Source organism: Nibrella saemangeumensis (assembly GCF_039541915.1).
In the GTDB taxonomy this organism is placed as follows: domain Bacteria; phylum Bacteroidota; class Bacteroidia; order Cytophagales; family Spirosomataceae; genus Nibrella; species Nibrella saemangeumensis.
Map to the genome: position 1 here is coordinate 576,715 of NZ_BAABHD010000084.1, position 115,343 is coordinate 692,057.

The window sequence follows — 115,343 nt, forward strand, 5'->3', positions numbered from 1 at the left end:
TTAGCCAGCCAGCAAGTGGAGGTGCGTATCAAGGCGGATTGCTTAAATCAGTTCTGTCGATTAGGCATGCCTATGGCCGTCAAAAAGCCTCCAACCTAGCCATGCAACAAAGCCACGCAAAGGATAAAAAGTACTCCCCGGGGTGGCCCCTTGGATTTGGCGCTCAGAGTCGTTTTTACAGTTGCCGGGAGGTGCATGATATGGATTGATCGCTACCTAAGTAACCTAAAATTAAAAACTTTTACCAATCTGAGTGATTTTTACAAAAAAAACGCATAGAAAGGCCCGGCTTTGTGTTAAACCGGGCCTTTCTATGCGCATAAAACGGCTTATTTCTGCCCCCCTGATACGGCAATCGGGCGGCTGATGAGGAGTTCTTGGACGGCCCGCTCCAGTTGCTGGTCGCGGCCTTTGGCAATTTCTTCGGGATCATTTCGAACCAGCACATCCGGCTCCAGTTGGGTGTTCTCCATGTACTTGCCGTCATTGGTGATCATGCCGACCTGCGGAATGCCGAAAACGAGCGTCGGGTCAATCTGGCTTTCCCACCAGACGGCCGTTCCGGTACCGGGTACCGGCATCCCGATCAGCTTACCGATCTTGTGGTTCTTGTACGTGTAGGGGAACATATGCGCATCGGAGTAGTTGCTTTCGCTCATCAGCACCGCCGAGGGCTTAATCCATTTGCGCATCGGCTCGTGGCCGCCTTTCTGACCGCGTGGCACCATTTCAATGTATTTTTCGCCCTTCAGGAAAGTCGCCAGATCATCGTGGAGCCAGCCGCCCCCGTTGAAGCGGGTGTCGACAATGACGGCGTCTTTACCGGCGTTTTTGCCCAGCACTTCCTCGTAAACGGTGCGGTAGCTGGGATCATTCATGCCGCGCACGTGGACGTAACCAACTTTTCCGCTTGATAAACGATCAACTTCCTTACGCCGGGTTTCAACCCACCGGCGGTAGCGAAGTTCGTTTTCTTCGCCCAGCGTTACCGGCTTCAGTAATTCCTCCCAGCGGCTATTGTCGGCGGGGTTGTAGAGTGACAGCAGGGTGTTTTTGCCGGCCTTCCGGTTGAGCAACTGGTTATAATCCATATCAGCTGTAATCGCTACGCCGTCGATCTGCTCGATGATTACGCCTGGTTTCATTTTAGACGTAGCGTTGTCGAGCGGACTGCGGGCAATCACTTCGGTCACCTTCAGACCGTTACCGGTATAGGTCTGGTCGTAAAACAGGCCCAGCGATGCGGTAGCGTCCAGGTTCTGCTGCGGATGGGCGTAGCGACCGCCCGTATGCGAGGCATTGAGTTCGCCCAGCATTTCGCTCAGCATCTCGGCAAAGTCACGGTTGTTGGTGATATAGGGCAGAAACTTCCGGTACTCTTTGTAATAGAAGTCCCAGTCAACGCCGTGCAGGTCTTTAACGTAGAATTTCTTCTGTACCTGCCGCCAGGCGTGGTCGAAGATATACGCTTTTTCCGCCAGGTAGTCGAGGTTCATCTCACCGTTAATGGTAACGGCTTCTTTTTTGCCCGACTCGGCATCAAATCTGGCAATTCCCTTCTCCGAGCGTGCAAACAGGTGTTTGCCATCCTTGCTCATTTCCAGTTGGTTGCCGACGTCTTTGGCCAGAACTTTGGTCTCGCGGGTGCGGAGTTCGGTCACCCACAAATCGGAGGTTTTCTCGAAGCGGGCCAGGTAGAACAGCTTTTCGCCGTCTTTGGATAAAACGGCGTCCGACAAACGGGAGGAGTGAATCGTGAGCCGGGCTTTCCGGTCCTCAATACCTTCCAGTTCTATCTTCAACAGCGTATCTTCTTTCTCCTTCTTATCAGCTGTAACCACCCCATTTTTGTCTTTTTTCGGATCTTTATCCGGTTCGCTTTTTTTATCTTTCTGGGTTTCTTCCTTGTCTTTCTTCTCTTTATCTTCTTTCTCCTTCAGCAGGGCAAAGTCTTCTTTGCTGAGCTTAAAGCGATCGAAGCCCTCCTTGGTGAGAAATAAGGCATATATATCACCTTCGCCACCCCAACTGGCGTGATTTTTCATGCCGTCTCGGTCGGTGAACATCAACAGGGCTTTACCGCCCATAGCCCATTTGGCCTCGCCCTCGTTGTAGCCGCTCTGAGTGAGGTTGTTTACCTCGCCTTTGCCGTCAGCCGACACCAGGCCTACCTCACTGGTAAAGATCTGATACGGTGCAAAATTGACCACAAACCACTTGCCGTCCGGCGACCACTGGTAATACTGATCACCGTCGGAGTACGAGTAATTTTTGTCGGCGGGGAGAATGGTGCGGGTGGTTTTGGTCGCCAGATTGACTACTTTCAGCACTACGCGTTCTTCAAGGTAAGCCACTTCTTTGCCGTCGGGCGAAAAGTAGGGCTGGAATTCTTCAGCAGGGGTAGCAATAACCGGTTCTTCTTTCAGGATGGTCGATGCGTAGAAGTAGGGCTCTTCTTTCCGGGAAATACTGGTTTTATACACATCCCAGTTGTTGCTGCGTTCGGCGGCATACACCAGCGAGCGGCCGTCGGGGCTGAAACTGACCGAGCGCTCCTGCTCCGGCGTATTGGTGATACGTTTGGTAATGCCCCCTTCCACTGACGTAACAAACACCTCACCCCGGACAATGAAGGCAATCTCTTTGCCGTTGGGCGAGAGGGCCATTTCGGTAGCTCCGCTGCTGATCGGGACAATCTTCTGCGATACCATGCGGCCGTCGTTCAGGATCTGAACGTCAACTTTCTTCGGCTGGCCGTTAGGGGTCATGGTGTAAATCTCGCCGTCGAAGCCGAAGCACAGGGTGCCGTTGCCGGATGCGGTCAGAAAACGGACCGGGTGTTTGCTGAAGTGCGTAATCTGGGTGCTTTGCTGGGGTTTATCCGTCGAAAACTTATGCACATTGAAGGTGCCGCTTTGCTCGCTCAGGTAATACACCTCTTTGTTAGTTGCATGGAACACCGGGTTTCGGTCCTCGCCGGCAAAGGTGGTGAGCTGGGTATGTTTACCCGACTGGGTATCGTACATCCAGATATCGCGGGCAATAGAGGAGGTATGATGTTTCCGCCAGGCATCTTCGTACCCCTTAATGTCGTGGTAGATCAGTTGCCTGCCATCCCGGCTGAACCGGGCCATTTCCGCCGGGGTAGTCAGCTCCATTCTGGTGCGGCCACCACTCACTGGTACGGTGTAAACTTCACCCAGCAGCCCTAGGGGGAACTGAGCGTTTTTAGCGTCGTCGGTGCGCACCGACGAAAAAAGGATACGCTGGTTATCGACCGTAAAATCAGTCGGCAGGTCATTGGCCGAGTGGTAGGTGAGCCGTTTCGCTTCACCGCCGGCGGCCGGCATCACAAATACGTCGAAATTGCCGTAACGGTCGGAGGCAAAGGCAATGGACTTGCCGTCGTGCGACCAGACCGGCATAAAGTCGTGACCTTCGTGAATGGTCATCGGCACCGCCTGCCCACCGGCGGCCGGTACCCGGTACAGGTCACCCTGGTAACTGAACACAATGGTTTGTCCATCAGGAGAGAGGGAAGGATAGCGCATCCAGAGCGGTTTCTGGGCGTAGGTATTCGCACACAATGCCCACGCTACCGCCATACCCAGCAAGGTAGATTTTTTCATACAGAATTTTAATGTAGTGAATGGTATCTGCAGCCGGTGATTAGTCTGCCCGGCCGGCGTATTTTAAAAGTAATTATTTTTCCGGAATAACCGGATGCCCCATAAAAAAAGCGGGAGCTGGTCATTAAACCAGCTCCGCTAAATCCATCAGAAGCGTAAAGCCTCCGCCAGAAACGAGTTAAGAAATATCAGGTGAAGCTCTTTATTACCTTGGCCGGCCACCCGCTGGGGCTGCCTGCGGTTGTTGCTGCTGCGCCCCACCACTATCTTCGCCCTGCTTCACGTCGTCGTTGTTGACCGACTTCCGCCGGCGGAACACGGGCTGGTCGAAGCCCATCTTGCCGAACCGGTAGTTGAAGTTCACCCGTACCCCCCGGTTGTAGAGCTGCGTCAGGCTGTTCTGGGTGAAGGCTGGCGTACTGAGTTCGTTGCGGATTTTGAAGGCGTTCATCAGGAAGTTTTCGGCGGCTAATCCTACGCTGCCTTTTTTGTTCTTGAAATCCTTTTTGACACCGAGGCTGTAGAAAGCAAAACCACCCTGGGTACCCTGCAACTGCACCTGCGGACCCCGCATGAAACCAAATCCCTGGACTCCCCAGCCATGTTTCATCTGCAGGCTGGTAAATAACCGGGCGCTGGCTACAAGGCCGGAGTTGCTGGCCCGCAGCGACGTATTGTTGCCATTGTTGGTCAGGTAGACATAGTAAACCTCGGTACCTCCACCAATCTGCCACTTCGAGAACAGCGTGGCATTCCCAAACAGGTTTACCCCGTACGCTTCCTGCTTACCGATGTTCTGGTAGGTCGTTGTGATAACACCTTCCTCGCTGGTGGTCCGGACACTCTCAATGGAGTTGTTGGTCTGGCGGCCGTACGCTGTCAGGTTCAGGTAAACCGATTTGATATTGGTGCTGTAGCTGGCTTCTACATTGTCGGTCAGTTCCGGTTCCAGATACGGGTTACCGATCGTGATGTTCTGCGGGTTGGCCGCATTCAGGTTCGGGTTCAGGAACTGAATCCCCGGCCGCTGCAGCCGGCGGTTGTAGGCCGCCCGCAGTGTTTTGCCACCTTTGAGCGATTTCGATATGTTAATGCTCGGGACAAAGTTGCCATAGTCGGGAAGGTCAATTGGTTGCTCCGCCCGAAAATCAGCATTGATCATGGTGTATTCGTACCGGGTTCCCAGCTTAAACGTATATTTATTTTTTGTCGAGAACGTGTAAGACACGTAAGTCGCGGCTACGTTCTGATCATAATACAGCGCGTTGGTCGGACGGTTCGGGTTGATCTGGTACGCGCCGTCTGCCCCCGAAGCGATCAGGTAGCGGTAATCGCTCTGTACCTGCCGGAAAATTCCTTTACCCCCAAACTCAATCTGCTGATTCTTGCCCAACGGCGACTGATAATCGGCCTGGATGGTGGTTTCCTGGTTGAAACTATCGTTGTCGTTGCGCTCACGGCCGAGGATACTCTGCGAGTTATCAAGCAACTGCGCAATGAAATCATTGGTCCGGTTGTTCCGGCTATATTGCGTGAGCAGACTAAACTCCTGCTGGGGCTTGCTGAGCTTGCGGGTGTAGTCGACGTTCACGTCTACTGTTCCCGACATGTCCTTAATATCAACATCGCGGTAAGAAGTCCGCATAGGAGTTACCCCAATGGTCGACATGGTCGTCAGAAACTGGGTATTGTTACCGTTGCGGGCACCATAGCGAACGCTGGCCGTGATGGCGTTGTTTTTATCGATGTCGTAGTCCCAGCCCAGGTTGTAGGTCCCGAACATAAACTGGTTGAGCGTCCGGGCTGACTGGCGAGTAATGGCCGTTACCACACCGTTCTGCATGCTGGTCTGTGTGTTGTCGAACGTGCCTTTAATGTTGTAGTTGGCCCGGCCGAAACCACTGAGCGAAAAACCCATTTTCCCCGTCCGCAGGTTGCCGTTCAGTCCCAGGTTAGAGCCCCGGTTGCCCACACCGGCATCTACGTTCAGGGTAGCGCCCTGCAGGGTATTCTTCTTGGTAATGATGTTGATGATACCGGCTGACCCTTCGGCATCGTACCGGGCTGAGGGGGAGGTGATTACCTCGACCGTCTTGATCATATCCGCGGGAATCTGCTTCAGCGCATCGGCCACGCTGCTGGCGACAATGGTCGAAGGTTTGTTGTTGATGAGTACCCGCACGTTCTGGCTGCCGCGCAGGGTGATGTTGCCATCGAGATCGACCGACAGCATCGGTACCCGGCGCATCACATCGGTGGCATCGCCCCCGCGGGTCGTTATGTCTTTTTCGGCATTGTAGACCAGCCGGTCTACCTTCTCCTCGATCATGGCGGCCTGCCCGGTTACTGTTACTTCCTGTAGCGTCCGGACTTCCGGAGCCAGAATAATATTGCCCAGGTTGATGGCGTCGTTGCGACGGTCAATTTTGATGTTCGGGATGATCTGGTTGCGGTAGCCGATAAAGGAAATCAGCAGCCGGTATTCACCGTCGGCAACTTTAGTCAGCGTAAAGCGGCCTTTATCGTCGCAAACGGTACCGTCGATGGGTTTATTGGTGGTTGGATTGATCAGCGCCACGCTGGCGTATTCTACCGGATTTCGGGTGGTGGAATCAATAATAACACCGGTGATCCGGCCGCTGCCCTTGGGCTGGTCGGCATTGGCCGTACCGGGAATGGCGGCCGCCGGTCGTTGTTGTCCTCCTCCGCCGGGGAAAGGCATTACCTGCGCCGTAACGGCCGTAGCACTTCCAAAAAGCAGAAGGAGTAATAAATTTTTCATAGGGAATGAAGTATATAGTTCAGAAAAGCGTGATAAAGATACCGCCCGGGTCAGGGATTACGTAGATGAACATGACAGACCGGGCTATTCAGCGGGTAAACCGAGGTAAAACCGGGACGAATGGTAGAGGCCTATACGAAGAGTTCGGCCCGGTCTTTCAACTCCGGGTAATCGGCCGGAGCCTGAACCTCCGGGACATCGGTTGGTTCGGTTCGTGACGTAATACGCTTGCTAATGCTGTGGCTGTGCATCTGGTCGGCCGGGAACAGGTCACCCGTAATGGCCAGCACATCACGTTCGGTCAGGTTGTCGTGCAGCCAGGCTTTTTCAGCCTCGGGCGTCAGCACGACCGGCATCCGCTGTTTGGTGTTATGGATGCGCGCCAGCAGCGGATTGGCTTCGGAGGTGAGCAGACTGAACGTGTGCAGCACTTCACCCGTTTCCGGATCGGCCCATTCATCCCAGATGCCGGCAATGGAGAAGACCTTCTGGTTTTTCAGGTTAATAAAAAACGGAAATTTCTTACTCCCGATGGTATGCCATTCGTAAAAGCCGGTTGAGGGAATCAGGCAGCGTCGGCCGGCCTGAATGGCCGAGCGGAAAGATGGCTTGTCGAATATCGTTTCGGAACGGGCGTTCAGGGTTTTGGCCCTGATTTCGTCCGCATCTTCGCGGGATTTAGCCCATTTAGGTATTAATCCCCATTGGAGCAACTGAAGTTTGCCCGGCTGCTGGTGCGTTACCACCGGCCAGTCGGGAAACTGGTAGGCATTGGCGTGATAAACAGGGTCAAAACCAGCCGGAGAATCGAGCTTGGCTTTATACCGCTTTTCCAGGGCTGGCTGGTCAACACTTAATGAATTATGAAAGCACATATAAGCAGAAATTGAATTCCACCGTGTCCCGGTTGGCGGGCATAACTGAGAAACAAATTTCATACCTCTTCTGTTGACAAAAGCCCATTATTGTGCAAAAGCGCATCCCTCTTGGTTGTCTGGTGCAGTTGGTGGTGAAAACCTGCGCTCAGGCTGAAAAAATTTAGAAGAAATTGGTTTACTAACAGGTGTGTCCTTGTGCGATTGTTCTATTGGTCTTTTAACAATGAGTCATTATGCCGTTTGATTATTCGCTCGATTACCGGACTATCAATATGCGCGAGCATCCGGAATTATACCGGGTAGGGAAGGGGGAGCAGGGTGTTTTGCTGGTAGAACCCTATAAATCAGAAATTTTGCCCCACTGGCGGTTTAAAACCCCGGAAATCGCCCGTGAGTCGGCAGAAAAAATTTACCAGCTTTTTCTGGAGTATAAAGCAGCGGATGATTTCGTAGGGATGGATATGGCCCGGAAGTTTCTGCAGATGGGCTATACCCGCTCCCGGCGCTACGCCAACCACCGCTCGGGTCAGAAATACGACGGCCCCGTACCCGACGATCAGAAAGGCCGCAGCGGGGCCCACGGCCGGGCACAATTACCCCGCGAGGAAGACCCGGTTAAAGCCGAGAGTGCCCGTATTTTTTATGGAATGTATTTATTGGCAAGGGAGGATGCAACCTACAAAAACCTGAAGAAAGCCCACCAGGAGAAATACGGCTAACTCGGGAAGAAGGGCCAAAGGGCCTGGCTAGCCGCCGTATATCAACAGGTAACCGTCCTCAAGGAGCCGGCGACCGAGAGTAAACTGAGTTACGTAAAAAACATCGTCTTTGACCACTATGCAGTACAGGGCATCATTAACTTGTCGTTGCCTGTTCAGGTAAAGCAGTGCTTCGGCTAATGTATTGAATTCTGTTACTGATGGCCCACCCTCCGCTTCCTGATCAGGTGTCCTTATGTTGCTCATTTATATCCTGGAGAAATCAGTTACAAAGATCGATAGCTTTACTATCGAAAAGATTAATTATAGGTTATAATATAAACTATATGCATAAACAAAATTTATAGCATAAGCCTATAGCTAAAATAAATATTATTGAGCAAATATTAGCCGATACCCTGAGAAATCGATCAGCTGCAAACCCTGCACAAAAGGGACTACCTCATAAAGCCCGTCGTTTTTCGATACAATACAGTAGGTTTCCTCTACGTCATTCTGTATACGACGTACATACGACAGGGCTTCCGGAAAACTGGTAAAGGCTTTCGGACTCGTCAATTCTCCTTCTTCAACACGGTCGAGCTCGCCCATCATTAAAAAACAATTATAATCTCACCTGTATTAATCTAAAATAGGGCGCTTATTGTTTTACAAGCAATACATTATTAACTCAACGGAATAAGATCCCCTACATGCTGCAGGCCAATTTGCCATATAGCCTGGTGCTGATAGACAGTGGCCAGGGTACCCCAACCGACCTTCAACAAGCGCTAACTGACCAACAGTCTAAAGTCCGGCTTTCCATTCTATCCGACAAACAGCAGGCGCTGGCCCAGCTTTCCCCGGCATCAGATAGCTTGTTTCGGCAACGTCAGGTAATCCTGTTCGATCTGGAGCCGGGACAGACTACCGATTGGGATCTGCTTCGGCGTTTGGTGACTTCTAAAGAACATCTTTCCAGTCCAATTATTGTATTAAGTAATTCTACGGAGACTGAAACCATCCGGAAGGCCTACCAGGAAGGTGCTGCTTCATTTCTGGCCCGTCCGCAGTCGGAACAGGACTGGCAGGCGCTATTTTGCTCGCTGACGCGCTACTGGTTCGAGACGGTAACCCTGCCGTAATTTTCCCCAACTCAGATAAATAGTATTACTCAGACAGTTCCTCGCTAAACTTTCAAACTTTTGCAGTAAGTAGGGGTTTAGTGGTATTATATCGAGGAGACGTTATGAAACGATTTTTCACCATCAACGAATCACTGGTCGATCTGGCCACGAAGGCTAAGGAGGGCGAAGTAATAATTATTCACCAGCGGGAGATTGAGGAGGACGATACTGATAAGGTGCATCAGTTTTTCTGGCTGCACAAGATGTGGTCTAATCGCCTGGAGCCGCTATTGAAACACGTTCAGGATTATTTTCGTCAGCAGGGCGTTACCTTCCGCTACGTAGTGCGGAAAGCGGAACACGCTCAGGCAAATGGTTAACCGACCTGACACAGCATACACAAATTATTAAAGAAAAATCCGGCTCCCTGGCCGGATTTTTCTTTATCCAGGCAGCTGCATACTTTCATAACTACGAAGGAAACCGCAACCGGGTAATTGCCCTCTCCCGAAACAGGCTTATCTTAGCCGCTCATTCAGCCTGTTTTATTTCCTGTCTGGTATCGGATGTACTTCATTGTCCGGCTGACAGCCAGAATTGGCTGAACTAAAGAACGTTAATATTTTTATGCAGCTTTTAGACGGTAAGTACCTCTCCCAACAAATCAAACAGGAAATTGCGGCTCAGGTGGCCGACATTCGCAGCCAGGGCGGCAAAATTCCGCACTTGGTGGCCATTCTGGTCGGCAACAACGGCGCCAGCGAAACCTATGTGGCCAGCAAAATGAAAAACTGCGAAGAGGTTGGTATGAAGTCCTCCCTGTTCCGGTTCGATACCTCGGTCACCGAAACCGAACTGCTCGACAAGGTACGTGCGATCAATAACGATCCCGATATCGACGGCCTGATCGTGCAGTTGCCGCTGCCCGACCACATCTCGGCCGATAAGGTTATGGAGACCATTCACCCGGCCAAGGATGTCGACGGCTTTCACCCCATCAACATCGGCCGGATGGCAAAGGGGTTACCTGCCTACATCTCGGCCACTCCGCAGGGCGTACTGGAAATGCTCAGCCGGTACAACATAGAAACGGCCGGTAAGCATTGTGTGGTGGTTGGGCGGAGCCAGATCGTTGGGTTACCCATGAGCATCCTGATGCAGCGCAATACCTATCCCGGCAATTGCACCGTAACGCTCACCCACAGCCGTACAAAAAACCTGGCGGAGATTTGCCGCTCGGCCGATATTCTGGTGGCTGCGCTGGGACGGCCGGAGTTCATCACCGGCGATATGGTTAAAGAAGGAGCCGTGGTGATCGATGTCGGACTGGAGCGGGTGCCCGACGCCACCAAAAAAAGCGGATTTGCCTTAAAAGGCGATGTTAAGTTCGATGAGGTGTCGCCAAAGGCCGGTTTTATTACGCCCGTGCCGGGTGGCGTTGGCCTGATGACCATCTGCTCGCTGATGCAGAACACCCTCAAAGCCGCCAGGGAAGAGATTTACCCGAAGCCGTAAGCAGATAAGCACGTTAAGGATATAAATACAAAGGTCAGCCTGATGATGAGGCTGACCTTTAGTCGTTTATTTAACCCAAACCCTAACTTATATGCTCAATATTTTATGTCGTGTCCTGTATTCCTCCGGTCGTTTTCGTATGCCGCCATCTGTCAGTGATGAGCGATGGCGGCATACAGTTGTCACGATATTTTGTTAAGAGGAAGTTGTGTGTGGATAGTTGTTTACCGTTTGATGAGTCAAAGTTGCACCGATCTCCTGCGTTTCTCAATATACTTTCATACGAAACGACAATTTTGGCCTCTCAACCGTATATAAGGCTGGTTCATTTGTCAAAAGCCGATGTCGATCACCAGCGGCTGAAACAGCCATTCGCCGGTGTTGAGGTTGTAAATGGTCCGGACACCGGCTTCCAGGGGCGTCCGCAGCCGCATGGGGTTAAACACAAACGTCAGGTCCAGCCCGGCGGTGCTGTATTGCCGGGTAATGGTCTGTGGCCGTCCCTGCTGTGTAACCCGGCTCTGCCCCTCGGCCGCGTCGAAGAAACCGGCGGCTTTGACCCGCTGAATATACAGCCACCGCCCCAGCGCCCAGTGGGGGTTCAGCAGGGGCAGCCGGTACTCGGCACTACCGATCCGCAACTGGTCGAAGCTGACGTATGACTGCCCGCGTGGGAAAAAGACCGCCGGACTGAACCGGTAAGTACCCCGCATCTGCTGCTGATAGCCTCCGCGTAGCCGTAACGAGTGGTGTTTAAGCAAACCCGGAAAAAACAGGCTGCCCTGCACCGCCCACAGTTCGCCGTTCAGCGAACCGCCAAATGGGGTAGTGCGCCAGGTGGCCGACAGCGCCTGCCCCCAGCGCGGAGCTACATCACGCCTGCTTTGCCGGAGAGTTCGGGAGTAGCTGAAGGCGTAGTTGACCGTATTCAGCGACCGGCCAAAGCCCACCTCGGTCAGGTACCGCACGGGCAGGTCGTAGCCGCTTACCTGCTGGTATCCGTAATTGGCCGAGAGCGTCAGGTTCTGCAGGTATTTGGATCGCGTCAGGATCAGCGGCAGCCGGAGCCCTGCCGTGAATTGATTATATTGCCATTTGTCGGTACGCAGACTGTCGAGGGGTTCGCGTCGGTCGATGTACAGGGAGGTGTTCCGGTTACCACTCTGAAACCCGAGGTCGATGATTGGGTACAGAGCCTGGTAGCTGAGATTGGCGTAGATATTACCCACCTGCTCGGGCTGATTGTAAGCGTACCCGGCCGCAAGCTGGGTGGTGCTGAGCAGGTCCTGGGACAGCACGCCCACCGTAAGAGCCTGCCCGCTGGAAGTCACAATGGGGCCCCAACTGTAGATGTTTATGGCGTTACCCAGCCGCGTGTACCGGCTACTGGGGTAAGGCGTACCCGCCGGCAGCGAATCGCTCAGCACGGCCACCGCCTGCTGGCCGTTCGGCTGCTGCGCCAGCAGCGGCCCAAAGTAACGTACTTCCCGATCCCGCACCGACGAAGCCGGCACCCACTGCGCTGGGTCGAGCGGCATTTCGGCAATGCGGTGGCCCTCTACCGTAAAGTCGTGGAAGGCCAGCTGGCGACCGCCCGGCGATACCGATACGTGGTAGGCTCCGGTTGGTCGTGAGGTAACCTGGAAGGTCTGGCCGTTGCGGGTGTCAACCCCATAGATGTTGTCGATACCCGACTGGGGAGAGTTGTACAGCACATACGGACCCCAGGGCTGCGGATGACTAATGTTTTCGTTCTGTACCGGCAGCAACGGCCGGCGTGTGTTCTCCTGCGTATTGATGGCCTCAATGGTTTTGCCCCCGTTCTTCAGCGTCACCACCAGAATAGTCTGGTTATCCTGCCAGCGGGGATGCTGGTAGAACTGGCTGTCCGGATTCTCCAGTACCTGAAGCTCCTGGCCCGTTTCGGCATCCAGCACCACCAGTCGGGTCGTATAGGCTGCATCGTTGCGAACGGCCGCAAGTTTCCGGCCGTCGGGCGACAGCGCGGCTGCGGTATACCGTCCCCGGTGGGTGAGGTGCCGCAACCGGCCGGTAGTCAGATCGAGCAACCGGATCTCCGAGTACACCCGTTGCCACCAGCGTGGATCGTACTGGTATTCAATCCAGCAGGCTTTACCGCCGGCGGCAGAAAAGTGCTGCGGATCATTGAAGAGCCCCTGCACAAAAACTTTTTTCTCATGCCCGTTGCGGCTGAGCAGCACCAGTTGCGAAATGTCACCCAGGCCGGACTTGATGGCCAGCAGGGTGCTGTCGGTCAGGTATTGCGGATACTCATAATTGGTGAATACCCGACGGGTGGTCCGGACGGGGTAGTAAGTGGCCGGGGTGATGCGAAGTCCTTCCTGCTGTTTTCGCCAGGTTTCGTCGAGGTCGGCCAGCGTTCGGCGGTACAGCTTTTCAACCCGCAGGCCGGTGGTGCGCTTGAGGCTGTTGGAGAACGAAAACGGGTATAGCGGAAACCGGTAGTAGCGGTTCAGCACATCGCTCCAGACATTGGCTCCGTAATTGCGTTTCAGGTAGGTCGTCATGAAATACCCCAGCGTGTACCAGTTCGGTACATTGTCGCGGTAGGAGCCGCCCACCGCTTTCGGATAACTGAACCGGCGGCCGGCCAGCAGGTTGGTCCGAAACCCAAGATCGAAGTAGGGTATCCGGCCCCGGCCGCTACGGGTCAGCACCGTTTCGGTGCCCACGGCATCGCCCTCAAAGAACCAGTCGGGCACCCCCTGGGTGATTCCGGCCAGGGCGGCATAGCCCAAAACCGAATACACGGCTTTGGAGAACCCCGTCAGGGCCTTTTCGTTCTGCACTACATGCCGGAACTCATGGACGGCCAACTGATCGAGCCAGTCGAGCGTACCCAGAAGAAACGGGTCCTGCGGGGGCGTCGTCACAAACTCCGACCGGCGGGGGGTTAGGGTGACAAAGCCGTTGCTGATGGTGCTTTGGTTTTGCAGGATTATGCTGATTGGTCGGGGGCGCCGGGCAAGGGATGCACTAACGGGCTCGTACACCTGCTCCAGCCGCCAGGCGGTACGCTGGGCGGTCTGCTCCAGTCCCTGCGGGTAGAGCACCCGGAAGTTAGGCGTCTTGATTCGATACCAGCGAAGACCGGTGGGGTTCTGGTCGAGAACGGGTAAGGTCTGAGCGGTGGCCGTGAGCGAAGCCAGCCAGCCCATCCAGAGAAGTGTTCGCATCATCATAGTCTATGATACGAAATAACAAATAAACCTGGTTAACGGATGGAGAGCCGGGTTTATTTATGAAAAAATTATCCTTAGAAATACTTCATCAGCGCATGGATCAGCTTCCGGACCTTATCGGTATACGGCGGGTAGATGAACTTGAAGGTACCAAAGTCGCGACGCACCACGCCCCGCTGGTTCGAAAACTCCTGGAACCCAAAGTAGCCGTTCGACTTACCGATACCGCTGTTGTTGACCCCGCCAAAAGGAATGTGCGGGTGGCTGAACTGGAGCATCGTGTCGTTGATAACGGTATCGCCGGCGGAGGTGTTTTCCAGGAAATAGTTAATGTTTTTTTGATTCCGGCTATGGATGTACAGTGCCAGTGGTTTTTCGCCGGCATTGACGTGCTGCGTTACTTCTGCTTTGTCGCGATAGGTTACCACTGGTAGCACCGGTCCGAATATCTCTTCCTGCATCACCTGCATATCAGGGGTTACGCCCTCCAGCACGGTAGGTTCAATAAAGTTGCCGGCTTCGTTCGTCTGACCGCCAACCCGTACGGTGGCTCCTTTCTCCACCGCTTCCTCAATCAGATGCCGGACCCGCTCAAAATGCCGCCTGTTTACAATCCGGGCGTAGCTGTCGGAGACCTCAATTCCACGTCCGTCGGGGTTGTACATGCGCTGGATGGCCTTCTGAAAGGCATCCAGAAACGGCGCTTTCACCGACTCATGCACCAGCAAATAATCCGGGGCAATGCAGGTCTGGCCGTTATTAAGGTATTTACCCCAGGCAATCTGCCCGGCGGCTTCGGTTATACTGGCGGTCTCGTCGACAATGGCCGGGGATTTACCGCCAAGTTCGAGTGTAACCGACGCCAGGTGTCTGGCAGCAGCTGTCATTACGATGCGGCCCACAGCCGGACTGCCCGTAAAGAAAATATGGTTAAAGGGCAGTTCCAGTAATGCCTGCGCTACAGACGCATCGCCTTCAAACAGGGCTACTTCTTCGGGCGGGAACACCTCGCTGACCATTCGTTTTAGTAAAGCGGCCGTGTTGGGCGTCAGCTCCGAGGGCTTCAACATGGCCACGTTACCGGCCGCAATGGCAGCCAGCAGGGGCTTTACCATCAGCGAGAACGGATAATTCCAGGGGGCAATAATCAGTACATTACCCTTGGGCTCGTGCCGGATGTAGCCCGTAGTGCCCACCATGCTTAGGGGCGTTGGCACCCGCTGGGGCTTCATCCACTGTTTCAGGTTGCGGATGATGAACTTAAGTTCGGAGTTTACCGCGTAAATCTCCGCCAGCGTTACTTCCGGTGCGGGTTTACGGAAATCGGCATACATGGCCTGCTGAATAGCCTGCTCATTGCTTAGTACCCATTGCTGAAGGCGTTTCAGGCGGTCGATGCGGTCGGCGGCCGTGGTCAGGGCCATGGCAGATGCGTGCCGGCGCTGCAGGGCAAAGGTGGTTTTCAGGTTTGTTGATACGTCGGTGTCAAGCGTAGCGGGATTCATTTCTGGCTTGTATAACTTTGTTAGTCAAAAGGTATAGGTAAAACACAAATTACGTCGGTTTAGCTCCAATTTATTTTTATTCGATTATTCGTTTACTTTAGCTAAAATTTTTGTCAAAACCGGCCTGATGAGCATTGTAAGCAATAACATAAAATATCTGCGCCGACTTAACGGACTCACCCAGGAGCAGTTTGCCCGCCGAATCGGCATTAAACGGTCGTTGCTCGGTGCCTACGAAGAAGCCCGCGCCAACCCAAACCTCGATAACCTGATGTCTATTGCCAGGGCGTTCAACACGACCGTTGACCAGCTCCTGAAGCAGGACCTGCGCAAAATAAGGGAAACGCCCGACCTGAGTATGCCACTTTCGCTGGAGCGCAATGCCGGTGAACGGTCCGGTGCCGAGCGGGCATCGGTGACGGCCCCACCCCCAATTTTTAAGGAACCGGCCGTGGAGGCTCCCCAGCCGCTGGCTAAAGTACTCGAAAAATACTACCGTGGCCCGGACCCTATCCGGGCGGTGGCGCAACGGGTTTTGCCCAGGCCGGTTTCCTTTAAAAATGGGTTGTCAATGCCTAATGGGAACGGCCTGCGGTCGCCAGAACCTCCATTGGCGTTCAATAATGTATATGAAAAAGCACCGATTTTCGACAAAACGGTGTTAACAGGCCGGTCAGACAATCTGAGTCCGGCTCGGGATGAGGGCGGTTCACAGCCGGCTATTCCCTACGTGCAGCAGTTCCAGTTCGGCGAATACCAGCAACGCCACCAGCAGTCTGATTACCTCAGTCACCTGCCCACCCTGCGGCTACCGTTGCTGCCGGCCGGCCACTATAGGGCGTTTGAGGCCGGACCGGACTTTACTTTTCCGGGGGCGCTGCTGATCGGGCAGTTTGTGCGCAACTGGTTTGATATTACCGATGGACGGCTATACGTTTTGATGGCCCGGCACCACGGCCTGTTGTGCAGGCGGGTATTCAACCAGGTTAAGCTGAAAGGAGTTTTGCTGCTGACGGACGAAAAATCGGCTACCGCCAGCCGGGAAGTGCCTTTGTCGGATGTACTGGAGGTATGGGAAGTCAAAGCCTTTTTCAGCCAGCATCTGCCGGAACCCGGTCCCAGCCTGGACCGCATCCGCCAGCTCGCCGACGAGTTGCGGTATGAAGTAGACCGACTCAAGTAGCCGGCAAAGAAAAAGCCCTCCAGTTGAAGGGCTATTTGCTTGAACTAAACCTATGATGAAAAACTACTTTCTTAGTTCTGTATATTCACTGCGTGAAAGTCTGATCGGAGCAAAGAAGTGGTTCTTTCTTATAAAAAGGAGCGGGCGGGCTTTTCTACTTTTCCCACCTGAAAAATTTTCCTTATCCCGGAAAACGAGTGTCACAATGGCCTACGTGGTCCGTTCGTCTGGTCTATGCTGCTGGTATTTGCCGGCCGGGGTACGTATCTGACGGCGATCGAGCCAGTTCATCACGGGGGTAGCCAGTGTACCGTGCAGGAAAATGGAGACCAGTACCGTGAAGCCGGTGATCGCCCATAGCGTTTCAGCTTCGGCAAAACCAGCTTTCTCAATGCCGAATGCCAGGTAGAAGAAGGACCCAACCCCCCGGATACCAAACCCGGCAATCACCCATCGTTCGCGCCAGGTTGTTTTGGTACCGATCAGCGTCAGCCAACCCGTCAGGGGCCGTACCACCAGTAACAGCAGCAAGCCCACCGCTGCGCCTTCCCAGGTAAGCGCGTCTAACAGTCCCCGCCCGATAGCTCCCCCGAACAGGATCAAGACAATTACGTTCAGCAACCGCTCAATCTGATCGGCAAACGAGTGCATGATCTGGTGGTATTCGTGCGTGCGTTCGTAGTCGCGAACGGTGACGGCGGCAATAAATACCGCGAGGAAACCGTACCCCTCCACCAGCTCGGTAAGACCATAGGCGCAGAAGGTAATGGCAATCACCACAAAACCATACGATTCAGGCTCGATCCGGATCTTCTTCGGCAATCCGAATATCAGGTACCCCAGCAGTTTACCGGAAAGGTATCCACCCAGGATACCCAGGCAAAGCCGGTATATAATATCTTTAAAAAACCAGTAATTCAGTTGCTCCTGCAGGCTGTCGAATGGCGGAAAAATGGCCAGCGCCAGGTACACGAACGGAAACGCCAGGCCGTCGTTAAGCCCGCCTTCACCGGTAAGGGCAAAGCGGACGTTGTCTTCGTCCCCTTTACCCGGACCCGCCACCTGCACATCTCCGGCCAGCACGGGGTCAGTTGGCGCTAGGGTGGCCGCCAGTAATACGGCCGCTGCGGGCGTAAGGCCGGCAATAGACCAGGCGGCCACCGCCAGCAGACCAATGGTGGCAATCATCATCAGGGTAGCCAGCCGGACCGGAATCCGCCAGCCTCTGAAGCTGTATGGCTTGTCAATCTTAAGACCAGTGCCGGTCAGGGCAACAATCACGCAAATCTCGGTCAGGTGAGTAGTAAACGACTGGTTCGCCATTGGGTTCGGCGTAGGCAGATCCAGCGGTAGCCAGAATACGAAAATACCGAACAAAACGAACAGGATAGGGTAAGAGAGAGGGTAGCGCTGAATGGAATAAGGTAGCCAGGCTACCGCCAGAATGGCAATTCCAAGAACGATTAGCAGGATGTTGTAAATCATAGCGTCTGCTATGAAACGGAATCGATCAGCTATTGTTCAGGCCAAAAAAAACGCCGGGCAATACCCGGCGACTTTCCTTCATTATCCACACCATTTTAATTTCTCTATGAAACGAAACCGATTTGCTTCCGCTTTCACATCACAATTTTCGGGGTCAAACCTTTAAATCGTGTTAAAACGAATTGAAAAGTTGATTAAAAATATGAAGATTTGCGCAAGGATCGTTTGTTGATTTGTCTAACCATTCTGTAACTTTCTTGTTTGACCACAAAAAGACATACCTTATTGTTCATCTAACCTCTTCACACTATGAAATTGACCTATTTCTTTACGATAAGACTTATCTGGGCTGCGTTGGTAACCGTGCTGGTATTTGGAGGGTCCGGTTGTCGCAACGATAAAGAAGATGTCATTCAGGATGCTGCCGACCTGCAAATCCCCGTTGGCGTGTACGACGCTTTTGTCGCTAAATATTCAAGGGAACAGGCACGCCAGGCAGCCTGGACAAGGGTAGGAAACTCCATTTGGGAAGGTCGCTTCATCCAGGGAAATGACGATATTTCGGAGCTTATCACCGAAAAAGGCGCTTTTCTCCAGGATTCGGGCCGGCTTATCCGGGGAACCGATATGCCCCAGCAGGCGTACCAATACCTGAATACGGCTTATCAGGGGTATAGTGTCCGGCAGGTGTACATCGGCGATACGGCACAGTCCGGTACCGGCTACCGGGTCCTGCTGGTTTACAATGACAATTCCAGAGTAAAAGTGGTCCGGTTCAACAGTGCCGGTGAGTTTATCCGCGAAGATATCATTGGCTAACCCGGCCGCACCGCAAGGGTATGAAGTCCCCGAAAGGGGACTTTTTTATTGGCTCTCAGTCGATACCCGGCCAGGATCAGTTAAAATCACCTGTACACTTTATTCGCGTATTCGAGCGAAAAAGCCCGAATATGGTTGGACTTATCTTTAGGGCGTAGGATGTTTCTGGTGGAAGCTGGTCGCATCCTGATACATTTTGGACACGGCCAGCAGCTTATCTTCCCCAAACAGTTGCCCCATAAACGTAATACTGGTTGGCAGCCCCTTGGCTGTAAAACCATTGGGCAGTACCACGCAGGGATGACCTGTCAGATTGGTTAGTGCCAGATTGCCTCCCCGGTAGGTGGGTGTAATGTACACATCGACACTCTTCATCCGGTGGGCCATGTCGTTGATTAGCTTAGTCCGAACCCGGTTCGCCTGAATGTACTCAACCGCCGGAATGAAGCGGGCGGCCCGGAAGTAATTTGGCCAGGCATTTTTACCCTGCCGGACCAGCAGGTCGTCTTTGCCGGAACGGGTCAACTCATCGAACGCAGCGGCCGCTTCGGCGCTCAGCAGAAAGGTAAGGCGGTTGGCCGGAATATCCGGTAGTTCAAAGGGAACCAGCTCGGCTCCCAGTCTCCTGAGCGTTTCCAGCGTTGCGGCATCGTTGGCTTTGGTTGGATATTCCTCATCAAAGGCTTTTTTCAGGTAACCAATCCGAACACCTTTCAGGGTGGTTAACGGCGCGTACCGGAATGGGGCGGCTATAACCGTGGGATCGTGACCGTCGGGTCCGTAGATGGCGTTGAAGACCAGCGCACAATCCTCGACCGAGCGGGTCATCGGTCCAATTTTGTCCATCGACCAGCTCAGGGCCATGGCACCATGCCGGCTTATCCGCCCGAAGGTAGGCCGCAGGCCCGTTACGCCATTGATGGTAGCAGGCGAGACAATCGACCCCAGCGTTTCGGTACCGATGGCAAACGGCAGCAGTCCGGCCGATACGGTGGAACCTGATCCTGCCGATGAACCACTGGAGCCCGTTTCGGTATTCCACGGGTTACGGGTCATGCCGCCAAACCAGACATCGCCCATGGCCAGTTCGCCCAGGGTGAGTTTGGCACAGAGCACGGCCCCCGCGTTTTCCAGGCGCTGCACCACCGTCGCATTATAGTCCAGCACCTGGTCCTTGTAGGGAACAGAGCCCCACGTAGTATTGTAACCTTTCCGGGCCAGCAGGTCTTTGGCCCCGTACGGAATGCCATGCAGCGGTCCCCGGTATTTACCGGCTCTGATCTCAGCGTCGGCCCGTCGGGCCTGCTCCAGCGCTAAGTCCTCCGTCAGGGTGACAACCGCCAGGAGTTTAGGGTTATAGGTCTTTAATCGGTTCACAAAGAATTTCGTCAGCTCTTCGGAGGTAATCTGCCGGGTGCGGATCAATTCTCCCAGTTGGGCAACGGTATAGAACGCCAGTTCGTTGCGGCTGGCCGGCAGCGTTACTCTACCCACCGCACTGGCTTTGAACGAGCTCGGGCCCTGTGGTAGGTTGAACCCGGCCGGCAGCGGATTGAAGTACAGGGCCGGGGCTACGTCATTCGGCAGGTCGATTTTGCGGATGGCCTCGTAGTCGTTGCGGGTGTCGTTCAGTTCGTCGAGCATGGAGTCCCGTTCGGTGGGGGTGAACGTGAGACCAAACACACGCGAAGCGGCATCGATCATATCCGAGGTCAGGGGCTTTTTCGGATCATCGGGGGCGGTCAGAAAAGCGCCGGCCACGAAGCTTATCGCGCAGGCCGCTAGGGGCAAAACAATCTTTCGCATCGGTTAAGAACGTTGGCTTTCAAAAAATTCGTTGTGAAGGTGTACGATCTGTGGAATCAGCAGATGGCGCTCGTCATTATAAAGGATGTAATCGGCCATTTTTAACCGCTCCTCATCGCTGATCTGGCTGTTAATGATGTGGCGAATATCCAATTCGGTCCGGTGCGGGTCCCGTCGGAGAATGCGCTGAATCCGGATGTCGACCGGTGCCTGCACGACAATGACTTTGTCGAGCGTATTACCATCGCCGGCGGCCCGCATCAGAGCGGCCTCTTTGATAACGTACGGCTGCTCACGGTGGCTTTCTGCCCAGCTGATCGTATCGGCGAAAACGCGGGGGTGGATCAGCCCGTTCAGCCGGGTGAGCAGGTCAGGATCTCTAAAAACCTGGGCCGCTACCCACGGACGGTTATACCGTCCGGCTTCGTCGTACGCCTGTCCGCCAAGTAACCGGATGATATCCGCTTTGAGAATAGGATCGTGGTTGGTCAGCCAGATCGCGCGTTTATCTGCTTCATAAACGGGGGCTCCCAGGGCTTCAAATACCCGGCAAACCGTACTTTTACCCGAGCCAATGCCACCCGTCACACCAATTTGTAAGGGACGTTGCCGGTTCATTGTGATCGGTTGGTTCGGTTTCGGGTACGACTCGTCCGGACTCCGGGCCGCTCGGTGGTCCGGTTAGCAGGCCCCGGCATGGCTGCCGATACTGTTTGGGGAGCCGTTGGCGGCAGGGGAGATAGCAGCTCAGCGACTTCAAAGCTGACAAACACGCGATTGGTGCTGGTTCGTAACTGCGGATGCTGGAAGGCCAGTATCGGTATCTCTTCGTCGTAATTATCCGAAATCCGCTTCCGGGGAATCTGCAGGCGGACGGTGTCGGGCAGGCCGCTTACCAGCCGCTCGGGACCACCCACCTGAATATGGGATGGGGTAATGTTAATGACGCTCGTAATAACAAACTGGGGTGCCATATCAATCCGGGCGCTATCGGCGATGATGCGGACTGATTTGATCATCCGGCGGTCAAAGGCAACTTCCAGGGTGTCTGCCAGCACATAATTTACCCGTACGTCCTTGATCTGGTCGGCGAAAGCGGCTGTTAGCGATGAGGTATTGATGGCCGAAGCCCGCAGCGGATTGCGCACGTAATAATCGACCGGTTTGGCCTGCAGGGGAAGCAGCGAATGGCCCAGCAGTTCCCAGCCAACGCCCGACACGTTTACGGTGATTGTTTGCGGCAGGGGAGAAACCGGAATATAAAGCGAATCATCGTAGATAAACCGGATCGGATACTCCACGTTCAGTGAGTAATAATCCCGGTTCAGGGAGTTCATCATCCAGAACAGGGCAGCCGCCAGCATACTGACCAATATTTTGGTTAGCCGGATAGGTCGGGGCGTTGGTATTGCTTTTGCCAAGGGGCTTCTCGACAATGGTTATGCCTGAGCAGGTTTGGTTGATGCTTCGCGGGAGATGGCTGTTTTCTCAAACGTCAGCTTAACCCCCCGGTCTACTTCCAGCGTGATGGTATTGCCTTCCATGGCCGCGATCCGGCCGTGGAGACCGCCGATGGTAACCACGCTGTCGCCTTTTTTCAGGTTTTCAATAAAGGATTTCTGCTCTTTTTGCTTCTTCTGCTGGGGGCGGATCATAAAGAAGTAGAAAACGCCGATGATACCTACCCACAACAATACATTGTAGATCATGGAGGTAGTTTGGTCGGGCTGGGCGGCTTGGGCCTGCAGGAGGATCAGTTGCATAGGTTCAGTGAGATTTTGAAAAGCAGGCAGTGCCGGTTCCGTTAAGCACCGGCACTGCGGGATGTTATCAGGAAACCGATTTTTGGGTAGAATCAGCTTCGGTATATTTGGGGTTTACCATAACCCTGAACTGAAGGTCGGTAATTGCCGGATCGGTGTTGGCAAAGATGCTGACCGTCTTGTACTGTTCACCGCGTTTACTCCGGCTGTTGAAGCGGACTTTGATAGACGACTCGGCACCCGGTGCGATCGGCTCACGGGGCCACTCGGGCATTGTACAACCGCACGAGGCCGTAATATTGTTGATGATGAGCGGAATGTCGCCGGTATTCACAAACTTGAATACGTGCTCCACCGTATCGCCCTCGGTAATGGTTCCGAAATCGTATACTCCTTTTTCGGCAAAGGTAAGTTTGGGCATCTTTCCGGAAGCGGTTTTTTCTTCCGATGTTTCTGCCTGCTGCTGACGATTATCACAACTAAACTGGCCAACACCAAGACTCGCGATTGCCAGTAGGTAAAGCCATTTTTTACAGGGAACGAACATGGCTGTTATGGAACGAATGAATACTTCAGGCTTTTAAGTGAATAACACAGGTTATGAATTCTGACGCTTGATCTGGGCCATCAGCCGGTCAACATCCTCCAGGAGTCGTTCGGCTTTTTCGCGGGCATCGTTTACAACCCGTTGCCCTTCGGTTTTAGCAAAGCTTTCGGGCAGATCGCTGGTCTCCAGTAAGTCGGCCAGCAGCTGCTGTAATTGCTCCCGGTACTTCGACAGGCGGTACGACAGTTTATCGCGGGTGACGGCTCCTTTCTCGGGAGCATACAGAAGACCAAAAAGAGCGCCGGTAGCGGCTCCGGTCAGAAAGAATGCCAAATCTCGGCTGTTTCTGCTCATAGCGTGTATTCAGATGAATGAGTTGTAATACTAACGAAAATCCTGAACGGTCAGGCATCAGCGGTTATCAATTAATCCGCGACCGCTCTTCCGGAGCTTGCCCTGAGCCGTCAGTTTTTCGGACAAGTTATCCAAAATTCCGTTGACAAACTTACCGCTTTTCGGTGTGCTGTAGGCTTTAGCCAGCTCAATATATTCATTAATCGTTACTTTGACCGGAATGTTTGGAAAGTTAAGCAACTCGCAAACGGCCAGTTTTAAGACAATCATATCGAGCATGGCTACGCGCTGCACATCCCAGTTTTTTAGCTGGTCGGCCAGCAGTTTTTCGTACTCATCGTCGTTCTCCAGCGCTTTCTGATACAGCGTTGTCAGAAACTGCTGGTCCTCTTCCCAGTCGTCGGTGAGCGGTTCCAGCTGGAGGCCGCCGGCGCTCTGCTCCGACTTCAGCGTCCGGATGGCGAGGCCACGGATTACTTCACTGTTCTCGGTCCAGCTCAGATCAATCTCCGCCAGAAAGTTCCGGAATACCTCATGCTTGAAGATCAGCTGACGCAGTACATGCTGAGCCAGTTGCTGATCCTCATCAGGTGTGTGGGTCCGTCGTTCGCAATAAGAACGGTAAGTGTCATCGGCTTTCAGCACTTCCCGGTAGGCTTTGCGGATAAAGTTGACTTCCTCAGACCAGTTGATGTTCCGGCGAATGGCTTCGGTTTCCAGAGGTTTGTGCGCTGCCAGCGCCTGCACGACCCGGTTTTTGTCCAGACCGGATTCCTGCGGAAAGGGTTTTTCGTCGGGGTCCGGATACTGGCGTTCCCGGTCGATGCGGGCTGCCTGACCGAGTTCGGGTAGTAACAGCAGCACCCGCAGATAGCCGCTGTAAATGCCTTTGACTTCCTCGATCAGCGTCTGGGAGAGGTGCTGACGGTCTTTTTTAGACCGAATCTGGTAAAACGTCAGGGCGTCATTGGCGGCTTTTAGCACCTTGGTGGGTGCGTCTTCATCTTCGGCCGCTTTGTTTTCCTTCACTGCATCCTGAAACAACAGGGAAGCCAGCTGCCGGAAGCCTTCCAACTGCCGGCGGTCCTGCGGTTCCATGGAGTTGAGATCCGGCTGAAACAAATCACTGATGCCGTCCAGGGCCAGTTGCTGGTTCGATAATTCCGCCTGCCGTAAGGCATACAGGGCCTGCATCACTTTAATTCTGAGTAACCGTCTGCTCAACATCCCGCCAATTCACTGTTTAGTCTGCTAACTCTACCGATAAGAAAAAGAACTTCCCGGAAAAACGTTGCAAAATTACGGCCTTTTCGCTAGTTTTCCCAACCGAAACTAAATCGCTTAACCTTATCGTCCTACTTGTACTATGTTTAATAAACGTTGGACGGCCTGCATCCGGAGTGCGTTTGTATTTATCTCCGTTGCGGGTCTGATGTCGGCTTGTAGTCCGTCTAACTATCCTTTCTTTCAGCCACAAAGTGGCTTCCGTTACGAAATTTCCGTTAATGTCTCTCCGCCGTTGATCAGTGAAACCGATTCCCTGCCGGTCGCTGCCCCATTAAAGGAAACGGCCCCTCCGGTAGGCCAGCAAAGTGAGATGACGACTACGTCACCGGCGGCCGTTTTTTCGGCTCTGCCACCCAAACCGCGCATCAGTCAGCAGCTCAGCCGGAATCCGGATGTTGCTCAGAAGCCCCGCCATGGTGTTTTTGCATGGAAAGAATCGGTACAATATGCGGAGAAGAAGCTTACACCGGCAGAGCGTAAAGCGTTTAACAAAACCCGTCGCATACCCACGCTGAACTGGATTGCACTCGGTGGAAGTCTGATCCCTTACGCTATCCTGATTCTGGCCCTGACCTCCGGTTTTGCCTGGGCTGCGGGTATGGTATTCTCGCTGGGTTCCGTGTTAGCCGGTATTGCGGGGCTCACCAAAATCAGCCGCAATCCTGAAAAATACCGGGGTAAAGGCTGGGCCATCAGCGGCATCCTGCTGGCGACCGGGTTCATGGGTATTGCCCTCCTGGCCCTGGCGGCATTGTCGACATCACGGGTAATCTGGGAGTAGCGTTTTAATGAACAATGGATAATGAGTAGCGCTAAGTATTCTCATTATCCATTGTTCATTAATCCCGTTTTGCAACCTTTCCTGCGCTGAAACTGTTACGACCGGAAAAGCCTCTCCGTCGATTGTGAAAGCACTATCCCACCTGAATAAATACCTGCTGAAATACAAATGGTACCTGATCTGGGGTACCCTGTTTACCATCATCTCCAACTTATTCGGCATTTTTCCGGCGCAGTTAGTGCGTTATTCGCTGGATCTGGTCCGGGAGACGCTGGATATCTATTACCTCTACGATAAAACGGAACTTCAGTCTGCCTTATACAAGATATTTGCCTTCAGCATTCTGTTATACGGTATCCTGATTCTGGTGATGGCGCTGTTGAAAGGTTTTTTCCTGTTTCTGGTGCGCCAGACGCTTATTGTTATGTCGCGGCATATCGAGTATGATCTCAAGAACGAAATCTACGATCACTACCAAACCTTACCCTTGAGTTTTTACCGCCGGCATAACACTGGTGACCTGATGGCCCGTATTTCCGAAGATGTCAGTAAGGTCCGGATGTACCTGGGGCCATCGATTATGTATGGCCTGAACCTGATTACCCTGTTCATTCTGGTTATATCGTACATGGTGTCGATCAACGCCAGGTTGTCGTTGTACGTGCTGCTGCCGCTGCCGCTGCTGTCTGTCGCTATTTATATTGTCAATAATATGGTGATTCGGCGGTCGGAAGAAATCCAGCGGAGTCTGTCGCGGCTGTCAACCACTGTGCAGGAGGCTTTTTCGGGTATCCGGGTGCTGAAGGCGTTTGTGAAAGAAGACAAATCGGCCGAAAACTTTGCGCGCGAAAGTGATCTGTACCGGCAGAAGTCCCTGCAACTGACCAAAGTTGATTCCCTGTTTTTTCCGCTGGTGGTGCTGCTCGTCGGGCTGAGCAATGTGCTGGTGGTGTACGTGGGCGGGCAGGAGGTTATGTCGGGCCGGCTGACGCCGGGTAATATTACCGAATTCATCCTGTATGTATACATGCTGACCTGGCCGGTGATGGCGCTGGGCTGGACTACCAGCCAGACGCAGCGGGCGGCCGCTTCCCAACAGCGGATCAATGAGTTTCTGGCGTATAAAACTGAGATCGTTTCGGAGAAGAACCTGAAACGGGAGATCGAGGGCGCGCTGGAATTCACTCACGTCAGGTTCGTGTATCCCGACTCCGGTATTGTGGCCCTGAAAGACTTCTCCATGCAGGTGAAGGCCGGTGAGTCGGTCGCCATCCTGGGGACCACGGGTTCGGGTAAGAGTACCATTGCCAACCTGTTGACCCGGATGTACGATGCCTCCTCGGGAGAAATAAAAGTAGATGGCGTTCCAATTCGGGATTATAACCTGACCTCATTGCGGGAGCAGATAGGCTATGTACCGCAGGATGTATTCCTGTTTTCCGAGAGTATCAGCAACAACGTGCGGTTTGGTAAGCCCGACATGTCGCAGGAGCGTATTGAGCAGGCCGTTCGTGATGCTGATCTCTACCAGAACATTGTTGATTTTCCGGAGGGCTTCGAAACACGCATCGGTGAGCGGGGTATTACGTTATCGGGTGGTCAGAAGCAGCGGTTGTCCATTGCCCGCGCCATTGCCCGCGACCCAAAGATCCTGATCCTGGACGATTGCCTGTCGGCGGTCGACACTAATACTGAAAACATTATTTTAAACAACTTGAAGCGGATTATGGAGAACCGCACTTCCGTCATTATCTCCCACCGCGTCTCCTCCGCCAAGCTGGCCGACAAAATTATTGTGCTGGACGATGGCGAAATCGTAGAACAGGGCTCCCACGAAGAATTGCTGGCGCATAATGGTGCCTATCGGGAGTTGTACGAGAAGCAGTTGCAGGCTGAAGAAGCGTGAGAATGGGCTAAAGTTCCAGCGTTACTCCAAACTCCGGCAGCACATCCTCTCCGGACAGCTCGACTACAGCGTTGGTTTTAATCTCGATCGAGCCGTTGGCCCGGTCGATCAGCCAGCCCGGTCGGCAGCCATTCTCCCAAGCTTTTTTTGTGAATATAACACGTACCCCCGGACTTTAGTCCGTGACCAGGCAAAATTTGTCGTTACAACTGCGCCAGCAGATACAGGACCGCCATGCGCACGGCTACCCCATTTTCCACCTGATCCAGGATGATGGAGTGGTGCGAATCGGCGGCATCGGAGGTCAGTTCGACGCCCCGGTTGATCGGGCCGGGGTGCATCAGCACAATGGGCCGGTCCAGTTCGTCCAGCATCTTTTTGTTGATGCCGTAATACAGCGAGTATTCCCGCAGAGAGGGGAAGTATTTGATCTGCTGCCGCTCCAGTTGAATCCGCAGGACGTTGGCCACATCACACCAGGCCAGGGCCTCCCGCACATTATGGGATACCGTTACACCCAACGCTCCAATGTACTTTGGAATAAGGGTAGTCGGTCCACAGACCATCACCTCAGCACCCTGCCTTTGCAGGCAGAAGATGTTGGAGAGTGCCACGCGGGAATGCAGAATATCACCGATAATGGCAATACGCTTGCCGGCAACGTCGCCCAGCTTTTCGCGGATCGAGAAAGAGTCGAGTAGTGCCTGCGTAGGGTGTTCGTGGGTACCGTCGCCGGCGTTGACCACATTGGCGTTGATACGGCTGGAGAGGTAATGCGGGGCACCGGGGCTGGCGTGGCGCATGACGATCATATCGACTTTCATGGCCAGGATGTTGTTTACCGTATCGAGCAGAGTTTCGCCTTTCTTGACCGAACTGCCAGACGCCGAAAAGTTGATCACATCGGCGGAGAGACGTTTTTCGGCCAGTTCAAAGGAAAGACGGGTACGGGTCGAATTCTCAAAAAAAACGTTGGCAATGGTAATGTCCCGGAGGGAAGGAACTTTCTTGATGGGGCGGTTGATCACATCCTTAAACTCGCGGGCCGTATCCAGAATAAGCTGAATGTCGTTTTCGGTCAGGTTCTTGATGCCCAGCAGGTGTCGGACGCTGAGTTGTTGCATGAGGTTTGTGGAGCAAAGTTTGGCAAAGATAGCGTTCGGCCTGTATGAAGTCAAAGAACCTCCTATGACAAGCCTCCTCGGGTTAAGTGGGTTATTCAACAGCGTTTAAGGTAGCTTTCGAGTAATCAACACGTTATGCCGCTTACGAACAGATTTTGACTTGCCTTAAATCTGTGATTACCTTGAAGGAAATACCTGTAATTCGTTACCTGCCAGACCATGTTCAAGCGAGCTGACTCGATTCTGGGCCGTATCCTGTCTATCTTTTCGACGCTGATGATGCTCCTGGTTGTAGCGGTTGCTACCTACCTCATGTGGTTTTATTACCAGGACCGGCACCAGTTGCAGCGGTTCGAGAACGAGGGCAAGGTAGTTCAGATAAAGGTAGATGAGGTGGAGTGGGGACGGGAGGATACCTGGCTCGACAAACTGGGCAACAGCGTGTACATCCACTTCCGGTATCAAGGAAAGCCGTATACCAGCCGGTGGGTATTTGACACCAACTGGGTAACCAGGGGTGATCGCATCCCGATGATGTACCATGCTGGTTTCGATGCCTTCCGGCAGCCGGTGTATAATGCAGCGGCTCATTCGAGTCATATCCAGTCCCGGTTGATTCGGTGGAGCGGCATTCCCTTTTACCAGAAAGACAATGTGACCCTTGGTGGGCTGGGTATTCTGGTGACCGCGTTGGTGCTGCTTACCTGTAGTCTTTTCTTTCAACTGACCGGCTGGGAGTTGTGGCAGTGGATCGGGCGGTTTGTGGCGTTTGGGTTACTCATTGTCGGAACGATCTATTTCTCGTACGATAGCTGGCAATACTTCCGGTACTACCAGCAGATCAAACAGAATGGACGGGAGACGACCGTAGTGGTAGAAGCGCTCGACCGGTCGAGGATTGGACGAGGCAGCCGCCGACGATCCCGAACGTTTGATGGCGGATTTTATCATTACCGGGCGACCGTGCAGGACGGCGGCAAAAAGCGGGTCATTCCGATTGAAAAAGACGACTACGAAACGCTAAAGCCCGGCGATAGGCTAACGGTGTTATATGATACCGGCACGGATGATATGATGCCTAAAACCTATGGCCCCGACTACTGGCAGTTTGTGACACCTGTTTTCTTTCTGGTGGTTGCACTTGGATTTGTTTGGGTGATGATGAGACCGGACCGGAAACAGGTGTTGAAGCGTTATAAACTATAGGTGTGCAGCGCGGTTGTTCCTTATCCCGTTCAATACCCCGCTGCCTGCCCGTCCTTCCTTGCATCAGAAGCGCCCTGGTAGACTTTATTGACGGCATCGTAGAGGATGGCCTGGTAGCCGCCGTAGAGGCCGAAGGAGTAGCCGATCTTGTGGCCTTTCTTCATCAACTCCCGGATGGTCTCGTACGGAAAGCCAGACTCTAGAGTGATTAGGCCGGAGTCGGCCATGCGGTCGCCCATGGGTTCGGAGGAGCCCTGGTGGTCAATGCGGGGGGCATCACCGGATTCCTGAAGGTTCATGCCGAAATCGATAAGGTTCTGGATGATCTGCACATGACCGAGGGGCTGGAAACTGCCGCCCATTACGCCGAAGCTCATATAAGGCTGCCCGTCTTTGGTGATAAAGGCCGGAATGATGGTATGAAACGGCCGTTTGTGGGGGGCAAAGGTGTTGTTCTGTCCTTCCTGTAGGGTATACATCGCCCCCCGGTTCTGGAACACAAAGCCCAGACCGTCAGGGGCCATGCCCGAACCAAAATTCAGGTAAATGCTTTGGATCAGCGACACCATATTGCCTTCGCTGTCGGCGACGGTGAGGTAGATGGTATCGCCGTTTTTCAGCGCTGGATGGCCGGCTTCCGGTTTGCTGCCCGCCAGATTGGGGTTAATCAGCTTCCGGCGTTCGGCAGCATAGTCTTTGGAAATCAGCTGGCGGACCGGTATCTGGGCAAAGTCCGGATCGGCGTAGTAGCGGGCGCGGTCTTCAAACGCCAGCTTCTTGGCTTCGGTAAACAAGTGAACGTGTTCCGGGCTGCCCCATGAGATTTTAGAGAAGTCGTAGCCTTCCAGTATATTCAGCATTTGCAGCACGGTAATACCCTGACCGTTGGGAGGTAATTCCCAGACATCGTAGCCCCGGTAATTGGTCGAGACAGGGTCGATCCAGTTGGACGTATGCTCGGCCAGATCGCGGTAGCGGAGATAGCCGCCCGCTTTTTGCATAAACTGGTCAATACTGCGGGCCATGTCGCCTTTGTAGAACGCATCCCGGCCGCCTTTCGCTATTTTCTCCAGGGTACTGGCCAAGGCAGGATTGCGGAAAATATCACCCCGCTTTGGCGCTAATCCGCCCGGTGCATACGTGTCTTTGATGTTAGGCAGGTTGCCGAAACGGGTCAGCATATCGGGCCAGAATTCGGCGGCTTCGTCGTGCAGCGGGAAACCCTGACGGGCGTAACCAATGGCCGGAGCCAGCAGTCGCTCCATGGGTTGTTTCCCAAATTTCTTATGCAACTCAAACCAGCCGTCGACGCAGCCCGGCACCGATACCGACAGCGGGCCGTTGATGGGCACCCGCGTGAGTCCCCGTTTCTTAAACTCATCCAGCGTTAAGCCGTATGGCGAACGGCCGGAGGCATTCAGGCCGTAGAGCTTTTTCGTTTTCGCATCCCACACGATAGCAAACAGGTCGCCACCGATGCCGCACATATGCGGCTCCACCACGCCCTGCACGGCATTGGCCGCAATGGCCGCGTCGATGGCGTTGCCGCCCGACCGCAGCACCGCCAGAGCCGCCTGGGTAGCGAGTGGGTGCGACGTGCAGGCCATACCGTTCTGCGCCATCACCACAGACCGCGTAGCGAAGGCTTTGCCGCTGAGCCGGTCCTGAGCCAGGGCCGGGGACGTACTGTTATAACTGAGAACAAGCAGGAAAACGAGGGTTAGGTAACGCACGGGATCAAGCACATTAAGAAGGTAAAAAGCTGCAAAATAAGGCGGAGAGCCCATTAACCGCTAGATAAATATGAAAATAAAATGTTTGATGGAAATTAGGGCATTTCAAAATTTATATTCAATTTTACTCTCAATTCAAATCAATTCTAATGCAAACAGGTAAAGTAAAATTCTTCAATGAATCCAAAGGATACGGATTCATTGTGCCAGACGGTACTGGCGAGGACATCTTCGTACACGTATCGGGCCTTATTGACCAGGTTCGCGAAAACGATCAGGTTAAATTTGAGGTGGAGAAAGGCAAAAAAGGCCTAAACGCCGTAAACGTAGAACTTATCTAATCGAAAGATTCTGAATAAATCTTGGTTTACGTACGAAGCGCTGGCGAACTCACCAGCGCTTTTTGCTTTTTAGACAACTTTATTTTTTCGTATACACCCGTACCCAATCGACCTCCATAATTCCCTGATTTGCAATGTCACTAGTCGCTAAGTTGTTGAAGTAGAGGCCACCTACGGCTATATTCAGGGTGATTCGCTGTTTCTTGCCGAAGAGGTTTGGAATGTACCCGCCTGTTTTCTCATCGACCAGCTGACCGTCCAGATAAAAGCGTAGAAAGTCTTTCGTCCAAATCAATTCGTACACGTGATAGCATGACATCAAACTGGTGGACGTGTATATATGGGATTCTGCATTCTGGACCAGGTTGACATTGGCCCGCCTTCCGTAAAAGTAGTTGGTATGATATACCTGATGTTGATCGGCATTACCCCTCGCTTCCAGAATATCAATTTCACCATTCGTGGGCCAGTTGTCACCATACGACCAGAAAGCCGGCCACATCCCTGTACCGCTTGGTAGCTTGATTCGGGCCATCATTCTGACCTGACCTTCAGTACGGGTAGGCGTAAACATGGCATTGGATTCGATCCGGGCGGAGGTGAAGCTGAAACTTTTTGGTGTGGTATCCCAGGGGTGTGTGTCTCCGGTAACGGCGGTTGCCTCCCGGGTAGCAGTAATGATGGCGTTGTCACTGGCTACCGAAACGTTTTCGGGTCTATACAATTGGAGCTCGTTATTGAAGGCACCACTCTTCCAGGCAGTCCACTTCTCACCAGACGGCTTATCGCCGGTATCGAATTCATCGGAAAATACCAGCTTCCAGCCGTCATTGGGATTTGGATAATTAGCCGGGTTGAAGTCGCATTGATCCTGGGTCGTTGTGGTAGAAGCGGCAGCGGTTATGCGGGCCGATGCGTCGGACTGTACCTGAACCAGTTCCGGCGTTGCCTGGCAGTTCCAAAGAAAAATGGCACCCAGCAGGCTTAAGCCCGCTAATTGGCCCGATAGTTGTCTTAACATACGTATGATGGAGTTTTTGATAGTGCAAGAAAACCTATGTTTTGGAATAGTAAAGTAAAAAGATAAGAAAATGACTCAACGTAACAGCAAATTTGGATTAATGATCGGTGCCGCGCTGATGCTGGCATCGGTAGGGTGCCAGTCCGATAATTTTAAAGGCAGCGAAGAGAATGGATTTTCGGCGCTGCTGGAAAAGCTGAAGGTGTTTAAACGTGATAAACCGGAAGCCCAGCTCGCGCTTCGGCGGGTCAATAAATATGCTGATTCTCTTGGTATTGACACAACGAAATATAGTGTTGCGTATAACCCGACCGAGCCTATGGCTGGGGAAGATCAGGCAACGCAAAAACTGGAGTTGCTGCTGACGGAATTACGCTACGGCGACAAGATTCCGGGCCTGGCCTATCATGGACTCCGCAAAGAGGAGAAACTGGACACCGCCTGGGTACGGTCAATGGTAACGGCGGAGACTATTTCGGGTGATGCGCTGGTCGATGAAGTAAAGCGTTCTACTCAGTTTGAGCCGTATGCGCAGTTAGTGGGGCATTATCAACAACTTCGGGGAAATACATCATCGGACACGCTGAAGGCGATCAAACGGACGCTGAATTACTATCGCTGGCTGAACCGGTTTGACTTCGATCGCTTCGTAGTAGTGAATATTCCGGCGGCTGAACTGACGATATATGATAAAGCCGGTAAGCGCCTGCTGCCGATGCAGGTAATTGTGGGCAAACAGGATACCCAAACGCCGGTGTTTACATCGCACCTGAAAGACATTATTACGTATCCGTACTGGAACGTGCCTGAGAGTATTGCCACCAAGGAGATTCTGCCGAAGATGAGACGCAATGCGTCGTTTCTTGACAGCCAGAACATGCAGGTGGTGACCCAGGCGGGTAAAGAGGTGGATCCTTATGCTATTGACTGGGCCAGCATATCACCGGAGCAGTTTGTGAAAAAATACCGTTTCCGGCAGTCGACGGGTTGCGATAACGCCCTGGGGGTGATGAAGTTTAACCTGGACAGTCCGTTTGCTATTTATCTGCACGACACCAACAGCCGCGAACTGTTTTCAACAACGGACGACCGCTGGCGGAGCCACGGCTGTATGCGGGTGCAGAAACCGGTCGAACTAGCCAACTTTCTGCTAGGATCTGATAAATTTGATACTGGTTTTCTGGACCGGTGTATGATTGATCAGAAGCCCCGGACGTTCCCGTTACCAAAACCGTTTCCGGTATTCATAACCTACAACCTGGTGGATGTAGACGAACAGGGGCAACTGACCTTCTTTCAGGATGTTTACAAAGCCGCTAAGTAAGTAGACTTTTTAATATAGTCCTGGTCGGGGAAATAAACGAACAGGCAGGTGCCGCCCTTAACGGCATCGATAATTTTCTGAGAGACATCATTCGGTACCGCCGGACAGCCCTGGCTGCGACCCAGTCGGCCTGTTCGGCGGACAAAGTCTTCACACACATAATCGGCACCGTGCAGGACAATAGCCCGCTCATAAGCATTGTCATTGAAGCCTTTCTCCAGCCCCTTCAGCTTAAGCGAAACGCCATGCTTACCTACGTACGTACCCAGCGTCTTGTAGAAACCCAGGCTTGACTTATTGGACGAGTTGACATTGGAAAAGCTGCTGGCCATCAGTTCGCCGGTGTTGCGTCCGTGCGATACAAACGTATTAAACAGGAGTTTTTTGTTTTCCAGGTCGATAACATAGAGACGCTTCTTGGTAGAAGGCTGGCTCATATCAACGATGGATATTATAGGCTTGGCATCCATCTTCTGCAAGCCCCGCAGGGCATACTCGAATACTTCCCGCTTCAGACCGGTAGCGCCCAGGTGTAGATCATCGTAGGCCCGAAACCAGGCGGAAACCGATTCGCCGGGCACAACTGGTCGCTCAGCACGTACATAATGGGCAAATGAAGAAGGAGAGAGGGTTAACAGAGTTACTGACAGACAAAGAGATATCAAGGCTTTTTTCATAAGTCCGAAAAGAGTTTTATGTTTTCAGGTTGAGGTTATTAGTTTAACGCCAATTGTGTGGAATTAATTCTACAGACCAGCTATTTTTATGTCCTGCGGGCTAATTTAATTTAAGTTTAATGAATTTGCTGCAATTAAGTTTCTGTCTGCTCCAAAAAATTATTTTTCTGCCAGTTTACCGCTTTCAAGCCAGTCTGGCTGCTCCAATGCAACATCAGATATAATTTCTTCTCTTTTAATTCTTACAACCTGTAAAGGGTAGCTACATTAAAAAATCCTCTAATTTTAGGCTTTGTAACTTTTATTAACATTTTTATAAACCTATGACAAGTAACTACTACCACTGCTGCCAACGGCTGCTCCAAAGGACATGGCTGCTGGTATTGACGCTTCTGCTGACCGGCAGCGTATGGGCACAGACGCAACGCTACACGCTTTCCGGACGGGTAACCGATGCCAGCGGACAGGGCCTGCCCGGTGTAACCGTGCAGGTAGCCGGTACAACCATCGGAACAGCGACCGATGTGGACGGCAATTATTCGTTCGCTGCTAATCTCCGGCCAGGTACGTATACCCTGAACTTCAGTGCCGTCGGCTATGGACCCACTACGGCTACCGTTTCACTCGGTAATCAGGAAACGGTCACGACCAATAGCACCCTCCGGGAAGATATTCTGAATCTGGATGAAGTGGTGGTGACGGGTTCGACCATCCGTACTACCCGGCGTGAACTCGGAAATGCCATCAACACCATCCGGACGGAGAGTCTGACCCAGACCGGTTCGGGCGGCCTGCTGAACAGCCTTCAGGGTAAGATACCCGGTGCCCAGATTGTGCAGAATTCCGGCGATCCAGCCGGTGCTCTGTCGGTGCGGCTACGCGGGGTAAAGTCGCTGTCGGGCTCGTCGGACCCACTCTATGTCATTGATGGGGTCATCGTCAGCAACGCCAGCCAGAACGTTGCGCAATTGGCCCTAACGGACCAGATCGGAATTGCCCAGCCGGGCGTTAACCGACTGGCCGATATAAACCCAACTGACATTGCCAGTATCAACGTAATCAACGGAGCCGCAGCGGCCGCCCAGTACGGATCGCGGGCGGCTAACGGGGTAGTGCTGATTACGACCAAACGCGGTCAAACCGGTGCGCCCCGGTTGTCGTTTACCACCAGCGTCAGCGTCAACGAACTGCGGAAAGGCGTTCCCATCACCACCTATCCCAAGCAGTTCGGATTTGCCGGGTTGCGGCTACACACCATAGGCGGGATCTCGGCCACCCAGATCGCCAATAATCCCGGTGTAACGACAACTGGCATTGTTCGCGATGGCGTAACCACCCAGTTGGCAACCAATCTGGTTGATGTGCAGCGATACAACTATTTTGACCAGATTTTCCGGACCGGCTACGGCACCGACAATACGCTTTCCCTGTCTGGCGGGCGCGACAACACGCAGTATTACGTCTCGTTTGGCTACCTGTACAACGAAGGTATTGTAAAAGCAACCGATTTTTCCCGCTATAACCTCCGGGCACGGCTGGACCAGCGGCTGACCAACTGGGCCAAGCTGTCGGCGGGACTGAGTTACATCAATAGCCTGTCCAATGAGAAGGCCAACGGTAACGTATTCTATAGCCCCATCAACTCGGTTACCATCACCAACAACCTCTGGGATATTACCCAGCGTGACGCAGCCGGCAACCTCCAGGCTGTAGAACCAACCCGTGTAAATCCCCTGTCCACCATCGAGGACATGACATTCACGCAGGCCGTGAACCGGACCATCAGCGACGTGCAATTAAACCTCACCCCCATAAAGGGCTTGAGTCTCGACTGGATTGTGGGTGTCGATACTTACTCGCAACTCGGTAAAAATTACATCCGGCCGTACCCGTATCAGTCGGTAGCCCAGCTGCCGCTGGAGCGCTATCCGTTTGGTTACGCGGCCACCGTGAACAACCAGGTGATGCTGTTTAATTCTGATGTGAATGCCGGCTATGAGCGGAACTTCGGCGAAGAATTTAAACTGAATGTGATAGCCGGATTTAACTACCAGTTCAGTCAGCAGGATTTCACCCAGACCAACGGACAAAACCTGGCCCCGTTTATAGAAACGGTAAGCGGAGCGGCCAGCACCACGCTGCGGTCGGGCTACGGCCTGGACCGGTTTAACCTGAGCGGTTATTTCGGACAGGCAACGCTGGGCTTCCGCAACCTGGCGTTCCTGACGGCGGCCGTTCGTCGCGACCGGTCGTCTAAGTTCTCTCCGTCGGAGACCAACCAGATTTATCCGAAGCTGAGTGCCTCGTTTGTTGTTTCAGACCTGGATTTCTGGAAAAACAGCAGTCTGTCCAATTCCTTTAATGCCCTGAAGCTACGGGCATCCTACGGAGAAGCCGGTAACCTGTCGGGTATTGGGTCATATAGCCGGTTCTGGCAGTTTCAGCCAGTGGGCTTTCTGGGCCGTAATACCATTATACCCAGTTCAATCCTGGCAAACCCCCGCGTACGTCCGGAGCGGATGGAAGAAATTGAGGGCGGAGCCGACCTGTCATTCCTGAACAACCGCGTAAACCTGACCTTCACGGCTTATCACCAGCGTATCAAAGATCTGGTGGTGAACCGCGTACTGGCTCCGTCAACGGGCGGTTCCAGCATCGTTAATAACGTGGGAGAAATGGAGAACCGGGGGTATGAAATCTCGCTGGACCTGGTGCCGGTGCGGACCAAGGACCTGACCTGGAACCTGACGTTCCTGTACAACCAGAACCGCAACAAAGTGCTCTCGCTGGGTAGCCCCACCATTGCCATCAACAATGTTGCCGGCGCACCGGTTTTCCTGATCGAAGGACAACCCGCCAGTGTCTTCTACGGCTTCCCGTATGCGCGTAAAGAAAACGGGGAGCTCCTGCTGACCACGCAGAATCTACCGCAGCGGGAGCGGGGTACCCAGGTAAGTCCAACTGAGTATACCACCCAGCGTACCGCCGAACAACCCACCGGGGCATATGTGCTGAAGGTTATCGGCAACCCGAACCCAAAATGGACCGGCTCCTTCAATAGTGACCTGACCTACAAACGGGCGTCGCTCCACATCCTGCTTGATGCTGTACAGGGCGTTCAGGTGTTCAATGCCGACAAGCGTACCCGGGAGAACGTAGGTATAGGCGAACTGGCTGAGAAGGAAATGAAGGGTGAACTGCCACGGGGGTATATCTTCTCGATCGGAACCATTGAAGAGTTTCGGGTCGACAATGGGTCGTTCGTAAAGCTGCGGGAAGTTGGACTAAGCTACCAACTGCCCAATTTTGTGCGGGCGCTGAGCAACCTGAACGTGTCGCTGATTGGCCGGAACCTGATTTCTTGGGATAAATACAATGGCTTCGATCCCGAAACAAACGCCGGTGGCACATCGGATCTGCTGCGGGGTGTCGACTTCGGAAACGTACCCATTCCGCGTACGTACCGGCTCCAACTGTCAGCTACGTTCTAAGCCTTCATCGTCCAACAACTTTTGTCAAACATTCAGAATCTAATGAAACGATATATTTTGACAACCGGTCTCGTGGCCTTACTGGTTACCCAGAACGCCTGCCGGGAGGAATACCTAAATCCGAGTGCCGCCAGCGAGCAGCAGGTGGTCAACTCGCCCAGCGGACTGATCACGCTCGCAAACGGTATGCAGTTCCGCTATACAATAGGGCGGGAGGGAGCCCTCTATAATGCCGTAGCCGCCAGTGGCCTGACTACCCGCGAGCTGCGCGTGCTGAACGCCGGTAATACCGACGAACTGTTGCTGGAGCAGGGATATAACAGTGTTCAGGGCAACAATGCCGTCATACGGAACCTGTGGACCAGTAGCCAGTTGACCCGCAATACGGCCGATATCATTCTGCAGAACGTTGACCGGGTAGTGCAGGACCCCGGCACCCGAAGTGGACTCATTGCGTATGCATCCATTTTCAAAGCGCTGTCGCTGGGTACGCTGGCTCAGTTTTTTCAACAGGCTCCGATTGTGTCAGGCACCAATGCCCAGTTTGTGACCCGCGAGCAGTTGTTGCGGGAGGCCATCCGGCAGCTGGAAGCTGCCGCAACGCTGGTAGCTGCTACCCCGGTGGCGGCCAGTTTTACCAGCCAGATTGTGCCGGGCATCGATATTCCGAATACACTACAGGCCCTGATTGCCCGCTACAGCCTGTTCGTGGGTGATTACGACAAAGCCATTGCAGCCGCCGGGCGGGTCAACCTGACCACGCGCTCGTTCTTCTCGTTCGACGAGAACAGCCGCAATCCGGTGTTTGAAGTAGCTTTTAGCAACCGCAACGTTTTTGAACCGACCAACGCAACATTCGGTCTGGCCGGGGCCCTGGCTCCCGATGCGGCCGACCGGCGACCTGACTTTTATACCCAGTCGGCGAGCACGGCCCGTAACCTGGGTACCGGTTTTTATACCGCCAATAATGCGCCGGTTCCTGTGTATCTGCCGGGAGAAATGCTGTTGATCCGTGCGGAGGCTTACGCCCGCAAAGGAGACCTGGACAACGCCATTACCGAACTGAACCGGGTTTTGACCAAGACGACCGATGCCTGGGGTATCGGGGCTGGCTTACCAGCGTATTCCGGTCCGCAAACGGCCGAAGCTGTGCTGACGGAGATTTACCGCAACCGACTGATTGAACTCGCCTATATGGGTTTCCGACTGGAGGACAGCCGTCGTTTTACCCGGTCAGGGCCGGGCTCTGCGGTGCCGCAGACCAGTCAGGAGCGGAACCGGAACTTCCTGCCGTATCCGCAGACGGAACGTTTTAACAACAGCAGTACGCCTGACGATCCGACGAACTGATTGTAACCCCGTAACCCCCAACTCCCTGAAGGGGGCTTAGCTTCGCTACTTACCAATATTGACCAAGAGTTGACTAGCAGTAGATTAACTTCTGTTCAGAATACTTGATATAGCGGAGCTGAGCCCCCTTCAGGGGGTTGGGGGTAAATAAGACATTAACCATGTTCTCCTACGAAGAAACCATCCGTAACGAACTCAAAATCTGGCAGCAGAAAATGTTGAGTCCGCCATCGGCCCTGAACCGATTGTCCAAAGGTCTGCAACGACGGATGAATAACCTCATTCCGGATAAAGTGCACCAGGCTATCACGACAGCCATTAAACAAATGACGCGGGCCGTGTTGTTTGGGGCGGGTTATACGACGCGCCAGCCCCTCACCAACGTGTCGTTTGAGTTGCGCGAAGCGGCAGTGCGTGATCGGATTGCGTTCTACAAAAAAGCCGGAGCCGCCGAAGGGGGCGTTACCGGAGCCGGAGGTATCCTGCTGGGACTGGCCGATTTTCCGCTGCTGCTGAGCCTGAAAATGAAAATGCTGTTCGACGTTGCGACGCTCTACGGCTTCTCCGTCAGCGATTATCGCGAGCGACTGTACATTATGCACATCTTTCAACTGGCGTTTTCGAGCCAGGAGCGACGGCGGGAAGTTTATCTGCAAATGGAAAACTGGGCCGAACACTGCCAGCAACTTCCCGAAGACATTAACGAATTCGATTGGCTTACTTTCCAGCAGGAGTATCGCGACTATATCGACCTGGCCAAGATGGCGCAGCTTATACCCGGAATCGGTGCGGCCGTTGGCCTGGTTGTCAACTGGCGACTACTGGACCAATTGGGAACCACCGCCATGAATGCCTACCGGATGCGGTGGCGTGAAACGGACTTCAAGGTGTTAACTAATTTATAAGATTGAAGAAAAGCACTTACTCATTCGCCAGCCTACCTGACCTCCGCGCCATCGACTGGGCAATCACGCTCGCGGCAATCAGTTGCAGGGCGTGGTATACCATGATGGGTAACAGCACGATACCCACGACGGTTGCATCCGGAAACAAAACTTTGGCCATCACGCTACCCTGGACAAGCGATTTTTTGGAGCCGCAGAAAAGAGCCGTAATCCGATCCTCACGGTTAAAGCCCTGCAACGTACTGGCCAGGTGTGTAATTCCGTATACCAGAAAAAACAGGGCCAGCATCAGAACGCTCAGGGCGATCAGATCCCAGACACTATAACCGGCGAACATATCTCGGGCAAACGACTCGCAGAAGGAGGTATAAACGATGAGCAGAATCACCGACTGGTCGAAATAGCGGATGTATTTGCGATTACGCTCAGCAAAGCCACCGAAACGTTTGTTGAGCAGCAAGCCCAGGACCACTGGTAGCAGTACCTGAAGGGTGAGCTTGCCGATGACCGGCCAGAGGTCAAATTCCAGCGAACTGGTACTCATAAATAAGCCCATCCATAAAGGTGTGATAAACACCCCAATCAGGCTGGAAATACTGGCGTTGAAAATAGCCGCGGGCAGATTGCCCCCGGCAATAGAGACCATTACCACCGATGAGGAAACCGTTGAGGGCAAGGCGGCTACGTAAAAGGCTCCCAACCACAGCAATGACTGATTTTCGGTGGCAAACACCTTCCAGACAGCCAACACCAGCAGCGGAAAGACCAGAAAGGTAGTGACGTGTACCAGCAGATGCAGCCGCCAGTTACTCAGGCCGGCCCGCAGCTTGTCCAGGTTCAGCCGCAGCCCGTAAAAGAAAAAGATAAGCGTAACACCGTAATTGGCAATACGGGATAGTGAAAGCGGCCCCTCCTGAATACCACCCGCCGGCCATAGATAAGCCAGCAGGATCATACCGGCCACGGCCAGCAGGAATCCGTCCAGGCCGGCCCGCTGAGCCAGCGACCGAATCTGAGAAATACGGGAAGCAGTTGTCGTTTGGGTAGGTTCTCCGTCAGAGGTTCTCAACAGGGCAGCAAAGCCTTAGTTTTCAGACTTTTTGAGAGAGGTACCGAACAGGAACCGAATGCCTTTTTCAACCAGCGACTGCGGCTGGGAAGATTCAGTTAAGCCGGCATTGCGGGTGCGCTTTGGTATAAACCCACGGTCACCGAACCAGGTAAGGGACTGGCTGGCTTCGGTCTTTCCTTTTTCCCGGTCGTCGCATAGCGAATCATCGCAGGCCGAGGCTCTTGTAAAAGCGGCTGTACCAACGAACAGTAACGCGCAAAGTAGGACCTTTTTCATAGAGAGACAGATTGAGGTTTACGAATCAAAGATATAACGGTTACTTAAATGAAAAAATACCTCCGGTGGTGAAAAGGTAGTTTTTAGGGATGAACTGCCGTAAACCGGGTTCGAACGTCATTATTTGTGGATGAACGGTGTCGTATACCGGCTACCAACGACCGGTTCAGGCAGCTCAACCTGGAACCCAGGTAGATCGGGTGTGGACTGATTCCCCTATTCTGGGGCATAAAAACCACGCTTTGGCAAAAAACGGCGGGAGCGTGAACCAAACTCATAAAATTTTTATGTGTTTTTTTTGTAACCTGTTCATTATGAACGTTTTATTTTTTATAGGTTAATTTGAAGCCCTGTTTGTATATAGGCCTGAAGAGACTGATTCATAGTAAGTTAGTTTGCAGGCGAGGCTTCCCCGCTTCAAGTGAATTCAACGATAATACCCACCATGGATACGCGGACAGAGTAGTTGATGCGGTAGAAAAGAAGCTGTTTGCCTGCCTCTTCAGGGACTTTTGTGGCATGGAATTTTGATACTGGTCACCTGACAGACAGTAAACAACTTAAACAGAAACGTTATGAGAGCATTAACTTTATTCGCAGCTGTGCTTATTTCGATGAGCATGGCAGGATGTGCGAACCGGTCGGCGCAGAACGCCATTGTCAATACAGACAAGAAGTTAAATCATGATTTCAGTGGGTATCGCTCATTCGCCTACGCTTCTCAGGTCGATGATCGGCTTGATCCGGGTATGTACTTCCTGAATGACCTGGTGCTGAAGGATTTGGTGCGGGATGCGGTTTCGCATGAAATGGAAAGCCGGGGTTATAAGCAAAACCGCCAGGGAGCCGACCTGGTTGTAAATTTCCGGGTGTTTGATCAGCCTACCACGCTGCGTGGGTTTACCGGTTATGGCACTACGTACTGGGGCGACATGGAAGTTCGCCAGCCGGAAGATACGGCTTCTTTCCAGGTAGAGCGGGGAACGCTCATGGTTAATATGCTGGACCGGAATACTGGTGAGGTCGTATGGCAGGGATTTGCGTCTGGTTTGATGGAAGGTAACGAATTCATCCACGGTGAAGACAAAATTAAGCAGGCCGTTCATTTGATCTTTGAGAATTATCCTCAGGAAGCTGTTCCGGTAGAACGTCGCGTTCGTCGGAATGGTGAATAATGAACAGCAGTTTTAAGCAACAGTAAAGGCTTACCGATTCCTGGTAGGCCTTTACTGTTTTATGGGGAGCAGGATCGTGAATTTAGCGCCCTGACCCGGTGCCGAATCGGCTGAAATAGTCCCCTGGTGATTCTCAACGATCTTTTTACAGAGCGACAGGCCAAATCCAAGCCCGGTTGTATTGGGGTTCAGTTTTTTCTGAATCAGGAAAACATAGTCGCGGTAGCTGTTGTCGAATCCTATACCGTTGTCGGCAAAAATGATTTTGACGAAATCCACATATTTATACTTCTCTTTGGAAGACCGGTAGCTGTTGTGCTGAATGATGCTGCAGTTCAGGTTGATTCGGGTGTTGGTATCAAGGTCCGGCCGGTGAAACTTAATCGCATTGTCGATCAGGTTGTAGAATAGAAGTTCGAGTTGTTTTGGGTTCCCTTCAATGACCGGGAGGGCTTCTTTGTTGACCGTCAGATTCGTATAACCGGTATGCAGCGTTGCCTTTTTAACCGCGCTTTCGACGATCTGATTCAAATCAACTGACGTTGATGAATCACTCTCGATATCGATAGCCACAAACTCGCGCAGGTTGGTAATCATCTGCCGGATCTGGTGGCTGGCCTGAATCGTCCGGGCAATGGCTTCATTCCCTTTCGGGGTCAGGTTCGCCTGATTCTCCATCTGCAGGAGGTCCAGAAAAGTGGTGATCTTTCGCACCGGCTCCAGCAAATCATGCGAAATAAGCTTGTTAAACTGAATTAATTCCAGATTGCGCTGTTCCAGTTGATTAACCCGCCGGTCGAGTTCTTCCTTGTAGCGCTCCAGTTCCCGCTGGGCTTTGAGCAGTTCCTCGTTTTTCAGCAGGGCGTCTTCGGCCGTTTTGCGGGCCTGGAGAATTTCCTGTTCGTATTTCTGACGCTGGTACACCGGAATACAGGCACCGATGTTAAGCGGAGTTCCACCGTTTTCACGGCGTACGGCGTTAACCAGCACGGGAACTTCGGCGCGATCCTTATTGGCCAGCGAAATAAAAATTTCTTCGGCCCTGCCGTGAAGTTTGATTAGTGGAAACAGATGCGTCTGGTAAAAAATCCGGCTGGCCAGGGTCAGCACCGACTCTACCTTACGGCCGGTGAGTTCATCCGGGGTGTAGCCCAATAGCAAGGCCAGGGTCTGATTGACCTTAACAATAATCCCCTCATCCGTAAAAACGAAAAGCCCGCAGGGTGCTATATCCAGATAATCGTTGATTGGACCTTCGTCTATAGTCATACACGTAACGCTAATGGAACGACGGTTCCAGCCAGGCATTGATGACGTCGATGGTTTCCTCGGGGGCGCTCATGTGCGGACAGTGCCCCGTCGCCTGGAGGACCCGCAGCGTGCTGCCGGGGGTATACCGGTGCATATAGTCACCAACTTCCAGCGGAGCAATCAGATCGTCGGAGCATTGCATAATGAGCGACGGCACTTTTACTTTAGCCAGATCCTGCCGGTTATCCGAGAAAAACGTTACCTCCGCAAAACGGCGGGCAATTAAAGGGTCCGTGGAACAGAAACTATCGCTAAGCTCCTGACCCAGTTCCGGCCGGTCGGGGTTCTTCATGATGACCGGTGCCAGGAAATTGGCCCAGCCGATATAGTTTTTCTCCATCGTATCGAGCAGTTCCTCAATATCTTTTCGCTCAAAGCCACCGAAATAATCGGCTCCGTCGTTAATATAGCGGGGTGAAGGACCCACAAAGATCAGTCGCTCAAACAAGTCCGGCTCTTTAATGGCGGCCAGCAGGCCGACCATACTGCTGACAGAGTGGCCGACAAAAATGACCCGGCGAAGATCAAGGGCTTCGCAGATATCGAGTACATCCTGGACGTAACCGTTCAGATTACCGTACCGGTCGGCATTATAGGCCGACAAATCTGATTTGCCGGAGCCGACATAATCGAACAATATAATTTTGTAGGTATCCTGAAACGAGGGCGCTATATACCGCCACATGTTCTGGTCGCAGCCAAAACCATGGGCAAAAAGCATGGGCTGGGTTCCGTTGCCAAACACATGTACGTTGTTTCGCGCAATAACGGTATTATTCATGGTAGTAACGTGAGTACATTAACGAGAGGCAATATACGTTCATTTTGCCAAAAAAAGAGGCCGGGACACCCAGCCGCTTTTCTTCAGAAATAATCTTATTTTGTGGAGGAAGTTAGTAGTTACACTATAGTTGATGATGAACGACCGATTTAAGACATGGCTCCGGCGGGTTGGCTGGGCAGGCTTTCTTTTCTTTCTGATCAAAGGGCTGCTCTGGCTCATTATACCTTATTTAATTGCTAAAGGGGTTTTTTCCCGGTAAAACAACAGCAATAAAAATGGCACAGTCCGAATACCATCGTTTGCTGGGTGTATTTCGTAATCCAGCCGTCCGGCAGGAACTCCGCACCCTCGACCCGGCGCGGGATTACGAGCGCATGGTCCAGTTGCTGATTGGCTACGAATTTCCGTTTGACATAAACCGGGCGCTGGAACTAGCCCTGTTTCATACCTTCGCCAGTCCGCGTATTTCTGCCCTGACCCACCGGACGGGTGAGTTTGAACACCACGGCCAGCGCCGGTACGACGATACCTCCATTCTGATTGCCCGGTTCATCCAGGATGGTCTCGACAGCGAAACCGGTCGCCGGGCTATTGAGCACATGAACCGTATTCATGGGTTTTACCGGATAGCCAACGAGGATTTCTTGTTCGTGCTGTCAACGTTCATTTTTTATCCCATCAACTGGGTCAACCGCTATGGCTGGCGTCAGCTGACGCCCCATGAAGAACAGGCATTTTACTACTTTTTCCGGGAGGTGGGCCGGCGGATGCACTTACACGATATTCCAGAAAGCCTGGACGCATTCCGGGTCTATACCGCTGCTTACGAAGCTAGCCATTTTCGGTATGCCGAAAGTAACCGGAAAGTGGCCGACGCCAATGTGCGGGTGGTGGAGGGCTGGTTTCCCCGATTTTTACGCCCCGTTGTAAAGCCGGTGTTTGCTGCGCTTATCAGTGAGCCCCTGCGTCAGGCTTTTGGATACCAGTCACCGCCGGGATGGTTCCGGGCAGCGCTGGAAGGCGCACTCTGGCTGCGGAAGTGGCCTCTCCGCTGGCTTACGTTCAAGCCGTATCCTACCCTGATTGAGAATACCTTCCACCATTCTTACCCGAAAGGCGTGCCGGACATTGAAGCCATGGGACCCGAAAAGCTGCTGAGCCGGATGAATGAGGCTCCGCCTTCTACAAAGCAGTAAGACACCCCCCGGTGGTCTGTACCAAACACTTCGCACGGCTCCCGGTTAACTGTGAACAACAAACTACACCAGCATATGGCACAGAGCAACCGGTTTTATGCACCGAACAGCGGGGAAGGCGGCCGGGGCGGAACCATCAACGACAGCAGTACCTCAAAACAGCGGTTTGCCGAGGGAAGGGGTACTACCGGTGGGGGTGGAACAACCAATGGCGGCAAAGCAGGACACCGGCGACAGCAAACCGGTGGACGCGGTAGTACGACCAACGATACAACGACCTCAAAACAGAAATTACCGCAGGGCGGGGGCACCACCGGCGGAGGAGGGACGTCTGAGGGGGGCGGCCACACCACGCAAAGCTCCACGGAAACAGGCATTCCGGGAGGGTCCAGCTAGACGGTACTGGCAAGAGCCAGGACCAGCGCCGAAATCAGGGCTGGTCTTTTTGCGGATGATCAGGAAATTGTAACTTTCGCAATCAAGCCTTTCGAACCGACTTATGCGCAGTCCTGTCAAACGTTATTCCCTAGCCATAGCCATTCTGATTGTAAGCTTTTTATGGGGCGTAGCCAGCAGTTGCCGGCTGAACCCTGATAGCCTGACTTCTCGGGACTCCGACGCCGGAGCGAGGGTAACCGCAGCTGCTGCGACTGGTAGCGTTGAGTTCTGGCTGACTACCCCCGATAAATCAGCGTTGTTTACCAAACAGGCTACAAATCTGGTATTCAGCAATACCACCAACCGCTACCTGACTATCGACGTCGACACAACCCAGACGTTTCAGTCGATCGACGGATTTGGGTTTACCCTGACCGGCGGCAGTGCTTATGTTATCAACCGGATGAGTACCGCCAGCCGCGACGCGCTGTTAACTGAGCTGTTTGGCACTACGGGTAACGCCATTGGAATCAGCTACCTGAGACTCAGCATCGGCGCGTCGGACCTCAGCCCGTCGGTCTTCTCGTATAACGATATGCCGGCCGGACAAACCGACCCTAACCTTACGAATTTCACCCTTGACATGGAACGACCGGACCTGCTGCCGGTACTGAAGCAGATTCTGACGATTAACCCGGCTGTTAAGCTGGTGGCTACTCCCTGGTCACCGCCGACCTGGATGAAAAGCAACAACAGTTCGGTTGGCGGCACCCTGAAGCCGGAGTATTACGGCTCTTACGCTAACTATTTCGTAAAATACATTCAGGCCATGAAAGCGGAGGGCATTGCCATTGACGCCATTACTGTCCAGAACGAGCCGCTGAACCCGAACAACAATCCGAGCATGTACATGACGGCCGCCGAACAGGCCAGCTTTATCAAGAACAACCTGGGTCCGGCTTTGAGAACCGCCGGCCTGACCACTAAAATTATCCTGTACGACCACAACTGCGATAACCCGAATTACCCCATCGCCATCCTGAACGACCCGGCCGCTAAGCAGTATGTCGATGGCTCCGGCTTTCACCTGTACGCCGGCGACATCAGAGCCATGTCTCAGGTACGCAACGCTCATCCTGACAAGAACCTGTATTTCACGGAACAGTATACCGGCACGAACGGCAACTTCGGCGGTGACCTGAAATGGCACCTGAAAAATGTCGTGATTGGATCTGCCCGCAACTGGAGCCGGAATGCGCTGGAGTGGAACCTGGCTACCGACACCAATTATGGCCCGCGTACCCCTGGCGGCTGCACCACCTGTCTGGGAGCCCTGACCATCGGGACCAGCGTGACGCATAATGTATCCTACTACATCATTGCCCATGCCGCCAAATTTGTCCGGCCGGGTTCCGTGCGCCTGGGTTCCAACGTGCCAGGTACCTTACACAATGTTGCGTTTAAAACGCCGGACGGGTCAAAAGTGCTGATTGTTTTAAACGAAGCCCGCAATTCACAAACCTTTAACATCAGGTTCCGGGGCAAAATTGTTTCTACCACACTAACCGGTGGGGCCGTGGGTACCTATGTCTGGAAATAGCCAATGGCGCTAAACTGCTTTACCCGACTACCCCGGCCAGGTGGTTTTTCCGCCAGAGCCACCCCAGGTACAGTGTTGCCAGCAGCGCCAGCACCGCCGACACCCCAAAAGAAGCTTCCATTCCCAGTTCCAGGTGGTTGAACAGATAGCCTGACAGAACGGCTCCGATACCGATTCCGGCTTCCAGCGCAATATACATGGTAGCCATCGCCCGGCCGCGAGTGCCTTCCGCGCTAAGGTCGGCCGTCCAGGCCTGTACGGTTGGGCTGTTCATTCCCCACGACATACCAAACAGGATACCGGCTGCGTAAAACAAAACCTGGTTGTCGGCGAGGGTGAGCACGGCCATTCCGGCCGCCAGCACCGCCGTTGATACGGCCATGACCGGCACCCGGCCATAGCGGTCTGAGGAGCGCCGGAAAGTAAGGCGGATGACCAGCGACGCAATGGTGTAGACGGTAAAGAAAAGACCTTTGTTGGTGATGCCCAGGGAACTGCTCAGCGCCGGGGCGAGGGTCAGTACCGCGCCCGATGAAAACGACTGGAGCAGCAACACGATAAAGGGCTTGGTTGCCTGTTTATCAAAGATCTCTTCTTTTTTCAGCTTTAGGAGGCTCAGTCGGAACGGCTGCTGATGGTCCAGCGTCTCGGGCATGCGGAGCAGAATCAGAATGGAAAGCAGCGCAAAAACCGAGGATATATAAAACAGGGCATCCATGGAGTAGGCGTCTGCCACCCAACTGCCAATGGCCGGCCCCAGCGACATACCCGTAGCGGTAAACAGGCCCAGGGCACCCATGGCTTCTCCCCGCCGGTCGACAGGTACCACGTCGGCCACGTAAGCAGCTGTTGCGGTAGGCTTGGTGCCTGTAGAAAAGCCGTGGAGCAACCGGAGCATCAGGAAGCCCCAAACGGTAAGCAGGTAGGGGTACAGAAAACCACACAGAAAGCAGACCACCGACCCAAATGCCATGACCGGCACCCGGCCGACGGTATCGGTGATTTTACCGCTAAAAGGGCGCGAAACACCGGCCGTGAACGTAAACAACGCAATAATTAACCCCACATATTCCCGGCCACCCAGCCCTATAAGGTAATCGGGAAGTTCAGGAATCAGCATCTGGAAACTGGCTGAGAACAGAAAGTTACTCATACAGAGCAGCCAGAAAGGAAGGGTATAAAGCGTTGAACGGGTGGAGGTAGTCGTACTGGTAATCATATTTCCCTGCAAAGCCAAAGCCGCATCTAATCGTTTAGTGAGCCAACTACGGGCTGCCCGCTTTAGTTTCCGCAGCGCCTTCACTGATTAGGAAACGGTCAGAAAGGTTTTAAAAATCCAGATAATTCTAACGCCAGTGATACGGCGGCTGCCGGCGATTAAAAGCAAGGTCCCTGCAGGTGCATACGTTATAGAGGCAGAAGGCTTCAAATTCAAGTTTCCAATCCGGTGGGTTTGCCTTACTTTTGTGCTCGAAAATTCTGTTATATGTCCCGTAATATTAAGATCGGCCTCTTTATTTTCATTTGTGTCTTGATGGCCTCCTTTTCCTTTTATGCCTGGCAGGTATTCAAAACACCGAACCTGCAGGTAGGTGAAAACGACGAAGCGTTTGAGTTGTACATTCCCCGCGGAGCAACGTATGAGACGGTAATGGATACGCTGAAGAAGCACGATGTAGTCCACGACGAAATGTCGTTCCGGTTTTTGGCCAAGCTGATGAAGTATCCCCAGAGCGTAAAATATGGCCGGTACGTGATTAAGCCTAAAACCGGAAATTATGCCGCCATTGTAAAGCTCCGGAGCGGTGATCAGGATCCGGTAAAGCTTACCTTCAACAGCATTCGTCTGAAAGAGGACCTGGTGAAGCGGATTGGCAACAAACTCGAATTTGGCACCGACACCCTGGCCGGCCTGCTCGGGGATCCAGCCGTAACGAAACAGTATGGGTTTGATACCACCACTATCGTATGCATGTTTATCCCGGATACCTATGAATTCTTCTGGACGGTAAAGCCCAAAGAATTTCTGGACCGGATGGCTAAAGAGTACAAGAATTTCTGGACCGAAGAGCGCAGGCGAAAAGCTGCCGCACTGGGCTTGTCCCAGACCGAGGTGCAGGTTCTGGCCTCCATTGTGGAGGGTGAAACTAAGAAAAACGACGAAAAGCCCCGTGTGGCCGGCGTGTACCTGAATCGCCTGAAGCAGGGCATGAAGCTGGAGGCTGACCCGACCCTGATTTTTGCGGCCCGTGATTTCAGCATCCGCCGGGTGCTGAATGTCCACAAAGGGATCAACTCACCCTACAATACGTATCGGTATGCCGGCCTGCCGCCCGGTCCGATCTACCTACCCTCGGAGTCGTCTATCGATGCCGTGCTGAACGCCGAAAATCATAACTACCTGTATTTTGTGGCCAGGGAAGATTTCTCCGGCTACCACAACTTCGCCCGTACTTATCCCGAGCATCTCGCCAACGCCCGTATTTACCAGCGTGCCCTGAACCAGCGGAAAATCATGAGATGAGCGCAGACAAGGAGTCTGCGCTCATCATGCCAGTTATGTTTAGCTACGAAGTAACCAGCCTCCGAGTCCGGTATGCCGATACCGATCAGATGGGGTATGTATATTACGGCAATTACGCCCGTTTCTACGAGATTGGGCGGGTAGAGTCCCTGCGGAGCATAGGGGTTAGTTACAAGGAACTGGAAGCCTCGGGGGTAATGATGCCGGTATACGAAATGAAAACCCGCTACCACCAGCCGGCCCGCTACGATGACCTGCTGACGGTCAAAGTAATAATTCCGCAACTTCCCGGTGCGCGCATTCTGTTTCAGTACGAAATCGTGAACCAGGAGGGGGTATTACTGAACACGGGCGAGACCACACTGGTCTTCCAGCGGGCCGATACCGGCCGGCTCTGTACCATGCCGGCCGCATGGCTGAATAAGCTAAAACCTTTTTTTTAAGGGGGTGGTTAAACGGCATAGGTAAGTTATCTACCGTACTATGTTAGAAAAGTTGAAGAACCTGGCGTTTGTGCAGCGGACTATCCTTCGACTGAAGAATACGTATGCCCTGAATTCTAAAACGACCTGGTATGACTTCCTCATTGGAATGGGTAAAAAGATCGTCGATAATGATACCAGTGAACGGGCATCTTCGGCGGCTTTTAACCTGATCCTGGCCATATTTCCGTCGTTCATCTTCCTTTTTACGCTGATTCCTTACATACCTATTGAGAATTTAGAAAAGGAAATTTTTGTGTTTCTGGCGGAGGTTATTCCGGCACCTACGTTTAAGGTCGTCGACACCACCATCCACGATATCATCAGCCGGCCAAGGGGGGGCGTGTTGTCGTTCGGTTTTCTTTTCGCTCTGTTTGCGGCTACCAACGGCGTCATGGCGCTGATGAACGCCTTTAACTCCTCCCACAAAATTGTGGAGCACCGGAGTTTTCTGAAGCGAAGACTGGTTGCGCTGGGCTTAACCTTTACCTTGACCTTTGCCCTGTTTCTGGCTATAACCGTTCTGGTGGTTGGGGGAGTGGTAACCAGTTACCTGCAGCAGCTGGGTATTTTAAGCGATATCCTGACCCGTACTGTCACGTTGGGGCGTTACCTGGTTGTTTTTGGGGTATTTGTGGGTGTAGTAGCGGTCATGTACCGGTACGGACCCGATGTAAACATGAAGTGGCGACTGATCACGCCCGGCTGCGTTACTGCATCGGTGCTGATCGTATTGACCACGTACATATTTTCTTACTATGTCTCGAATTTCAGTTCCTATAATAAAGTATACGGGTCCATCGGAACGCTCATTGCGCTGATGATCTGGATAAATCTGGTTTCGTTGATTCTGATTATCGGCTTTGAGATCAATGACTGCCTTTATAAGCTGGAAGGAGAGCGTGACCCTATCGTAGAAGAGAAAATTATCCAGCCCGAAGAACCCGCCGGAGTAACGACAACTACTTAGGCATAGGTTGTCCTTTACGTTTGACAGCCTTTGGCTATGAGTATTTTCCGTTCGATAAATAATTTACCGCAGGCAGTCGAAAATCCTCCTACTTTTATCCACTATTAATCGAATGGGTGTGAGAAACTGACGGTTTGTTCGTTTAGATAGTGTGTTGATATACCCCGATGCAGTCGATCACCGGAAAAGAAAATAATCTGCCCATGACGCCTTTCCTGAATCAGTTAAGGCCGTGGGTTTCGGTTATTTGTACCAGCTACAATCACGAAGCATTCGTTACCGATGCTCTGCATTCGGTGGTTGCCCAATGTTACCCTAATATCGAACTTATCGTGATTGATAACGCCAGCACCGACAGCACGGCCGATCGGATTCAGGCGTTTGTTCAGCAGCATCCGGCCGTGGTATTTATCCGGAACGCAGAAAACATTGGCCTTTGCCGGGCTTTCAATCAGGGCTTAAAGCTAGCGGGTGGCCGCTACGTGATCGACCTGTCTGCCGACGACGTACTGCTGCCGGGACGCATAGCCCGGCAGGTTGCCTTTTTTGAGCGTTTGCCTGAGTCCTACGCCGTTGTCTTTACCAATGCCGGGTACATAAATCCAGCCGGTAGACTGCTGGGTTACCATTACCCGATCAATGAAAAAGGGCAGGCCCGGCAGAAAGTACCATCTGGCAACGTGTTTCGTCATGTGCTGGAATCGTACTTTATTTGTACCCCCACCATGATGATACGCAAGGAGGTACTGGATGCTATTGGTGGGTACGACGAAACTCTTTGGTTTGAAGATTTCGACTTCTGGATTCGTACATCGCGCCATTACCAGTACGCCTACCTCGATGAAGTATTGACCCATAAACGCCATCTGGATGACTCCCTCTCCCGGCAGGTAATCCGCAGCGATAACCGTATTCTGCACTCCACCTTACAGGTTTGCTACAAAGCCTTCGATCACTGCGAAACCCCCGATGAGTATCGTACACTGGCCCGCCGGGTTCGTCGGTTTCTGCGTAAATGTTTTTACGCAGAACAGTTTGATCTGGCACTGCAGTTTGGCAAACTCTTACAGTATATGGAGGAGCCAGACCCGATAACGGCGGCCATTCTGCTGCTTTGCCGCCTGCGGGTTCCGGTCAACGGGGCCTACCGGCGCTACATCCAATGCCGGAATTACCCCCGTTTGCTCAGACTAAAAGCCAATCTGACCTGAGCGTGGTTATGCTCCTTAAAGTCCAGACCGTATGCCCGCTGAATTTATCCGAATACACCCTCAAACTCCCGAAGAACGCAAAATACTTCATGTAGTAAATGCCCTCCGCAATGGTGCGGTCATTATTTACCCAACCGACACGGTGTACGGTATGGGCTGCGACATCCACAACACCCGGGCGGTAGAGCGGGTAGCCCGCATCAAAGGTATCAAGCCGAACAAAAATGATTTTTCGTTTATTTGCTATGACCTGAGTCATATTGCCGATTACGCACGAGTCGGCAATCAGGCATTCAAGCTGATGAAGCGGCTGTTGCCGGGTCCCTACACATTCATCCTGGATGCCAGTAACCGGGTACCGAAAATTCTCAATGCCACCAAAAAAACGGTCGGTATTCGTGTTCCAAACAGTGCTATTCCCCGCCAGATCGTCTCCGAATTAGGCAATCCAATCATTACGACGTCAATTAAAGCTGACGATGAAATTGCGGAATATCCTACTGATCCTGAAGAGATTTTTGAACAGTATCAGCATCAGGTCGACATTGTCATTGATGGTGGCTATGGCGGAAATGTACCATCTACCATAATTGATGCCACAACGGATACCTTTGAAATTATTCGCGAAGGGCTGGGCGATTACTCGGTTTGAATTTGAGTTTTTAGTATGTTTAACGCTCAATGGTTATTCTATTTCATATGATTTTCCCCAAATCTTTTCAATTACTCGTTCTCTCAGCCCTTATTATCGGGGGGTGCCAAAACAGTTCATCCGATCAGGCCGCTAAGTCAGACCCGAATACGTCGGCCGAGGCTGCCCCCGAAACCAGTAACACAAAACTGGCGGTTAGCCGGGATACCGTGGTAACCACTGCGGCATCAACCACTCCGGCCGCGGCCGGCAAAGAGCTGACACCGTTAGACTCTCTGCGACTTATAGGTCCCAAGATCACGGGCTCTATACTGCCTGATAAGCGGATTCTGGCTTATTACGGTAACCCGCACTCGAAGAGAATGGGCGTATTGGGCGAATATCCTAAGGACGAAATGCTTCGGAGGCTGGATCGCGAAACTAAAAACTGGGAAAAAGCGGATCCGTCCAAGCCCGTTCAGCAGGCCCTTCACCTGGTGGCGATCACCGCCCAGGGTGCTCCGGGTAAAGACGGAAAATACCGGCTTCGGATGACTGATTATACCATCCGGAAAGTCATTAAGTGGGCGGCTGAGCATAACGCCATCTGTTTCCTGGATGTTCAGGTGGGCTTATCAACCCTGCAGCAGGAATTGCCCTACTTGGAGAAATACCTGACGTTACCGTATGTTCACCTGGGTATCGACCCTGAATTTTCGATGAAGACCGGTGCCCGCCCGGGTACCAAGATTGGTACGTACGATGCCGCGGACATCAACTATGCCGTTAATTTCCTGAGCCGCATTAAGCAGGAGCACAACCTGCCCACCAAAATTCTGGTGGTTCACCGTTTTACGCAGCGTATGGTGACGAACTATAAGAATATCAAACTCAACCCCAATGTGCAGATTGTTATGCACATGGACGGCTGGGGGGAGCCCGTCCTGAAGCGCGACAGCTACCGCGATTATATCAAGAAAGAAATGGTGCAGTATACCGGTTTCAAAATCTTCTACCACAATGACGTGAAGAAACCACCGCATCACCTGATGACGGCGGCAGAAGTTCTCACCGAAGATCCGAAGCCGATCTATATTCAATATCAGTAAGCTTATCAAATTAGAATGAAAAAGGAGCCGAGGGGCTCCTTTTTCATTCTAATTTGACCTGTATTCTTCCCTCATACGTTTCTTTTGTGTGTTTCCAGCGTTTGTGTGACCATAGCCAGTCGGCGGGGTGGTGCCGGATCGATTGCTCCAGCAGGTCACGATACCGCTCCAGAATGGCACCATTTGGCAACGTGTCATATGGCGGCTCGGCAATGGAGTAAAAGGTAGCCTTATAATAACCACGTCGAATCCGTACAGTCTCCAGAAAAAATACCGGCAGATTGAAGCTGCGGGCCAGCCGTTCGGTGCCGGGATAAAAGGGGGTGTCTCGGTGCAGAAACGGCATCCAGTAGCCATGCTCCGGTTGGTCAGGGACCTGGTCGGCAACCAATGCTACAATGCGGGGCATGTGCCGGCGAGCCACCATCTCCCTGGGTATTTTGTTCATCGGCAGGGGGTAAGCGCCAAAACGGGAGCGAAGCAGGTGCATTAACTTTTCGAAAAAGGGGCTCTTCAGGGGCTTGTAAACGCTGTCGACCGGCATGCCGTTCAACACGGAGGCCGACGGGATCCACTCCCAGTTGCATTGGTGCGAGGCCATCCCGATGATTGCCTGTCCCCCTGCTAAATAAGCCCTTACCGGTTCATCGTTGTGGAAGGTAACCCGCTGCGCCAGTTCGCTGGCCGGAAGGCCGGGCAGTTTGAGCGTTTCAACGATCAGGTCGGTCAGATTCCGGTAGAACTGCTTCGTCAGCCGGTTTATGGCTGCATCGGTCAGCTCCGGAAAAGAGGCTTTCATGTTTTCGCGGATCGTTCCCCGGCGGTAACGGATCAGGTAAGCCAGCAGAAAATATAACGCATTGGCCATCCCGTAAAGAACCGGGAACGGCAGTCTTGACAATAACCGAAAAAATACCATTTGAAACAGACGCTGTACCGCCCCTGGTAAGGGTTTTCGGAGCCGGTACCCCAATAATTAAATTTTTGTAAAAAAATTTGACTATACTACTTTTTTCCGTTACTTGGTAACGATTAACCCACTCTTTATTGGAAAAATACCAAACTGGAGCGGATGTCCATGAGTTGCTGATTGAACTTCATTACCTGCCCAGCCTCGATTATATGGCTGGCCTGCTGAGGTTCGATCGCGTCCGGATTGAAGCAAAAGAGCACTATCAGAAACAAAGTTACAGAAATCGCTGCTACGTTCTGACGTCAAACAAGGTAGATTGTCTGACGGTCCCGGTCCAGGACGGCACCCATAAGCAGCCAATTCGGGATGTCCGGATCGATAACCGGCAGGCCTGGCAAGACCGGCACTGGCGCTGCTTAAGCGCGGCCTATGGTAAGGCCCCTTTTTTTGAGTACTATGCACCGTACCTGGAACCGGTTATCCGGAAACAAGCTGACTTTCTGTTTGACCTGAATCTGGAGTTACTGACAATCTGTCTGCATTTGTTAGGGCAGAGGGTCGACCTGTCGCTGACAGATTGGTATGAGAAAGAGCTTTTCGGGAAGGTATTTGATGCCCGGTCACGGCTAAATGCCCGCCAGCGGGAGAGTGACTATTTATTTTACCAAAGCTGGCCCTATACTCAGAATTTTGGCAATGTATTTGTACCCAATCTGAGTATTATCGACCTTTTGTTCTGCCAGGGACCAACCGCTTTGGATGTGCTGAAAAAAAGCCAAATAAGGGTAGTGTCCTGAATGAACAAACCCAAAAAAAATTTCGTTACGCTATTGTAACGCTTACGACTGGAGACCCAAAGCGAATGGAAGCAAAATTTTCAAACCGCGTTAAAGAAGTTATATCGCTGAGCCGGGAAGAGGCACTGCGGCTGGGGCACGACTATATTGGGACGGAGCACCTGCTGCTGGGCATGATTCGCGAAGGCGAGGGGGTAGCTGTTGGGTTGCTGAAAAAATTAGGTATTTCGCTGGATGAACTCCGCGTGACCATTGAACAGGCAACCAAGGGAACGGCAACCAATAACGTAAAAAATCTGGCGAATATCCCCCTGACGCGTCAGTCGGAGAAAACGCTGAAGATCACCTACCTGGAAGCTAAGATTTTTAAAAGCCCACTCATTGGTACCGAACATCTGTTGCTTTCGATTCTGCGCGACGAGGACAACGTCGCCACTCAGATCTTAAATAAGTTCAACGTTAACTATGAAGTCATCAAGGAGATGTTAGAGTACCAATCCTCGGGCTCCCGTCCGCACATGGGACCCGAAACTGACGATGATGGCGACGATGCACGCAGCATGTTTGGCGGTGGCTCAGGCTCCGGAAAAGATCCGAAAGGCGCTGAGAAATCGCGGACCCCGGTGCTGGACAACTTTGGTCGGGATCTGACCAAGCTGGCCGAACTGGGTAAGCTGGACCCGATCGTTGGCCGCGAAAAAGAAATTGAGCGCGTAGCCCAGATCCTGAGCCGCCGGAAGAAAAACAATCCGATCCTGATTGGTGAGCCGGGTGTTGGTAAGACGGCAATTGCGGAAGGTCTGGCCCTGCGGATTGTTCAGAAGAAAGTTTCCCGCGTGCTGTTTGGCAAGCGGGTGGTGACCCTGGATCTGGCGTCGCTGGTAGCCGGTACCAAATACCGGGGCCAGTTTGAAGAACGGATGAAGGCGGTCATGAACGAACTGGAGAAATCCCCGGAAGTGATCCTGTTCATCGATGAGTTGCATACCATCGTGGGTGCCGGTGGCGCTTCGGGTTCACTCGACGCTTCGAATATGTTTAAGCCGGCGCTGGCGCGGGGTGACATCCAATGTATTGGTGCTACCACGCTGGACGAGTACCGCCAGTACATTGAGAAAGATGGTGCCCTGGCCCGTCGCTTCCAGGTCGTCATGGTTGATGCTACCTCGGTAGAAGAAACCATCGAGATTCTGAACAACATCAAGGATAAGTACGAAGATCACCACCACGTTAACTACACGCAGCAGGCCGTTGAAGCAGCCGTGAAACTGTCGGAACGCTACATCAGCGATCGCTTCCTGCCGGACAAAGCTATTGACGTACTCGACGAAGTGGGTGCCCGCGTACACATCAGCAACATTACCGTGCCCGACGATATTCTGAAGCTCGAAGAGCAGATCGAGAATATTAAGAAGGAGAAAAATCAGGTCGTGAAGAGCCAGAAGTACGAAGAGGCCGCGCAACTGCGTGATAAGGAGAAACGCCTGATCGACCAACTGGAGCGTGCCAAGCAGGCCTGGGAGGAAGATACCAAGAAGCGTCGCTACACGGTGAACGAAGACAATGTCGCCGAAGTGGTAGCCATGATGACGGGTATCCCGGTAACGAGCGTGTCCAACGACGAAGGCAAGAAACTCATCAACATGGGTGAGGAACTGAAAGGCCGGGTTATTGGTCAGAATGCCGCCATCGAGAAACTGGTGAAAGCGATCCAGCGGACGCGAGTAGGTCTGAAAGATCCGAAGAAGCCAATTGGTTCGTTTATCTTCTTAGGTCCAACGGGTGTCGGTAAGACGGAGCTGGCGAAAGTGCTGGCGTCGTACCTCTTCGATAAGGAAGACGCGCTGGTGCGGATCGATATGTCGGAGTATATGGAGAAGTTCTCCGTAAGCCGGCTGGTTGGTGCTCCTCCGGGCTACGTAGGTTACGAAGAAGGTGGTCAGCTGACGGAAAAGATTCGCCGGAAGCCATACAGTGTGGTCCTGCTCGACGAAATCGAGAAAGCGCACCCGGATGTGTTCAACATCCTGCTGCAGGTACTCGACGATGGTATCCTGACCGACGGTCTGGGCCGCCGGGTCGACTTCCGCAACACCATCATCATCATGACCTCTAACATTGGGGTTCGTGACCTGAAAGACTTCGGTTCCGGTATCGGTTTCGCTACCCGTTCCAAGTCAGAAAGTCAGGACGACCTGATGAAGAGTACGATTCAGAATGCACTCCGCAAAGCGTTCTCGCCGGAGTTCCTGAACCGTCTGGACGATGTGATCGTGTTTAACTCACTGCTGCGGGAAGACATCCACCGCATCATTGACCTGATGCTGAATAAGCTTCTGGGCCGGGTAACCAGCCTGGGCTATAAAGTCGAACTGACCGAAAAGGCAAAAGACTTCCTGGCCGAGAAAGGATACGACCCGCAGTATGGTGCCCGTCCGCTGAGCCGTGCTATTCAGAAGTACCTCGAAGACCCCGTCGCCGAGGAGATCCTGAAAGGTGAAATGGCCGAGGGCGATGTGATCCTGGCCGATTACGACGGTAGCAGCGATCAACTGACCATTACCACGCAGAGTCAGAAGGTAGTAGAATAAATACAAAGTTCAGTGAAAACCCCGATAGCTCACGCTGTTGGGGTTTTTTGCTTTAGGGCGGTTGATAAATATATATGAACAATAAAATGCATTTTAATAATAAATGTGTTCATTTATAATCTGATAGACAAACCTAAGCACATGAAAGCTATTATAACCTTAATGAGTCTCACCTTATGTACGGGTACCCTGGTAGCCCAAACAGAAAAAGGTCGGGGATTTTGGTCTAGTGGCGTTGGTGGTCAGTTGATAACAACGGAAAAGTACCTCGAACGAGGCCGGAGTATCGACGCTCAGGTATTTGTGAACAAAGGGTATTTTGTGCGGAAGGATGTGCTGGTGGGGCTGGAGGCATCGGCTCTGGGGAGTATGTTGCATAATGAACTGGGAATCGGGTATGACACGCGAAACGATAAGCTGGCCTTAACAACAAGTCTTTCTCCTTATATCCGCCGGTATTGGGGCCGGCAAAACTGGCGGGTGTATCTCGGCGGAGGCTTCTCGTTCGCCTACGACTGGGCGCAGAACAAATCGATGTCTACATCGAACCGGTTTACCCAATTACGTGATCACCGGATGCGCCTGATGCCGGAAGTCCAGGCCGGGTTTGTGTATTTTGTGAATAGCCGCTGGGGGGTAGAAGCCACCACGCGTTCGTCAGCATTCCCGCTGACCATTAGTAATCTGGGGGTGGGCGTAGTTATGGTTACTGGGGGGCGATTGCCGGCCCGGCCTTTGAAAGTGTTACCTACCCAGAATCAGTTGATGGCTACCAACTGGATGCTGGCCGGCGGTTTTTTACTGACCGATCAGATGCGGCAACTGATTCCCAGCGAAAGCAAAAATGAAGTATTCCGCCAGGAAAACAGCCGGGGCGTGTCGGTCAGTCCATCCATTGGTTACGTAGTTGCTGATCGGCTGGTCGTTGGGGTAGCGGCTCCGTTTTCCTATAATATTCTGACCGATGCTTACCTAAATACCCCTGGTCAGGCGCAGGTCAAAGTAGAGCGCTGGACGGCCGGTGTTCAGCCGTTTGTGAAAAAATATTTCACTACGCAGAAGCTAACTCCCTTTGCTGCGCTGCAGGCATCCTGGCAGTGGCAGGAAGATGGCACAACCACAGATACCTACGGAGCCAGCATCAGCGCCGGCATGGCGTACATGATTGGCACGCGTTTTATTCTGGAAGGTGAACTGGGCCGGATTGGGGGGGGCTGGTCCAAGACCCGCGACGGCGAAATCCGCCAGCACTTCGGGGATATCCGGGCCACACTGCGGCCGGGCTTATCGTTGTCCTACGCGTTTTTGTAACCTCCCTGCATCGCACGTATGGCCACTGCCTCCGAAATAAAGGCTTTTCAGAAAAATTAAGAAAATCAGTTGTAACGATTCTGCCCGGAAGTGTTAGTTTAGCGAACCAACAAAACACTTCATATGAGGGTTATTTTTGTAGCTTCCCTGCTGCTGCTGAACTTTTCATCCCCGGCCCAGACGGAAAAAGGGCGGGGTCTGCTGACCGGCAGTATCAACGTAGCCTACTCAAATGTCAATCGGGGAACCGTGGCGCCGGCCACAACCCAGGTACCGGCTTTCGATGTCCAGCTTACCAAAGGCTGGTTCGTTCGGGATCATTGGCTGTTTGGTGTATCCGTAAATGCCCGGAGCCAGTGGAGCCACACAGAAACACCTGGTGCTTCGGTATCTGCACCTGGAATGAGCTTTTATTTCCGGCGCGATTATACGTACGGGCTAAATGCTTTTGTCAGGAGGTATTGGGGAGATCAGAAGTGGCGCGTGTTTGCCGGCGGTGGGGTTGGCGGGGCTTATTCTCGAAACGATCTGAGCAGTCGGCTGAGAAGTGGTCAGGAAGGATCGCCCACCTATTTTTTCAGTAGTTCAGCATCCAATAATCGTTCAATCAGCCTCAGCCCATTCACGCAATTGGGCGCAATGTATTTCGTGGCGGATCGGCTGGGTCTGGAAGCTTTCTCGCAGTCGACAGCGTTTCCGTTCTCGTTTACCAGTTTTAATTTGGGCCTTACCCTGCTAACGGGCAGTACCGCAACCGGTTCGCTCTCACCTACGGTTACCGGGTACCAGACCCAGCGGGGGCGTTGGATTGCGGGCGGAGCAATGCAGTTGACGGGTGGCCGCTACGGCTTCAGACAGCGATCCATCACGTCCGGTACGAATACCAATTACTCCGAATCCAATGCCAGAAACAGCTCGTTTACGATCTCACCGTCGCTGGGCGTTTTTGTAAGCGACAACCTGCTTCTGGGCGTAGACATTCCAGTATCCATTCGGAACAACAAGTCGGTAAGCCAGTTCAATGTTGCCCTTTCTAAGGAAACAGAAAACATGATTGGGCTTCAGCCTTATCTGAAAAAATACATTGGCCTTAACCGGCTGCGCCCGTTTGTGGCTGGGTATGTTGGCTACCAGTGGGGTGAGCTTCGGCGTGAAAACAGAAACCAGCCTTCGTTTTCATTCGCCATCAAACAGCGTACCGTGGCTGCTGGTGGATCGTTGGGGCTGGCTTACCTGCTCCGGGAGCGGTTTATTCTGGAGGCAACGGTGGCCAGTATCACGGCAAACCGCTTTATGAATACGCCACAGCAGGCCGACCCCGAAAACCGGAGGGCCGAGGGCTGGACCTTGTCGGCAGCGGCTACGCTCCAGCCGAACTTCTCGCTACTGTACGTTTTCCGGTAATTACCGCAGAAAGGCCGTTGCTTCTACCACCTTATCGGTATTGATTACATCGACGCCAAGCTTACGGAGTTGTTTCCAGGCGTTGGTGTTGTCAGGAATAGCCCAGAAACGTATGGGTTTGCCCTGGTCGTGAGCCCGTTTGATGATTCGCTTCAGTTTATTTTTATCATCGTCGGGTAAGTCGCCGTTGCCGTCCCAGCGGGAATAGCTGCGAAAGTTATCGCTGATGAGAGCGACATGGCGGAGGGTTTCGTCATCGTACACCTCACCCGGACGGCCGTCGAACAGGATGAAGTGCGGAAAATCCACGTAGTTGTTTACCTTGGGTCGGTTGCCGCTGATGACAATTTGTATGGCGTTGGGGTTTACCTGCCGGTTAAAAACATCCATATGCTGATGGATCATCCCAACCAGTATAGGCATTACTTCCTCCGCTTTATCTTTTATGTCGATAACCAGGTTAAATGAATATTTCCGGTCCGGGCTGACTTTTCCTTTATGTTGCGTAAATAGCTGCATAATCGGGTTAAGGTAGAGCTGGTCCAGGGTGCGGCTGGTGTCAACTTCGCTGCGGGTATGGGCCACAACCAGTTTTCCGTTTACCAGAAACACATCCGCTTCAATGTAATCAGCCCGCTGCTCATAGGCTTCGGTAAACGGTCGTTTCTTTTCGTAATCATTATGAGCGTGAATCTGTTGTCCGAAGCAGAAGGTGGGCAGCAGCAGAAAAAGCAAGAGTCGCATCATGGTTGAGTCGCTATTCGATAGATTTGGGGTAAAGGGCACTAAACAAATGTAACAGGATATGGTAATAATTACTAGAGCCTCTGGTTTTTGTCTTACACCGCCAAAGGGTTAATTTTGGACCGTTCATACAAGTTTTTTTATTCCCAGACGATTGATTCAATGAGTTTACTGCAAGGAAAAGTTGCATTGATTACCGGTGCCTCGCGGGGAATCGGGCGGGCCATGGCCCTGCGTTTTGCCAAGGAAGGCGCCCAGGTAGCCTTTACCTATCTGTCGAGCGTTGAAAAAGGCCAGGCTCTGGAGGAAGAACTCAGCGCGTTTGGCGGCAAAGTAAAGGGGTATCGCTCCGACGCTTCCGATTTTAAAGCCGCCGAGGACCTGGTCAATCAGGTGGTGGCCGACTTCGGCACGCTCGATGTCCTGATCAATAATGCGGGTATTACCCGCGATGGTCTGCTGATGCGGATGTCGGAAGAACAATGGGACGCCGTTATCAACGTTAATCTAAAGTCGGTATTCAACCTGACCAAAGCCGCTATCCGACCGATGATGAAGGCCAAAGCGGGATCAATCATCAACCTGACGTCGGTAGTGGGCCTCCGGGGGAATGCCGGACAGGCTAACTACGCGGCTTCGAAAGCCGGTATCATTGGCTTTACCAAGTCGGTTGCGCTGGAACTGGGTTCCCGGAATATCCGCTCTAATGCCATAGCGCCCGGCTTCATTGAAACTGAAATGACGGGAGAGATCAACGAAAAGGCACTTGAAGAATGGAAACAGTCTATTCCGATGAAGCGCGGAGGTCAGCCCGACGAAGTTGCCGATTGTGCCCTGTTCCTGGCCTCGGACCTGTCGCGGTACATTACCGGCCAGGTGCTTCAGGTAGACGGCGGCATGTTAACTTAATTTTTAAATTACAGTAGGCAGCAGGCAGTACGCAGTTTTGTTTAGAACACTGCCACCTGCTCACTGCTTACTGCCTACTAAAACATATGCGTTCGGACCTGCTTTTACAATCATCACCCTGGTGGATCGTGGTATGCCTGCTGGTCGGGGCGGCCTATGCGGCCGCCATGTACCAGCCGCTGCCGGGCCGCAGCAATCCCGGTGGCTGGGGCAAAACGGCCAATTATGCCCTGGCCGCCCTGCGGTTCATTGTGGTTACGCTGCTTTGCCTCCTGTTGCTGAATCCACTGGTGCGGAATATCCGTTCCACCACCGAAAAAGCAAAGGTGGTGCTGGCTGTTGATAATTCTGAATCGATGATTGCCGGTGGCCGGGCTAAACTGGACCAGACGCTCAGTGCGGTGGATAAACTTCGGCAGCAACTCGCCGACCAGGGTGTGGAGGTAGCCGTGCGGACGCTCGGCGATACTGCCACCGACGTCGACCTGTCGCAACTGTCCTTTACCCGCCGGACCACCGATTTGTCGGGTCTGCTGGCCGGCATCCGGAACGACTACGAAGGCCGTCACCTGACCGATGTCGTGCTGATAACCGATGGTGTTTTCAACCAGGGCCTGTCACCCACCTTTGGGCAATACCCGTTTGCCGTCCATGCGGTTGGGGTGGGCGATACGGTGCCCAAGCGTGATGTGCAGCTAAAAGCTGCCCTGGCCAACCGGGTTGCCTACCTGGGCAACCGGTTTCCGGTCCAGGCCGAAATCGTCAGCAATGGCTATCAGGGACAAACCGGGGTAGTGGTGCTGCGGCAGGGTGGCCGCGAAGTGGGTCGCCAGACAATCAGCTTTGGTCGTCCAGAGACCTTTAGTCAGGTGACATTTCAGGCCTCTGCCGACCAGAAAGGCGTTCAGCATTATGTGGTGGAAGTATTACCACTCTCTGGTGAGTTCAGCACCCGCAACAATCGCCAGGACGTATACATTGATGTGATCGACGGAAAAGAAAAAATCCTGCTGTTGGGATTAACCCCGCACCCGGATATTAAAGCGCTTCGGTCTATCATTGAAAGGAACCAGAACTATGAACTCGACATCCGGCTGCTGACCGGCTCCACCGATCCCAATCCACCGGCCGATAAAGTATACGACCTCATTATTCTGCACCAGATTCCGGACAACAGTGGGCTGAGCAGCGGCATTTTGCAGCGGTTGCTGGCCCGCAACACCCCGGTGTTGTTTGTGTTGGGGAATCAGTCAGCACCCTCGCTGGTCAATACTCTGAATCCGGTGATGCAGATTACGGCTCAGGGGAACCAGACCGATAAGACTACCGCCCGGTTTGAGGCCAACTTCCGGCAAGTGAACCTGGACCCCACCAAACTGGAAATTCTGGAAAAACTCCCTCCGCTGCTTGTACCGTACGGTGATTACAAACTGCAACCTGGTACTGAGGTGGTGTTGTGGCAGCAGGTCGGTTCGGTAAAGACCTCCAAGCCGCTGCTGGCTTTGAACATGAGCGGTACCCGCAAGGCCGCCGTTTTGGCGGGCGAAGGCCTCTGGCAGTGGCGGCAGGAAGAATACGCACTAACCGACAAACAGGAGATTGTTGACGAACTACTGCAAAAGATCATGCAGTTTATATCGGTAAAAGAAGACAGGCGGAAGCTGCGGGTATACCCGATCCGCAACGAATTTGTGGCGGGTGAAAAGGTCATCTTCGAGACGGAGCTGTATAACAATATTTACGAACGCATCTACGACCAGCCCATTCGTCTAGAGATAACTGACGAAAAGAGCCTGACGCGAACGTTCAACTACACGCCTACAACAACCAATAGCCGCTTTGAAATAAGCCGGCTGCCGGAAGGGGTATACCGCTATCGCGCCATCTCGACGTTAAACAACCGCTCCGAGCAGGCAACGGGCCAGTTTATTGTCCGCAATCTGCAACTGGAGGCCCTGAATACCACCGCTGATCACGCCATGCTCCGGCAACTGGCCCAGCAAACCGGCGGCCGTTTTTACGGTCCCGGCAACATTGCCTCACTTGCCAGCACCTTTACCAGTCAGAAAGCACCGGACCGGCTCACCAGCACCGAAGAAATGAACGAGCTCATCAACTGGCGGTGGCTGTTCTTTGTTGTTTTGGTCTTTATCGGTGCCGAATGGGGTCTCCGGAAATTCTACGGAGGCTATTAAGAAATCGATGCGTTTTTAGAGATAAATTAAGGGAATACATCCCTTCGGAGCCAGGAGCTACTGGCTTATCACTAAAGATCCATCGCTATAACGCATCACTCAAAATGAATATAGGCGATAAAGTTCGGATGCTGCGGGCAAAGGAAGAGGGGGTAGTTACCCGCTTTCTCTCCGGCAACCAGGTTGAAATTGAAATAGAAGATGGTTTCCGCATTCCGGTCATGCGGTCGGAACTGGTGGTGGTGTCTCCGCTCGAAGCAGAGCGTCTGCTGCGACGCAACACCCACGAGCCGCAAAAGTCAGTGGCACCGGGTATCCTGTCCAACCAGGGTATCTATCTGGCGTTTGTGCCGCAGAATGACCGCGAGATGGCGTTGCACCTGATCAACAATACGGATTGGGACTTGCTTTATACCGTGGCCGAAGAGCGGGGCAATCAGGTGCGTGGCCTGCAAAGTGGCATTCTGAAGCCGAAGTCGCAGGTAAAACTAAATGAGCTTTACACGGTAGCCGGGTTCGAAAACTGGCCTACCTTTCTCGTCCAGGCACTCTGGTTCCGGGCTGCTTCAGTTGCGCTACGCCCACCGCTGGTCAAGCGGCTAAAATGCCGTGCGGCTACTTTCTACAAGAACAAACAGAATGTGCCGGTCCTGAATCAGGCCGGCCACCTCTTTCAGATCGATATTGATGAACCGGCCCCGGAAGCAGAAGCCGCTCCAAAGGTGGTAGCTCCGGAAGCCCTGAAAAAGGAAATGCTGAGCCCTAAGAGCGAACCGGCGGCCATCGCGGTGGAGCGTCCTTCCGCGGTGGTTGATCTGCACATCGAAGCATTGCTGCCGGGTGGACCGGGCAAGCGATCCAACAGCGAGTTGCTGGAACTACAGCTTCAGGCATTTGAAAAAAGTCTGGAGAATGCCATCGCCAGCGGCATGAGCGACATTACCTTTATTCACGGTGTCGGCAGCGGAGCCCTGCGTAACGAGCTCCACCGGCGCCTGGGCCGGCACCCGCACGTCCGGTATTACGAGGATGCGCAAAAACAAAAATTTGGCTATGGCGCGACGAAAGTCACCATTCGGTAATATATTCAGCCCATCGAGCCGGCTATTGGCCGGTCTTTTCTTGTTTGGGTTGTGGGTGGCTGGCTGTCAATCAGGGGGCACTCGCATCAACCCGCAAGCACCCAAAGCTTCCTATTCCCGAAACGCCATGGAGGTCCGTAACGAGCAGTTCCTGTCTACCGTCAATGTTCCTGTTTCCATCTCCATCACCGACATTGAGCGGCAGATCAACAGCCAGATAAACGGACTGATCTTTGAGGAAAATCAACTGGACGGATCGGCGCAGTCAACGACCGGCAGTACGCCCTCCTGGATCAAAGTCTGGAAGCGGGGCAACATTGCCGTTCGGGCGGGGGTAGCCGGAACCCAGGACAGCCTGTTTCATGTGACGGTACCCCTGCGCATCTGGGCCAGAGCCGGTCTGAAAGTGCTTGGCTTTACCCGCTATCAGGATACCGAGTTTGAGCTGAATATGCGCTTTGCCACGTGGTTCAGCATTGACCCGGACTGGACGGTCAATACCCAGACCCAGGCCGAGGGCTACGACTGGGTAAAGAAACCGGCCACCAGCGTTGCCGGCTTCAACATCCCCCTGACCACTCTTGTTGGCCGGTTGATTGATAAGAACCTGGGCACCATCACCCAATCGCTGGATCAGCAAGTGCGCAAAAATATCGATCTGCGGACGCCTGTGCTGAAGGTTTGGAACACCATACGGGAGCCGTACCTGGTTTCCGAAAAATACCGGACCTGGCTGATGGTGGTGCCCCGACGCATCCTAATCACTCCGTTCCGGTTTGAAGGAAACCAGATCCGATCGGCCATCGGATTGGAGGGGCATACTCTGACCACAACCGGTACCAGACCCGACGTAAAACCAGCCGTTACCCTGCCGGATTTAGTGGTTGTCAAGCAGATCAGGGATGATTTTCAGATTGGAATATTGAGTGAAGCTACTTACGAAGAAGCCGCCAGAATTGCGGCTGAAGAATTTGTGGGTAAAAACTTTTCGTTCAGCGATGGCCGGTACACCATTACCATCACCGATATGGATATGTACGGCCAGAACGATAATCTGATTATTAAGGCAGGACTGAAAGGCAGTATCACCGGGGATATTTACCTGCGCGGAAAGCCCTATTACGATGCCCAGACGAAAACCGTATCGCTCAGGGACTTGACCTATGATCTGGCCACCCAGAACATATTACAGCGGGCCGCCAACTGGCTTCTGCAGGGAACGTTTGCCCGAATGATGGAAAAGCAGTTTACGATACCCGTCGGCTCGCAGATCGACGAAATACGCACTGCCATGCAGGCCCGGTTAAGAAACAATCAATTAACGAAAGGCGTTATACTGAGCGGTAACATCGAGGAGATCAGACCCGATCAGGTATACCTGACCCCCACCGCTTTACTGGCCGTGGTTTATGCACACGGACGGGTAAGCGTGAAGGTCGACGGATTGCAATAAAAAAAGATGATAATCTTTGCGTTTGCCGTTTTTTGCTGAATCAATGCTAATTTTCTCCCAGCATCATTTTTTGAGAAAATAAGTATTTATAGATTTGCGGCAACCACGTTGCGGCAGCCGTAAGAAATTCAAGAATTGTGTTAACCTAAGCGGTACAGGTTGTCTTATCGCTTCCCGAACTGTCGGGAGGAGGAAAGTCCGGACAGCGTAGAGCACCATACTTCCTAACGGGAAGGCGGCCATCTGGAAACGGGCGGCCGACAGACAGTGTCACAGAAAATATACCGCCTTGTTGAGTAGGCAGTTTGCAGTCACCAGTTGGCAGAGTCATTCTGCAGACTGCTCACTGCAAACTGCCTACTCAACAGGGTAAGGGTGAAAAGGTGGAGTAAGAGCCCACCGCCCGGCTGGTGACAGACGGGGCACGACAAACCTTATGGGCTGAAAGACCAAATAGGCATTGGATGTGAGGCTGCTCGTCTCCGTACCCCCTGGGGATGCCAATGCGGGTAGGTCGATAGAGGTTGCCGGTGACGGCAATCCCAGATAAATGATAAGAATCCCGGACCTGGTTCGGGAAACAGAATCCGGCTTATAGACTTGTACCGTTCGGGTTGACACATAATCTATCTCATCACCATTGAAGTATAGCACGGCAAAAGGCTTATGTCATTTAACCCTGTTTTCTCATGAAGAAAAAATCTATTCACGCTTCCCTGCTTCTCCTTCTGACTCTTACGTGCGCGTACGCCCAAAACCGGTCGTACGAAGGCGAGTATAAAATGAATACCTGGTCAATTACCCTAAGTCCGGGCATTACCCAGTTTTATGGTGATCTACGTGAGCCCAATGCCGGGATCTTTGCCCGGCAGCCGGCCGGTGCCAACCTGGAATTTCCGGTGGGGGCGGGCTTATCTATAAATAAACAGCTTACCCACCTTTTTGGGCTGCAGGTTGACTTCTGGACAGGCCGGCTCAATGGTTCGAAGCGCGATATTTATAACGCCTATTTCAGAACGCCCCTGTTTTTGCAGGGAACGCTTCAAGGGTCCGTTAACCTGAAATCGCTGCTGATGGGAAGCCAGAAACTGCGCCGGTGGAAGGTAGATCTGCACGGCGGTGTTGGGTATATGTGGTATTATTCCAACGTATATGACCTCAATACCAATCGTTTGATCCGGTACAGCAACAACCGGATCGATTACAGTTCCATCACCTCGGGTGAGTGGGAAGGCGACGGTTCTCAGTTTACCCGCGATATTGTATTTCCAGTTGGTATGGCTGTCCATTATGAACTGACACGCCGGCTGGATTTGGGCCTGGATTTTACCGTCAATAATGTCAACACCGAGAAGCTGGACATGACGGTGGGTGGAGTCGACAACTCGAATCCCTCTAATATCTTCCTGTTTAAGAAAGGGGAGAGCAAGATGGATAAATGGGGGTATGCGGCTATTGCGCTGACCTACAAAATTGGTAAAAACGCCATTAAAGTCGGTAAAGACGGGCGTCACGATGCGTCGCTGGGTCGCTACCACCTTCGCTGGGCTGATCCCAAGGATCTGATCAAAGAGCCGTACAATCCGACCATGGCTGATGCCGATTCAATCGCCAAGGCCAATATGCCCAAACCCGTTGACCCGCGCCTGTACACGGATACCGATAATGATGGGGTCGCCGATCTGTTTGACAAGGAGCCGGAAACTCCACAGGGTAGCGTAGTGTCCGGAGCCGGGGTGGCCATGAACCTCGACAGTATCATCACCTCGCTGCTACGTTCCAAGTTTACGCCGGAATGTGAGGCTTTGCTCAGCAACATCGAGTTTGATACGGATAAGGCGACCATCCGGCCGGCATCGCAGGAGACGTTGCGGAAACTGGTTGAACTCTTAAATGTAAAAACCAACTGCCGGATTGTGCTAACGGGCCATGCCGATGCCAGAGCCTCCTACAATTACAACATGCAACTGTCCCGGCGCCGGGTTGATGCTGCCAAGCGATTCCTCGTACGGGCCGGTCTTACCGACCCGAGCCGGGTGACACTTGAATATTACGGCGAATACCGGCCCATTGCGCCGAACACAACCGTATCGGGTCTACAGTCGAACCGCCGGGTCGAGATCAAGATTGAGCCAATGAACACGCTGCGGGAGAAATACCCGGCCGGGTTCCGGCTGGATGGGGTGAAAAAACCATAAGTGTATTACCCTGAAATAGAAGCCGGACCTGTAAGTCCGGCTTTTTTATTGGGGGCTTTTTTGCTATCTTTGCGGACAATTTCAACAGAAGGACGAGTTCCTTCGCCGAAAATCATAAAGCAATGGCAGTTAAAATTCGTTTAGCGCGTCGTGGACGCAAAAAAATGGCGATGTACGACATCATAGTCGCGGATTCACGCTCCCCGCGCGATGGCCGATTCATTGAGAAGATCGGTTCGTACAACCCCAACACCGACCCGTCAACGGTCGTTATTAAGTCAGACCGGGCCGTACACTGGCTGATGGTAGGTGCTCAACCGACCGACACCACCCGCTCGATTCTGTCTCATGAAGGCGTGATGCTGCGTAAGCACCTCCAGGTAGGCGTTCAGAAAGGCGCTATCACCCAGGAGCAGGCTGATGAGAAGTTTACGCAGTGGAAAGAAGGCAAAGAAGGTCGCATTGCCGGTACCGCCGAATCCAAGCAGCAGCAGAAAGAGACCGAGCGTCAGGCTCGTCTGGAAGCTGAGCGCAAGGTGAACGAGGCCCGCGCCGAGGCAATTGCCAAGAAGAATAAGGTAGAAGAGCCAGTAGCAGAAGCACCGGCCGCTGAAGCTACCGAAGGCGAAGCGCAGACGGAAGAGGCTCCTGCAGTGGATGCAGCCGCTGAAACTCCTGCGGACGAAACGCCGGCCGCCGGATCGCCGGCCGCCGAATAATTTTCGCCGGAGAATTGTTATACATGAGCCTGTTCAGTCGGACAGGCTCATTGTTTTTAAAACCTATATTGACGTGACGAAAGAAGATTGTTTCCAACTGGGCCACATTACCCGTACGCACGGTACGCAGGGTGAACTGGTCTTTTACCTGGACGTAGATGAACCTTCGGCTTACGAAGAACTGGACTCGGTGCTGATCGAAGTCAAAGGCGAACTACTGCCGTATTTCATCGAGTCTATTGCGATTACTAATAAAAGCCGGGCCATTGTGGCGCTGGAAGAGGTAGAGACCATTGAGCAGGCCGAAAAGCTGATCAACTGCGCTCTATACCTGCCGCTGGACAACCTGGAGCCGATCGAGGACGAAACCCGGTTTTATTACCACGAAATTATCGGCTATCGCGTGGTTGATGCCGAGCAGGGCGAACTCGGTACTGTCAGGGCGGTATATTCCATGCCCACGCAGGACCTGATTGGTATGGAATACGAAGGGAAGGAAGTGCTGATTCCAATAAACAGTGCCATTGTGCCCTCCGTCGATCGGACGAAGCAGCAACTGAACGTGCTGCTGCCCGACGGCCTGCTGGATGTTTATATGGCCGATACCGAAAAAGAGAAGCCGGAGGTAAACGGCGACGAGGAGCATGCGGATTGACATACTAACCTGCCTGCCGAAACTGCTCGACAGCTTTTTTGCCCATTCCATTTTGCAGCGGGCCCAACAGGGTGGTTACGTGGAGGTAGTCGTGCATGATCTGCGCGACTACTCCACCGACAAACACCGGCGGGTCGATGATTACGCCTTTGGCGGAGGAGCCGGCATGGTGATGCAGATCGAGCCGATTGCCCGCTGTATCCGGGCGCTTCAGGCCGAACGTACCTATGACGAAGTCATTTACATGACGCCCGATGGCGAGCGCCTGACGCAGAAAACGGCGAATGGGCTGTCGATGAAGCAGAACCTGATCGTGCTCTGCGGCCACTACAAAGGCGTTGATGAGCGCGTACGGGAGCATTTCATTACCAAAGAGATTACCATTGGCGATTATGTGCTGTCAGGGGGAGAGCTGCCGGCGGCCGTACTCTGCGATGCCATCATCCGGCTGCTGCCCGGCGTACTCAACGACGAAACGTCGGCTCTGACCGACTCCTTCCAGGACAACCTGCTGGCACCACCGGTGTACACCCGCCCGGCCACATTTGAAGGCTGGACGGTGCCGGACGTGCTGCTTTCCGGCCATGAGGCCAATATTGACGAATGGCGGTTTCAGCAGGCCCTGGCCCGCACTCGTGACCGTCGGCCGGATCTGCTGGGGGAGAGTTAGTTCAACGCATAGCTATGTTTGCAAATAAGGCCAATGTGAGGTAGTATTACAGGAAAGTCTCAAGTTATTGCCTGACCCGCTCTTATGATAACCTTCTGCCTCTCAGTTCTTGCCCTGTTTTTGGGTTATACATTTTACGCCCGTTTCGTCGACCGGGTTTTTGGTATTGAACCGAATCGGGTAACGCCGGCACTTGCCCAATCAGATGGTGTCGATTACGTAGCTTTACCCGGCTGGCGTATCTTCCTGATCCAGTTTCTGAACATTGCCGGACTGGGGCCCATCTTTGGGGCCGTGGCCGGCGCTATGTGGGGGCCGGTGGCTTTCCTATGGATCGTGTTTGGGTCCATTTTTGCCGGTGGGGTACACGATTACTTTTCCGGGATGTTATCGGTGCGGCACCGGGGAGAGAGTGTACCGGAAATATCAGGGCACTACCTGGGTAATGGTGTAAAACAGTTTATGCGGTATTTCTCCGTGGTGCTGATGATCGTGGTGGGGGCCGTGTTCATCATGGGACCCGCTAAAATTCTGTCCGGCCTGACGGGTAACTTCGGGGGCGAAAACTTTTGGGTCTGGGTAATATTTGTGTATTATGTTATGGCCACGGTCCTGCCGATCGATAAAGTAATTGGACGCATTTACCCGCTGTTTGGGTTTGCGCTGCTGTTCATGGCGGTCGGCATTCTGGTGATGATGTTTGCCAAAGGACTCCCCATTCCTGAGCTGACGCTATCAAGTCTTACTAACCTGCACACGCAACCGGCAAAATTTCCGGTGTTCCCGATGCTATTTGTGACCATTGCCTGCGGAGCCATATCGGGTTTCCACGCTACCCAATCGCCCATGATGGCCCGGTGCCTGACCAACGAGCGGCAGGGGCGGAGCATTTTCTACGGTGCCATGGTGACCGAAGGCGTAGTGGCCCTGATCTGGGCGGCTATCGGTATGAGCTTCTACGGGAGCGTTGGCGGGTTGAACGACGTCATGACGCAGCACCAAGGCAATGCAGCCTATGTGGTCAACGAAATCTCCAATTCGCTGCTGGGTAAAATTGGCGGGGCCCTGGCAATCCTGGGGGTAGTTGCCGCACCAATCACATCGGGTGACACGGCATTCCGGAGCGCCCGGCTGATTGTCGCCGATTTTCTGCGTTACCGGCAGGGGCCTATTCAGAATCGCCTGCTGCTTAGTTTACCACTCTTCGGAGCCGGTTTCCTGCTGACCCTGATCGATTTCGCCGTTATCTGGCGCTACTTTGCCTGGACCAATCAGACGCTGGCTACCGTCGTGCTCTGGACCATTACGGCCTATCTCATCCGGGAGCGGAAACCCTATTGGGTGGGGCTGGTACCGGCGGTGTTTATGACGGCGGTCATTACGTCTTACCTGCTGGTCGCTCCGGAAGGCTTCGGTCTGTCCGTTACCGTTGCCTATCTGGCAGGAGTGGCTCTGGCTACACTCCTGCTGGCCTATACCTGGCAGTACGCCGAGCGAAGCCGCAGATCTGCGTTTCTGCCTCAGACCTGATCAGCGCCGGTTACCTGTATTCGCTCATTTCCCGAAGTCCTTCTTCCACGGTTACTACATTCTGGAAGCCTAACTGGCGACGAATTTTTGCGTCGGAAAGGGTATAGGGTAATCCTACCGTATGAATCATGGACGGATAGAAGGGGGGAGCGCCGGGGCGCTTGAACGTTCGCCAGAACCATGCCAGGAGTTCGGCCGTTCCTTTGGCAATGGGCAACGGAACAGAGCGATCAGGGACTGTTATTCCCTGCGTAGCCAGATAATCCTTTACAAACCGCTTGAACTGTAGCTTCTCGCCATCCGTTACAAAGAACACTTCTCCGCCTACGGTACTTTCCCCGGCCAGCAGAAGCGCATGACATAAATTACGGATGTGGCTGGTGACGAACAGATGGTTTCCGCCCCCAATAAACATGAGCTGCCCTTTCTGGGCGGCTTCGACAAATTGCGGTAGCGTCGATGTGTCACCTTTGCCCCAGATAATCGGCGGACGGATTACGACCGTTTGCATGGTCTCCGAATTGGCCTGAAGAAAACGTTGTTCGGCGGCAAGTTTAGTTCGTGAATACCCGTCGACCAGATTATCCGATTGAAGTCGTTCATCAGCATCCACAATAGGTTTACCATTCAGCACCACCATAGCTGTACTTAGGTAGATGCATCGGTTTACCTGGGCCTGCTTGGCGGCTTGTAGCACGTTTTCGGTACCAGTCACGTGGTCGGCCCAAAGTTCCTGTTCACTAGCCCACATATTTATAGATGCGGCCAGGTGGAATACTACAGTACAACCAGTCATACCGGTTTGTAACGCCTGAAGATCCTGCAAATCGCCCTGAACAGAAATAGCGCCAAGCTGCCGGATCTGCCCGGCCGATTTTTCCGAACGGGCCAGTGCTTTAACCACATAGCCTTTTTCCAGAAGCAACGGAATAAGGTTTCTGCCTACAAATCCTGATCCGCCCGTCACAAAAGCAGTTTTCATGGTACGTTTTGAATTTGGTTTGACTAAACAAACTTATCGGTTTTCCGGAATTTACTGTAACCTAATAAGGGAAATTGTGTACCTAGTTAGTATCCGGTTCCAAGAACGTAGAAAGCGGTTCACTTATGGTGCCCAGGCCAATAGATAAGGCAATAGGCAGAAAGCCGCATTGCTAATTATTACTGCTTTTAAGTGTATTTTTTACACTAAAATAAAATATATTTGACGGGGTGTGAAACGTCTAATAAAACAGGCTTGTATGCTTCTCAAAAATCAGATTCTGCTTACTGGTATGCTGACTATTGGTTGCCAGTTGTCGGGTTTTAGTCAAGCTCCGGATCCGTATGCCACCGTCTGGTACAACCAACTGCACCAGTCGCCCCAGCAGGAGAAGTTTCGTAAATTGGCACCTATGCCGGCCGGGGTGGTCTACATTCAGCAGCCGGGCGAAGGCGAAGCCGAAATGCGGCAACACTTCCGGACCATGAAGCAATTGGGGTTTAACGCGCTGAAACAGATCATGCCCCTGCCGACCTGGACGGTGGAGCGGATTGCGGCCATTGCGCTGGATGAGGGCATCATTCCCTGGTGGTATGGCGAGGGTGGATACGAAGCCATTACGCCGGAGCTGCTGAAAAAGCTTGGATTACCGCCGACAATGTCAATGGCCGATGCGCTGAAGCATCCAACTATTGTAAAATATCAGCACAACCAGTTGAAGGAGCGGATTCGGCGAATGGAAGAATATGCCCGTACCAGCCCGGATCAGAAATTTATGCGTACCTCCAGTGTAGCTTACGATCCGGAAATAGGCGGACGGGGACTGGAGTTGAACGAGAAGGGGGAAACCCTGTTTATCGATTGGCTGAAGAAGACCTACAAAACCGTAGAGGGCCTGAATGAAGGCTGGAATCAGGGTCATGCGGGTTTATTCCTGAACGAACAGCGCACCTTCCGGGATTGGGATGATGTAGCGGCCAACTGGCGAAAAGTAACCGGACGGGAGTACCGACACGTGCGGGATGTGCTGCGCTTCAAGGTAGAGCATAATCTGGACCGTATCCGGGCATCGGCGCAGCAGTTTCACCAGTTTGATCCGAATGCCCCCTACCGGGGCGGGGGCGAGATCGGCCTGTTTAACCCGATTGCCTGGTATGGCGTCGATATGGCGGGTATCGCCGACGTCCTGACGGATTACGGTTCCTTTTACCCTTCCATGCATTTCTCCTGGCATTTTGGGCAGGTCGGTTATGAACTGACCCGGTCGCTGTACCAGCAGGCCAGCCTGATGAGCGACCTGTTCAAGGGTGGCTGGACGGGTGGCTGGGAAAGCACCGGCGGTCCGCAGCAACTCGATGGGGAGCGCAGCGGCACCGACCAGAATGCTTATTTTGTTGAATCGGGGGAGCTGATGCAGTTGTATCTGGCCCAACTGGCGGCCGGGTTCAAAGGGTTTGGTATCTGGTGCTGGAATAGTCGCAGCGCCGGTAAGGAGGGTGGCGAGTACAGTTTACTGGACCGGAACGGGCAGGTGACGGAGCGTGCCATAGCCATCGGAAAGCTGGGCCAGGCCATGCAGCGCTGGCGGTTTGAACTGTGGAACGCCCATAAAGAGCCGGTCGTGGGAATTCTGTACGATTGGGAGAACGAAGCGCTTTGGGCTGCCATGAGCATACCTGGCCGTGACCACTACAAAGATCGGCCTATGAAAGCCAGGGTAGGGCTGGGCCGGGCGCTCACCAACGCCAACGTGCCGTTTGAGTACGTCACCCCGCAGGATCTGAAAAGTGGGCTGGGTGCCCGGTACCGGGTGCTGTACCTGCCGGGCTTCCTCTGCTTACGCACTGATCTGATGCCCGTGCTGACGGAGTATGTTCGCCAGGGGGGGCGTCTGGTTATGGATCTGCCCGGTGCCGGATACGATGAATACAGCCGCGTGCTGAAGACCGGAAAAGGCTCGCCGTTTGAACAGCTTTTTGGCGTTACGCTGGATGATTTTCAGTATGCCGGTACCAATCGCCCGATTCGTTTAGGGACTTACGACCTGAACGGCTTTGTTCTGAATTCAACCCCGACCGGGGCTCGTCCGGTTGCCACCTACAGCACCGGCCGGCCGGCTATTACGGAACATACGTTGGGGAAAGGGACGGCCGTTCTGATGGGTGTTGAAGCTTCCTCCGATTGTTTTAAGCCCGGCAATAATGCCGCCGAAGCCCTGCTGCTGACACACGCGCTGGGTACCTACAAAAGCCCGTATCACTGCCCCGATGCCATCGTTTACCGGCTGGCAGCATCCGACGCCGATCATTATTTTCTTCTGAACGACGGCCCCGCCAAAACGGTAAGACTAACATTTGGTACCCTGAAATACCAGTCCGCCCTGGATGCCATCACCGGACAGCCATTATCCCTGAATAGCCCAATCGCCCTGGAGGGCTACAGTGGCCGCTGGTTACGGTTTGTGAAGTAATGCAGGGGTTTTCAATTGTTGGTGTTACCTTGTAACCGGATAACGCCCGGTATCAGGTAATCCTTCCTGATAACCCTGAACCTTAGTTTTCAACATCCGGAATTACACTCCGGGGTACATTCATGAACCGAAGAGATTTTCTGACCCAAACTTCTCTGGCAACGGGCGGGGTGCTGTTGCTAAAAACACCCGGTACGGCAGCGCCGGTAGCCAAAGCGGCTACGAGAACGATTCTGCTGCGTTCGTCCTGGAACGATCACAACATCGGCGATCAGGGACATACACCCGGAACCCTGCGACTGCTGGAGCGTTACATCCCGGAGGCCGAAATCCTGCTCTGGCACGAAGAGCCCCGGCCCGAAACCGAAAAGATCATCACCAGACACTTTCCTAAGGTGAAGATCGTGCGGGGTAGTTTCTACGATGGCGACAAGCCGTTTGAGGGGGAGCTGAAAGACGCCTTTGACCGGGCCAGTATGTATATTGTTAACTCGGGAATGGTCTTTAATTACGGTCTGTTCGGCTACGACTGGGCCAACACCATGGCGCGGCTAACGCCGTTTTACTACTGCCTCGACCGGGGAACCCCTTTTGGTCTGTACGGTCAGTCGTTCGACAGGTTTGCCCACCCGTCGATGCCCGTTTTCAGGGATGTATTCAGCCGGGCCGCTTTTATTTACACCCGGGATGATGAGTCACGCAAATTTTTGAAGGAAAACAACTTCAAGCCGCGGGTACTGGAGTTTGGACCCGATGGCTGCTTCGGTATCGACGTGCGCGACGAAGAACGGGGACGGGCGTATCTGAAGAAGTCCGGCCTGGACGACCAGAAATTCCTGGTGGTGGTTATTCGAACCAATACAAAACACATCTACGACAAATCCGGCGGGAGTGTATTAAATCCCGCGCAGGCAACGCCCGAGCAACAGGAACAGGACCGGCAGCGGCTCGGCAAGGTACGCGAACTGATTACCACCTGGGTGCGGCAGACGGGCATGAAGGTGCTGCTGGCACCCGAAGTCAGTAAGGAAGTGGCGCAGGCCAAAACCGGGGTGTATGACCAACTACCGGCCGACATTCAAAGCAAGGTAGTCTGGCGCGATACGTTCTGGAACGCCGACGAGGCCATGTCGGTCTACGCCCGTGCTCATTCCATGTTCGGTATTGAGCCGCACTCGCTCATTATGGGGCTGGCGTTAGGGGTGCCAGTGGTGCATGCCCGGCCGCTGGCGCATGGCCTCAAAGGCTGGATGTTCCGGGATATTGGCCTGCCGGAGTGGTTGTTCGAGATTGACCAGACCCCGGCCTCGGCCATGTCGGATGAACTGATGAAAATTCACCAGAACTACCCACTGGCCAAAGAGAAGGTCAGGAAAGCCATGGCGTTTGTGGCCGACCGGCAAAAAGTAGGCATGCAGGTTATTCGAAAAAAACTTCAGTTAACCAGCTAAGTACGGATTGTCAAAAGCGCAGCGTACTATGGCGGGGGCCTTGAAAAAGGTGGCTAAGCAGTATAAGATCGCATCGTAAGTCGGATCTGGCTGTGAAAACCGGCATATACACGCAGAATGCCGGTTATTAAATAAGGGTTTGCGGAAAAAACTCGCCAAATGAGAAGAATTTGATAGTTTCACGCAGAGCCGCCAGGGCAATTCTCCAGTGGAGGATTACCTTCCGGCTTTTGTGTGAATTCAACAGCCGCACTTACTCATGCGTTTACCCTCTATCCGCTTTTTTTTCACCTGGTTACTCCTGCTTCCGCTGGTGGTTCAGGCTGCCAAACCGGTCATTGACCTGGCCGGTGTCTGGCGGTTCCGGATGGACCCCGCCGATCGGGGCATTCAGGACCGCTGGTACACCCAAAAACTACCGGAAACCATAAAGCTTCCCGGCTCAATGGCCGAAAACCGGAAGGGCAACAACATTACCCTGCAAACACAGTGGACGGCCAGCATTTACGACAGTTCCTGGTACTTCAACCCCCGGATGGCCAAATACCGGGAGCCCGAACACCTGAAGTTTCCGTTCTGGCTGACACCCGCCAAAGAATACGTCGGGCCGGCCTGGTACCAGAAGGAGGTACGGATACCCGCCGACTGGGCCAATAAACGCATTGTCTTATCGCTGGAACGGCCGCATACCGAAACCCGTGTCTGGGTGGATGAAGTAGAGATTGGATGGCAGAATAGCATGGCTGTTGCCCATGAATATGTGCTCACGGACAAACTGACGCCCGGTTCGCATACCATCACCATTCGCATAGATAACCGCATCAAAGAAATAAACGTCGGCAAGGACTCTCACAGCCTGACCGATCACACCCAGGGCAACTGGAACGGTATAGCTGGTCGGCTGGCGCTTCGGGCCGACGATAAAATCTGGATTGAAGACCTACAGGTGTATCCCAACCTGGTCCGCAAATCCGTCCGGATCATCATGCTGCTGGGCAATGCGACCCCAAAAGTACAGGGAGGTGCCGTTACCGTAACCGCCACCAGTTTCAACGCATCGCCGGTTCATGCGGTAAAGCCTATGGTAGCCAATGTGGTGCTTAAAGCCGGTGAAACCCGGCTGGAACTGGAATACCCGATGGGGGAGGATGTACAGACCTGGGACGAATTCAGGCCGGCCCTGTACCGGTTAACCGCTGAACTGAGCAGTAAAGAACTGCGCCACGAAAAGCAGGTGCAGTTCGGGATGCGGGAGTTTAAAGCCAAAGGCACCCGTTTCGAGGTAAATGGCCGGCCGGTGTTTCTGCGTGGCACGGTCAACAATTGCGAGTTTCCGCTCACCGGCTACCCGGCCATGGATGTGCCGGCCTGGGAACGAATCTTTAAAATAGCTAAGACGCACGGGCTGAACCACATGCGGTTCCACTCCTGGTGCCCGCCCGAGGCCGCTTTTATCGCGGCCGATAAGCAGGGATTCTACCTGCAACCCGAAGGACCCAGCTGGGCCAACCACGGCACCTCGCTGGGCGATGGAAAACCAATCGACAAATTTATATACGACGAAACCAACCGCATGGCGAAAGCGTACGGCAACTATGCGTCGTTTTGCATGCTGGCGTCCGGCAATGAGCCGGCCGGTCGCAATCAGGCCAACTACCTGGGCAAGTTTGTTACCTATTGGAAGGCAAAAGACAAACGCCGGGTCTATACTGGAGCCTCGGTGGGTATGAACTGGCCGCTGGTGCCGGAGAATGAGTTCATGGTCAAGTCCGGGCCGCGTGGCCTGCCGTGGGATAGGCAGCCGCAAAGCACCTGGGATTACCGCGACCGCATTTCGCTATTCCCGGTTCCCTACGTAGCCCACGAGATGGGGCAGTGGTGTGCTTACCCCAACTTCAAAGAGATTAGGAAATACACGGGCGTTTACCGGGCCAGGAATTTTGAACTGTTCCGCGAGGACCTCCAGGACCGGGGTATGGGTGACCAAGCCGACGACTTCCTGATGGCCTCGGGTAAGCTCCAGGCGCTGAGCTACAAAACCGAAATTGAAACCGCGTTACGGACACCGGGTATGGCGGGGTTCCAACTGCTCGGTCTGAATGATTTTCCGGGGCAGGGCACGGCACAGGTTGGCGTGCTGGATGCGTTCTGGGACGAAAAAGGGTACATCAGCGCCAGACAGTTCAGCCGGTTTTGCAATACTACTGTGCCGCTGGCCCGTATGTCAAAATTTGTGTACCGAAATAACGAAGTATTCAAAGCCGACCTGGAAATCGCTCACTTTGGCCCAGAGCTATTAGTCAACGCCCGAATCTCCTGGACGATTACCGATAGTCAGCGAAAGGTATTGGCCAAAGGCGCTTTTGATCCGAAGACGCTGCCTATTGGAAACGGTCTGCCCGTTGGCTCCATCAGTCTGCCGCTCGAAAATATTGAAGAGGCTGATAAGCTGAAGCTGGAAGTGACGATTGACAAAACCGCCTTTGCCAACGACTGGGACTTTTGGGTGTACCCAGCCAACTTACCGGAGCTGCCCGGCACAGATGTTTACGTTACTACTACGCTGGATACCACGGCCCGGCGCATCCTGAACGAAGGCGGCAAGGTATTTCTGGAAATGGCCGGAAAAGTAGAGGAAGGCAAAGAGGTAGCGCAGCACTTTGCGCCCGTCTTCTGGAACACCTCCTGGTTCAAAATGCGGCCCCCGCACACGCTCGGCATCCTATGCAATCCCAAACATCCGGCCTTTTTCGATTTTCCAACCGATTACCACAGCGACCTGCAATGGTGGGAGCTCGTGAACCGGGCGCAGGTGATGCTGCTGGAAGGTTTTCCGGCCGGGTTCCGACCGCTGGTGCAGCCAATTGATACCTGGTTTCTGAACCGCCGGCTGGGATTAGTGCTGGAAGCTAAGGTGGGCAAGGGGAAGCTGATGGTGTCCAGCGCCGACCTGACATCTGACCTGGAGAACCGGCCAGTCGCCCGCCAATTACGCTATAGTTTACTTCAATATATGCGCTCAGACAAGTTCAACCCTAAGGCGGTGGTGGAACTGGCGGTTATCGAAGACCTGTTCCGGAGCCGGTCCAAAGAAACCGTTCAGACCTACACCAAAGACAGTCCGGATGAACTGAAGCCCAAAAACTAACTCCTCCCTACCCATTCAATGCGACTATCCAGCCTTTTCCTGTTTGTTTTTATTTCACTCAATGCCGTTGCGCAGTCGAACCAGACGATCTGGTACCGGCAGCCCGCCCGCAACTGGAACGAAGCCTTACCCATCGGCAACGGCCGGCTGGGAGCGATGGTCTTTGGCCGGATAACCGACGAGTTGATTCAGTTGAACGAAGAAACGCTCTGGTCGGGCGGACCGGTCAATCCGAACCCCAACCCTGGGGTGGCTCGGTACCTGCCGCAGGTTCGGGAAGCACTTGCCAGAGAAGATTACCGGGAAGCGGCTAAGCTGGTGCGGAACCTGCAGGGGTTGTATACCGAAGCGTACCAGCCGTTGGGCGATCTGCGCATCAAGCAAGCGGTGAGCGGTCAGCCGACCAATTACTACCGGAATCTGAACATCGCCGAAGCTACGGCCACCACTCGCTTTACCGTCGGTGGGGTAGAGTATACGCGAGAGATGTTTGTGTCGGCTCCTGACCAGGTAATTGTGCTCCGGATGAAAGCCAGCCGCAAGGGATCGTTAAATCTAACAGTGTTAACCAGTAGCCCGCATCCTGTCAGCAAGGTGGTGGCGCCGAATGAACTGGCGATGCGGGGGAAATCCCCCGCCCATGCCGACCCGAATTACGTTCGCTATAACAAGGTGCCGGTTATTTACACTGATTCCACCGGTTGCCGGGGCACGCGGTTCGACCTGCGGGTGCGGGTCAAATCCACCGATGGAAAAGTAGCCACCGATACGGCCGGCATCCGCATCAACAACGCCACCGAAGCCGTATTGCTGCTATCGGCGGCAACGAGCTATAACGGCTTTGACAAGTGCCCGGATAAAGACGGTAAAAATGAACAGCAGTTAGCGGAGAATTGCCTGAAGAAGGCCCTGCCCAAAAGCCTGGATGCGCTTAGAAGAGACCACATCCGGGATTATCAGCGGTACTTCAATCGGGTCAGTTTTACCTTAAATACTCCTGAACAGGGTATCAACCCGTTGCTGGGCCTGCCCATGGACGAGCGCATGATGCGCTACGCCAAGGGGGAACCCGACCCGGCGCTGGAGAGCCTGTATTTTCAGTTTGGCCGGTATCTGCTGATCTCCAGTTCGCGACCGGGCCGCGATGACGTACCGGGCGTCGCGGCCAATCTGCAGGGTATCTGGAACCCGCACGTGCAGCCGCCCTGGAGCAGCAACTATACCACCAACATCAATGCCGAGATGAACTACTGGCCGGCGGAGATGACCAATCTGTCGGAAATGCACCGGCCGTTCATCGACCTCATTAAGCAGACAGCGGTAACGGGTAAAGAAACGGCTAAAAATTTTTATGGCGTTAGTGGCTGGACCGTTCACCATAACTCCGACATCTGGGCAACCGCCAACCCGGTGGGTGATCTGGGAAAGGGAGACCCCAACTGGGCCAACTGGTATATGGGCGGGGCCTGGCTGAGCCAGCACCTCTGGGATCATTACACCTACACCGGCGATAAGACGTATCTGAAGAACACCGCTTACCCCATTATGCGCGATGCGGCTCAGTTCTGCGTCGACTGGCTGATGGAAGACAAACAGGGGCGTCTGGTCACGGCACCTGCCACGTCACCGGAAAATGTCTTTATTACGGAGAAAGGGGTAAAGCAGGCGGTGTCCGTAGCGACAACCATGGATATGGCTCTGATCTGGGATCTGTTCTCCAACGTCATTCAGGCATCGGAGCAACTGGGAACGGATGCCGATTATCGGAAAATGCTTGCCGACAAAAAGCGGCAACTGTTTCCGTTGCAGATTGGCCGGAAGGGGAATCTGCAGGAGTGGTATAAAGACTGGGACGATGAAGACCCGCAGCACCGGCATGTCTCGCATTTGTTCGTGCTGCATCCCGGCCGGCAGGTGTCTCCGCTGACCACTCCCAAGTACGCGGAAGCAGCCAGAAAAACACTTGAAATACGGGGCGATGGCGGCACCGGCTGGAGCAAAGCCTGGAAGATCAACTTCTGGGCGCGGCTGCACGACGGCAACCATGCCTATAAGCTGCTGCGCGAACTGCTCCGGCTTACGGGCGTTGAAGGCACCGAATACGCCAACGGGGGCGGCACCTACCTGAACCTGTTTTGCGCGCACCCGCCGTTCCAGATCGACGGTAACTTTGGGGGCACCTCCGGCATCGGCGAAATGCTCCTGCAAAGCCACGATGGGGTGGTACACGTACTGCCCGCTATTCCGGATGCGTGGACAGACGGTTCTGTAAAAGGCCTGAAGGCTCGCGGTGGTTTTGAACTGGATTATAGCTGGAAAAACGGCAAACTGGATAAGCTCACGCTCCGCTCCGCCCTGGGCGGTAACTGCCGCCTGCGGGTGTATAATTCCTTGAAAGCGACCGGAAACGGAACGTTGGTAACCGCCAAAGGTAACAACCCAAACCCGTTCTACCTGTTGCCCGAAAATCAGTACCGGACCACATCACCGGCAGAACCCACCAACGGCGCATTCGTGTACGACCTGGTTACGGACCCCGGCAAAACATACGTACTCACTGCTAACTGACTTCAGAATGTTGCGCGTACTGCTGGTAAGGCAGGCGAAATTGATTTTGCCCAGGGGCCGTTTCGTATTAGGACGATCCGGGCGAAAGACAACAAGCCGGTGACGGTGAAAAACAGTACGTCTATGCAGTTGTAGTTTCTTTTTGATTTTCAGAGCCTAAGGTCAGTTCTGGGTGGCGTCACCTGGTTCCGTACGCTCTGGTTTTTTGAAATTTATACTAAAATCCGTTTATTTTGGGAAAGTCTCATCCTCTAATGAACCAAGATTTGTCGGATAAACGTAGCCCCTCCTTACAAGTCCTGCCTAAAACTCCAACCGGTATTGTTGGCCTTGATGAAATAACGGGCGGAGGTTTGCCTCAGGGACGGCCCACTCTGGTTTGCGGAGGTACCGGCTGTGGCAAAACCTTGCTATCCATTGAATTTATTGTCCGTGGAGCGCTGGAGTTTAATGAAACTGGCGTTTTTATGGCTTTTGAAGAGAAGGCCGAAGAACTCGAGCAGAATGTAGCCTCGCTGGGCTATGACCTCAACAAGCTGCAAACGGAGAAACGGATTAAAATTGATCACGTACATATTGCCCGCAATGAGATTGAAGAAACGGGCGAATATAATCTCGATGGCTTGTTTATCCGCTTAGGGCACGCCATTGATAGTCTGGGTGCCAAACGGGTTGTACTCGATACCATTGAAAATCTTTTTTCGGGTCTGGAGAATCAATCTATCCTGCGGGCCGAACTCCGGCGGCTGTTTACCTGGCTGAAAGACAAAAAGGTAACGACTATCATTACCGGCGAACGGGGAGAGGGCACCTTAACGCGGCATGGCCTGGAGGAGTATATCTCCGACTGCGTGATCCTGCTCGATCACCGGGTAAGCAATCAGATCTCGACCCGGCTGTTGCGCATTGTGAAATACCGGGGCTCCGTTCATGGTACGAATGAGTATCCTTTCCTGATCGATGAGCAGGGCATTGCTGTGCTGCCGATCACCTCGCTGACGCTCGATCACGAGGTTTCTTCCGACTATGTGTCTACGGGTATCCCGTCCCTGGACAAAATGCTGGGCGGACACGGCTTTTATAAGGGGAGTAGCATCCTGGTTTCCGGAACCGCCGGCACCGGAAAAACCAGTATTGCCGCCATCTTTGCCCACGAGGCATGTCGGCGGAAGGAACGCTGCCTGTATTTTGCTTTCGAGGAATCTCCCCAGCAGATTATCCGCAATATGCGTTCCATCGGGGTTGACCTTCAGGCAGACATTAACAATGGTCTGTTGCGATTCCATGCGTCCCGGCCTACCTACTCCGGCCTGGAGATGCACCTGGTTGCCTTTCATAAGCTCATCACTGACTTTAAACCCCAAACGGTGGTGCTTGACCCGATTACAAACCTGATCACGGTGGGTTCTGTCAGCGAGGTGAAGTCGATGCTAATCCGGTTGATTGATTTTCTGCAGGGACAGCAGATTACCGTGCTATTTACGGCCTTGACGCTGAACACCATCGTGAACGAGCAGACCGACGAGGGGGTGTCATCGCTGGTGGATGCCTGGCTGCTGGTCCGGGATATCGAGTCCAATGGTGAGCGTAACCGGGGAATGTACGTCATGAAATCACGGGGGATGAAGCATTCCAATCAGGTACGGGAATTTGTGATCACGGATCAGGGTCTTACGCTGGTTGATGTCTATCTGGGTCCCGACGGCGTATTGATCGGGTCGGCCCGCAACGCGCAACAGTTGGAGGAAGCCACCGGCCTGGCCTTGCGTGACCATGCTGTTAACCGCAAAGACCGGGAGATTGAGCGGAAACGCCTGGTGCTGGAAGCAAAGATTCAGAGCCTGAAAGAAGAGTTCGAGTCGGTGCAGGAAGAACTGAACAAAAGTTATATTGAGGAAGAACTCCGGAAAGAGGTGATGGAAAAAAATCGGGAGCAGATTACCCGGCAGCGGCATAATGAATCCTGACCCGTTCCTAATCAAGACTCTGCAACACACATAAATGGAACCGAACGAAGACCTCTGGGAATTACGCCTGTACATTGCCGGTAAGACCGCCAAGTCGGTGACGGCGCTGGCAAACCTGAAGAGATATTGTGAAGAACACCTGAAAGGGAGGTATGTCATAGAAGTTATTGATCTGCTGGTAAACCCACAATTGGCGGAAGGTGACCAGATTCTTGCCATTCCGACGCTGGTTAAAAAAGTACCGGAACCCATCCGGAAGATTATCGGTGATCTGTCGAATGAGGAAAAAGTATTAGTGGGTTTGGATATTCGTCCGGCCAGAAAATAATGGATAACGCACCAATCGCCGGCGACTACCTGCCGGATGAGGAAGAAGAAAAGTATGTATTGCATTTATTTGTGATAGGAGCTTCGGTTAATTCGATCCGGGCGATTGCCAACCTCAAGCAAATCTGTGAAACGTACATTCCCGGTAACTATACGCTGGAAATATTTGATGTTTATCAGCAAAAACGGCTCGCTGAGAGCGAACAGCTTATTGCGTTGCCGGTATTGATTAAACGATGGCCGCTCCCCGAACGAAGGCTGATCGGGGATTTGTCGGATACGGAAAAGGTATTAAAAGGATTGGGCGTTTCTTGATAACTTGAATGAAGCCGGTAAAAACATACGAGCAACTCGTCCGGGAAAACGAGGACCTACGGCATCAGTTAGACGAGGCCACAGAAACGCTGCACGCAATCCGGACCGGTCAGGTCGATGCGCTGGTTGTTCAGGGAGATGACGGCCATCAGCTCTACACCCTGAAAACGGCCGATCAGACGTACCGGGTGTTTATCGAAACCATGAACGAGGGGGCGGTCACTCTCAACGAGCAGGGCGTCATTCTGTACAGCAACTCCATGTTTGCGGCTCTGGTCGATAAGCCACTGTCAAAAGTAACCGGCGTCTATCTGGACACCTTTATTGCCGCCGAATCGAAGGCAACGTACGCTGAGCTGTTCAGGCTCGGCTGGGCTCAGAACAGTAAAGCAGAGATCCTCATTCGCAACGCCAACGGAGACGTGCCTTGTCTGGCATCTGTGAAAGTCCTCAAACTTGACGAAGGCATGTGTCTGAGCCTGATCATCACGAATTTAACAGGGAAGCAGGAGGCACAGAAGCGGCTGGAAGAAACCGTAGCTGCCCTGGAGCGAAGCAATTACGCGCTGAACCGCAGCAACGAAAACCTGCAGCAGTTTGCCTACGTGGCCAGTCACGACCTGCAGGAGCCCCTGCGGAAGATCCAATCCTTCGGCAACCTGCTAAAAAGCAGCTACGCGACTCAGTTAGGGACATCGGGCGAGGAGCTTGTCACCCGGATGGAAGTAGCCGCCGAGCGGATGTCGTACCTGATCCGGGATTTGCTTACGTTTTCGCGGCTCACCACCTCGGCTCAGCATCAGCAGCAGCAGGACCTCAACAAAATTGTTGCCGATGTGCTGGCGATGCTGGAGATGGTTATTCAGGAGAAACAGGCCGTGATTAAGGTTGGCGAACTGGCAACCGTACCCGGCGATGCTACCCAGTTGGGCCAGTTAATTCAGAATTTACTGACCAACGCGCTGAAGTTTACCAAACCGGGCGTACCGCCCCGGATTCGGGTATCCTGCAAACGGGTAGAGCGAACCGAACTCCCAGCTTCTTTTCACGCGCCCGACACCCAATCGTATGCCTATTGCATGCTTCAGGTAAGCGACAACGGCATCGGCTTTGCTTCCAACCAGGCCGAGCGTATTTTCGGCACCTTTCAGCGGCTACACGGCAAAAATGAATATCCCGGCACGGGTATTGGTTTGGCGATCGCCAAAAAGGTGGTGGAAAATCACCGGGGCTACATCGAAGCAGAAAGCCAACCGGGTGAAGGGGCCACATTTCGGGTGTACCTGCCCCTCTGAGGGGTAGGGGATGGTTACACACATCCACAACACCGCATAACAACGGCGGTCAGACGTTTCATCTTCTTTAATTGCCGTTTCATACAAGCCCTCCTTTCTCACCGGCGGTCAGTGGTGCAACTTTGTGGTGTTCTCCGGAACAAACCAAACAGTAAACAACCACACCATTACAACCATGAAACAGGTAATCAACTTCGTCCTCGAGCTGATGGCGAAACCAAAACAGGTTCAGGTACAGCGTTACCAGCATCAGTCCTGGTGGGGTATGGAATAACCATTCCCACTTCTGTGAAGCCGGCATTCGCACACGGGTGCCGGCTTTGCTGTTTTTCAGCCTACCGTCTACTAAGTCAGGTAGATACAGTTAAAGCAATCCGGTTAAATTGCCTAATTTTGAATGCAATAAAGGGTTTGATGATAGTTTTGGCACTATGAGTTTCCAGATTTGGGACGCGGTAATTTCCGGAATGATTTCGGCCATACTGCTGCTGAACGTGGTCCAGTGGATCACCTTCCGCGGCCGTATATACGCGCTTTATACATTCTATATGCTAGCCTGGCTGGCTTATTTCAGCCTGCGTATTCCGGAGATCCAAAGCTGGTTTTCACAGGAGACTTACTTTTTTGTGCGCGGCATTGGCGCGGTGGCGGCCTACTTTTTTTACTTCGACTTCTCCGATATACTCCTCAACCTGAAAAGGCGGCTTCCTAACCTGGTCCGGCTGTTTACGTACACCAAAGTTATCATCATTGCCTATATCGGGTACCAGTTTGCCCTCTGTTATCTCTTACCGGACTGGAACCGCTCGGCCTACGAAACGGCTTATGCGGTCATCCGGCTGTATATGCTGGCGTTTGGCGTGTATGGTATTTACCAGTTAATGAGTCTGAACAGTCCTGCTTCCCGCTACCTGGTTACCGGAACCTCTTTTTTGCTGGTGGGTGGCCTGATATCCATGGCCCTGGCTTTTATGCGGCCGGAAGGCGGGCCGCTGCGTCCGTTCTGGGAATCATCCATATCCTATATGCAGATGGGCGTTATCCTGGAACTGGTCTGTTTCTCGGTGGCGCTGGGTTTCCGGCAGCGCCGATCGGCCATCCGGAACGCGGTGATGGAGCAGGACTTGGCCCGCGAACGCGAAAAACGCCAGCGCGAACACCTGGAGTCGGAATTGGCGCTGCAGCAACTCAAGCAGCAGATGTCGGAGGTGCAGATGCAGGCCCTGCAGGCACAGCTAAATCCACACTTCCTGTTCAACTCCCTGAACTCGCTGTCGTCGCTGATCGCCGATGAGCCCCGGAAAGCCGAAGTGTTTGTCGATGAAATGGCGACCGTATACCGGTACCTGCTCCAGAACAACGAGGCCGGCCTGACCACCCTGAGCCGGGAGCTTACCTTTATCAACTCGTTTTACCACCTGCTGAAAACCCGTTACGGCCGGGGGGTGAATCTGACGATCTGCGTCGATGAGAAATACCTGATGTACCGGCTTCCTCCTCTGACCTTGCAGTTGCTGGTAGAGAATGCCGTAAAACACAATATCGTTTCGGCCGACCAGCCCCTCAACATCGAGATTTGTACCGATGTAAAAGGGTGGCTGGTGGTGTGCAATAATTTACAGCGAAAGCCAAGTGCCCAGGTAAAGTCCACAGGAAAGGGCTTGCTTCATATTCTGACCAAATACCAGATGCTGAACCAGCCCGAACCGGTGGTACAGGATACCAGCGGCCAGTTTATGGTGGTGTTACCCCTGCTGGAGCCTGAGCGAAAGACCGCCCATACGGCCTGAGGGAAAGGACGTAGCGTTGATAACGTTAAGCGCCTTAGTTGATTTTTGGCTCCACCCAAAGGGCCGTGAAGGCGGTGAGCAGCAGCAGTAGCCATACCCAGTTCGGTATTTTTTCCTCGGCCCACGGCACCACGGCGGTTGAGGGAGCCGGATAGCGCCAGTGCGCTTTGAGGTAGTGGCTAATCAATGCCTGCTGGTAGGCGAAACCTGTACGCCCGTTTATGTACACCTCCAGGGAATCCTGCCATACCTGCCATCCCGGGTTTCTAAAGCGATAGGCCGTCCGGGTAGTTAGCCCATTGAGGGGGGAGGGTTGTACCGGAACCGTATCGGCCGCTATCCTGACGGCAGCAATTGGTGCCACCGGGTTGTTGATGCGGATCGGCGTTGGAAACCTAGTAAAGACAGGTGCTTCGATCTGTACATTGTTCCGGAGCGCGGGCCGTAAAGGGTTCAGGAGGGTGCTCCAGATGCGATCGTATGCAGTGCTGTCGCCACTAAGTTGAAGCGGGAAGGTTTCGCTGAGGAGACTCAGCCCAACGTTTCCCCCAATGCGCTGTACCGCAGCTGGGTAACCTGGAATCATTACCTGATTCATCGCCTGGGTGGGAGTGTACGGCAGCGCGTTAAGGCTGTTACCAACGGGGATGTACGGTTCGTTGGAAAGCTTGCGGAGTTTCCAGGAAGTGCCCAGCGTCCGGTTGATGGCGGCTACGTCTGCCACCGGTTCCGACAGGTTGATGAACAGAACGCTTTTGCCCTCGGCTACTGCCCGCTTAACAACGGCGTGGCCGGCATGGTCCGGATCGGTAATCACTACATCCGGTTTGCTGATTTTTGCGTTGATCTGAAGGCTGCCGGTGATGTTTTTGGAGAGCGTTGTGCTTACCTGCACCGAATGCCCCTGCTTGCCGAGCCAATCAGCAAGCGTTTTGCTTTCAAAATCCGGGCTGCCGAGGATAAACTGGTAGTGAAGCGGCTCAGTTGGCTGGGCAAAAAAGCGCAGGGTATCGAGTACTCGTTGATCCAGAACCAGTTCCGTGATCGTTCGACCCGTTGAAAAGGTGGGAAAGCGGAGACTAAATGCGTTTGATCCTTCCCGCAACTCCAGACTGTCGAGCGTCCGGTTACCGTAGGTGATTTTAAGCCACTGTTTGCGAGTAGAGAGAATGTGTCCGCTAATCCGCTGCATGTCTCCTTTCCGGACAACACCCTTCCACCGAACATCCTGAACCTGATCCGGTGCATCGTACGGTATCCACCGAAGCCGGTGGCGGCTCAACTGACTAAGCGTCTCTGCATCGATGTCCTGCCCGACGAGCGTGACCTGATCGAACCGTTGCCCAGTAAACTCACCGGTTTTTACGTCATCAGGCGAGTACGTTTCCTGAATGGAAAGGCTATCCTTCAACTGCCGGAGGTAAGCATCCGGTACATCATCTCCGGCAATCAGTGTGTGGGTAGTGCCGGAGTTAACCTTCCAGCGCGGCTGCACGACAAATCCAACCAGCAATAGCCAGAGCACCAGGTTTAGCGCGAGCCGTACGCCCTTGCGACCGCTCCCTATCGTCCTGTTCCTGACGATCAGCCAAATCTGCATCAGCAGCAGCGCTACCAATACCAGCAGAATCAGGATGGTGGTGGGTTCTGACCAGTTAAGATTCGGATTAATCATATTGATTTTTTGGAACGTGTGAATAGAACGCGGATGACACGGATTAGGCTGATTACCGCAGATTAAATTTAATTCTTTTAAATCCGCTCAATCTGCGTCATCCGCGTTCTATTCACACGTTTTATCCATATGTTCTATTTCAATTTCCCCCAAAACGCCCGCTCCAGCTTCCGGTCGCTGGCGTAAGAAGACGTACCGGTTCGGCCGGAGGAGCCGGTCAGTTCATACAGCTTCGTTTTCAGTTGCCGTTTTTCAGTAATTGACAGTGGTTTTGCACTCGCGAGCTTTTGCAGTGACCCCAACACGGCCCAGTTGGCCAGCCGGCTATTCATGACCTGATCGGTCAGCAACGCGCTGAGTTGTTGCACATGGCGCTGCTGAACCGGGTTGAGCGATGGCAATTCCAAATACCCCAAAACGTTACCAACGAGTTGTTCAACCCGAGGCTGGTCGTATACCCGTTCCTGACTGAAGCCGGGATTCACGTTTTTCAGTTCACCCGTCAGCCGTTTCTCTTTCTCCTTGATGGGAGGGGGATCAAAGCCGGTTTTCTTCACAAAGGCGCGTGCTTTCTGCTGGGCCGATTTCAAATACTCCAGGGCCTTTTTCTCAAACGGAAGCGCCTTTTCGGGCTCGTACAGACGGAGATGCAGCTCCGACTGCCACATTTGTTCCAGCGCCATTTTCAGCAGGCTCCGCGTCGACTGCTCGTAGAAGGTGTTAGCCTCGCCATCATCGTGCGAATGAACATACTGCTCCATCAGCGCGGCTAGCGGGTCTTCTTTGCCGCCTTCCGCTTTGTGGTCAGCGTGCCCGTGGTCGTGTGGCGGCTCGCCAGCGTGGTGGTCATGCTCCTCACCCTCGTCATCGTGCTTATGAACAAAGCCGTCCAGTACATCGCCTTGGCCTTCGGTTGGTAACGCATGGCCACCAATGTTGTTCTCAAACTCCTCGCCTAGGTATTGTCCGTACCGCAGCCGCAGCACTTTCTGGTCGAAGCCGATTTCGTTGGAGGTGCTGTTGAAGGCCTTCTGCGCAATTTTATTCCGTTTCACAATCAGCTTTTCCGTGTCAATGATAATCTGACGCTGGCTGCGGAAGTACTCGGGCATGATGTTGACCGCCATGGTTGCCAGTTCAGCTTCGTCTACCTTTGAGGTGTCTTTGTAAACGATAAAGTATGTATCTGACTTGGCAAAATTCGGCTCCGGTTGCCGGTTGTCGATGGCTGCCCAATAGTAGTACAATTCATCCCCCGGCGCAAAATTGAGGGCTTTCAGGTCGATGGTTTTGGTGATATTGGCTGATTTGAAGTTGGCGGGCAGCAACGGAAACTTCACCTCCCGGAACTTTACATTTTCTCCGGAACCACGCGCAACTGTCGCCACCATAAACGCCTGCGTGACGCGAAAATCGTCGGCAATGCGGGCAGAAAGCGTAATCGTTTTGGGGTCTCTCAGGTAATGATACTGGTAGAGTTCTTTCGTCTTTGCCTCGATTTTGGGAGCGAGATCCGGTTGAGCTTCCAACCGGTAAAAATCAGATTGGTAAATCAGCGAATCCTGGTAAAACGCTTTGATCGCGTACAGGCCCGAGGTAACAAGCCGGTCGTTATGGCTAAAGACTTCACCGCTTTTCCGGAAAGTCAGTTCTTCGCCCCGGCTGTTGGTTAACCGGACGGTTAGTTGCCGGCTGTGGCTAAACTGCACCTGCCACTGTAAAACAGAGCCGCTCAGGGCAGTCGCGTTCAGGTCGGCAGACCGTTTTTCGGGTAGCTGGGTGTAGGCAGGTGGGCGTATAGCTAACGTTGCAGTCCTGAATGTGGGCGCAAATGGCTTTTCGGCTTCTACGGTCACGGCCGTAACCGACCGCTGTCGTTCAGGCTGCGGGCTAGTTTGCAACATAGGAAATGCATACCAGAACGCCAGCGATGCCAGGAGCAGTACACCATACAGCCCAAGGTTGGTAAATAATAAAGAAGGCATTTGAACCTGCTGTACCCGCTCGTTGAGCCGTTCGAGCTGGAGCTGTTCGGCAATAGTAAGGGCAGGCTTGTCCAGCAGGTGGAGGCTATATTCGGTTTCATCCACGTGCTGGTGAATCAGACTGATGGCCTGTGGTCGTTTATCCTGATAAATTTTCGTTAGCAGCAGGCCAGCCCCAAATCCAAACAGGCCACTCACAAACGCTACCAGCGTAGACTGGGTTAGGGTTGCCGCCAAAAGGTAAGTGGACAGCGCCAGCAGTGACCCTTTCAGCAGCGCGTTGGCGTACAGTTGGTAGATAACGGACGATATGGTGCGTTTCAGTACGGTCATGCGTTCGTGCGTAAAGCGAGCCAGCGCTCAATGCCAAGTACCATAACAAACAGCAAGACCAGATACGATTGCTCTGTAGTGTTGGCTTCCGTTGTCTCCGAACCTTTCAGGGATGAGTCCGACCTGATGAATAAATCATTCCATTGCACCCGGCTCAGCGGGGTGGTGGCAGGTTGTAAGCCAAACTGGGTTACCAGCAATTCACCAAGCCATTCGGGTAGCTGACCGTTGGCGACCAGTTCGGTCGTTTGGGGGGTAAGCGTTTCGTCAATGTACCGGATGTTGGGGGTTGGTAAAATGGGTGCCTGGTTCCCGCCGGATACTACATACAGGGTTTGCGGAACGGGGGTAGTGATCAGGCGGTCGGTAAGCACCCACTGGTATGGTTTGTCGGGTATGCGATTCAGGTTTATGGTAAGATCGATCTTGTAAACGTCGGCCAATGCCTGCAGTGCGGCCGCTACGGTCTGCTGTTCAGCTTTGTTCCGGTAATCCAGCAGGACAGCTATAGGACCGGTGTGAACCGGTTGCGTGCTGAACCGTAATCGGGAAGGCATGGTAGGGCTGTTCGTCAACTGGCCAGCGGCATTTACAAATACGTTTCCGTTATCAGACGCAACAAGATACCGCTGAACCGGCCGACTACCTGAGTCAATGACTGCATGTACCAAAAAATGGGCTGGTACATGGATATACGGTATGTCGCGGTACTGCGCGTTATTCACCAGATACAGATAAAGGGTATCGTTTTGTTTCAGTGTGCCTTGCTCACGAAGCTGGTTGATGGATGCCTGAACCAGCAGCGGATTAGCCGGTTGCTGTGCCGGTAGTTGAGTCAGCGCCGTGGTGGGCTCCGTTGTGGGTACGATCCAGTACACTTTTTCCCCTTTACGAAGAGCATCATCCAGTTCAAACCGGAAGTTATCGACCAGAAACGGGTTGGGTAGTACCAGGTGGATTTTCTGGCCAGCCGGTTTAGCATTCAGCCAGGTCAACATCGGCTGGCTAAGCAGTAAGGCCAACAGCAGCACCAGCAGACAACGAAGAATTAGCAGCGGCAGGTTCTCCAGTCGCAGGCCGCGGTGCTGTTGCTGGTTCTTCTCCGTCAGCCACTGGGTAGCCGCCCAGCCAATAACTTTACCCCGTTTCTGATGCCAGAAATGGATCCCGACCGGAATCACCACGGCCAATCCTCCCCAAAGCAATAACGGTTCTAAAAACTCCATTCTCTCTGTGCCTCTCCGTGCTTCTCTGCGTCTCTCTGTGTAATAACTAACTCCTTCTCTCACCCCCTAATCTTCGCCCGCAAAAAATCGCTCAGCACCATCGCTACCGGATCGCTCAACCGGGCACGAATCAGATGCACATGCGGAATGCGCAGCGTTTTCTCCAGTTGCTGCAGATACTGCGTAGCGGCCTGCTGAAAGCTCTCCCGCACGGCTTCTGCCTGCAACTCAACTTCCCGTCCCGTTTCCAGATCTTTAAACCGATAAAATCCTTTCAGATCAAAATCAGTCTCCTGATTGCCCAGCAATTGAAAGATCACAATCTCCCGGCGCGGACTGGCGATACCTTTGATGAGTTGCAGCCATTCATCACCCACCTGCAGAAAATCAGACGCCATCACCAGCAATTCCTTCTGCTTCTGCTGAAACTCCGGGAACCTAGGATGTTCATTTAACCATTGTCCTGATGCCTGAGCATTTTGCAGCGAATACAATATCTTCTGAAACGCCTGTTTACCCGCCGGTACCAGCGCCTGCAGGCTACCGTTCTGTAGCGTGTACAGACTCATTTGGTCGCTTTGCCGGTAGCCCAGGTAAGCCAGCGATGCCAGGAGAATTTTTGCATAGTTCAGCCGGCTTACCCCGTCTTCCTCATAATTCATCGACCCGGACAAATCCAGCAAAAACCGAATTTGCAGGTTACTCTCCGTTGCCGACTCCCGGACCAGATGCTTATCGGTGCGGGCGTACAATTTCCAGTCGATACGCTTTGGATCATCCCCCGGTTCGTAGTGGCGGTATTGCTCAAACTCCGTTCCTGCCCCCGATCGTTTACTGCCGTGGATACCCAGCAACAGCTCATCGCTGACCAGTTTGCCGGCCAGTTGCAGGTTGTTCAGTCTGACCAGGTCACTGGCGAGTTTCAAACTCATTTTAGCAGCTCTCTTATCACATCATCCGTTGTAATACTCTCGGCTTCGGCCCGGAAGTTCAGGGCGATGCGGTGGCGCAGGATGGGGTAGGCCAGCGTATGAATGTCCTCGGGAATAACCGAAAATCGCCCGTGCAATACGGACCTGGCTTTGGCGCAGAGTACCAGCGCCTGACCCGCCCGCGGACCAGCACCCCAGTCGCACCGCTGCTTGACAAAAGAGGAGGTACTACTTTCCGGCCGGGTCGATCGGACCAGTTTATTAATAAACGAAATAAGATCATCGCTGATGTGTACCTGCCGCGTCAGGTGTTGCAGATCGGCAATATCCTGATCCGTCAGCACCGTTTGCAGTTCGGGCCGGGCGGTGCCGGTGGTGCTTTTCAGCACATCCAGTTCTTCCTGCTCCGACGGATAACTAAGCTTTATATACAGCAGAAAGCGGTCGAGCTGGGCCTCCGGCAGCGGGTAGGTACCGGCCTGTTCAATCGGGTTCTGGGTGGCTATGATCAGAAACGGCCGGGGCAGCAGGTAATCGGTACCGCCGTAGGTAATCTTGTACTCCTGCATGGCTTCCAGCAGGGCCGCCTGGGTTTTGGGGGGCGTCCGATTGATTTCATCGGCCAGCACCACATTGGCGAAGATGGGGCCGTGGTTGAACTTGAAAAATTTGCGGCCTGTCTCGTGATCTTCTTCCAGAATTTCGGTGCCGGCAATGTCACCTGGCATCAGGTCGGGCGTAAACTGAATACGCTTAAAACGCATGTCCAGTGCATCGGCCATGGTTTTGACCATCAGTGTTTTGGCTAATCCCGGCACTCCTTCCAGCAGGCAATGCCCGCCCGCCAGCAGAGCAATTAAGACTTCCTGAATGGCTTCCTGCTGGCCAACGATCACCTTCCCAATCTCTTTTTTTAAAAGCGGAAGTTTGGCGACTAAGGACTTATAATGGGTTAATTCCTGCGTTTCCAAGTTATGTTGTTAAAGCGTATGTAACTATGTTGACCCCGAATTTGGTGTTATCTTCGGCCAGAAAGCGTTTGTTGCGGAAGTCGTAATCCCATTCGCAGCCATAATCCTTATTACTATAGAGTACTCCAATGCGGCCGTTGACAGTTATGGCTTTCAGATAATCATGCACCAGGTCATCGCCCCAGCCGTTCAGCTCAAAGGTGGTCGTTGGCGGGCCCTGTTCGAAGCGGAAAAAGCAGGTATACAGCGCGTGTTTGTTCGAAATCTTCTGCAAAGCCTTTGGTCCGAATGTACGTGCCATCTCCTGCTCAAACGATTTGGCAAACAGCCCGTCGATGTCGTGGTTGCAGTCGTCGACAAACACAAAGCCGCCGTTCTGCACATACCGCCGGAAGTGGTCGCGCTCCTGCGTGGAAAACTCCACCAGTTTATGTCCACTGAGGTAACAAAACGGACTTTTAAAGATCTCGTTACTGCTCAACAGCACCACTTTCTCTTTCTGGTCGACCGATATCGTGGTGTACTCGACCAGCGAATGCAGCAGATTTGACGGCATGCGCTGGTCAGTATCCCAATCTCCGGAGGTGTACTGTATACGGGTGAAAAAGAAAGGTTTCAATGATAAACGTTGGATAAAGAGAAATCAGACTTGCTTGTTCATCAAAGCCTTCAGCGTTTCCAATTGAATCTGCTTGTCGAAAATAGCCTTAACAGGTATAGTGAAACCCGGTACTGTGATAGCAGTAAGGGTATCGTCGATGTACAGAACAGCCGTTTGGGCAAAAGCCATTGTTGCCTCGTCCAATTGATATTGCTCAATTGATTTACGAACAGGATCAATAATCCAGTACTCAAGAACTCCATGCGCGGCATAATCCTCGAACTTGACGCCCCGATCACGACCTACCGTACTTTTAGATAATACTTCGACGACTAGATCAGGAGCCGGGTGTTCCATTTGATCTTCCGTAAAGGAACTGGCTGTTTCGCGGTTCCAATAGCAGATGTCGGGTTCGTAGTCGTTACGGGTGAGGCTAACCAGTGCTTTTTCGGAATCAACTACCCCTAAATCGTTCAGAAGAACGTAATTCTGCAGTAGATTCTCCAGGTACTTGGCGGCTTCGAGGTGCTTTCGCTTCACCGGTGAATGCATAACAACCTCACCGTTGATAAACTCGGCTTTTACATCATCGCGGAGCCACTCCCGAAACTCGCGACGGCGCTGCGCTTCATCAGCGAGGATGGCCTGCGCCCGTTCGATCACCAACTTAGCGTCAGGAGCTTCCAGTAAATCTGCAACACGGTTTGCCAGCATAACACAGCTATTTTACCTATAAACAAATCTGTAACCAAAAATTAAACCGCATCCGATAAACTTGTGAACGTGAACTCCCGGATCTTCATCGGCGGAATCAGGTAATTGTTGTCGGATTCGGTACTTACCACCCGTTCCGGTTTGCCTAGTGCTTCCAGGTTGTTTAGCATAATGATCGGGCTTTCGTTGAAGCGGAAGTTCTTCACCGGATGCTTGATCTTGCCGTTCTCGATGTAAAACGTTCCGTCGCGGGTAAGGCCGGTCAGTAGCAGCGTCTGCGGATCTACGGACCGGATGTACCATAGCTTCGTGACCAGAATACCGCGTTGAGTACTCTTAATCATGTCTTCCAGCGATGCGGTGCCACCCGCCATGATGGCGTTGTTGGGGAAAGGGACTGCCTTAACACCTTGCTTCTGCGCCCAGTAGCGGCTATAAGCCATGTTTTTTACGACACCCTTCTCGATCCAGTTGACTTTCTCCTGCGGCTGGCCGTCGCCCGACCAGGGTGAGGCCGGTAAATCGGGATGCGTTGGGTCAGAGTAGATGGTCACCCGTTCGTCAACAATCTTCTCGCCCAGTTTGGTTTTACCTCCCGGTTTACTCAGGAAGGAGCGACCTTCGTCGGCGTTGCGGGCGGCCATGTTAAAGAACATATTCTCCAGCAGAACAGCGGCTGCCGTCGGCTCCAGAATGACCGTGTACTTTCCAGGTTCCAGCGCTTTGGCACCTACGGAACCCAGACACTTTTGTATGGCTATCCGGGTAGCGGCTGCCGTATCCAGTTTAGAGAAGTCGCTGTAGCCTCTGGTTATGTATCCGGATCCTGTGCCATCCTCGGTACGAACCGTCAGCGAGAAGTTGACATTGGTGCTGGGGTAATAGGCAAACAGGCCTTTGGAGTTCATCATGGCATTATAACCTCGCTGGTCCTCCATAAAACCAGCCGCCGACAAGGCCTGACCTGCCCTGGTGTTTCGGGTCAGTTCAAGGCTTTTGGCTACGGCATCGGCCCGGGTGGCTGGATTGATTTTGGCAGTCGAATCAAAAAAGCCGGTCGACTTCAGGTATTGCTGGGGACCAAGCAAACCGACATACTCCGGGTTTTCGGGAGCCAGCCGGGCCAACTCCTCTGAACGACGTACGACCCGTTCGATGGCGGCATCGTCAAATTCATCAATGGTAGCGACACCGACTTTTTTGCCGAACGCCGACTGAACGGCCAGGTTCTGGTTAATCAGCGAGCCACTGGTAGAGACTTCATTTCGGGCGTAGCGGATGTTGCCGCGCTCTTCACCCAGCAGATTTACTTCACATTCATCCGCCTTCGAATAGCTCAGAACCTTCTGCAATAATGCTTTGGCCTCAGCTTCAGATAATATGACTGACATAGGTTGTTTCAGGTTTGAGGTTTCAGATTCCAGGTTAACTGCGCCAGCAACTTGGAATCTGAAACAATCAGGAGTTATATCTTTCTTGCGGTATTAATGACGTTGACACCGTTGAAACGGCTGGTAGAACTGCCGTGCGAAACGGCGCTCACCTGTTGGGGCTGCCCCTTTCCATCAAAGAAGGAGCCGCCTAAGCGGTAGTCTTTTTCGTCGCAGATCTGCGTGCAGGAGTTCCAGAATTCCTGGGTGTTCGACTGGTAGGCCACATCCCTGAGCATACCCGCAATCTGCCCGTCTTTAATCTCATAGAACAACTGCCCGCCGAACTGGAAGTTATACCGCTGCTGGTCGATGGAGAACGAGCCGTCGCCAATGATATAAATGCCCTTTTTCACATCTTTAATCAGGTCGTTGACCGAAAGGGGCTGTTTCCCCGGTGCCAGTGAGACGTTGGCCATTCGCTGAAATTGAACCCTGCTCCAGCTATCGGCATAGCAGCAGCCTTGCGACTCATTTTCGTTGATTATATGCACCTGATCCCGTATAGCCTGGTAGTTCACCAGCGTACCGTCTTTGACCAGATCCCAGCGCTTTGTTTTCACCCCTTCATCATCCCAGCCTACCGCACCAAGCGAGCCTGGCTGTGTTTTGTCGGCAAACAGGTTCACCTGCTTGCTGCCGTATGGAAAGCTCTTCGTTTTCCATTTGTCCAGCGTGGCAAACGACGTACCGGCAAAATTGGCTTCGTAGCCCAGCACCCGGTCAAGCTCCAGCGGGTGACCGACCGATTCATGGATGGTCAGCCACAAGTGTGACGGATCTAATACCAGATCGTATTTCCCGGCTTCGACGGATTTGGCCGTTAATTTCTCTTTGACCTGTCTGGTGGCTGCCGTTACGTCTTCCACCATATCATACCCTTTGTTGTAGCGGGTGGTAATACCCGTTACTTTATCGGCAGGATTGGTTTGCAGGTATTCATAACTCATCCCCATCGGCGCACTCAGCGACTGACGCGTTTCAAACTTGCCCGACTTGGAGTCAATAGCCGTTACGGTAAAGGTGGGCCAGATGCGGTGGATATCCTGGTCGATGTACGAGCCATCGGAGGAGGCAAAATACTTTTGCTCATTGACCATGAACAGCACTGAGTTGACGAAATTCGCTCCATTCTTCATGGCGGCATCGTTGACGCCCAGCAGCAGGTCGACTTTCTCCTGAATGGGTACTTCGAAAGCGTTTTTCTGAATAGGCGCTTTCCAGCTTACCTCACCAAAGCCTTTTTGCGGAGCCAGTTTAACTGGCTCTTTCATTAGCTTGGCGTTGGCTCTGGCAATAGCGACGGCTTCTTCGGCCGCTTTGGCAGTCTGGGCTTCGTTCTTAGCGTCTACTACGGCCGCAAAACCCCAGCAGCCATCGGCAATCACGCGGACGCCAACCCCGTAGGACTCTGTGTTGACTATGTTCTGGACCTTATTCTCGCGGGTAATCACGAATTGTTGCAGGTAGCGGCCAATGCGCACATCGGTGTACGAAGCGCCTTTGGCTTTGGCGGCATTCAGAGCGGCATCGGCCAATCGTTTCTTTACGGCAACGTCAAGGCCCGGCTCCAGCAGGGCTGCGGGATCAACGGCCCGGCCCAGGGAGGGGATGTTTGGGAGCATCAGGGCTCCGGCGCTCATGCCGAGTAGTTGATTGAAATGTCTGCGGTTCAAGGTGGTAGTTGTTTTGAAGTTACAGGTTCCAGGTTTCAAGTTTCAGGTGTCAAGCTACTCCGCTATCGGCCAAACCGCCGGGCGGCCCCGCTGGAATCTGAAGCAATAGTCTAAACAGCATCCGACAGACTCGTAAACGTAAAGTCCCGAATCTTCATTGGTGGAATCAGGTGGCCCCCGGCGCGGACCGGCCTGCCCATAGCCTCGAGGTTGTTGAGCATGATGACCGGGCTTTCGTTGAAGCGGAAGTTCTTCACCGGAAATTTAATCTGACCGTTCTCAATGTAAAACGTTCCGTCGCGGGTGAGGCCGGTGTACAGCAGCGTTTGCGGATCAACGGCCCGGATGTACCAGAAGCGGGTCACCAGAATGCCTTTTTGCGTGCTTTTGATCAGGTCGGCCAGCGACTGGGTACCGCCCTGCATAATGATACCCGACGGTGGTGGCACGGCTTTTACGCCTTTCTTCTCTGCCCAGAAGCGGGAGTAGAACATATTCTTCACCACGCCATTTTCCACCCAGACTACTTTCTCCTGCGGACGACCGTCGGCACCACCCCCAAAACGACCACCACCGCCCCCAAAGGGTGTGCCCGGCAGCTCGGCGTTCATGGGGTCGGAATAGATAGTAATCCGCTCGTCGAACAGTTTTTCGCCCAGCCGAATACCACCTCCTTTTTTGCTCAGAAAACTGCGGCCTTCGTCGGCACTGCGGGCATCCATATTGCCCATCATGTTCTGCAGCAGCTCCACCGAGGCCGTCGGCTCCAGAATGACCGTGTACTTGCCCGGCTCCAGCGCCCGTGCATTAGTCGACGCCAGTGCCTTCTGCATCGCAATGTTGGTGGCGTCTTTCGTGTTGAGCTTCGCCGTGTCGTTGTAATCCTGCGCTACGTAGCCGGAGCCAGTCCCGTCGGCGGTGCGGACCGTGACGGAGAACTCAACGCCCGTGGAGCGGTTGTACCCGAAGAGCCCTTTGCTGTTGCCGATGGCGGTGAAACCGGTGGTGTCTTCCAGGTAACCGGCAGCCGTCAGGTTCTTTTTGGCGCAGGGATCAATGCTGTCGAACGCGACTTTCGCCCGATAGTCAGGGTCAATTTTTGCGGTAGCCTCGGCATAGGTGTTCGGTTCGAGGTACTTCTGTGGGCCCAGCATCGGTACATATTCCGGGTTTTCGGGGGCCAAGCGGGCGATTTCCTCCGCCCGCCGGACGGTTTTCTCCAGCGAGGCATCATCAAACTCGTTGATGGTGGCCGAGCCGGAGCGCTTGCCGTAAACCGCTGTTACTGCCAGTGCCAGGTTGTTGGCTTCGCCACTGGTCGATACGGTATTGCGGGCGTAGCGGATATTGCCGGTGCGCCCCCCGCTTATGCTGACGCTCGTTTCGTCGGCCTTCGCGAATGCCAGGACTTTATCTATGATTCGTTTTGCTTCTTCTTCAGATAAGATTGCCATTATTAGTTTGTTTTTGTCATTCCGACCTTAGGAGGAATCTTGAACGTAGCTAAAATAGCCAGCTTTGAGATTCCTCCTAAGGTCGGAATGACAGAAAAAATTAAATTTTCCGTCCCGTATTGATTACATTAACGCCGTTGAACCGCGTGGTGGGGCAGCCGTGGGAAACGGCGCTGACCTGCGAAGGTTGCCCCTTGCCGTCGAAGAACGAGCCGAAGGTGCGGTAATCGTCCTTGTCGCAGAGCTGGGCGCAGGAGTTCCAGAATTCCTGGGTGTTCGACTGGTAGGCCACATCGTCGAGCATACCGGCGATCTCCCCGTTCTTAATCTCGTAGAACAACTGGCCGCCAAACTGGAAGTTGTACCGCTGCTGGTCAATGGAGTAGGAGCCCCGGCCAATGATGTAGATGCCCTTGTCGACGCCCTTGATCATATCGGCTACGCTACGTTTCTCCGTTCCCGGCCGCAGCGATACGTTCGGCATCCGCTGGAACTGGATGGTGTTCCAGCTGTCGGCGTAGCAGCAGCCGTGTGATTCATTCTGGTCGATGATCTGCACCTGGTCGCGAATGGCCTGGTAGTTCACCAGAATACCGTCTTTGATCAGATCCCATTCTTTGGTTGGTACCCCTTCGTCGTCGTACCCGACATTGCCCAGCGTATGAGCCTGCGTTTTGTCGGCAACGATGTTGACCAGCTTGCTGCCGTAATTAAAGCTTTTGGTCTTCCACTTATCCAGCGTAGCAAAGGACGTACCGGCGTAGTTGGCTTCATAGCCCAGCACGCGGTCCAGTTCCAGCGGGTGGCCGACCGATTCGTGAATCGTTAATCCCAGGTGATTCGGGTCCAGCACCAGGTCATATTTACCGGGTTGTACTGATTTGGCCGTTAGTTTTTCCTTCGCCTGTTTAGCGGCCAGGGTGGCATCTTCCACCATATCGTAGGCGTTGCGGTAGCCGACCAGGCCGTTTAGTGCGGGGATTTTTTCAGACGCCAGGCCGTCCAGGTACTCGTAACCCATGCCCATGGGTGAGCTGAGGGCATCGCGGGTTTTGAACTTACCGGCCTGCTTGTCCACCGCCGTTACGGTAAACGTCGGCCAGATGCGGTGGATATCCTGGTCAATGTAGGAGCCGTCGGTGGAAGCAAAATATTTTTGCTCGTTGACGAAGAAGAGATTGGAGGTAACAAAGCCCGCGCCGTTAGTCAGTGCCGCGTTGTTGACCCGCATCAGCAGATCAATCTTATCTTTAACGGGTATTTCGAACGCGTTCTTTTTGATGGGCGTCTTCCAGCTTACCTCACCCACGCCTTTCTGGGGAGCCAAAACAACGGGTTCTTTCTGAATTTTTGAGTTGGCTTTGGCAATAGCCACGGCGGTTTCGGCGCATTTGGCAATGCCGTCGGGCGACACGTCACTGGTAGCCGCAAAACCCCAGGTACCGTTGGCAATTACCCGGATGCCCACGCCGTACGATTCGGCATTGACCACGTTCTGGACCTGTTTTTCCCGCGTAAACAGGTATTGCTGCAAATACCGGCCAATGCGCACGTCGGTGTACGAAGCGCCTTTGCTGCGGGCCGCATTGAGCGCAATGTCTGCCATTTTCTTTTTGGTGGCCGCATCGGCACCCGGTTCCAGCAGGTGGGCTGCCGAAACCTCATCGCCCAGCACCGGGATGGCGGGAAGCATCAAGGCGCCCAATCCCATACCCGATAGCTGGATAAAGTCTCTTCTTCTCATAAGTGTGTTGACGGAGATTGTTGGTTGTTTTGTCCAGGATAAGCTTTAAAATCAATGCGAAATTTAATGATATACGATAGATTTTTTGCCGTTTACTCGCAAATTCCTTATAAAAAGTCCAAAATTGCTTAGATCAACGGCAGTTCGCCATAGATTTGTGATGAACGGACAGACTGATAAACAGCCTCCGGTTCACGCAGTAGTCACACACCTATGAAGAAAAGTCGGCTGTTCCTGTTTATAGCGCTCACGTTCCTCTGCGGCAACGGCAATACCGCCAATAGTCAAAGCGCCTACGGCATGGGGGTGAAACCGGTCAGAAAGGCGGTGCGGCCAATGACACCCGCCAGAAAGCCGGCGGGGCCTGAGATGCTGACCGTACCGATGTTTGGTCCGGGCAATGCGCGGGTGGCGGTAAAAAGCAATCAGCTCCGGGGGGCTGTGTATTATCTGTCACCGGGGCATGGCGGTCCTGATCCCGGAGCCGTTGGCCAATACGGCCGGTTTGCTCTCGCCGAAGACGAATACGCGTATGATGTTACCCTCCGGCTGGCCCGTACCCTGATGGAACACGGTGCCAGGGTGTACATGATGGTGCAGGACCGTAACGATGGTATTCGGGAGGACGCGGTGCTGTTGATGGACAAAGACGAAGTGACGTATCCGAACCTGCGGATACCCCTCAACCAGACAGCCCGGCTGCGGCAGCGGGTGCAGGCCGTGAACCGGCTGCACGCCCAGCACCGGAAGGCCTACCAGCGCCTGTTGATTATCCATGTAGATAGCCGCAGCAAAAACCAGAATATCGATGTGTTTTTCTACCACCACGAGAAGAGTGCCGCCGGCAAAAAGCTGGCGAAAAATCTACAGCGGACGTTTACTTCCCGGTACCAGCGCAACCAGCCGGGACGTGGGTATGTCGGCAGCGTGTCGACCCGTGGGAGTCTGTATGAAGTCAGGAACAGCCATCCGTCCAGTGTCTTTATTGAATTAGGCAATATCCGGAGTGAGAAAGACCAGCGTCGGTTTGTGATTGCCGATAACCGGCAGGCGCTGGCCAACTGGATCTGTCAGGGCGTTATTCAGGATTTTAAAGGCCGGTGAGGTTGCCTTCTAAGTCAGGCCAGGGCGGTTTAATACTGACTCATTTTTGCGGACCGGGCAGGGTCACTACGTTCCACCAGTAGTTGCGCAGGGCGGTTAGGGCGCTGATCCACTGGTCATAATCCAAGGGCTTCACAATATAGGAGGTCAGCCAGAAATCATAAGCCTCCTCTACATCTTCCGGCTGGCTGGAGTGGCTCAGCACAACGACCGGCAGCAGCGAGAATCCCATGGCCGGATCTTTTAACTGTTTCAGCAGCTTCCAGCCATCTTCACGCTGGGGGAGGTATAAATCCAGAAAGATTAGTTTCGGGAGTTGACCTGCCTGCGTTTTAGTCTCTTCCAGGTACGCCAGCGCCTGGTCAGCATCGCTGACCCAGATCGCTTCTACCTCCGGAAAACATTCTTTTATTGCGCCCTGGATAATGGTCCATTGATCGGCATTATCTTCAACCACCAGAACAGGTGTCCTGGTTACACGCTGTTTACTATAAGCGTTAAATAAGTTGTTGGGCATTGGTTTTGTGATTGGAGCAAATAGCAGGCCGGTGGTCAGCCCCTGTGCAAATATACGCAGTTAATACCTTGTCGGAAAAGTTATCGTCACTAAAGAACCCACACCGGGCTTCGATTCCAGGTCGAGGCTGCCATTCAGGAGTTCACACAGCCGCTTGACAATGAACAAACCCACGCCTTCACCACTCGACAGCAACGGAGGCCTTGGGAGGGATTCAGCGGTTGTACGACCCGCATCCGACTCCTTTGCCGGCTTTGGTGCCTCTTCGGGTGTTGCCGATAAGGTGCCGGCCTTTATTTTTTTGACGAGAATCGCTACCGAGCCGGGCGATACGCCGGGGCCTGTGTCTTTGACGCTGAACAGCCAGCGTCCGGTGCGCTTGTCGAGGGCCCAGGTCAGGACCACGCCACCGGTTTGGGTATAGCGCAGGGCGTTTAGCAGGAGGTTCTGCGCTATACGTTGTATCTTAACCGGGTCTCCCTGAACCATAAGACTGCCTGGCCCTTCGGCATGCCAGAAGAGGCCCCGTTCTTCGGCAATAGGCTGGAGGCTTTCGCTGAGCTGTCGCAGCAACCCGGCCACATCGAACGACTCCATCTGTACCTGTTCGTATCCCGCTTCCAGCCGGGACAGATCCATAAGCTGAGTGACCATTTGCCGGACCTGGCTCAGGTTGCGCTGGAGCATTTCCGTGTTGTGGGTTCGCTCCGTATCACCCGACGACTGATCGAGCATGCGGGCGGCTCCCTGCACCACCCCGAAAGAGCCCCGAAGGTCGTGGGACGCCATGCGGAGGACTTCGCCCCGTTGTTTGGTCAGTTCGTTTAGCTGGCTCAGCGCATTTTCCAGTTCGTAAACGCGCCCGGCGGCTTCAGCCTGCTTCAGCTCATCGTACCGGGCGATACTACCGGCAATGCCCTCATTCAACAGGCGGGCGGCCAGCTGCCGGATATGCGAGAACTCCCGGAGCAAAGGGGTAGTTAACTGATTCTGGAAGGTATCGATTTCCTCAAGTACGCAGTATTGCAAATAACCCCACTCCTTCAGCACTTCCCCAAGCTTATACCCTTTCTGCCAGCGGTGTAATCCATGTTCGGCGGCCAGCGACCGTTCTTCTTCCGGATCTGATTTCTGCTCGTAGCCCTGGCGAATCCGGGCCTCCAGCAGTTCTAATATGTTGGGCACCTGGTTGTTGAACTCAGTACGCGTCAGGCTGGCAATCGTTTGCAGGGTCGGGTCGCACTCTGCCAGGGAGCGCCACGCACTGAGAATGGCTTCCCGGCGTACAAACAAGTAAGCCGCCAACTCGTCAAATACCCTGACTGTTGCATCTAGTGGCTCCATGTTCAAATATGGTTACAACCAGGTTTCCGCGTTATGGAAGGAAAAATAGCTTAACCGAATCTAAAAGTTATATGACCAAATCGGGAAGAAAACGCATTGATAAATAATAATGTTTGGTCACAGCCTCAGGATACCGGCAAATAAACTGTAAAGGTGGTGCCGTGGCCCGGCTTACTGCTTATGCTGATATGCCCGTGGTGGTTATCCACGACCTTCCGGCAGACCGCCAGGCCGATCCCTGTGCCCTCGTACTGACTCCGGCCGTGCAGGCGCTGGAACAACTGAAAGATACGCTCCTGGTATTTCAAATCAAAACCGATTCCGTTGTCGGCTACATCTATAGCTACATAGCTCCGGAATTTGTTACGCTCATGCTCCGGCAGGTCGTCCGGTTTAACCGACAGTCTGACTTTAATGCTGATGATGGGGGGGGCGCCCGGGGCTACGAACTTAAGCGCGTTGGACAGCAGGTTCTGGAACAACTGGCGGAGTTGCATGGCATCACCGGGAACTACCGGCAAGACATCAACCGTCACGTCTGCCTGTTTTTCTTGGATGATCATGTCCAGATCGCTCATCACTTCCGATACAACGGCTGACAGGCTGACCGGAGCTACCCGCAGCGGCTGGGTGGTCAGGCGCGAATACGTCAGCAGGTCCTGCACCAGGCGTTGCATCCGTTCTGCCGAGTACTGCAGGCGCGTCAGTAAGCTTTTTCCTTCTTCGTCAATCTGATCCTGGTACCGGCTGACAATGATGCTGCTGAAGGACTGAATCTTCCGCAAAGGCTCCTGCAGGTCATGCGAAGCCACGTAGGCAAACTGCTGTAGGTTTTCGTTGGAGCGGCTCAGCTGATGGATGTTGAGCTGGAGGTCTTCCTGGTAGCGTTTGAGCTCGGTAATATCGTGAAATGTGGCCGTCAGCCCATCATTCAGCCGGCCCAGCACCACATACAGCCAGATTGGTTCTCCCTTGCGCTGGTATAAGCTTTCAAACTGCTGGGGCTGGCCCGACTCAACAACCGACACAAAGCGCTCGAACACCTCCGGGTCCTGCCAAACTGGCGAGAGTTCGGTTAGTTTTTTCCCGATGATGAGGTCTGGTTCGGCACCGAGTAGGTCATTCGTAGCGTAGTTGGCAAACAGGATCTGAAAATCGACGATCTGGTTTTTCTGGCGGACGGCCTGGCAGGAGATAACCCCGTTGCGGGAGGTGTTGAGCACCGACTCCAGAAAGCCCTCCAGCCACCGCCGGCGCCGGCTTAGCGCCAGGTTCTTACCGAAGGCAATCAGAATGATACCAATGGCCAGTACCGAAAAGATAGTGGTCAGGTAGCTGCTGATTGTCGTAGACTGATCCAGCTTTTTTTTCTGCGCCGATAGTTGCGCGTTTTCGATGTCCACCGCCTTGTTGATCGAGCTGTGGATAGTAAAGAGGTCGTTGAGCCGCCAGGCTTCACCCGTCTGAATAATTTCGACGATATTCCGGTTCATAAGTACCGGCAGATGCTTCCGGGTGAGTCTGGCCAGGGAAGCTATTCGCCGGGTCTGCGCGGTATCATCCCGGACCAGATACTGGAGCTGGACGAGTTCTCCCGATACGCTATCCGCTTCCTGTTTATACAGCTGGTAGTAGTTTTGCCGGGAGGTGCCGGCATAGGAGGGGGAATATAACTGGGCGCTTTTCAGATGGTTCGCCAAACGCTCCAGGGAGGTAATAACCTCCCGTGTGTGGTCGACCTCCGCGATGTACTCCTGCATGGCGTTAAAGCTGTACCGGTCGATAAAGACGACGATAATCAGCAGCAGAAACGAGAACAGATACGGCGCTATGGCTTTAAGCTTCATCCGCAGCAGGCTAAGTGAAGGGTTGGCTACGAGAATAATGGCTTAAAGATAGGAGGGAAGTGGAAAGGACCTGACAGTTTAGGAAAAAAGACGTAGCCCATTCGACTTCCGGGTCCGGCGCTGTTCATAAAAAAGTCCACTAGAATATCCAGTGGACTTTATCTCTAACCCTATGATGAATAAACGCTTTGTTACTACAAAAGAAGGGCCTGCCGGCCAATGAACTGTGCTGACCTCTCCTGCTTTACGTGGTTTTTTATAAGGAACCCCGGCGGATCATGTAAAACGGGTTGTTTACTTTAATGCGCTGCTGATCCAGCAGTAACGCGCCCGCCGTACGCCCCATTGTCTCAAAATCGGTGGTGATGACTGTAATGTTTAGCAACTCCTTCAACGTCGTTTCATTAAAAGAAATCACCCCAATCTCCCGGCCCAGCAGGAAGCTGGACTGGCGGACTTTCTTAATCAATTCGGCCAGATCGGTTTCTTCGACAACGACGTAGGCGGTACCGGCCTGGAGAACTTCATCGGCTGCGTTTTCCAGAACGGCATATTCTTTATGGAAATTAATGCAGTAGGACCGGAACCCACGGGCGATGTCTACGGGGTAGTGGCCGTCGCCTGGAAACAGCAGCACCAGGCGCTGGTAGTTACTCAGCAGGTCGTTGGCGGTTTCCAGCGCGTGAAAAATATCTTTGTTGAAGTTCTGGTGGATGCTCAGGTAGTCGCCCGGCAGTTCGGGCACGTCTTTGTCGAGCAGGACCAGTTCATCGGACGGAATGCGCTTGAGCGTTTCGAGGTAGTCGGCTTTGTTCATATCTTCCGTGAAATGGGGCATCACCACGTAATGGTTGTATTTGCCGAGGTTCTTCTCAACAATTTCCGTGAACTTCCGGGCGCTGTTGTGGTGAATCTGCAGATCGACGGTCGCGCGGTCGCCCAGCGTTTTTAGAAAGGCATAGTAAATCAGCTTTTTATAGGAGCTTAATTTATTGAAGATCAGCAGCACTTTCAGCTTCGGTGCTTCTTGTCCCAGCACATAATAGCCTTTGCCCTGCACGGAGGTAATGTAGCCCCGTTCGCGCAGTTCACGGTAGGCTTTCTCCACCGTGTCGCGGGCCAGGTAATACTCTACGCTCAGTTCGCTGATTGACGGCAACTGCTCATTCTTCTGCAGGACCCCCCGCTCAATATCGGTAATGACCGACTGAACAATCTGTTTGTATTTAGGCGTCTTGTCTTTGGGGTTGAACTGGAGCTTGTACAGGCCCCCCGGCTGTCCGCGGTGAATGTGCAGAAAGCCCTGGCTGCGCGGCTGGTTAATGGGTGCGGGAGTGGCTCTGGCTATCATAGGGTGTCGGTTGGCTTTGTTGTATTTTCTGCAGAGGTACTACGGCCTACGGGAGAGGTTTCCTCCTGAAAGGGTAGTATGAGTTTAGTCAGAAAACTGGACGGCGGAAAGAAAAACCGGCATTTTATTTACGCAATCGATACCGGGAACGTTGCCATAGCGTCAATTGAGGCTCAGACGCTACAATTATTTTGCTATACTTTATCTGGAAATTGGCCTATGCTTGCTGCTGGTTGCTGTGAACAGTTAATCGATAAATTGTATTTTGTGCATAATTGGTGAAGGCCCTCCCGAACGTTCGGGAGGGCCTTCACCAGTATAGACCAGGTTGTGGTTACCGGACAAACGCCATGGCAACACCACCGTCGACGTTCAGCACGTTACCCGTTGATTTTGACAGGCTACCGTCTACGAATACACGTACGGCTTTGGCGATGTCCTCGGCCAGAATCTCTTCGTTGAGCAGCGTCCGCTTGGCGTAGTGCGCTGGTAGCTCTTCAACGGAGATACCGTAGGCTTTGGCCCGGCCGGCGGCCCATTCGCCTTCCCAGATTTTGCTACCGCGCAGTACCGCGTCGGGGTTAACGGTGTTAACCCGGACTTTTTCGGGACCCAGTTCGGCGGCCAGCAGGCGGCTCATGTGCAACTGCGCGGCTTTGGCCGTACCGTACGCTACGTTGTTCGGGCCGGCTACCAGACCATTCTTGCTGGCGATGTTCACGATATCACCACCCAGTGCCTGCTTCCGCAGAATAACCATCGCTTCCTGACTCACCAGGAACTGACCTTTCACCAGCACATCCTGCAGAATATCCCAGTCCTGCTGCGTTGTTTCGGCCAGCGGCTTGGAGATGGACAGACCCGCGCAGTTCACAATGATGTCGACACCCCCAAACTGCAGGGTGGCCTGCCGGAGCGATTCGGCAATGGTTGCTACATCGGTCACGTCGATGGCAGCCGATAGCGCGTTGTCTTTACCGTACCGTTTACGCAGGTCGGTCTGGGTTTCTTCCAGCAGGTTGCGGTCAACGGCCACAATGCAGGCACCTTCCTGCAGCAGGGCTTCGCAGATCGCCTTACCGATACCGCCGGTACCACCCGTGACGTAGGCGACCTTGCCGGAGAGCGACTTCGGCTTCGGCATCCGCTGCAGCTTGGCTTCTTCCAGCAGCCAGTATTCAATATCAAAGGCTTCCTGCTCGGGCAGCCCAACGTACTCCGATACGGCTTCGGCACCTTTCATCACGTTGATGGCGTTGGTGTAAAACTCGGCGGCTACCCGGGCTGTCTGCTTGTCTTTGGCGAAGGTAAACATACCCACCGTCGGCCACAGGATCACCACCGGATTCGGGTCGCGCATGGCCGGGCTGTTGGCGTGCTTGCAGCGTTCGTAATAGGCGGCATAGTCGGCGCGGTAAGCTTCAAATTTCTGCGTCAGGTATTCCTTCAGTTCATCACTGCTTTTCTGCGCCAGCGTTTCGGGTTCGTCCAGTACCAGCGGGCGGATTTTCGTACGCAGAAAGTGGTCGGGGCAACTGGTCCCTTTCGGCGCCAGCCGGTCGAGATCGTTGGAATTAACGAACTCCAGCACGCGCGCATCGTCGGTATAGTGGCCGATCATCCGGCGGTAGCTGGAGGCCAGTCCGCGCAGCACCGGCATCAGGTTGGCCGCCCGGTCTTTGCGGGTTTTCTCGTCGGTGTTCTGCAGCCGGCTTCCGCCGAATACCGCACGCTTTTTGCCGTAATTCTGCTCCAGGTATTCGGAGGCCTGTTCGATTACCTCCAGCGTATTGATGTACGATTCGTAAGAGGTTTCGCCCCAGGTAAACAGACCGTGACCGCCGAGGATGATACCGCGCAGGTTCGGGTTTTCGCGAACCGGCTGCTCCAGTTGCAGCCCCAGGTCGAAGCCCGGCCGCTGCCAGGGTACCCAGGCCATCTGGTCACCCCAGATCTCTTTCATGATGGCTTCGCCGTCTTTGCTGGCGGCAATGGCGATCAGGGCATCCGGGTGCAGGTGGTCAATATGCTTATACGGTAGCAAACCGTGCAGGGGTGTGTCAATGGAAGGCGTCGCGCATTTGGGATCGAAAAGGCAGTGGTTGAACAGCTCGACCATTTCATCCTCAAATTCCAGGCCCCGGTAGCGGTTTTTCAGCGCGTGCAGCCGCTCAACGTACAGATTGGCGCAACCGGCTTTGGTGAGCGTACCGATGTCTCCGCCGGAACCTTTTACCCACATAACGGGCACGGGCTGGCCGGTCAGCGGATCGGTCTCCATAATTTTAACGGAGGTGTTACCGCCAGCGTAGTTGGTGAGCCGCAGATCGGCACCTAACAGGTTGGACCGGTAGATGAACAGGTCGACTTCATTGCCGGCTAATTCCAGGGCTTTGGCTTCGTCCCATAAATAACTGACGTGGCGGAATGTGAGCGTTTTTGACATATTGCTTTTGACTGTGGTTCGTTTCGGGAGCGTCTTTTTGCAGGAAGACAATACGAAATAAGCAGGATAGTTACCGGTAAATATCATGTACTCTCCTGCTTCCCCCAAATTTTTCAAGAAACTTTATAATCTGGTAATATGCGTATCAGATACCGCCCGGTTCAGGAGAGAACAGGAAAGTTGCCCCCGTATTTTTCGGCAGTTTTGAGGTAGAAAGAAATTCAATCCATAAATCTGTACGTTCAATGGCCGTATTCCTAGGCGTTCTGTTTCACGCTATCGGGGGCTTTGCTTCCGGAAGTTTTTATCTGCCGTACAAGAAAGTGAAGGGGTGGGCCTGGGAGAGTTACTGGCTCGCCGGTGGTATTTTCTCCTGGCTGATTGCTCCGCTGCTGCTGGGTGTCCTCACAATTCCAAATCTGTTTGGAGTGCTGGCGCAGTCGAACACCGAAACGCTCTGGTGGACGTATTTCTGGGGGGTGCTGTGGGGTTTTGGCGGCCTGACCTTCGGGCTGGCGATGCGCTACCTGGGTTTATCGCTGGGCATGGCTGTGGCGCTGGGGCTCTGCGCGGTTTTTGGTACCCTGGTGCCGCCAATCTGGGAGGGCCGTTTCGGGGCCCTGCTCAGCACCCTGTCCGGTCAGGTAATCGTGCTGGGGTTAGCCGTTTGTGTGTTGGGTATCGTGATCTGCGGCATCGCCGGTATGATGAAGGAGAAGAACCTGACAACAGAGGCCAAGCAAGAAGCCATTGCCGAATTTGACATGAAGAAAGGTATTCTGGTGGCTGTATTTTCCGGTATCATGAGCGCTTGTTTTTCCTTCGGGCTGACGGCCGGGCAACCTATTGCCGAACTGGCCGTTCAAAACGGAGCCGACTCGCTGTACATGAACAATGCCCCGCTGGTCATTATTCTGCTGGGTGGCCTGACCACCAACGCGATCTGGAGCATTTACCTGAACATCCGCAACCGCACCTATACCGACTACGCCGATTTGTCGGCACCCCGGCTTTGGAACATTCTATTCTGTGCCATGGCCGGGTTTACCTGGTACTTTCAGTTTTTCTTCTACGGCATGGGCGACAGCAAAATGGGCGAGTACCGCTTCTCCGGCTGGACCCTGCACATGGCCTTCATCATCGCGTTCAGCAGCTTCTGGGGCCTCTACCTGCACGAATGGAAAGGGGCCAACCGGCCTACCATGCGCACCATTACGCTCGGTATCCTGACGGTGGTGCTGTCTACGGTCGTTGTGGGCATTGGTAACTATCTGGCGGAATAGATACTTGGTTGACTGGTTCATCCGTTGATTGATATTGGCAGCTAAT

The 115,343-nt window shown here is 53.3% G+C and carries 91 protein-coding genes and 1 other RNA gene (1 of these 92 running past the window's edge); 50 read left to right on the plus strand and 42 right to left on the minus strand.

Going from position 1 to position 115,343, the window contains the following annotated elements:
- A protein-coding gene (locus ABD949_RS29995; protein ID WP_345250143.1) for an IS5 family transposase crosses the window boundary here: on the plus strand, window positions 1-99 show its end. 951 nt of this gene lie to the left of the window's left edge; only the last 99 of its 1,050 coding nucleotides appear in the window; its start codon lies beyond the left edge, outside the window; it ends in the stop codon at window positions 97-99.
- A 230-nt stretch (window positions 100-329) separates the two neighbouring features.
- Here ABD949_RS29995 and ABD949_RS30000 read toward each other — a convergent pair whose 3' ends face one another.
- The 3 genes from ABD949_RS30000 to ABD949_RS30010 form a co-directional block, all read right to left on the minus strand.
- Complete coding sequence (locus tag ABD949_RS30000) at window positions 330-3,629, minus strand: S41 family peptidase (RefSeq protein ID WP_345250145.1); 3,300 nt, start codon at window positions 3,627-3,629, stop codon at window positions 330-332.
- Window positions 3,630-3,834: 205 nt separating this feature from the next.
- Window positions 3,835-6,411, minus strand: a complete 2,577-nt coding sequence (locus ABD949_RS30005) for a TonB-dependent receptor (protein ID WP_345250147.1) — start codon at window positions 6,409-6,411, stop codon at window positions 3,835-3,837.
- Between the two features lie 131 nt (window positions 6,412-6,542).
- Window positions 6,543-7,286 (minus strand): SOS response-associated peptidase, encoded by a 744-nt coding sequence (locus ABD949_RS30010; protein WP_345250149.1) that lies wholly within the window; start codon window positions 7,284-7,286, stop codon window positions 6,543-6,545.
- Between the two features lie 236 nt (window positions 7,287-7,522).
- Here ABD949_RS30010 and ABD949_RS30015 point away from each other — a divergent pair, with 236 nt between their 5' ends.
- Window positions 7,523-8,008 carry a DUF4385 domain-containing protein gene (locus ABD949_RS30015; protein ID WP_345250151.1) on the plus strand — a complete coding sequence of 162 codons (486 nt, stop codon included), beginning with the start codon at window positions 7,523-7,525 and terminating at the stop codon, window positions 8,006-8,008.
- Window positions 8,009-8,380: 372 nt separating this feature from the next.
- Here the strand turns inward: ABD949_RS30015 and ABD949_RS30020 are convergent, their stop codons facing one another.
- Entirely contained in the window at window positions 8,381-8,602 is a 222-nt protein-coding gene (locus tag ABD949_RS30020; protein WP_345250153.1) for a hypothetical protein, read from the minus strand.
- A gap of 98 nt (window positions 8,603-8,700) precedes the next feature.
- On the opposite strand from ABD949_RS30020, the gene ABD949_RS30025 reads away from it, so the two are divergent.
- The 3 genes from ABD949_RS30025 to ABD949_RS30035 all read left to right on the plus strand — a co-directional run bounded on the left by ABD949_RS30025 (window position 8,701) and on the right by ABD949_RS30035 (window position 10,629).
- Window positions 8,701-9,132 carry a response regulator gene (locus ABD949_RS30025; protein WP_345250154.1) on the plus strand — a complete coding sequence of 144 codons (432 nt, stop codon included), beginning with the start codon at window positions 8,701-8,703 and terminating at the stop codon, window positions 9,130-9,132.
- Between the two features lie 104 nt (window positions 9,133-9,236).
- A complete protein-coding gene (locus ABD949_RS30030) occupies window positions 9,237-9,494 on the plus strand; it encodes a hypothetical protein (protein WP_345250156.1) in 258 nt (85 codons plus the stop codon).
- Between the two features lie 247 nt (window positions 9,495-9,741).
- Complete coding sequence (locus tag ABD949_RS30035; RefSeq protein WP_345250158.1) at window positions 9,742-10,629, plus strand: bifunctional 5,10-methylenetetrahydrofolate dehydrogenase/5,10-methenyltetrahydrofolate cyclohydrolase; 888 nt, start codon at window positions 9,742-9,744, stop codon at window positions 10,627-10,629.
- Window positions 10,630-10,961: 332 nt separating this feature from the next.
- Here the strand turns inward: ABD949_RS30035 and ABD949_RS30040 are convergent, their stop codons facing one another.
- Together ABD949_RS30040 and ABD949_RS30045 are read right to left on the minus strand one after the other, a co-directional pair.
- Window positions 10,962-13,850 (minus strand): hypothetical protein, encoded by a 2,889-nt coding sequence (locus tag ABD949_RS30040; protein ID WP_345250160.1) that lies wholly within the window; start codon window positions 13,848-13,850, stop codon window positions 10,962-10,964.
- A gap of 77 nt (window positions 13,851-13,927) precedes the next feature.
- On the minus strand, window positions 13,928-15,358 hold the full coding sequence (locus ABD949_RS30045; RefSeq protein ID WP_345250161.1) for an aldehyde dehydrogenase family protein: 1,431 nt from the start codon (window positions 15,356-15,358) through the stop codon (window positions 13,928-13,930).
- A gap of 127 nt (window positions 15,359-15,485) precedes the next feature.
- Here ABD949_RS30045 and ABD949_RS30050 point away from each other — a divergent pair, with 127 nt between their 5' ends.
- The gene (locus ABD949_RS30050; RefSeq protein ID WP_345250163.1) at window positions 15,486-16,541 is read left to right on the plus strand and encodes a helix-turn-helix transcriptional regulator; all 1,056 of its coding nucleotides are present in this window, start codon (window positions 15,486-15,488) and stop codon (window positions 16,539-16,541) included.
- Between the two features lie 210 nt (window positions 16,542-16,751).
- Here ABD949_RS30050 and ABD949_RS30055 read toward each other — a convergent pair whose 3' ends face one another.
- Window positions 16,752-18,026 (minus strand): cation:proton antiporter, encoded by a 1,275-nt coding sequence (locus ABD949_RS30055; protein ID WP_345250165.1) that lies wholly within the window; start codon window positions 18,024-18,026, stop codon window positions 16,752-16,754.
- 309 nt (window positions 18,027-18,335) lie between these two features.
- Between ABD949_RS30055 and ABD949_RS30060 the strand changes: the two genes are divergently transcribed.
- Window positions 18,336-18,845 carry a hypothetical protein gene (locus tag ABD949_RS30060; protein ID WP_345250167.1) on the plus strand — a complete coding sequence of 170 codons (510 nt, stop codon included), beginning with the start codon at window positions 18,336-18,338 and terminating at the stop codon, window positions 18,843-18,845.
- Between the two features lie 147 nt (window positions 18,846-18,992).
- On the opposite strand, the gene ABD949_RS30065 is transcribed toward ABD949_RS30060, so the two are convergent.
- From ABD949_RS30065 to nusB, 7 genes are all read right to left on the minus strand, one after another.
- On the minus strand, window positions 18,993-20,651 hold the full coding sequence (locus tag ABD949_RS30065) for an amidase (protein ID WP_345250169.1): 1,659 nt from the start codon (window positions 20,649-20,651) through the stop codon (window positions 18,993-18,995).
- A gap of 3 nt (window positions 20,652-20,654) precedes the next feature.
- Window positions 20,655-21,269, minus strand: coding sequence for a dephospho-CoA kinase (gene coaE / locus ABD949_RS30070; protein WP_345250171.1), 615 nt, complete (start codon window positions 21,267-21,269; stop codon window positions 20,655-20,657).
- A complete protein-coding gene (locus tag ABD949_RS30075; protein ID WP_345250173.1) occupies window positions 21,266-22,072 on the minus strand; it encodes a YbbR-like domain-containing protein in 807 nt (268 codons plus the stop codon). Before ABD949_RS30075 ends, coaE begins: the two co-directional genes overlap by 4 nt.
- 18 nt (window positions 22,073-22,090) lie before the next feature.
- Complete coding sequence (yajC, locus tag ABD949_RS30080; protein WP_345250175.1) at window positions 22,091-22,414, minus strand: preprotein translocase subunit YajC; 324 nt, start codon at window positions 22,412-22,414, stop codon at window positions 22,091-22,093.
- A 67-nt stretch (window positions 22,415-22,481) separates the two neighbouring features.
- A complete protein-coding gene (locus tag ABD949_RS30085) occupies window positions 22,482-22,835 on the minus strand; it encodes a DUF1573 domain-containing protein (protein ID WP_345250177.1) in 354 nt (117 codons plus the stop codon).
- Window positions 22,836-23,012: 177 nt separating this feature from the next.
- Window positions 23,013-23,315: a YtxH domain-containing protein gene (locus ABD949_RS30090; protein WP_345250179.1), complete on the minus strand. Its 303-nt coding sequence runs from the start codon at window positions 23,313-23,315 to the stop codon at window positions 23,013-23,015.
- 57 nt (window positions 23,316-23,372) lie between these two features.
- Window positions 23,373-24,509: a transcription antitermination factor NusB gene (gene nusB / locus ABD949_RS30095; protein ID WP_345250433.1), complete on the minus strand. Its 1,137-nt coding sequence runs from the start codon at window positions 24,507-24,509 to the stop codon at window positions 23,373-23,375.
- Window positions 24,510-24,681: 172 nt separating this feature from the next.
- On the opposite strand from nusB, the gene ABD949_RS30100 reads away from it, so the two are divergent.
- Both ABD949_RS30100 and ABD949_RS30105 read left to right on the plus strand, forming a co-directional pair.
- Window positions 24,682-25,383, plus strand: coding sequence for a hypothetical protein (locus ABD949_RS30100; protein ID WP_345250181.1), 702 nt, complete (start codon window positions 24,682-24,684; stop codon window positions 25,381-25,383).
- A 124-nt stretch (window positions 25,384-25,507) separates the two neighbouring features.
- A complete protein-coding gene (locus ABD949_RS30105) occupies window positions 25,508-27,289 on the plus strand; it encodes an ABC transporter ATP-binding protein (protein ID WP_345250183.1) in 1,782 nt (593 codons plus the stop codon).
- 203 nt (window positions 27,290-27,492) lie between these two features.
- Here ABD949_RS30105 and ABD949_RS30110 read toward each other — a convergent pair whose 3' ends face one another.
- On the minus strand, window positions 27,493-28,413 hold the full coding sequence (locus tag ABD949_RS30110; RefSeq protein ID WP_345250185.1) for an aspartate carbamoyltransferase catalytic subunit: 921 nt from the start codon (window positions 28,411-28,413) through the stop codon (window positions 27,493-27,495).
- A 219-nt stretch (window positions 28,414-28,632) separates the two neighbouring features.
- Between ABD949_RS30110 and ABD949_RS30115 the strand changes: the two genes are divergently transcribed.
- Complete coding sequence (locus ABD949_RS30115) at window positions 28,633-29,619, plus strand: hypothetical protein (protein ID WP_345250187.1); 987 nt, start codon at window positions 28,633-28,635, stop codon at window positions 29,617-29,619.
- Between the two features lie 29 nt (window positions 29,620-29,648).
- Here the strand turns inward: ABD949_RS30115 and ggt are convergent, their stop codons facing one another.
- Window positions 29,649-31,352 (minus strand): gamma-glutamyltransferase, encoded by a 1,704-nt coding sequence (ggt, locus tag ABD949_RS30120; RefSeq protein ID WP_425576822.1) that lies wholly within the window; start codon window positions 31,350-31,352, stop codon window positions 29,649-29,651.
- A 149-nt stretch (window positions 31,353-31,501) separates the two neighbouring features.
- Between ggt and ABD949_RS30125 the strand changes: the two genes are divergently transcribed.
- Window positions 31,502-31,693: a cold-shock protein gene (locus tag ABD949_RS30125; protein ID WP_345250190.1), complete on the plus strand. Its 192-nt coding sequence runs from the start codon at window positions 31,502-31,504 to the stop codon at window positions 31,691-31,693.
- A gap of 79 nt (window positions 31,694-31,772) precedes the next feature.
- Here ABD949_RS30125 and ABD949_RS30130 read toward each other — a convergent pair whose 3' ends face one another.
- Window positions 31,773-32,714, minus strand: coding sequence for a glycoside hydrolase family 16 protein (locus ABD949_RS30130; RefSeq protein ID WP_345250192.1), 942 nt, complete (start codon window positions 32,712-32,714; stop codon window positions 31,773-31,775).
- A 70-nt stretch (window positions 32,715-32,784) separates the two neighbouring features.
- Between ABD949_RS30130 and ABD949_RS30135 the strand changes: the two genes are divergently transcribed.
- Window positions 32,785-34,038, plus strand: a complete 1,254-nt coding sequence (locus ABD949_RS30135) for a L,D-transpeptidase family protein (protein WP_345250194.1) — start codon at window positions 32,785-32,787, stop codon at window positions 34,036-34,038.
- Here the strand turns inward: ABD949_RS30135 and ABD949_RS30140 are convergent.
- A complete protein-coding gene (locus ABD949_RS30140) occupies window positions 34,020-34,715 on the minus strand; it encodes a murein L,D-transpeptidase catalytic domain family protein (RefSeq protein ID WP_345250196.1) in 696 nt (231 codons plus the stop codon). The two genes, ABD949_RS30135 and ABD949_RS30140, sit on opposite strands and share 19 nt — an antisense overlap.
- A 323-nt stretch (window positions 34,716-35,038) precedes the next feature.
- Here ABD949_RS30140 and ABD949_RS30145 point away from each other — a divergent pair, with 323 nt between their 5' ends.
- From ABD949_RS30145 to ABD949_RS30155, 3 genes are all read left to right on the plus strand, one after another.
- Entirely contained in the window at window positions 35,039-38,206 is a 3,168-nt protein-coding gene (locus ABD949_RS30145) for a SusC/RagA family TonB-linked outer membrane protein (RefSeq protein ID WP_345250198.1), read from the plus strand.
- Window positions 38,207-38,248: 42 nt separating this feature from the next.
- Window positions 38,249-39,556 (plus strand): RagB/SusD family nutrient uptake outer membrane protein, encoded by a 1,308-nt coding sequence (locus tag ABD949_RS30150; RefSeq protein ID WP_345250200.1) that lies wholly within the window; start codon window positions 38,249-38,251, stop codon window positions 39,554-39,556.
- A gap of 161 nt (window positions 39,557-39,717) precedes the next feature.
- Window positions 39,718-40,461: an EcsC family protein gene (locus tag ABD949_RS30155; RefSeq protein WP_345250202.1), complete on the plus strand. Its 744-nt coding sequence runs from the start codon at window positions 39,718-39,720 to the stop codon at window positions 40,459-40,461.
- A 16-nt stretch (window positions 40,462-40,477) separates the two neighbouring features.
- On the opposite strand, the gene ABD949_RS30160 is transcribed toward ABD949_RS30155, so the two are convergent.
- Both ABD949_RS30160 and ABD949_RS30165 read right to left on the minus strand, forming a co-directional pair.
- Window positions 40,478-41,482, minus strand: coding sequence for a bile acid:sodium symporter family protein (locus ABD949_RS30160; RefSeq protein ID WP_345250437.1), 1,005 nt, complete (start codon window positions 41,480-41,482; stop codon window positions 40,478-40,480).
- Window positions 41,483-41,545: 63 nt separating this feature from the next.
- A complete protein-coding gene (locus ABD949_RS30165; RefSeq protein WP_345250205.1) occupies window positions 41,546-41,809 on the minus strand; it encodes a hypothetical protein in 264 nt (87 codons plus the stop codon).
- A gap of 575 nt (window positions 41,810-42,384) precedes the next feature.
- Here ABD949_RS30165 and ABD949_RS30170 point away from each other — a divergent pair.
- Complete coding sequence (locus ABD949_RS30170; RefSeq protein WP_345250207.1) at window positions 42,385-42,984, plus strand: DUF4136 domain-containing protein; 600 nt, start codon at window positions 42,385-42,387, stop codon at window positions 42,982-42,984.
- 51 nt (window positions 42,985-43,035) lie between these two features.
- Here the strand turns inward: ABD949_RS30170 and ABD949_RS30175 are convergent, their stop codons facing one another.
- Window positions 43,036-44,253, minus strand: a complete 1,218-nt coding sequence (locus ABD949_RS30175) for a sensor histidine kinase (RefSeq protein WP_345250209.1) — start codon at window positions 44,251-44,253, stop codon at window positions 43,036-43,038.
- Window positions 44,254-44,263: 10 nt separating this feature from the next.
- Window positions 44,264-45,076 carry an alpha/beta fold hydrolase gene (locus ABD949_RS30180; protein ID WP_345250210.1) on the minus strand — a complete coding sequence of 271 codons (813 nt, stop codon included), beginning with the start codon at window positions 45,074-45,076 and terminating at the stop codon, window positions 44,264-44,266.
- Between the two features lie 278 nt (window positions 45,077-45,354).
- Here ABD949_RS30180 and ABD949_RS30185 point away from each other — a divergent pair, with 278 nt between their 5' ends.
- The 3 genes from ABD949_RS30185 (at window position 45,355) to ABD949_RS30195 (ending at window position 48,253) form a co-directional block, all read left to right on the plus strand.
- Window positions 45,355-46,275 (plus strand): oxygenase MpaB family protein, encoded by a 921-nt coding sequence (locus tag ABD949_RS30185; protein WP_345250211.1) that lies wholly within the window; start codon window positions 45,355-45,357, stop codon window positions 46,273-46,275.
- 75 nt (window positions 46,276-46,350) lie between these two features.
- Window positions 46,351-46,671, plus strand: a complete 321-nt coding sequence (locus tag ABD949_RS30190) for a hypothetical protein (protein ID WP_345250212.1) — start codon at window positions 46,351-46,353, stop codon at window positions 46,669-46,671.
- A gap of 103 nt (window positions 46,672-46,774) precedes the next feature.
- Window positions 46,775-48,253 (plus strand): glycoside hydrolase family 30 protein, encoded by a 1,479-nt coding sequence (locus ABD949_RS30195; RefSeq protein ID WP_345250213.1) that lies wholly within the window; start codon window positions 46,775-46,777, stop codon window positions 48,251-48,253.
- 19 nt (window positions 48,254-48,272) lie between these two features.
- Here ABD949_RS30195 and ABD949_RS30200 read toward each other — a convergent pair whose 3' ends face one another.
- A complete protein-coding gene (locus ABD949_RS30200; protein WP_345250439.1) occupies window positions 48,273-49,472 on the minus strand; it encodes an MFS transporter in 1,200 nt (399 codons plus the stop codon).
- A gap of 267 nt (window positions 49,473-49,739) precedes the next feature.
- Here ABD949_RS30200 and mltG point away from each other — a divergent pair, with 267 nt between their 5' ends.
- The 6 genes from mltG to ABD949_RS30230 all read left to right on the plus strand — a co-directional run bounded on the left by mltG (window position 49,740) and on the right by ABD949_RS30230 (window position 55,180).
- Window positions 49,740-50,777, plus strand: coding sequence for an endolytic transglycosylase MltG (gene mltG, locus ABD949_RS30205; protein ID WP_345250215.1), 1,038 nt, complete (start codon window positions 49,740-49,742; stop codon window positions 50,775-50,777).
- A 35-nt stretch (window positions 50,778-50,812) separates the two neighbouring features.
- On the plus strand, window positions 50,813-51,220 hold the full coding sequence (locus ABD949_RS30210; RefSeq protein WP_345250441.1) for an acyl-CoA thioesterase: 408 nt from the start codon (window positions 50,813-50,815) through the stop codon (window positions 51,218-51,220).
- A gap of 40 nt (window positions 51,221-51,260) precedes the next feature.
- Window positions 51,261-52,229, plus strand: coding sequence for a YihY/virulence factor BrkB family protein (locus ABD949_RS30215; RefSeq protein WP_345250217.1), 969 nt, complete (start codon window positions 51,261-51,263; stop codon window positions 52,227-52,229).
- 167 nt (window positions 52,230-52,396) lie between these two features.
- Window positions 52,397-53,440 (plus strand): glycosyltransferase, encoded by a 1,044-nt coding sequence (locus ABD949_RS30220; protein ID WP_345250219.1) that lies wholly within the window; start codon window positions 52,397-52,399, stop codon window positions 53,438-53,440.
- Between the two features lie 31 nt (window positions 53,441-53,471).
- Window positions 53,472-54,092, plus strand: coding sequence for an L-threonylcarbamoyladenylate synthase (locus ABD949_RS30225; protein ID WP_345250221.1), 621 nt, complete (start codon window positions 53,472-53,474; stop codon window positions 54,090-54,092).
- Window positions 54,093-54,139: 47 nt separating this feature from the next.
- A complete protein-coding gene (locus tag ABD949_RS30230) occupies window positions 54,140-55,180 on the plus strand; it encodes a hypothetical protein (protein ID WP_345250223.1) in 1,041 nt (346 codons plus the stop codon).
- A gap of 43 nt (window positions 55,181-55,223) precedes the next feature.
- Here ABD949_RS30230 and ABD949_RS30235 read toward each other — a convergent pair whose 3' ends face one another.
- Window positions 55,224-56,099, minus strand: a complete 876-nt coding sequence (locus ABD949_RS30235) for a lysophospholipid acyltransferase family protein (RefSeq protein WP_345250225.1) — start codon at window positions 56,097-56,099, stop codon at window positions 55,224-55,226.
- A gap of 128 nt (window positions 56,100-56,227) precedes the next feature.
- On the opposite strand from ABD949_RS30235, the gene ABD949_RS30240 reads away from it, so the two are divergent.
- The 4 genes from ABD949_RS30240 (at window position 56,228) to ABD949_RS30255 (ending at window position 62,196) form a co-directional block, all read left to right on the plus strand.
- A complete protein-coding gene (locus ABD949_RS30240; protein ID WP_345250227.1) occupies window positions 56,228-56,890 on the plus strand; it encodes a WbqC family protein in 663 nt (220 codons plus the stop codon).
- Window positions 56,891-56,955: 65 nt separating this feature from the next.
- Window positions 56,956-59,481 (plus strand): ATP-dependent Clp protease ATP-binding subunit, encoded by a 2,526-nt coding sequence (locus ABD949_RS30245; protein WP_345250229.1) that lies wholly within the window; start codon window positions 56,956-56,958, stop codon window positions 59,479-59,481.
- Window positions 59,482-59,622: 141 nt separating this feature from the next.
- Complete coding sequence (locus tag ABD949_RS30250; RefSeq protein WP_345250231.1) at window positions 59,623-60,792, plus strand: hypothetical protein; 1,170 nt, start codon at window positions 59,623-59,625, stop codon at window positions 60,790-60,792.
- 123 nt (window positions 60,793-60,915) lie between these two features.
- The gene (locus ABD949_RS30255) at window positions 60,916-62,196 is read left to right on the plus strand and encodes a hypothetical protein (protein ID WP_345250233.1); all 1,281 of its coding nucleotides are present in this window, start codon (window positions 60,916-60,918) and stop codon (window positions 62,194-62,196) included.
- Here the strand turns inward: ABD949_RS30255 and ABD949_RS30260 are convergent, their stop codons facing one another.
- A complete protein-coding gene (locus tag ABD949_RS30260; RefSeq protein WP_345250235.1) occupies window positions 62,197-62,943 on the minus strand; it encodes a phosphatidylinositol-specific phospholipase C/glycerophosphodiester phosphodiesterase family protein in 747 nt (248 codons plus the stop codon). It abuts the gene before it with no gap.
- Between the two features lie 159 nt (window positions 62,944-63,102).
- On the opposite strand from ABD949_RS30260, the gene fabG reads away from it, so the two are divergent.
- From fabG to ABD949_RS30310, 10 genes are all read left to right on the plus strand, one after another.
- A complete protein-coding gene (gene fabG / locus ABD949_RS30265) occupies window positions 63,103-63,849 on the plus strand; it encodes a 3-oxoacyl-[acyl-carrier-protein] reductase (protein ID WP_345250237.1) in 747 nt (248 codons plus the stop codon).
- An 86-nt stretch (window positions 63,850-63,935) separates the two neighbouring features.
- Complete coding sequence (locus tag ABD949_RS30270; protein WP_345250239.1) at window positions 63,936-66,044, plus strand: vWA domain-containing protein; 2,109 nt, start codon at window positions 63,936-63,938, stop codon at window positions 66,042-66,044.
- A gap of 104 nt (window positions 66,045-66,148) precedes the next feature.
- Entirely contained in the window at window positions 66,149-67,126 is a 978-nt protein-coding gene (locus ABD949_RS30275) for a Smr/MutS family protein (protein ID WP_345250241.1), read from the plus strand.
- A gap of 127 nt (window positions 67,127-67,253) precedes the next feature.
- The gene (locus ABD949_RS30280) at window positions 67,254-68,579 is read left to right on the plus strand and encodes a DUF4403 family protein (protein ID WP_345250243.1); all 1,326 of its coding nucleotides are present in this window, start codon (window positions 67,254-67,256) and stop codon (window positions 68,577-68,579) included.
- 151 nt (window positions 68,580-68,730) lie between these two features.
- Window positions 68,731-69,190: RNase P RNA component class A (gene rnpB, locus ABD949_RS30285), an RNA gene on the plus strand.
- 78 nt (window positions 69,191-69,268) lie between these two features.
- Window positions 69,269-70,777 carry an OmpA family protein gene (locus tag ABD949_RS30290; protein WP_345250245.1) on the plus strand — a complete coding sequence of 503 codons (1,509 nt, stop codon included), beginning with the start codon at window positions 69,269-69,271 and terminating at the stop codon, window positions 70,775-70,777.
- 122 nt (window positions 70,778-70,899) lie between these two features.
- The gene (locus ABD949_RS30295; protein WP_345250247.1) at window positions 70,900-71,496 is read left to right on the plus strand and encodes a 30S ribosomal protein S16; all 597 of its coding nucleotides are present in this window, start codon (window positions 70,900-70,902) and stop codon (window positions 71,494-71,496) included.
- A gap of 73 nt (window positions 71,497-71,569) precedes the next feature.
- Window positions 71,570-72,151 (plus strand): ribosome maturation factor RimM, encoded by a 582-nt coding sequence (gene rimM / locus ABD949_RS30300; protein ID WP_345250249.1) that lies wholly within the window; start codon window positions 71,570-71,572, stop codon window positions 72,149-72,151.
- A complete protein-coding gene (gene trmD, locus ABD949_RS30305) occupies window positions 72,141-72,821 on the plus strand; it encodes a tRNA (guanosine(37)-N1)-methyltransferase TrmD (protein ID WP_345250251.1) in 681 nt (226 codons plus the stop codon). The genes rimM and trmD overlap by 11 nt, the downstream gene beginning before the upstream one ends.
- 84 nt (window positions 72,822-72,905) lie before the next feature.
- Window positions 72,906-74,351: a carbon starvation CstA family protein gene (locus ABD949_RS30310; RefSeq protein WP_345250253.1), complete on the plus strand. Its 1,446-nt coding sequence runs from the start codon at window positions 72,906-72,908 to the stop codon at window positions 74,349-74,351.
- A gap of 10 nt (window positions 74,352-74,361) precedes the next feature.
- On the opposite strand, the gene ABD949_RS30315 is transcribed toward ABD949_RS30310, so the two are convergent.
- Window positions 74,362-75,333: an NAD-dependent epimerase/dehydratase family protein gene (locus ABD949_RS30315; RefSeq protein WP_345250255.1), complete on the minus strand. Its 972-nt coding sequence runs from the start codon at window positions 75,331-75,333 to the stop codon at window positions 74,362-74,364.
- Window positions 75,334-75,592: 259 nt separating this feature from the next.
- Between ABD949_RS30315 and ABD949_RS30320 the strand changes: the two genes are divergently transcribed.
- The 9 genes from ABD949_RS30320 (at window position 75,593) to ABD949_RS30360 (ending at window position 90,664) form a co-directional block, all read left to right on the plus strand.
- Window positions 75,593-77,803 (plus strand): beta-galactosidase trimerization domain-containing protein, encoded by a 2,211-nt coding sequence (locus ABD949_RS30320; RefSeq protein ID WP_345250257.1) that lies wholly within the window; start codon window positions 75,593-75,595, stop codon window positions 77,801-77,803.
- A 122-nt stretch (window positions 77,804-77,925) separates the two neighbouring features.
- Window positions 77,926-79,254, plus strand: coding sequence for a polysaccharide pyruvyl transferase family protein (locus ABD949_RS30325; RefSeq protein WP_345250259.1), 1,329 nt, complete (start codon window positions 77,926-77,928; stop codon window positions 79,252-79,254).
- A 259-nt stretch (window positions 79,255-79,513) separates the two neighbouring features.
- Window positions 79,514-82,402, plus strand: a complete 2,889-nt coding sequence (locus tag ABD949_RS30330) for an exo-beta-1,4-galactosidase (protein WP_345250261.1) — start codon at window positions 79,514-79,516, stop codon at window positions 82,400-82,402.
- 18 nt (window positions 82,403-82,420) lie between these two features.
- A complete protein-coding gene (locus tag ABD949_RS30335; protein ID WP_345250263.1) occupies window positions 82,421-84,970 on the plus strand; it encodes a glycoside hydrolase family 95 protein in 2,550 nt (849 codons plus the stop codon).
- Window positions 84,971-85,224: 254 nt separating this feature from the next.
- A complete protein-coding gene (gene kaiC / locus ABD949_RS30340; protein ID WP_345250265.1) occupies window positions 85,225-86,937 on the plus strand; it encodes a circadian clock protein KaiC in 1,713 nt (570 codons plus the stop codon).
- Window positions 86,938-86,971: 34 nt separating this feature from the next.
- Window positions 86,972-87,265 (plus strand): circadian clock KaiB family protein, encoded by a 294-nt coding sequence (locus ABD949_RS30345; protein WP_345250267.1) that lies wholly within the window; start codon window positions 86,972-86,974, stop codon window positions 87,263-87,265.
- Window positions 87,265-87,579: a circadian clock KaiB family protein gene (locus tag ABD949_RS30350; RefSeq protein WP_345250269.1), complete on the plus strand. Its 315-nt coding sequence runs from the start codon at window positions 87,265-87,267 to the stop codon at window positions 87,577-87,579. The genes ABD949_RS30345 and ABD949_RS30350 overlap by 1 nt, the downstream gene beginning before the upstream one ends.
- Before the next feature lie 8 nt (window positions 87,580-87,587).
- On the plus strand, window positions 87,588-88,874 hold the full coding sequence (locus ABD949_RS30355; RefSeq protein ID WP_345250271.1) for a sensor histidine kinase: 1,287 nt from the start codon (window positions 87,588-87,590) through the stop codon (window positions 88,872-88,874).
- A 431-nt stretch (window positions 88,875-89,305) separates the two neighbouring features.
- On the plus strand, window positions 89,306-90,664 hold the full coding sequence (locus ABD949_RS30360) for a sensor histidine kinase (RefSeq protein ID WP_345250273.1): 1,359 nt from the start codon (window positions 89,306-89,308) through the stop codon (window positions 90,662-90,664).
- Between the two features lie 34 nt (window positions 90,665-90,698).
- Here ABD949_RS30360 and ABD949_RS30365 read toward each other — a convergent pair whose 3' ends face one another.
- The 11 genes from ABD949_RS30365 to ABD949_RS30415 form a co-directional block, all read right to left on the minus strand.
- Window positions 90,699-92,339, minus strand: coding sequence for a hypothetical protein (locus tag ABD949_RS30365; RefSeq protein WP_345250275.1), 1,641 nt, complete (start codon window positions 92,337-92,339; stop codon window positions 90,699-90,701).
- A 134-nt stretch (window positions 92,340-92,473) separates the two neighbouring features.
- Window positions 92,474-94,657 (minus strand): DUF4175 family protein, encoded by a 2,184-nt coding sequence (locus ABD949_RS30370; RefSeq protein WP_345250277.1) that lies wholly within the window; start codon window positions 94,655-94,657, stop codon window positions 92,474-92,476.
- Window positions 94,654-95,883, minus strand: coding sequence for a BatA domain-containing protein (locus tag ABD949_RS30375; RefSeq protein WP_345250279.1), 1,230 nt, complete (start codon window positions 95,881-95,883; stop codon window positions 94,654-94,656). Before ABD949_RS30375 ends, ABD949_RS30370 begins: the two co-directional genes overlap by 4 nt.
- Window positions 95,884-95,942: 59 nt before the next feature.
- Window positions 95,943-96,815, minus strand: coding sequence for a DUF58 domain-containing protein (locus tag ABD949_RS30380; protein ID WP_345250281.1), 873 nt, complete (start codon window positions 96,813-96,815; stop codon window positions 95,943-95,945).
- On the minus strand, window positions 96,812-97,786 hold the full coding sequence (locus tag ABD949_RS30385; protein WP_345250283.1) for an AAA family ATPase: 975 nt from the start codon (window positions 97,784-97,786) through the stop codon (window positions 96,812-96,814). Before ABD949_RS30385 ends, ABD949_RS30380 begins: the two co-directional genes overlap by 4 nt.
- A gap of 1 nt (window position 97,787) precedes the next feature.
- A complete protein-coding gene (locus ABD949_RS30390; RefSeq protein WP_345250285.1) occupies window positions 97,788-98,405 on the minus strand; it encodes a DUF4159 domain-containing protein in 618 nt (205 codons plus the stop codon).
- A gap of 24 nt (window positions 98,406-98,429) precedes the next feature.
- The gene (locus tag ABD949_RS30395; RefSeq protein ID WP_345250287.1) at window positions 98,430-99,101 is read right to left on the minus strand and encodes a Uma2 family endonuclease; all 672 of its coding nucleotides are present in this window, start codon (window positions 99,099-99,101) and stop codon (window positions 98,430-98,432) included.
- Between the two features lie 41 nt (window positions 99,102-99,142).
- Window positions 99,143-100,492, minus strand: coding sequence for a TldD/PmbA family protein (locus ABD949_RS30400; RefSeq protein WP_345250289.1), 1,350 nt, complete (start codon window positions 100,490-100,492; stop codon window positions 99,143-99,145).
- 74 nt (window positions 100,493-100,566) lie between these two features.
- The gene (locus tag ABD949_RS30405; protein ID WP_345250291.1) at window positions 100,567-102,207 is read right to left on the minus strand and encodes a TldD/PmbA family protein; all 1,641 of its coding nucleotides are present in this window, start codon (window positions 102,205-102,207) and stop codon (window positions 100,567-100,569) included.
- A gap of 110 nt (window positions 102,208-102,317) precedes the next feature.
- Window positions 102,318-103,661 carry a TldD/PmbA family protein gene (locus ABD949_RS30410; protein ID WP_345250293.1) on the minus strand — a complete coding sequence of 448 codons (1,344 nt, stop codon included), beginning with the start codon at window positions 103,659-103,661 and terminating at the stop codon, window positions 102,318-102,320.
- Between the two features lie 100 nt (window positions 103,662-103,761).
- A complete protein-coding gene (locus ABD949_RS30415; RefSeq protein ID WP_345250295.1) occupies window positions 103,762-105,405 on the minus strand; it encodes a TldD/PmbA family protein in 1,644 nt (547 codons plus the stop codon).
- Window positions 105,406-105,618: 213 nt separating this feature from the next.
- On the opposite strand from ABD949_RS30415, the gene ABD949_RS30420 reads away from it, so the two are divergent.
- The gene (locus ABD949_RS30420) at window positions 105,619-106,509 is read left to right on the plus strand and encodes an N-acetylmuramoyl-L-alanine amidase family protein (protein ID WP_345250297.1); all 891 of its coding nucleotides are present in this window, start codon (window positions 105,619-105,621) and stop codon (window positions 106,507-106,509) included.
- Between the two features lie 40 nt (window positions 106,510-106,549).
- On the opposite strand, the gene ABD949_RS30425 is transcribed toward ABD949_RS30420, so the two are convergent.
- The 5 genes from ABD949_RS30425 to ABD949_RS30445 form a co-directional block, all read right to left on the minus strand.
- Window positions 106,550-107,026: a response regulator gene (locus ABD949_RS30425; protein ID WP_345250299.1), complete on the minus strand. Its 477-nt coding sequence runs from the start codon at window positions 107,024-107,026 to the stop codon at window positions 106,550-106,552.
- A gap of 60 nt (window positions 107,027-107,086) precedes the next feature.
- Window positions 107,087-108,370, minus strand: a complete 1,284-nt coding sequence (locus ABD949_RS30430; protein WP_345250301.1) for a sensor histidine kinase — start codon at window positions 108,368-108,370, stop codon at window positions 107,087-107,089.
- Between the two features lie 125 nt (window positions 108,371-108,495).
- Window positions 108,496-110,217: an ATP-binding protein gene (locus ABD949_RS30435; RefSeq protein ID WP_345250303.1), complete on the minus strand. Its 1,722-nt coding sequence runs from the start codon at window positions 110,215-110,217 to the stop codon at window positions 108,496-108,498.
- Window positions 110,218-110,473: 256 nt separating this feature from the next.
- On the minus strand, window positions 110,474-111,568 hold the full coding sequence (locus ABD949_RS30440) for a GntR family transcriptional regulator (RefSeq protein WP_345250305.1): 1,095 nt from the start codon (window positions 111,566-111,568) through the stop codon (window positions 110,474-110,476).
- A gap of 334 nt (window positions 111,569-111,902) precedes the next feature.
- Window positions 111,903-114,014 (minus strand): bifunctional aldolase/short-chain dehydrogenase, encoded by a 2,112-nt coding sequence (locus tag ABD949_RS30445; RefSeq protein WP_345250306.1) that lies wholly within the window; start codon window positions 114,012-114,014, stop codon window positions 111,903-111,905.
- Between the two features lie 245 nt (window positions 114,015-114,259).
- Between ABD949_RS30445 and rhaT the strand changes: the two genes are divergently transcribed.
- Window positions 114,260-115,297 carry an L-rhamnose/proton symporter RhaT gene (rhaT, locus tag ABD949_RS30450; protein ID WP_345250308.1) on the plus strand — a complete coding sequence of 346 codons (1,038 nt, stop codon included), beginning with the start codon at window positions 114,260-114,262 and terminating at the stop codon, window positions 115,295-115,297.
- Window positions 115,298-115,343: the final 46 nt, after the last annotated feature.

Bases quoted from the DNA above. Each gene is read 5' to 3' on its own strand.
- ABD949_RS30310 (WP_345250253.1), top strand. From the start codon at position 72,906: ATGATAACCTTCTGCCTCTCAGTTCTTGCCCTGTTTTTGGGTTATACA.
- ABD949_RS30210 (WP_345250441.1), top strand. From the start codon at position 50,813: ATGTTTAGCTACGAAGTAACCAGCCTCCGAGTCCGGTATGCCGATACC.
- ABD949_RS30200 (WP_345250439.1), bottom strand. From the start codon at position 49,472: ATGATTACCAGTACGACTACCTCCACCCGTTCAACGCTTTATACCCTT.
- ABD949_RS30035 (WP_345250158.1), top strand. From the start codon at position 9,742: ATGCAGCTTTTAGACGGTAAGTACCTCTCCCAACAAATCAAACAGGAA.
- ABD949_RS30185 (WP_345250211.1), top strand. From the start codon at position 45,355: ATGGCACAGTCCGAATACCATCGTTTGCTGGGTGTATTTCGTAATCCA.
- trmD (WP_345250251.1), top strand. From the start codon at position 72,141: ATGCGGATTGACATACTAACCTGCCTGCCGAAACTGCTCGACAGCTTT.
- ABD949_RS30230 (WP_345250223.1), top strand. From the start codon at position 54,140: ATGATTTTCCCCAAATCTTTTCAATTACTCGTTCTCTCAGCCCTTATT.
- ABD949_RS30145 (WP_345250198.1), top strand. From the start codon at position 35,039: ATGACAAGTAACTACTACCACTGCTGCCAACGGCTGCTCCAAAGGACA.
- ABD949_RS30315 (WP_345250255.1), bottom strand. From the start codon at position 75,333: ATGAAAACTGCTTTTGTGACGGGCGGATCAGGATTTGTAGGCAGAAAC.
- ABD949_RS30270 (WP_345250239.1), top strand. From the start codon at position 63,936: ATGCGTTCGGACCTGCTTTTACAATCATCACCCTGGTGGATCGTGGTA.
- ABD949_RS30135 (WP_345250194.1), top strand. From the start codon at position 32,785: ATGACTCAACGTAACAGCAAATTTGGATTAATGATCGGTGCCGCGCTG.
- ABD949_RS30345 (WP_345250267.1), top strand. From the start codon at position 86,972: ATGGAACCGAACGAAGACCTCTGGGAATTACGCCTGTACATTGCCGGT.
- ABD949_RS30005 (WP_345250147.1), bottom strand. From the start codon at position 6,411: ATGAAAAATTTATTACTCCTTCTGCTTTTTGGAAGTGCTACGGCCGTT.
- ABD949_RS30370 (WP_345250277.1), bottom strand. From the start codon at position 94,657: ATGACCGTACTGAAACGCACCATATCGTCCGTTATCTACCAACTGTAC.
- ABD949_RS30280 (WP_345250243.1), top strand. From the start codon at position 67,254: ATGGAGGTCCGTAACGAGCAGTTCCTGTCTACCGTCAATGTTCCTGTT.
- ABD949_RS30225 (WP_345250221.1), top strand. From the start codon at position 53,472: ATGCCCGCTGAATTTATCCGAATACACCCTCAAACTCCCGAAGAACGC.
- ABD949_RS30020 (WP_345250153.1), bottom strand. From the start codon at position 8,602: ATGATGGGCGAGCTCGACCGTGTTGAAGAAGGAGAATTGACGAGTCCG.
- ABD949_RS30125 (WP_345250190.1), top strand. From the start codon at position 31,502: ATGCAAACAGGTAAAGTAAAATTCTTCAATGAATCCAAAGGATACGGA.
- ABD949_RS30320 (WP_345250257.1), top strand. From the start codon at position 75,593: ATGCTTCTCAAAAATCAGATTCTGCTTACTGGTATGCTGACTATTGGT.
- ABD949_RS30155 (WP_345250202.1), top strand. From the start codon at position 39,718: ATGTTCTCCTACGAAGAAACCATCCGTAACGAACTCAAAATCTGGCAG.
- ABD949_RS30245 (WP_345250229.1), top strand. From the start codon at position 56,956: ATGGAAGCAAAATTTTCAAACCGCGTTAAAGAAGTTATATCGCTGAGC.
- kaiC (WP_345250265.1), top strand. From the start codon at position 85,225: ATGAACCAAGATTTGTCGGATAAACGTAGCCCCTCCTTACAAGTCCTG.
- ABD949_RS30045 (WP_345250161.1), bottom strand. From the start codon at position 15,358: ATGAATCCCGCTACGCTTGACACCGACGTATCAACAAACCTGAAAACC.
- ABD949_RS30100 (WP_345250181.1), top strand. From the start codon at position 24,682: ATGTTTAATAAACGTTGGACGGCCTGCATCCGGAGTGCGTTTGTATTT.
- ABD949_RS30375 (WP_345250279.1), bottom strand. From the start codon at position 95,883: ATGGAGTTTTTAGAACCGTTATTGCTTTGGGGAGGATTGGCCGTGGTG.
- coaE (WP_345250171.1), bottom strand. From the start codon at position 21,269: ATGAACCGGCAACGTCCCTTACAAATTGGTGTGACGGGTGGCATTGGC.
- ABD949_RS30290 (WP_345250245.1), top strand. From the start codon at position 69,269: ATGAAGAAAAAATCTATTCACGCTTCCCTGCTTCTCCTTCTGACTCTT.
- ABD949_RS30255 (WP_345250233.1), top strand. From the start codon at position 60,916: ATGAGGGTTATTTTTGTAGCTTCCCTGCTGCTGCTGAACTTTTCATCC.
- ABD949_RS30400 (WP_345250289.1), bottom strand. From the start codon at position 100,492: ATGTCAGTCATATTATCTGAAGCTGAGGCCAAAGCATTATTGCAGAAG.
- ABD949_RS30170 (WP_345250207.1), top strand. From the start codon at position 42,385: ATGAGAGCATTAACTTTATTCGCAGCTGTGCTTATTTCGATGAGCATG.
- ABD949_RS30430 (WP_345250301.1), bottom strand. From the start codon at position 108,370: ATGGAGCCACTAGATGCAACAGTCAGGGTATTTGACGAGTTGGCGGCT.
- ABD949_RS30335 (WP_345250263.1), top strand. From the start codon at position 82,421: ATGCGACTATCCAGCCTTTTCCTGTTTGTTTTTATTTCACTCAATGCC.
- ABD949_RS30260 (WP_345250235.1), bottom strand. From the start codon at position 62,943: ATGATGCGACTCTTGCTTTTTCTGCTGCTGCCCACCTTCTGCTTCGGA.
- ABD949_RS30325 (WP_345250259.1), top strand. From the start codon at position 77,926: ATGAACCGAAGAGATTTTCTGACCCAAACTTCTCTGGCAACGGGCGGG.
- mltG (WP_345250215.1), top strand. From the start codon at position 49,740: ATGTCCCGTAATATTAAGATCGGCCTCTTTATTTTCATTTGTGTCTTG.
- ABD949_RS30040 (WP_345250160.1), bottom strand. From the start codon at position 13,850: ATGATGCGAACACTTCTCTGGATGGGCTGGCTGGCTTCGCTCACGGCC.
- ABD949_RS30165 (WP_345250205.1), bottom strand. From the start codon at position 41,809: ATGAAAAAGGTCCTACTTTGCGCGTTACTGTTCGTTGGTACAGCCGCT.
- ABD949_RS30250 (WP_345250231.1), top strand. From the start codon at position 59,623: ATGAAAGCTATTATAACCTTAATGAGTCTCACCTTATGTACGGGTACC.
- ABD949_RS30175 (WP_345250209.1), bottom strand. From the start codon at position 44,253: ATGACTATAGACGAAGGTCCAATCAACGATTATCTGGATATAGCACCC.
- ABD949_RS30365 (WP_345250275.1), bottom strand. From the start codon at position 92,339: ATGATTAATCCGAATCTTAACTGGTCAGAACCCACCACCATCCTGATT.
- ABD949_RS30440 (WP_345250305.1), bottom strand. From the start codon at position 111,568: ATGATAGCCAGAGCCACTCCCGCACCCATTAACCAGCCGCGCAGCCAG.
- ABD949_RS30215 (WP_345250217.1), top strand. From the start codon at position 51,261: ATGTTAGAAAAGTTGAAGAACCTGGCGTTTGTGCAGCGGACTATCCTT.
- ABD949_RS30380 (WP_345250281.1), bottom strand. From the start codon at position 96,815: ATGAGTTTGAAACTCGCCAGTGACCTGGTCAGACTGAACAACCTGCAA.
- ABD949_RS30350 (WP_345250269.1), top strand. From the start codon at position 87,265: ATGGATAACGCACCAATCGCCGGCGACTACCTGCCGGATGAGGAAGAA.
- ABD949_RS30025 (WP_345250154.1), top strand. From the start codon at position 8,701: ATGCTGCAGGCCAATTTGCCATATAGCCTGGTGCTGATAGACAGTGGC.
- ABD949_RS30090 (WP_345250179.1), bottom strand. From the start codon at position 23,315: ATGAGCAGAAACAGCCGAGATTTGGCATTCTTTCTGACCGGAGCCGCT.
- ABD949_RS30395 (WP_345250287.1), bottom strand. From the start codon at position 99,101: ATGCTGGCAAACCGTGTTGCAGATTTACTGGAAGCTCCTGACGCTAAG.
- ABD949_RS30360 (WP_345250273.1), top strand. From the start codon at position 89,306: ATGAGTTTCCAGATTTGGGACGCGGTAATTTCCGGAATGATTTCGGCC.
- ABD949_RS30065 (WP_345250169.1), bottom strand. From the start codon at position 20,651: ATGCGAAAGATTGTTTTGCCCCTAGCGGCCTGCGCGATAAGCTTCGTG.
- rhaT (WP_345250308.1), top strand. From the start codon at position 114,260: ATGGCCGTATTCCTAGGCGTTCTGTTTCACGCTATCGGGGGCTTTGCT.
- ABD949_RS30235 (WP_345250225.1), bottom strand. From the start codon at position 56,099: ATGGTATTTTTTCGGTTATTGTCAAGACTGCCGTTCCCGGTTCTTTAC.
- ABD949_RS30030 (WP_345250156.1), top strand. From the start codon at position 9,237: ATGAAACGATTTTTCACCATCAACGAATCACTGGTCGATCTGGCCACG.
- ABD949_RS30130 (WP_345250192.1), bottom strand. From the start codon at position 32,714: ATGTTAAGACAACTATCGGGCCAATTAGCGGGCTTAAGCCTGCTGGGT.
- ABD949_RS30060 (WP_345250167.1), top strand. From the start codon at position 18,336: ATGAAATTGACCTATTTCTTTACGATAAGACTTATCTGGGCTGCGTTG.
- ABD949_RS30085 (WP_345250177.1), bottom strand. From the start codon at position 22,835: ATGCCCAAACTTACCTTTGCCGAAAAAGGAGTATACGATTTCGGAACC.
- ABD949_RS30050 (WP_345250163.1), top strand. From the start codon at position 15,486: ATGAGCATTGTAAGCAATAACATAAAATATCTGCGCCGACTTAACGGA.
- ABD949_RS30010 (WP_345250149.1), bottom strand. From the start codon at position 7,286: ATGTGCTTTCATAATTCATTAAGTGTTGACCAGCCAGCCCTGGAAAAG.
- ABD949_RS30420 (WP_345250297.1), top strand. From the start codon at position 105,619: ATGAAGAAAAGTCGGCTGTTCCTGTTTATAGCGCTCACGTTCCTCTGC.
- ABD949_RS30015 (WP_345250151.1), top strand. From the start codon at position 7,523: ATGCCGTTTGATTATTCGCTCGATTACCGGACTATCAATATGCGCGAG.
- yajC (WP_345250175.1), bottom strand. From the start codon at position 22,414: ATGCAACTGATCCTCCTGCAGGCCCAAGCCGCCCAGCCCGACCAAACT.
- ABD949_RS30115 (WP_345250187.1), top strand. From the start codon at position 28,633: ATGTTCAAGCGAGCTGACTCGATTCTGGGCCGTATCCTGTCTATCTTT.
- ABD949_RS30330 (WP_345250261.1), top strand. From the start codon at position 79,514: ATGCGTTTACCCTCTATCCGCTTTTTTTTCACCTGGTTACTCCTGCTT.
- fabG (WP_345250237.1), top strand. From the start codon at position 63,103: ATGAGTTTACTGCAAGGAAAAGTTGCATTGATTACCGGTGCCTCGCGG.
- ABD949_RS30435 (WP_345250303.1), bottom strand. From the start codon at position 110,217: ATGAAGCTTAAAGCCATAGCGCCGTATCTGTTCTCGTTTCTGCTGCTG.
- ABD949_RS30150 (WP_345250200.1), top strand. From the start codon at position 38,249: ATGAAACGATATATTTTGACAACCGGTCTCGTGGCCTTACTGGTTACC.
- ABD949_RS30180 (WP_345250210.1), bottom strand. From the start codon at position 45,076: ATGAATAATACCGTTATTGCGCGAAACAACGTACATGTGTTTGGCAAC.
- ABD949_RS30220 (WP_345250219.1), top strand. From the start codon at position 52,397: ATGCAGTCGATCACCGGAAAAGAAAATAATCTGCCCATGACGCCTTTC.
- ABD949_RS30415 (WP_345250295.1), bottom strand. From the start codon at position 105,405: ATGAGAAGAAGAGACTTTATCCAGCTATCGGGTATGGGATTGGGCGCC.
- ABD949_RS30355 (WP_345250271.1), top strand. From the start codon at position 87,588: ATGAAGCCGGTAAAAACATACGAGCAACTCGTCCGGGAAAACGAGGAC.
- ABD949_RS30055 (WP_345250165.1), bottom strand. From the start codon at position 18,026: ATGATTTACAACATCCTGCTAATCGTTCTTGGAATTGCCATTCTGGCG.
- ABD949_RS30275 (WP_345250241.1), top strand. From the start codon at position 66,149: ATGAATATAGGCGATAAAGTTCGGATGCTGCGGGCAAAGGAAGAGGGG.
- ABD949_RS30000 (WP_345250145.1), bottom strand. From the start codon at position 3,629: ATGAAAAAATCTACCTTGCTGGGTATGGCGGTAGCGTGGGCATTGTGT.
- ABD949_RS30425 (WP_345250299.1), bottom strand. From the start codon at position 107,026: ATGCCCAACAACTTATTTAACGCTTATAGTAAACAGCGTGTAACCAGG.
- ABD949_RS30190 (WP_345250212.1), top strand. From the start codon at position 46,351: ATGGCACAGAGCAACCGGTTTTATGCACCGAACAGCGGGGAAGGCGGC.
- ABD949_RS30295 (WP_345250247.1), top strand. From the start codon at position 70,900: ATGGCAGTTAAAATTCGTTTAGCGCGTCGTGGACGCAAAAAAATGGCG.
- ABD949_RS30140 (WP_345250196.1), bottom strand. From the start codon at position 34,715: ATGAAAAAAGCCTTGATATCTCTTTGTCTGTCAGTAACTCTGTTAACC.
- ABD949_RS30110 (WP_345250185.1), bottom strand. From the start codon at position 28,413: ATGCAACAACTCAGCGTCCGACACCTGCTGGGCATCAAGAACCTGACC.
- nusB (WP_345250433.1), bottom strand. From the start codon at position 24,509: ATGCAGGCCCTGTATGCCTTACGGCAGGCGGAATTATCGAACCAGCAA.
- ABD949_RS30195 (WP_345250213.1), top strand. From the start codon at position 46,775: ATGCGCAGTCCTGTCAAACGTTATTCCCTAGCCATAGCCATTCTGATT.
- ABD949_RS30410 (WP_345250293.1), bottom strand. From the start codon at position 103,661: ATGGCAATCTTATCTGAAGAAGAAGCAAAACGAATCATAGATAAAGTC.
- ABD949_RS30445 (WP_345250306.1), bottom strand. From the start codon at position 114,014: ATGTCAAAAACGCTCACATTCCGCCACGTCAGTTATTTATGGGACGAA.